This window comes from Streptomyces sp. NPDC004732, assembly GCF_040609235.1.
Lineage (GTDB): Bacteria > Actinomycetota > Actinomycetes > Streptomycetales > Streptomycetaceae > Streptomyces.
In genome coordinates this window covers 55,205-159,835 of sequence record NZ_JBEXJR010000018.1, presented here as the reverse complement: position 1 = coordinate 159,835, position 104,631 = coordinate 55,205, and the positions used below count along the sequence as shown (strand labels likewise).

General features: G+C 71.5%; 96 protein-coding genes (1 of these 96 running past the window's edge). 50 read left to right on the top strand and 46 right to left on the bottom strand.

From position 1 onward, the window contains the following. The 6 genes from ABZV77_RS38165 to ABZV77_RS38140 form a co-directional block, all read right to left on the bottom strand. A partial coding sequence (locus ABZV77_RS38165) for a PhzA/PhzB family protein (RefSeq protein ID WP_356267195.1) occupies positions 1 to 289 on the bottom strand: 289 nt, incomplete at its 3' end. A gap of 36 nt (positions 290 to 325) precedes the next feature. Further along, positions 326 to 976, bottom strand: coding sequence for a phenazine biosynthesis FMN-dependent oxidase PhzG (gene phzG / locus ABZV77_RS38160; RefSeq protein WP_356267193.1), 651 nt, complete (start codon positions 974 to 976; stop codon positions 326 to 328). Beyond that, the gene (locus ABZV77_RS38155; RefSeq protein WP_356267191.1) at positions 969 to 1,805 is read right to left on the bottom strand and encodes a PhzF family phenazine biosynthesis isomerase; all 837 of its coding nucleotides are present in this window, start codon (positions 1,803 to 1,805) and stop codon (positions 969 to 971) included. Before ABZV77_RS38155 ends, phzG begins: the two co-directional genes overlap by 8 nt. Positions 1,806 to 2,384: 579 nt before the next feature. Continuing rightward, positions 2,385 to 3,656, bottom strand: a complete 1,272-nt coding sequence (locus tag ABZV77_RS38150; protein WP_356267189.1) for an FAD-dependent oxidoreductase — start codon at positions 3,654 to 3,656, stop codon at positions 2,385 to 2,387. Beyond that, on the bottom strand, positions 3,656 to 3,979 hold the full coding sequence (locus ABZV77_RS38145) for a 2Fe-2S iron-sulfur cluster-binding protein (RefSeq protein WP_356267187.1): 324 nt from the start codon (positions 3,977 to 3,979) through the stop codon (positions 3,656 to 3,658). The genes ABZV77_RS38150 and ABZV77_RS38145 overlap by 1 nt, the downstream gene beginning before the upstream one ends. Positions 3,980 to 4,219: 240 nt before the next feature. Continuing rightward, on the bottom strand, positions 4,220 to 5,146 hold the full coding sequence (locus ABZV77_RS38140; RefSeq protein WP_356267185.1) for a LysR substrate-binding domain-containing protein: 927 nt from the start codon (positions 5,144 to 5,146) through the stop codon (positions 4,220 to 4,222). A 231-nt stretch (positions 5,147 to 5,377) separates the two neighbouring features. Between ABZV77_RS38140 and ABZV77_RS38135 the strand changes: the two genes are divergently transcribed. From ABZV77_RS38135 to ABZV77_RS38110, 6 genes are all read left to right on the top strand, one after another. Continuing rightward, complete coding sequence (locus ABZV77_RS38135; RefSeq protein WP_356267183.1) at positions 5,378 to 6,679, top strand: cytochrome ubiquinol oxidase subunit I; 1,302 nt, start codon at positions 5,378 to 5,380, stop codon at positions 6,677 to 6,679. A gap of 65 nt (positions 6,680 to 6,744) precedes the next feature. Continuing rightward, entirely contained in the window at positions 6,745 to 7,767 is a 1,023-nt protein-coding gene (gene cydB / locus ABZV77_RS38130; RefSeq protein ID WP_356267181.1) for a cytochrome d ubiquinol oxidase subunit II, read from the top strand. Positions 7,768 to 7,798: 31 nt separating this feature from the next. After that, positions 7,799 to 9,535: a thiol reductant ABC exporter subunit CydD gene (gene cydD / locus ABZV77_RS38125; RefSeq protein ID WP_356267180.1), complete on the top strand. Its 1,737-nt coding sequence runs from the start codon at positions 7,799 to 7,801 to the stop codon at positions 9,533 to 9,535. After that, positions 9,532 to 11,292, top strand: coding sequence for a thiol reductant ABC exporter subunit CydC (gene cydC / locus ABZV77_RS38120; protein WP_356267179.1), 1,761 nt, complete (start codon positions 9,532 to 9,534; stop codon positions 11,290 to 11,292). The genes cydD and cydC overlap by 4 nt, the downstream gene beginning before the upstream one ends. A gap of 116 nt (positions 11,293 to 11,408) precedes the next feature. Next, complete coding sequence (locus ABZV77_RS38115; RefSeq protein WP_356267177.1) at positions 11,409 to 12,407, top strand: TIGR03842 family LLM class F420-dependent oxidoreductase; 999 nt, start codon at positions 11,409 to 11,411, stop codon at positions 12,405 to 12,407. Positions 12,408 to 12,431: 24 nt separating this feature from the next. After that, a complete protein-coding gene (locus tag ABZV77_RS38110; RefSeq protein ID WP_356267175.1) occupies positions 12,432 to 13,079 on the top strand; it encodes a DUF4232 domain-containing protein in 648 nt (215 codons plus the stop codon). Positions 13,080 to 13,097: 18 nt separating this feature from the next. Here ABZV77_RS38110 and ABZV77_RS38105 read toward each other — a convergent pair whose 3' ends face one another. Then, positions 13,098 to 14,162, bottom strand: coding sequence for a biotin/lipoate A/B protein ligase family protein (locus tag ABZV77_RS38105; RefSeq protein WP_356267173.1), 1,065 nt, complete (start codon positions 14,160 to 14,162; stop codon positions 13,098 to 13,100). Positions 14,163 to 14,358: 196 nt separating this feature from the next. On the opposite strand from ABZV77_RS38105, the gene ABZV77_RS38100 reads away from it, so the two are divergent. After that, positions 14,359 to 15,732: a deoxyribodipyrimidine photo-lyase gene (locus ABZV77_RS38100; RefSeq protein ID WP_356267171.1), complete on the top strand. Its 1,374-nt coding sequence runs from the start codon at positions 14,359 to 14,361 to the stop codon at positions 15,730 to 15,732. Positions 15,733 to 15,805: 73 nt separating this feature from the next. On the opposite strand, the gene ABZV77_RS38095 is transcribed toward ABZV77_RS38100, so the two are convergent. Both ABZV77_RS38095 and ABZV77_RS38090 read right to left on the bottom strand, forming a co-directional pair. Further along, positions 15,806 to 16,480 carry an SDR family NAD(P)-dependent oxidoreductase gene (locus ABZV77_RS38095; RefSeq protein ID WP_356267169.1) on the bottom strand — a complete coding sequence of 225 codons (675 nt, stop codon included), beginning with the start codon at positions 16,478 to 16,480 and terminating at the stop codon, positions 15,806 to 15,808. 70 nt (positions 16,481 to 16,550) lie between these two features. After that, positions 16,551 to 17,204, bottom strand: coding sequence for a sigma-70 family RNA polymerase sigma factor (locus ABZV77_RS38090; protein WP_356267167.1), 654 nt, complete (start codon positions 17,202 to 17,204; stop codon positions 16,551 to 16,553). A gap of 156 nt (positions 17,205 to 17,360) precedes the next feature. Between ABZV77_RS38090 and ABZV77_RS38085 the strand changes: the two genes are divergently transcribed. The 7 genes from ABZV77_RS38085 to ABZV77_RS38055 all read left to right on the top strand — a co-directional run bounded on the left by ABZV77_RS38085 (position 17,361) and on the right by ABZV77_RS38055 (position 25,498). Continuing rightward, positions 17,361 to 18,377 carry a MerR family transcriptional regulator gene (locus ABZV77_RS38085; RefSeq protein WP_356267207.1) on the top strand — a complete coding sequence of 339 codons (1,017 nt, stop codon included), beginning with the start codon at positions 17,361 to 17,363 and terminating at the stop codon, positions 18,375 to 18,377. Positions 18,378 to 18,438: 61 nt separating this feature from the next. Beyond that, positions 18,439 to 20,268 (top strand): gamma-glutamyltransferase, encoded by a 1,830-nt coding sequence (locus ABZV77_RS38080; protein WP_356267165.1) that lies wholly within the window; start codon positions 18,439 to 18,441, stop codon positions 20,266 to 20,268. A gap of 289 nt (positions 20,269 to 20,557) precedes the next feature. After that, positions 20,558 to 21,385, top strand: a complete 828-nt coding sequence (locus ABZV77_RS38075; RefSeq protein ID WP_356267163.1) for an inositol monophosphatase family protein — start codon at positions 20,558 to 20,560, stop codon at positions 21,383 to 21,385. Between the two features lie 85 nt (positions 21,386 to 21,470). Further along, complete coding sequence (locus tag ABZV77_RS38070) at positions 21,471 to 22,883, top strand: NAD(P)/FAD-dependent oxidoreductase (protein ID WP_356267205.1); 1,413 nt, start codon at positions 21,471 to 21,473, stop codon at positions 22,881 to 22,883. After that, positions 22,880 to 23,401: an O-acetyl-ADP-ribose deacetylase gene (locus ABZV77_RS38065; RefSeq protein WP_356267161.1), complete on the top strand. Its 522-nt coding sequence runs from the start codon at positions 22,880 to 22,882 to the stop codon at positions 23,399 to 23,401. The genes ABZV77_RS38070 and ABZV77_RS38065 overlap by 4 nt, the downstream gene beginning before the upstream one ends. Positions 23,402 to 23,485: 84 nt before the next feature. Next, entirely contained in the window at positions 23,486 to 24,982 is a 1,497-nt protein-coding gene (locus ABZV77_RS38060; protein WP_356267160.1) for an AlkA N-terminal domain-containing protein, read from the top strand. Positions 24,983 to 24,994: 12 nt separating this feature from the next. Then, positions 24,995 to 25,498 (top strand): methylated-DNA--[protein]-cysteine S-methyltransferase, encoded by a 504-nt coding sequence (locus ABZV77_RS38055; RefSeq protein ID WP_356267158.1) that lies wholly within the window; start codon positions 24,995 to 24,997, stop codon positions 25,496 to 25,498. Positions 25,499 to 25,563: 65 nt separating this feature from the next. Here the strand turns inward: ABZV77_RS38055 and ABZV77_RS38050 are convergent, their stop codons facing one another. The 6 genes from ABZV77_RS38050 to ABZV77_RS38025 all read right to left on the bottom strand — a co-directional run bounded on the left by ABZV77_RS38050 (position 25,564) and on the right by ABZV77_RS38025 (position 35,180). Further along, positions 25,564 to 26,064, bottom strand: a complete 501-nt coding sequence (locus ABZV77_RS38050; RefSeq protein ID WP_356267156.1) for an NUDIX hydrolase — start codon at positions 26,062 to 26,064, stop codon at positions 25,564 to 25,566. Between the two features lie 25 nt (positions 26,065 to 26,089). Further along, entirely contained in the window at positions 26,090 to 29,812 is a 3,723-nt protein-coding gene (locus ABZV77_RS38045) for an SAV_2336 N-terminal domain-related protein (RefSeq protein WP_356267154.1), read from the bottom strand. 2 nt (positions 29,813 to 29,814) lie between these two features. Then, a complete protein-coding gene (locus tag ABZV77_RS38040; RefSeq protein WP_356267152.1) occupies positions 29,815 to 30,798 on the bottom strand; it encodes an AAA family ATPase in 984 nt (327 codons plus the stop codon). Further along, complete coding sequence (locus ABZV77_RS38035) at positions 30,795 to 32,987, bottom strand: trypsin-like peptidase domain-containing protein (protein ID WP_356267150.1); 2,193 nt, start codon at positions 32,985 to 32,987, stop codon at positions 30,795 to 30,797. Before ABZV77_RS38035 ends, ABZV77_RS38040 begins: the two co-directional genes overlap by 4 nt. 2 nt (positions 32,988 to 32,989) lie before the next feature. Next, positions 32,990 to 33,391, bottom strand: coding sequence for a CU044_2847 family protein (locus tag ABZV77_RS38030; RefSeq protein WP_356267149.1), 402 nt, complete (start codon positions 33,389 to 33,391; stop codon positions 32,990 to 32,992). A 64-nt stretch (positions 33,392 to 33,455) separates the two neighbouring features. Further along, a complete protein-coding gene (locus ABZV77_RS38025) occupies positions 33,456 to 35,180 on the bottom strand; it encodes a BCCT family transporter (protein ID WP_356267147.1) in 1,725 nt (574 codons plus the stop codon). Positions 35,181 to 35,334: 154 nt separating this feature from the next. Here ABZV77_RS38025 and ABZV77_RS38020 point away from each other — a divergent pair, with 154 nt between their 5' ends. The 3 genes from ABZV77_RS38020 (at position 35,335) to ABZV77_RS38010 (ending at position 38,015) form a co-directional block, all read left to right on the top strand. Further along, positions 35,335 to 36,504, top strand: coding sequence for a glycerate kinase (locus tag ABZV77_RS38020; RefSeq protein ID WP_356267145.1), 1,170 nt, complete (start codon positions 35,335 to 35,337; stop codon positions 36,502 to 36,504). A 123-nt stretch (positions 36,505 to 36,627) separates the two neighbouring features. Next, the gene (locus ABZV77_RS38015) at positions 36,628 to 37,263 is read left to right on the top strand and encodes a hypothetical protein (RefSeq protein ID WP_356267143.1); all 636 of its coding nucleotides are present in this window, start codon (positions 36,628 to 36,630) and stop codon (positions 37,261 to 37,263) included. Beyond that, positions 37,260 to 38,015, top strand: coding sequence for a hypothetical protein (locus ABZV77_RS38010; RefSeq protein ID WP_356267141.1), 756 nt, complete (start codon positions 37,260 to 37,262; stop codon positions 38,013 to 38,015). Before ABZV77_RS38015 ends, ABZV77_RS38010 begins: the two co-directional genes overlap by 4 nt. A gap of 24 nt (positions 38,016 to 38,039) precedes the next feature. Here ABZV77_RS38010 and ABZV77_RS38005 read toward each other — a convergent pair whose 3' ends face one another. After that, positions 38,040 to 39,281, bottom strand: a complete 1,242-nt coding sequence (locus ABZV77_RS38005) for a helix-turn-helix domain-containing protein (RefSeq protein ID WP_356267139.1) — start codon at positions 39,279 to 39,281, stop codon at positions 38,040 to 38,042. A 241-nt stretch (positions 39,282 to 39,522) separates the two neighbouring features. Here ABZV77_RS38005 and ABZV77_RS38000 point away from each other — a divergent pair, with 241 nt between their 5' ends. From ABZV77_RS38000 to ABZV77_RS37980, 5 genes are read left to right on the top strand one after another with little or no spacing between them, the layout of a single operon-like run. Next, on the top strand, positions 39,523 to 40,371 hold the full coding sequence (locus ABZV77_RS38000; protein ID WP_356267137.1) for an ABC transporter ATP-binding protein: 849 nt from the start codon (positions 39,523 to 39,525) through the stop codon (positions 40,369 to 40,371). Further along, entirely contained in the window at positions 40,368 to 41,183 is an 816-nt protein-coding gene (locus ABZV77_RS37995) for an ABC transporter ATP-binding protein (protein WP_356267136.1), read from the top strand. Before ABZV77_RS38000 ends, ABZV77_RS37995 begins: the two co-directional genes overlap by 4 nt. Beyond that, entirely contained in the window at positions 41,180 to 42,070 is an 891-nt protein-coding gene (locus tag ABZV77_RS37990) for a branched-chain amino acid ABC transporter permease (RefSeq protein WP_356267134.1), read from the top strand. Before ABZV77_RS37995 ends, ABZV77_RS37990 begins: the two co-directional genes overlap by 4 nt. Then, on the top strand, positions 42,063 to 43,181 hold the full coding sequence (locus tag ABZV77_RS37985; RefSeq protein WP_356267132.1) for a branched-chain amino acid ABC transporter permease: 1,119 nt from the start codon (positions 42,063 to 42,065) through the stop codon (positions 43,179 to 43,181). Before ABZV77_RS37990 ends, ABZV77_RS37985 begins: the two co-directional genes overlap by 8 nt. After that, on the top strand, positions 43,178 to 44,446 hold the full coding sequence (locus ABZV77_RS37980; RefSeq protein WP_356267130.1) for an ABC transporter substrate-binding protein: 1,269 nt from the start codon (positions 43,178 to 43,180) through the stop codon (positions 44,444 to 44,446). Before ABZV77_RS37985 ends, ABZV77_RS37980 begins: the two co-directional genes overlap by 4 nt. A gap of 114 nt (positions 44,447 to 44,560) precedes the next feature. On the opposite strand, the gene pssA is transcribed toward ABZV77_RS37980, so the two are convergent. From pssA to ABZV77_RS37935, 9 genes are all read right to left on the bottom strand, one after another. Next, a complete protein-coding gene (gene pssA / locus ABZV77_RS37975; protein WP_079074397.1) occupies positions 44,561 to 45,415 on the bottom strand; it encodes a CDP-diacylglycerol--serine O-phosphatidyltransferase in 855 nt (284 codons plus the stop codon). Beyond that, positions 45,402 to 46,058, bottom strand: coding sequence for a phosphatidylserine decarboxylase (locus ABZV77_RS37970; protein WP_356267127.1), 657 nt, complete (start codon positions 46,056 to 46,058; stop codon positions 45,402 to 45,404). The genes pssA and ABZV77_RS37970 overlap by 14 nt, the downstream gene beginning before the upstream one ends. A gap of 170 nt (positions 46,059 to 46,228) precedes the next feature. Further along, positions 46,229 to 47,434, bottom strand: a complete 1,206-nt coding sequence (locus ABZV77_RS37965; protein WP_356267125.1) for an acyl-CoA dehydrogenase family protein — start codon at positions 47,432 to 47,434, stop codon at positions 46,229 to 46,231. Between the two features lie 2 nt (positions 47,435 to 47,436). Further along, the gene (locus ABZV77_RS37960; protein ID WP_030778421.1) at positions 47,437 to 47,970 is read right to left on the bottom strand and encodes a MaoC family dehydratase; all 534 of its coding nucleotides are present in this window, start codon (positions 47,968 to 47,970) and stop codon (positions 47,437 to 47,439) included. A gap of 5 nt (positions 47,971 to 47,975) precedes the next feature. Then, complete coding sequence (locus ABZV77_RS37955) at positions 47,976 to 48,941, bottom strand: CoA ester lyase (protein WP_356267123.1); 966 nt, start codon at positions 48,939 to 48,941, stop codon at positions 47,976 to 47,978. Continuing rightward, positions 48,938 to 50,965, bottom strand: coding sequence for a protein meaA (locus ABZV77_RS37950; RefSeq protein ID WP_356267121.1), 2,028 nt, complete (start codon positions 50,963 to 50,965; stop codon positions 48,938 to 48,940). The genes ABZV77_RS37955 and ABZV77_RS37950 overlap by 4 nt, the downstream gene beginning before the upstream one ends. Positions 50,966 to 50,987: 22 nt before the next feature. After that, complete coding sequence (ccrA, locus tag ABZV77_RS37945; RefSeq protein WP_356267203.1) at positions 50,988 to 52,340, bottom strand: crotonyl-CoA carboxylase/reductase; 1,353 nt, start codon at positions 52,338 to 52,340, stop codon at positions 50,988 to 50,990. Between the two features lie 447 nt (positions 52,341 to 52,787). Beyond that, the gene (locus ABZV77_RS37940; protein WP_356267119.1) at positions 52,788 to 53,594 is read right to left on the bottom strand and encodes a TetR family transcriptional regulator; all 807 of its coding nucleotides are present in this window, start codon (positions 53,592 to 53,594) and stop codon (positions 52,788 to 52,790) included. Between the two features lie 112 nt (positions 53,595 to 53,706). Further along, positions 53,707 to 55,488 (bottom strand): 3-hydroxybutyryl-CoA dehydrogenase, encoded by a 1,782-nt coding sequence (locus ABZV77_RS37935; RefSeq protein ID WP_356267117.1) that lies wholly within the window; start codon positions 55,486 to 55,488, stop codon positions 53,707 to 53,709. Positions 55,489 to 55,843: 355 nt separating this feature from the next. On the opposite strand from ABZV77_RS37935, the gene ABZV77_RS37930 reads away from it, so the two are divergent. Continuing rightward, positions 55,844 to 56,413: an adenylosuccinate lyase gene (locus ABZV77_RS37930; protein ID WP_356267115.1), complete on the top strand. Its 570-nt coding sequence runs from the start codon at positions 55,844 to 55,846 to the stop codon at positions 56,411 to 56,413. A 22-nt stretch (positions 56,414 to 56,435) separates the two neighbouring features. Here ABZV77_RS37930 and ABZV77_RS37925 read toward each other — a convergent pair whose 3' ends face one another. The 3 genes from ABZV77_RS37925 to ABZV77_RS37915 form a co-directional block, all read right to left on the bottom strand. Then, the gene (locus ABZV77_RS37925) at positions 56,436 to 56,834 is read right to left on the bottom strand and encodes a RidA family protein (protein ID WP_356267113.1); all 399 of its coding nucleotides are present in this window, start codon (positions 56,832 to 56,834) and stop codon (positions 56,436 to 56,438) included. Further along, complete coding sequence (locus ABZV77_RS37920) at positions 56,831 to 58,432, bottom strand: alpha/beta hydrolase (RefSeq protein ID WP_356267111.1); 1,602 nt, start codon at positions 58,430 to 58,432, stop codon at positions 56,831 to 56,833. The genes ABZV77_RS37925 and ABZV77_RS37920 overlap by 4 nt, the downstream gene beginning before the upstream one ends. A gap of 120 nt (positions 58,433 to 58,552) precedes the next feature. Then, on the bottom strand, positions 58,553 to 59,587 hold the full coding sequence (locus ABZV77_RS37915) for an Rv2578c family radical SAM protein (protein ID WP_356267110.1): 1,035 nt from the start codon (positions 59,585 to 59,587) through the stop codon (positions 58,553 to 58,555). A gap of 251 nt (positions 59,588 to 59,838) precedes the next feature. Here ABZV77_RS37915 and ABZV77_RS37910 point away from each other — a divergent pair, with 251 nt between their 5' ends. The 16 genes from ABZV77_RS37910 to ABZV77_RS37835 all read left to right on the top strand — a co-directional run bounded on the left by ABZV77_RS37910 (position 59,839) and on the right by ABZV77_RS37835 (position 75,445). Beyond that, complete coding sequence (locus ABZV77_RS37910; RefSeq protein WP_356267108.1) at positions 59,839 to 60,369, top strand: GNAT family N-acetyltransferase; 531 nt, start codon at positions 59,839 to 59,841, stop codon at positions 60,367 to 60,369. Positions 60,370 to 60,471: 102 nt separating this feature from the next. Further along, positions 60,472 to 61,719 (top strand): arsenic transporter, encoded by a 1,248-nt coding sequence (locus ABZV77_RS37905; protein WP_356267106.1) that lies wholly within the window; start codon positions 60,472 to 60,474, stop codon positions 61,717 to 61,719. 95 nt (positions 61,720 to 61,814) lie between these two features. Next, positions 61,815 to 62,258, top strand: a complete 444-nt coding sequence (locus ABZV77_RS37900) for an SRPBCC family protein (RefSeq protein ID WP_306335216.1) — start codon at positions 61,815 to 61,817, stop codon at positions 62,256 to 62,258. Positions 62,259 to 62,497: 239 nt separating this feature from the next. Next, positions 62,498 to 64,993 carry an MFS transporter gene (locus ABZV77_RS37895; protein ID WP_356267104.1) on the top strand — a complete coding sequence of 832 codons (2,496 nt, stop codon included), beginning with the start codon at positions 62,498 to 62,500 and terminating at the stop codon, positions 64,991 to 64,993. A gap of 166 nt (positions 64,994 to 65,159) precedes the next feature. Continuing rightward, the gene (locus ABZV77_RS37890) at positions 65,160 to 67,634 is read left to right on the top strand and encodes a SpoIIE family protein phosphatase (protein ID WP_356267102.1); all 2,475 of its coding nucleotides are present in this window, start codon (positions 65,160 to 65,162) and stop codon (positions 67,632 to 67,634) included. Positions 67,635 to 67,815: 181 nt separating this feature from the next. Beyond that, entirely contained in the window at positions 67,816 to 68,541 is a 726-nt protein-coding gene (locus ABZV77_RS37885; RefSeq protein WP_356267100.1) for a class I SAM-dependent methyltransferase, read from the top strand. A gap of 76 nt (positions 68,542 to 68,617) precedes the next feature. Next, positions 68,618 to 68,941 carry a metalloregulator ArsR/SmtB family transcription factor gene (locus ABZV77_RS37880; protein WP_356267098.1) on the top strand — a complete coding sequence of 108 codons (324 nt, stop codon included), beginning with the start codon at positions 68,618 to 68,620 and terminating at the stop codon, positions 68,939 to 68,941. Next, positions 68,907 to 69,293, top strand: coding sequence for a VOC family protein (locus ABZV77_RS37875; protein ID WP_356267096.1), 387 nt, complete (start codon positions 68,907 to 68,909; stop codon positions 69,291 to 69,293). The genes ABZV77_RS37880 and ABZV77_RS37875 overlap by 35 nt, the downstream gene beginning before the upstream one ends. Before the next feature lie 41 nt (positions 69,294 to 69,334). Next, on the top strand, positions 69,335 to 69,808 hold the full coding sequence (locus ABZV77_RS37870) for a DUF5709 domain-containing protein (RefSeq protein WP_356267094.1): 474 nt from the start codon (positions 69,335 to 69,337) through the stop codon (positions 69,806 to 69,808). A 40-nt stretch (positions 69,809 to 69,848) separates the two neighbouring features. After that, positions 69,849 to 70,256, top strand: a complete 408-nt coding sequence (locus tag ABZV77_RS37865; protein WP_356267093.1) for a DUF2690 domain-containing protein — start codon at positions 69,849 to 69,851, stop codon at positions 70,254 to 70,256. Between the two features lie 128 nt (positions 70,257 to 70,384). Continuing rightward, entirely contained in the window at positions 70,385 to 71,056 is a 672-nt protein-coding gene (locus tag ABZV77_RS37860) for an ANTAR domain-containing protein (RefSeq protein WP_356267091.1), read from the top strand. A 56-nt stretch (positions 71,057 to 71,112) separates the two neighbouring features. Next, positions 71,113 to 71,871 (top strand): GAF and ANTAR domain-containing protein, encoded by a 759-nt coding sequence (locus tag ABZV77_RS37855; RefSeq protein WP_356267089.1) that lies wholly within the window; start codon positions 71,113 to 71,115, stop codon positions 71,869 to 71,871. Positions 71,872 to 72,010: 139 nt separating this feature from the next. Then, entirely contained in the window at positions 72,011 to 72,658 is a 648-nt protein-coding gene (locus ABZV77_RS37850) for a GntR family transcriptional regulator (protein ID WP_356267087.1), read from the top strand. Beyond that, on the top strand, positions 72,655 to 73,575 hold the full coding sequence (locus ABZV77_RS37845; RefSeq protein ID WP_356267085.1) for a dihydrodipicolinate synthase family protein: 921 nt from the start codon (positions 72,655 to 72,657) through the stop codon (positions 73,573 to 73,575). Before ABZV77_RS37850 ends, ABZV77_RS37845 begins: the two co-directional genes overlap by 4 nt. Then, positions 73,572 to 75,305, top strand: a complete 1,734-nt coding sequence (gene araD / locus ABZV77_RS37840) for an L-arabinonate dehydratase (RefSeq protein ID WP_356267083.1) — start codon at positions 73,572 to 73,574, stop codon at positions 75,303 to 75,305. Before ABZV77_RS37845 ends, araD begins: the two co-directional genes overlap by 4 nt. An 11-nt stretch (positions 75,306 to 75,316) precedes the next feature. Further along, complete coding sequence (locus ABZV77_RS37835; protein ID WP_356267082.1) at positions 75,317 to 75,445, top strand: hypothetical protein; 129 nt, start codon at positions 75,317 to 75,319, stop codon at positions 75,443 to 75,445. On the opposite strand, the gene ABZV77_RS37830 is transcribed toward ABZV77_RS37835, so the two are convergent. Next, positions 75,427 to 76,065 carry a hypothetical protein gene (locus ABZV77_RS37830; RefSeq protein WP_356267080.1) on the bottom strand — a complete coding sequence of 213 codons (639 nt, stop codon included), beginning with the start codon at positions 76,063 to 76,065 and terminating at the stop codon, positions 75,427 to 75,429. The genes ABZV77_RS37835 and ABZV77_RS37830 overlap by 19 nt on opposite strands. Before the next feature lie 509 nt (positions 76,066 to 76,574). Between ABZV77_RS37830 and ABZV77_RS37825 the strand changes: the two genes are divergently transcribed. From ABZV77_RS37825 to ABZV77_RS37815, 3 genes are all read left to right on the top strand, one after another. After that, the gene (locus tag ABZV77_RS37825) at positions 76,575 to 77,768 is read left to right on the top strand and encodes a cellulase family glycosylhydrolase (protein WP_356267079.1); all 1,194 of its coding nucleotides are present in this window, start codon (positions 76,575 to 76,577) and stop codon (positions 77,766 to 77,768) included. After that, on the top strand, positions 77,765 to 79,132 hold the full coding sequence (locus ABZV77_RS37820; RefSeq protein WP_356267077.1) for a glycoside hydrolase family 6 protein: 1,368 nt from the start codon (positions 77,765 to 77,767) through the stop codon (positions 79,130 to 79,132). Before ABZV77_RS37825 ends, ABZV77_RS37820 begins: the two co-directional genes overlap by 4 nt. A gap of 141 nt (positions 79,133 to 79,273) precedes the next feature. Beyond that, complete coding sequence (locus ABZV77_RS37815; protein ID WP_356267075.1) at positions 79,274 to 80,296, top strand: LacI family DNA-binding transcriptional regulator; 1,023 nt, start codon at positions 79,274 to 79,276, stop codon at positions 80,294 to 80,296. Between the two features lie 28 nt (positions 80,297 to 80,324). Here the strand turns inward: ABZV77_RS37815 and ABZV77_RS37810 are convergent, their stop codons facing one another. Both ABZV77_RS37810 and ABZV77_RS37805 read right to left on the bottom strand, forming a co-directional pair. Next, entirely contained in the window at positions 80,325 to 82,007 is a 1,683-nt protein-coding gene (locus ABZV77_RS37810) for a glycoside hydrolase family 18 protein (protein WP_356267073.1), read from the bottom strand. 213 nt (positions 82,008 to 82,220) lie between these two features. Then, positions 82,221 to 82,802, bottom strand: a complete 582-nt coding sequence (locus tag ABZV77_RS37805; RefSeq protein ID WP_356267071.1) for a snapalysin family zinc-dependent metalloprotease — start codon at positions 82,800 to 82,802, stop codon at positions 82,221 to 82,223. Between the two features lie 469 nt (positions 82,803 to 83,271). Between ABZV77_RS37805 and ABZV77_RS37800 the strand changes: the two genes are divergently transcribed. Genes ABZV77_RS37800 through ABZV77_RS37790 form a run of 3 tightly spaced genes read left to right on the top strand, consistent with a single transcriptional unit; the run spans position 83,272 to position 84,834 of the window. Beyond that, positions 83,272 to 83,412, top strand: a complete 141-nt coding sequence (locus tag ABZV77_RS37800) for a hypothetical protein (protein ID WP_356267069.1) — start codon at positions 83,272 to 83,274, stop codon at positions 83,410 to 83,412. Next, positions 83,384 to 83,953: a SigE family RNA polymerase sigma factor gene (locus tag ABZV77_RS37795; RefSeq protein WP_356267067.1), complete on the top strand. Its 570-nt coding sequence runs from the start codon at positions 83,384 to 83,386 to the stop codon at positions 83,951 to 83,953. The genes ABZV77_RS37800 and ABZV77_RS37795 overlap by 29 nt, the downstream gene beginning before the upstream one ends. Further along, complete coding sequence (locus ABZV77_RS37790; protein ID WP_356267065.1) at positions 83,950 to 84,834, top strand: hypothetical protein; 885 nt, start codon at positions 83,950 to 83,952, stop codon at positions 84,832 to 84,834. The genes ABZV77_RS37795 and ABZV77_RS37790 overlap by 4 nt, the downstream gene beginning before the upstream one ends. A gap of 81 nt (positions 84,835 to 84,915) precedes the next feature. Here the strand turns inward: ABZV77_RS37790 and ABZV77_RS37785 are convergent, their stop codons facing one another. Next, entirely contained in the window at positions 84,916 to 85,926 is a 1,011-nt protein-coding gene (locus ABZV77_RS37785; RefSeq protein ID WP_356267063.1) for a winged helix-turn-helix domain-containing protein, read from the bottom strand. A gap of 236 nt (positions 85,927 to 86,162) precedes the next feature. On the opposite strand from ABZV77_RS37785, the gene ABZV77_RS37780 reads away from it, so the two are divergent. Both ABZV77_RS37780 and ABZV77_RS37775 read left to right on the top strand, forming a co-directional pair. Continuing rightward, complete coding sequence (locus tag ABZV77_RS37780) at positions 86,163 to 86,474, top strand: hypothetical protein (protein ID WP_356267061.1); 312 nt, start codon at positions 86,163 to 86,165, stop codon at positions 86,472 to 86,474. Positions 86,475 to 86,895: 421 nt separating this feature from the next. Further along, positions 86,896 to 87,726: a pectate lyase gene (locus ABZV77_RS37775; protein WP_356267060.1), complete on the top strand. Its 831-nt coding sequence runs from the start codon at positions 86,896 to 86,898 to the stop codon at positions 87,724 to 87,726. Between the two features lie 70 nt (positions 87,727 to 87,796). Here ABZV77_RS37775 and ABZV77_RS37770 read toward each other — a convergent pair whose 3' ends face one another. From ABZV77_RS37770 to ABZV77_RS37750, 5 genes are read right to left on the bottom strand one after another with little or no spacing between them, the layout of a single operon-like run. After that, complete coding sequence (locus ABZV77_RS37770) at positions 87,797 to 88,810, bottom strand: amidohydrolase family protein (protein ID WP_356267058.1); 1,014 nt, start codon at positions 88,808 to 88,810, stop codon at positions 87,797 to 87,799. Then, positions 88,807 to 89,562: an ABC transporter permease subunit gene (locus ABZV77_RS37765; protein ID WP_356267056.1), complete on the bottom strand. Its 756-nt coding sequence runs from the start codon at positions 89,560 to 89,562 to the stop codon at positions 88,807 to 88,809. Before ABZV77_RS37765 ends, ABZV77_RS37770 begins: the two co-directional genes overlap by 4 nt. Next, positions 89,559 to 90,401, bottom strand: a complete 843-nt coding sequence (locus ABZV77_RS37760) for an ABC transporter ATP-binding protein (RefSeq protein WP_356267054.1) — start codon at positions 90,399 to 90,401, stop codon at positions 89,559 to 89,561. Before ABZV77_RS37760 ends, ABZV77_RS37765 begins: the two co-directional genes overlap by 4 nt. Beyond that, the gene (locus ABZV77_RS37755) at positions 90,365 to 91,198 is read right to left on the bottom strand and encodes an ABC transporter permease subunit (protein ID WP_356267052.1); all 834 of its coding nucleotides are present in this window, start codon (positions 91,196 to 91,198) and stop codon (positions 90,365 to 90,367) included. Before ABZV77_RS37755 ends, ABZV77_RS37760 begins: the two co-directional genes overlap by 37 nt. After that, positions 91,195 to 92,178 carry an ABC transporter substrate-binding protein gene (locus ABZV77_RS37750; protein ID WP_356267050.1) on the bottom strand — a complete coding sequence of 328 codons (984 nt, stop codon included), beginning with the start codon at positions 92,176 to 92,178 and terminating at the stop codon, positions 91,195 to 91,197. The genes ABZV77_RS37755 and ABZV77_RS37750 overlap by 4 nt, the downstream gene beginning before the upstream one ends. A gap of 177 nt (positions 92,179 to 92,355) precedes the next feature. On the opposite strand from ABZV77_RS37750, the gene ABZV77_RS37745 reads away from it, so the two are divergent. Further along, positions 92,356 to 93,381, top strand: a complete 1,026-nt coding sequence (locus ABZV77_RS37745; protein ID WP_356267048.1) for a LacI family DNA-binding transcriptional regulator — start codon at positions 92,356 to 92,358, stop codon at positions 93,379 to 93,381. A gap of 26 nt (positions 93,382 to 93,407) precedes the next feature. Here ABZV77_RS37745 and mmsB read toward each other — a convergent pair whose 3' ends face one another. From mmsB to ABZV77_RS37715, 6 genes are all read right to left on the bottom strand, one after another. Beyond that, a complete protein-coding gene (gene mmsB / locus ABZV77_RS37740; protein ID WP_356267046.1) occupies positions 93,408 to 94,637 on the bottom strand; it encodes a multiple monosaccharide ABC transporter permease in 1,230 nt (409 codons plus the stop codon). Positions 94,638 to 94,647: 10 nt separating this feature from the next. Beyond that, positions 94,648 to 96,186, bottom strand: a complete 1,539-nt coding sequence (gene mmsA, locus ABZV77_RS37735; protein ID WP_356267044.1) for a multiple monosaccharide ABC transporter ATP-binding protein — start codon at positions 96,184 to 96,186, stop codon at positions 94,648 to 94,650. A 17-nt stretch (positions 96,187 to 96,203) separates the two neighbouring features. Beyond that, entirely contained in the window at positions 96,204 to 97,316 is a 1,113-nt protein-coding gene (gene chvE, locus ABZV77_RS37730) for a multiple monosaccharide ABC transporter substrate-binding protein (RefSeq protein ID WP_356267042.1), read from the bottom strand. A gap of 3 nt (positions 97,317 to 97,319) precedes the next feature. Further along, a complete protein-coding gene (locus ABZV77_RS37725; RefSeq protein ID WP_356267040.1) occupies positions 97,320 to 98,288 on the bottom strand; it encodes a hypothetical protein in 969 nt (322 codons plus the stop codon). 395 nt (positions 98,289 to 98,683) lie between these two features. Continuing rightward, positions 98,684 to 99,697: an alcohol dehydrogenase catalytic domain-containing protein gene (locus ABZV77_RS37720; RefSeq protein ID WP_356267038.1), complete on the bottom strand. Its 1,014-nt coding sequence runs from the start codon at positions 99,695 to 99,697 to the stop codon at positions 98,684 to 98,686. After that, positions 99,694 to 100,860, bottom strand: coding sequence for a mandelate racemase/muconate lactonizing enzyme family protein (locus ABZV77_RS37715; protein ID WP_356267036.1), 1,167 nt, complete (start codon positions 100,858 to 100,860; stop codon positions 99,694 to 99,696). Before ABZV77_RS37715 ends, ABZV77_RS37720 begins: the two co-directional genes overlap by 4 nt. A gap of 263 nt (positions 100,861 to 101,123) precedes the next feature. Here ABZV77_RS37715 and ABZV77_RS37710 point away from each other — a divergent pair, with 263 nt between their 5' ends. Both ABZV77_RS37710 and ABZV77_RS37705 read left to right on the top strand, forming a co-directional pair. Continuing rightward, complete coding sequence (locus ABZV77_RS37710; RefSeq protein WP_356267034.1) at positions 101,124 to 101,894, top strand: IclR family transcriptional regulator; 771 nt, start codon at positions 101,124 to 101,126, stop codon at positions 101,892 to 101,894. Beyond that, positions 101,891 to 102,748, top strand: a complete 858-nt coding sequence (locus ABZV77_RS37705) for an SMP-30/gluconolactonase/LRE family protein (protein WP_356267032.1) — start codon at positions 101,891 to 101,893, stop codon at positions 102,746 to 102,748. Before ABZV77_RS37710 ends, ABZV77_RS37705 begins: the two co-directional genes overlap by 4 nt. Positions 102,749 to 102,765: 17 nt before the next feature. Here ABZV77_RS37705 and ABZV77_RS37700 read toward each other — a convergent pair whose 3' ends face one another. The 3 genes in view from ABZV77_RS37700 to ABZV77_RS37690 are tightly spaced (at most 16 nt apart) and all read right to left on the bottom strand, a layout consistent with a single transcriptional unit that may run on beyond the window. After that, complete coding sequence (locus tag ABZV77_RS37700) at positions 102,766 to 103,767, bottom strand: ABC transporter substrate-binding protein (protein WP_356267030.1); 1,002 nt, start codon at positions 103,765 to 103,767, stop codon at positions 102,766 to 102,768. 16 nt (positions 103,768 to 103,783) lie between these two features. After that, complete coding sequence (locus ABZV77_RS37695; protein WP_356267028.1) at positions 103,784 to 104,557, bottom strand: ABC transporter ATP-binding protein; 774 nt, start codon at positions 104,555 to 104,557, stop codon at positions 103,784 to 103,786. A gap of 1 nt (position 104,558) precedes the next feature. Further along, on the bottom strand, positions 104,559 to 104,631 hold the 3' end of the coding sequence (locus ABZV77_RS37690; protein ID WP_356267201.1) for an iron ABC transporter permease. It continues 947 nt past the right edge of the window; 73 of the gene's 1,020 nt are visible here — the last part of the coding sequence; its start codon lies off the right edge, out of view; the stop codon is at positions 104,559 to 104,561.

Sequence of the window (104,631 nt, the reverse complement as noted above, 5' to 3'; positions counted from 1 at the left end):
ACTCCACCCAGATGATGGCCGGGTCCTGGGTCTCGTAGATCTGGACGTCGGACCATTCCCAGTCGGGCAGCACCTTGAGGGACAGCTCGCCGTGTCTTTGCAGCTTGTCGCGGCCCTGGACTGTGATGGGGCGGCCGATGTCGGTGTTGAACAGGGCCGCGGTGCCGTCGGGGGTGTAGAGGGTGTAGCGGCGCAGCCGGGCCTCGGGCCCGGTTTCCATGTACTGCTCCACGGCCCGCCGGTTGCGGGCCCGCAGGTCGAGGTGGGTGGTGAACACCGGGGCGGTCATGACGACTCCGTGTGGGGGCGCGGGGAACGGGCGGGGTCAGGGCTGCAGGCGGGTGGTGTCCCAGCCGCTGTCGGTGCGGTCGTAGCGCAGCCGTTCGTGCAGCCGGTCGGTGCCGTTGGCCCAGAACTCCACCGCGGCCGGTTCCAGGCGGTAGGCCACGAAGGTGTCCGGGCAGGGCAGTGCGCGGGGCGGCTCGCCCAGCGCCAGGGCCTGGGCGCGGATCTCTTCGAGGTGGTCCAGGTCGCGCAGCGGCTGGCTCTGCAGCGAGACGCTGGACATCGGGTGGGTGAACACCGCGCGGGCCGCCCACAGGGCTTCGGCCTCGGCGCGCGGCAGCTGGCGCACCGGTCCGGCCACGGTGACCTGCTGGCTGGTCTCGCGCCAGTACAGCACGCCCGAGGCCCACGGGTTGGCGGCCAGTTCGTGGCCCTTCTGGCTGCCGGCGTGGGTGATGAACACGATGCCGGTGTCGGTGATCTGGTTGACCGCCAGGATCCGCGAGGAGGTCCGCCCCTGGGGGTCCGCGGTGGCCAGGGCCAGGGCCCGCGGCTCGCGCACGCCCTGCTCGGTGGCCGCCTTCAGCCAGGACGCCAACAGCCCCAGCGGCTCCACCGGCGGCGCCGTGAACTCGGGGAACGCCACCTCGACGGTGCCGGTCAGCGTCTCGGAACGCCGTACATCAGACATGCATGATTCCTTCGATCGTGACGACGCCGTGGCCCGAGACCTCGACGGATTCGACCTGGTCGCCCTCGCCCTGGACGAGTGCGCTCATGGGGGAGGGGCGGCCGATCTCGATGCCCTGGGTGATCTCGATGCGCTGGCCGTACGAGGCGAGGCCGTGCCGGGCGATGTGGATGGCGATGGGTCCGGCGACGGAGCCGGTGGCCGCGTCCTCCACGACCCCGTAGGCGGGCGAGAACATGCGGTTGCGCCAGGTGGTCCCGGAGCCTGCGATGCAGTTCGTCGCCATGTCGGGGAAGCTGGCGAGCGCGCGGTGGTCGGGGTCCACCTTCGACAGCGCCTCGAAGCTCTCGAAGCCGACCAGGGTGTGCCGCGGGCCGTTGCGGTAGATCTCCACCGGCAGCGTCGACTCGCGGACGCCCAGCGCTTCGAGGAGCTCGTCGGCGCGGTCGAAGGGCTCCCACACGGGCACGGGCTGGCGCATGCTCGTCGAGACGACCTTCCCGCCGACCCGCTGCAGCTCGAAGGGGATCACGCCCATGGCGGTCTCGATCTGCAGCTGGTCCGCGTCGGTCCGCTGCCCCAGCGCGATGGCGGTGCCCAGCAACGGGTGCCCGGCGAAGGGGAGTTCGTTGACGGGCGTGAAGATCCGCACGTGTACGTCGCCGCCCTGCTTGGGGCCGAGTACGAACGTGGTCTCCGAGAGGTTCATCTCCCGAGCGATGCGCTGCATCTGCTCGGCGCTCAGGTCGTCGGCGTCGAAGAACACCGCGACCGGGTTACCGGTGAGAGGCTCTCGGGCGAACGCGTCGACCACTACGTAGTTGTGCATCAGTTCTCCACGGTTGAGGTGCCGGGCCGACGCTCGGGGGAGGACGCCGGCCCGGCGGTTCATGGGGCGGTGGTGCTCGTGGCCCGGGCTGGTCCGGCCGGGACCATGCCCACGATGCGCGATCGATCTTTGATCGGAACTGAATCCGGCTGGAACGACGCCGGGCCCGGCGTCAGAGGGGGCCGGGCGCACGCGTCGGTGGCGTCGCAGAGGGCGGTGTTGTCGTACACCGGAACGCTCGGGCAGAAATTACCGAGCACGAGTGCCCCCTCTGCGAATGGCAGACAATTCAAGGAGGGGGGCACGCAACATCACTCAAGGCCCCCCGTTGGCCTTGTTCGATCCTGCCGGGCACAGGAAAATAAATCAATACCGTTTGGATTTTTTCCGCATGAACGACGTGCGGTGATCAACCGCGAAGTGGCATGCCGGAATTGACTCGGGGCACACATTCAAAGATTACAAGGTCGGACTGCAAAGGCCGGACCGCAAAAGAATAAAGAAACAATTTCCTGACAACGGAGCGGCGCGCGACGGGAAATCGGAATAGACAATTCCAGTCGCGCGCGTCCGTCGCCGTCACAGCGGCACCGGCGCCTCCGTCCCGCGCCCGGCAAGGCTCCGGAGGTGCTCCTTGAGGCTGAATCCCGGCGCCGAGGCCTCCTCGGGCGTCAGGGTCGTGCCCTGCGTCAGGAGACGGCGTGCCGCGATGTGGTCCGTGGGCCGGTTGACGGACTCGACCGCCTGGAGGTCCTTCCCGCGGAAGAGGAGCACCGAGAAGGCGTCGGGGTCGTCACCGAGTACCACCTCGCTCTCGTGCCCTTCGTTGAATCCCGCGATCTGCACGGTCGTGGCGAACTGATCGCTCCAGAACCAGGGCAGCTCGTCATATGCGCGGGGCGCTCCGGCCAGTCGCTCGGCGACCGACTGGGCATGCCCGACGGCATTCTGCACGGATTCGAGCCGGAATCGATTTCCGGAACGCACCTGCGGGAATGCCGCGCAGTCACCGATGGCGGAGATGTGCGGGTCGTCGGTCCGCAGCTGGGCGTCGACGGTGATTCCGCCGTTCACCGGGAGACCGGCCGCGGCGGCCAGTTCCGTGCGCGGGGTGACACCGACGCCGACGAGGACCAGGTCGGCGGGCAGCCTGCTGCCGTCGGCCAGCTCCACCGCCGTCACGCTCGAACGGCTGTCGCCGTGCAGCGCCTTGATGCCCTGCCCGAACAGCAGCTCCGTGCCGTTGCTCCGGTGCAGCCGCGTGAAGTGCTCCGCGGTCGGCGCCGACACGACCCGGGCGAGCGGGCGATCGAGCGCCTCGACGACCGTCACCTCGACGCCCGCCTCCCGCGCCACGGCGGCGAATTCAAGACCGATGAACCCGGCCCCCACCACCACGGCGCGCCGCGCCCCGGCCAGCGAAGCCTGCAGCACCACGGCGTCCTGCGCGGTGCGCAGGGTGTGCACGCCGCGCAGCTCCTTGCCCGGCACGTCGAGCGTGCGGGGCGTGGCGCCGGTGGCGAGGACGAGGTGGCCGTAGTCGTAAGTGGAACCGTCGGCCAGCCGCACCGAGCGCGCGGCCGGGTCGATGTCCGTGACGGTGCCCGCGATCAGGTCGATCGACTGGCGCACGTAGTACGTCGCGGGGCGCAGCCACAGCATGGCCTCGTCCGCCTCGCCCTTGAGGTACGCCTTGGACAGCGGCGGACGCTCGTAGGGGAGCGCGTCCTCGGCGCTGATGAGCGTGATGCAGCCCTTGTAGCCGCGCTCCCGCAGGGACGCCGCGGTCTGGTAGCCGCCCTGGCCCGCCCCCACCACCACGACCGAATCGGGCTGTGCGTGGTCCGTCATCAGTTCTGCCGCTCAGGGGTGTGCACGATGAGGCCGTCCAGCGCATCGCTGGACTTGAGCTGGCAGCTCAGCCGGCTGTTGGGCTTGCGGGGGCACGCGGTGAAGTCGAGCATCTCGTCCTCGCGCTCCTTCGGCGGCTCCAGCTTGTCGAGGGTGGTCTCGTCCACGTAGACGTGGCAGGTGGCGCACTGCATGTTGCCGCCGCACTGGGCGACGATGCCGTCAATGTCGTTGAAAACGGCGCCGCGCATGACGCTGGTGCCGACGGGGACGTCGATCGCGGTCTGGTTCCCGTCGACGGCGACGTACGTGATTTTGGGCATGACGGAACTCCTCGATGGCATCCGGACGCGCTCGATGACGGTCCGTGGAACGGATGCCTGGCAAGTGGAAAACGGAAGGTGGAGATGGCGCGCCGACGGCCGATGGGGGGAACGGCGACACCCCTGTCGACTCGCCGTCACACGCTGGTCGTCGGGACACGCGACGTCCTGGACCAGGGCTGTGGCAGCGGTTGGAGCGTACCAAACCGAATCCGGCCAAGCCAGGACCCGTTGGGAACCTCAGGGTCGAGGCCTGCGTCCGCGGCGGGGATCGGGCAGGCGGTGCGTCATGAAGGGCCTGCTGGTGGTGAACTCCCGGAACTTCACTGCGGCGTCCGACAGGTAGGTGTCGCGGCTCCACACCAGGGTGAGCACCCGGGAGCAGTCCGGCGCGTTCAAGTGCACCCAGGCGACCGGGACTTGGGAGTCCGTTCCGGCCTGGCGGGAAATGGCGGGGATCAGGCCGATGCCGAGCCCCGCGCTGATCATGTCCTGGCTCGCGCCCGGCTCGTCGCCCTCGCAGGAGAGCAGTGGTGTGAGCCCCTCGGACGCGAACAGCCGGTCGAGGAGCGTGCGTTGCCATTGGCCCGGGCGGGTCGTCACGAACGGTTCGGCGGCGATCTCACGGATCGTCACGCTCTCCTGCCCGTCGAGCCAGTGGCCGCGCGGGACGGCGAGCAGCACCTCCTCGCGGGCCAGCTCGACCGATTCGAGGTTCGTGCCGGTCAGCGGCTGTGAGGCCACACAGAAGTCGACCTCCCTGGCGCGCAGCTGGCGGTCCATCTCCTCCGCGTTCGACTGGTAGAGCCGCACGTCGGCGCGGGGGTAGGCGGCCCGGAAGCTGCCGAGGAGATGGGTGATCGTCAGGAGGGTCTCCGAGGCGACGCTGACCCGGCCGAATGCCGTGTCGCGGGCGTCGCGCAGGACCCTGCGGGCGTCGTCGAGCTCGCTCAGGGCGCGGTCCACGTGGTGCAGGAACACCACGCCGTACTGATTCAGCCGGATGCGGCGGCCCTGCCGGTCGAACAGGGGGGTGCCGAGCTCGGCCTCCAGGCGCGCGATGGTGCGGCTGAGGGAGGGCTGGGCGACGTGCAGCTCCTCCGCCGCACGGCTGATGTGCTCGTAACGGGCGACTGCCTGGAAGTAGCGCAACTGCAGAAGATCCATGATCCACCTTCACTTATGCCTTCCGGGACATCATCACATGGCAAAACCGGTCTTGGATTGCATAAGGAATCCTCTCTACGGTTTTAGTCGAGGCCACCGCACAGATGGCGGGCAAACGGCGCCCGGCACCTGCACACGCGAAGCGGCGGCCCCACCCGTCCACCCGCCACCGACCGAAACCGAACCCTCCAGCCGTCCCACCGGCCACCGTCCCCCCAGGAAGGTCGCATCATGAGCGCTGCGGATCTGGCCCGACTCCAGTTCGCGGCCACGACCGGCATCCACTGGCTGTTCGTGATCCTCACCATGGGCCTCGTCCCCATCGTCGCGATCATGCACACCCGGGCCGCGTTCACCCGTGATCCCGAAAAGAGAGCAGTCCGGGAGCGTATGACCCGCTTCTGGGGTCAGCTCTACGTCATCAACTACGCGGTCGGCATCGTCACCGGCCTCGTCATGGAGTTCCAGTTCGGGCTCAGCTGGAGCGGCCTGAGCAAGTTCGCGGGCAACGTCTTCGGTGCCCCGCTGGCTCTCGAAACCCTCATCGCCTTCTTCGCCGAGTCCACCTTCCTCGGCATGTGGATCTTCGGCTGGGGCCGACTGCGCAGAGGCGTGCACGTCACGCTCATCTGGCTGGTCGCCCTCACCGCGTACGCCTCCGGGTACTGGATCCTGATCGCCAACGGCTTCATGCAGCACCCGGTCGGCTACGAAGTGCGCGACGGCGCCGCCTACCTCACCGACTTCACGGCACTGCTCACCAACTCCAGCGCCCTGATGGCCCTCTTCCACCTCTCGCTGGGTGCCCTGACGACGGGCGGCTGCTTCATCGCCGGCATCAGCGCGTACCACTTCCTGCGGGGCACCAAGGAGAGGGAGCTCTTCCGCCCCTCCCTGAAGCTGGGACTCTGGGTCTCGACCGTCGCCTCCTTCTTCGTCGTCATCGTCGGCGAGATGCAGCGCCCGATCATCGAGCGCACGCAGCCCATGAAGGACGCGGTCCTGGAGAACAGCGGCGTCGCCGAACTGCAGGCCCAGCTCGTCAAGGAGCACGGTCCGGGCAACTACGTGCCCTGGCAGGACACCATGCGGATCTCGATGGACGCCATGACGCTCATCGGCAACACCGTGTCCACCATCACCTTCATCGCCCTCATCCTTCTCTGGAAGGACCGGCTGATGCGCTGGCGCTGGGCCTCGTGGATCCTCGTCGCGACCATCCCCTTCCCCTTCATCGCCTCCGTGGGCGGCTGGATCGTCCGCGAGGTCGGCCGCCAACCGTGGATCGTGTACGGCGAGTTGACGGTCGAGGACGCGTTGTCCCACGTGGGGAAGACCTCGCTGCTGCTGTCCTGCGTGCTCTTCATCGCCATCTTCGTCGCACTGGCGGTGACGAACTGGACCCTGATCACGAAGTTCGCCATCCGCGGCCCCGACGCCACACAGCTCGGCGTCAGCGAGCCACTGCCGGACGACCTCCCCGAGGGCCCGGGAGGCAGCGCCGACGAGAAGCAGCCGGTACCCGCCCTCTGAGCCGGGCCGACCCGGCACACCCCCCCCCGAGATGAACCCCCTGCTGTAACGGAAAGTTGAGCGAGATGAGTCTGGAGACCGTCTGGCTGGCCCTACTCGGCCTGCTACTCGCCGGGTACTTTGTACTCGGCGGCTACGACTACGGCGCGCAGATGCTGCACCCCTTCCTCGGCCGGGACGGTGAGGAAGAGAAGCGCACCAGCGGAAACGCCGCCCTCGACGCCATCGCGCCGTTCTTCCTGGGCAACGAGGTCTGGCTGGTCGCCTTCGCCGGAGTCATGTTCGGTGCCTTCCCGCACCTCGAAGGCACCCTCCTGTCCGGCATGTACCCGCTGATCGTGGCGATCCTCGCAGGTCTGGTCCTCGGCAACGCCGCGGTCCAGCTGCGCCGCCGCTCCCAGAGCGCCCGCGGCCGCGGTGCGTGGGACGTCCTGATCGTGGTCGGCGGCGCCGTCCCTGCCGTGTGCTGGGGACTCGTCGTGGGGCTGCTGCTCCACGGCGTGCCCCGCCGCGCCGACGGCAGCTTCCACATCGGGTTCGGCGAGGTGTTCTCGCCGTTCGTGCTGGCTTGCGGCGTCACCACCGCACTGCTCTTCGCGGTGCACGGGGCGACCTTCGTCGCCCTGCGATCCGGCGACGAACTCGCCGCGAAGGCAAGGGACATGGCGGCCAAGCTGCTCGTCGGCGTCGCCGCCGTCGGCGCCCTCGCGCTGCTCCTCACGGTCTTCGGCGCGGGCGCCGACATGACGAACCGCACGACGTCGTGGATCATCGCCGCCCTGATCGTGGCCGCACTCGCCGCCGCCTGGTGGTACCTCAGCCGCGGCCACAACGTCCTGGCGTTCGCCGCCACCTGCTGCGCCACCGCGCTGCCGGTGCTGCTCCTGGGGGCCGGTCACTACCCGTACCTCCTGACCACCGGGGCCGGTGCGGGTCTGGACATCGACCACGCCATCACGGACGACGCCACGCTGAAGATCCTGAGCGGCTTCGGGGTCCTGGTGATCCCGACGATCCTCGCCTACCAGTTCTGGAGCTGGTGGGCCTTCCGGGGGCGGACGGGCCAGCGCCACCCCAGCTACTTCTGACCCCCGGAAAGCGAAGAAAGGGATCCCAACGATGAAGCCCGTCGAACGCCGACTGATGCGGGAAATCCCGGCACTGCGGCGCCACATGACGTACTCCTCGGTGCTGGCCCTGGCGGGCGCCGGGCTCATCGTCACCCAGGCCGTCCTGCTGGCGACGGCGCTCGCGGACGGCTTCGCCGGACACGGGATCCGCACCGGCACCCTGGCCGCGCTGGGCACCGTCATGGCCCTGCGCGCCCTGCTCACCTGGGTCCGCGGCGCGCTCGCCCAGCGCGCCGCGGCCGACGCCAAGGCCACCCTGCGCGACCGCATCACCGGACAGCTGCAGCGGACGGCACCGCTGCGCCTCGCGGACCGCCGCCACGGCGAGACGGCCACCCTGCTCACCCGCGGCCTCGACGCCCTCGACCCCTACGTCGTCGGCTACCTGCCCACCATGGCGGCCGTCGCGGTCGTCCCCCTCACCGTGGTCGCCTGGGTCGGCTGGACCGACTGGACCTCGGCCCTGATCATCGTCATCACCCTGCCGCTGATCCCCGTGTTCGGCGCACTGGTCGGCATGCACACCGCCCAACGCACCGCCCGCCAATGGCGGTTGCTCTCCCGCCTCGGCGGCCACTTCCTCGACGTGGTGGCCGGACTGCCGACGCTGCGCGCCTTCGGCCGCGAGCGCCACCAGATCAAGGTGGTCCGCGAGATGGCGGAGGCCCACCGGCGGGCCACCATGCGGACCCTGCGCGTGGCGTTCCTCTCCTCCCTCGTCCTGGAGACGGTCGCCACCCTCTCCGTGGCCCTGGTGGCCGTCCCGGTCGGACTGCGGCTGCTGCACGGCGACGTCGGCCTGCACACCGCCCTGGTCGTGCTGTTCCTCGCCCCCGAGGCGTATCTGCCGCTGCGCGCCATGGGCGGCGCCTTCCACGACAGCGCCGAGGGCATCGCGGTGGCCGAACGGGTCTTCACCGCACTCGACGACGAGGACGCCTCCCCGGCCGACGCCGACCGCGCCGCCGCGCCCGACGCCCGCACGGCGGAACTCACCCTCCACGACGTCACCGTCCACTACCCGGGCCGCACCGAGCCCGCCCTCAGCAACGTCTCCCTGACCATCAGCCCCGGCGAGCACGTCGCCCTGGTCGGCCCGAGCGGCGCGGGCAAGTCCACGCTGCTCTCGCTGCTCCTCGGCTTCGTCACCCCCGCGTCGGGTCGGGTCGAGGCCGGCGGCACCGATCTCGCCGGTCTCGACCCCGACGACTGGTGCACCCAGGTGGCGTGGGTGCCGCAGCGCCCGCACCTGATCGCGGGGACCGTCGCCGAGAACATCCGCCTCGGCCGCCCCGACGCGAGCGACGCAGAGGTGCGGGAAGCGGCCCGCGCCGCCTCCGCCGACCTCTTCGTCGAGGAGCTGCCCCGCGCGTACGACACCGTGCTCGGCGAGCACGGCGCCGGGCTCTCCGCCGGTCAGCGCCAGCGGATCGCGCTGGCCCGCGCGTTCCTGAAGGACGCCCCCGTGCTGCTCCTCGACGAACCGACCGCCCACCTCGACCCCGAGAGCGAGGCCGCCGTCACGCGCGCCACGGTCGCCCTCATGCGCGGCCGCACCGCGATCGTGGTCGCCCACCGCACGAGTCTGCTGCCGCACGCCGACCGGATCATCACCGTACGAGCGGGCGCCGTCTCCTTCCCCGGAGCCGCCCCGACACCCTCCCTCGACCTCGATCCCGCGCCCGCCCCCGCACCGGCGTCCTCGGAAAGGCTGGTGGTCTCATGACCTCGTACGTCGTCAAGGCCGCCGCCCCCGGACGCGCCCGCGCCCCCCGCCCCACCGCCCGCCTCCTGTACCACCTCCTGCCGTACTGGCGCAGGCTGCTGCCCGCCGCCCTCGCCGCGGCCGGGAGCGAGCTCGCCGCCGCCGCGCTGATGGCCACCGCCGCCTGGCTCATCACCCGCGCCGCCGAACAGCCGCCCCTCTCCGCGGTCAGCGTCGCGATCGTCGCCGTGCGGGCCCTGGCCCTCGGCCGCGGAGCGCTCCGCTACATCGACCGGCTCCTCGGCCACGACGGCGTGCTGCGGGCCGTAGCCGGGTTCCGCGCCCGGGTGTTCGAGGCGCTGGTGCCGCTCGCGCCCGCGGGCACCCCCGCCTTCCGCAGCGGCGACCTGCTGACCCGCCTCGTCGACGACGTCGACGCCGCACAGGATCTGCTGCTGCGCGTCATGATCCCGGCCACGGCGGCGTTCGTGGTCGCCGCGGCCGCCACCGGCACGGTCCTGGTGCTGCTGCCGGGCGCCGGGCTGCTGCTCGGTGCGCTGCTCGCCGTGGCGGGCATCCTCGTGCCCGCCCTGGTGCTCGTACTGTCCCGCCGCGCGGGCCGCGCGGAGAAGGCGGCGCGCGCCGAACTCGCCGCCGTCACCGTCGACCTGACCCAGGGCGCCGCCGACCTCGCCGCCTACGGCGCCCGTGGCCGCACTCACGACCGGGCCCGCGGCATCACGGCGCGGATCGCGGGTCTTGAGCGCCACAAGGCGCTGACCACCTCGCTGGCCCAGGCCATGGTGCTGGTGCTGCAGGCCGTGGCGACGGTCGGCGTCACCTGGCTCGCGCTCCGCGCCCACGCGGCGGGCGACCTGCCCGCCGTGCAGCTCACCGTCCTCGCGGTCCTCGCGCTCGTCTCCTTCGAGGCGCTCGCGCCGCTGCCCGCCGCCGCCCGCCGCTTCGTCGAGGTCCGGGCCTCCGCGCAGCGCCTCGCCGACCTCTTCGACACCCCGGCGCCCGTCGCCGACCCACAAGCCCCGGACCCGCTGCCCACCGACGAGCCGCTCGACGTGACCATCACCGACCTGCGGGTCCGCCACCTCCAGGACAATCCCCCGGCCCTGGACGGCGCGAGCCTGCAACTGCCGGCAGGTCGTCGAGTGGTACTCATCGGGGCCAGCGGGTCCGGTAAATCCACACTGATCGCCGCCCTCATGCGGTTCGTGCCGTACGAAGCAGGCAGCATCCGCGTCGGCGGGCGCGAACTCAGCGCCTGCACGGGCGCCGACGCCCGCCGCGCCATCACCGGCATGACGCAGGACGCGCACGTCTTCCACGCCACGATCCGCGCCAACCTCGTCCTCGCGGCCCCGGATGCCACCGACGCCGAGCTGCGCGAGGCGGCCCGCAGGGCCAGGATCCTGGACTGGATCGAGTCGCTGCCGCAGGGCTGGGAGACCGTACTCGGCGGGGACGGCGCCACCATGTCGGGCGGTCAGCGCCGGCGCCTGCTCCTGGCCCGCGCGCTGCTCGCCGACCCGCCCGTCCTCGTCCTTGACGAACCCACGGAGGGCCTGGACCCGGACACCGCGGCCGAAGTGCTCGCCGACATCCTCGACGCCACCCGCGGCCGCACCACGCTCCTGGTCACCCACGAGCGGGCGGGCCTCGCGGGCGCCGACGAGATCGTCACCCTGGACCGTGGCCGGATCCGTCCCGCCACCCACGAGGACCTGGACTCCGCGACGGACGGAGTGGCCGCCATGGCGCTCTGAGCCGCCCCGAACCGTAGCCGGACGCGCGCCGAGTCCCTCTTGCCAAGCCCCCGCGACAAGCCGAGGATTGTCCCTCCTCGAACGAGGGTGCGCGAGCGGAGTGAGGAGCGAAGGCCATGGATTTCGGACTCGTACTGCAGACCGACCCGCCCGCCTCGGAGGTCGTCGGGCTGATGAGGCGCGCGGAGCGCAACGGCTTCCGCTACGGCTGGACCTTCGACTCGTCCGTGCTGTGGCAGGAGCCGTTCGTCATCTACAGCCGCATCCTCGAACACACCACGCGGCTGACCGTCGGCCCCATGGTCACCAACCCGGGCACCAGGACCTGGGAGGTCACCGCGTCGACCTTCGCGACCCTCAACGACATGTACGGCAACCGCACCGTCTGCGGCATCGGGCGCGGCGACTCCGCGATGCGCGTCGCGGGACGCAGGCCCAACACCCTGGCCAGGCTCGGCCAGGCGATCGACGTCATCCGTGACCTCGCGGAGGGGCGCAGCACCGACATCGGCGGGCAGACGCTGCGGCTGCCGTGGGTCAGGGACGGCAAGCTGCCGGTGTGGATGGCGGCGTACGGCCCGAAGGCGCTGGCGCTCGCCGGGCAGAAGGCCGACGGGTTCATCCTGCAGCTCGCCGACCCGTATCTGACGGAGTGGATGGTGAAGGCCGTGCGGGACGCGGCCGCCGACGCGGGGCGCGACCCGGCGGACGTCAAGATCTGCGTGGCCGCGCCCGCCTACGTCGGCGACGACCTCGCGCACGCCCGCGAGCAGTGCCGGTGGTTCGGCGGCATGGTCGGCAACCACGTGGCGGATCTGGTCGCCAAGTACGGCGAGCACTCCTCGATGGTGCCGGAGGCCCTCACCGCGTACATCAAGGCCCGCGAGGGCTACGACTACAGCCACCACGGGCGCACCGGGAACCCCGACACCGCCTTCGTGCCCGACGAGATCGTCGACCGCTTCTGTCTCCTGGGTCCCGTCGAGTCGCACCTCGAACGGCTGCGTGAGCTGAGGGAGCTGGGCGTCGACCAGTTCGCGCTGTACGCGATGCACGACGCGCGCGAGGACGTTATCGACGCGTACGGCTCCGCGGTCATCCCGGAGTTCTCGTAACCATGGCCATGGCATGATCCCCGCGTGACCGTCACCGTCGTATCCGGACCCTTCAGACGGGCCGTGGCCCTTGCGGCGGCGGCCCTGCTCCTGACGGGCTGCGGACTCTCCGAGGAGCTGGAGCGCGAGACGAACCCGGAGGGGCGGCCGCCGTCCTCGGGGGCGATGCCGCCCGCACCGGCCACGGACACTCCGGCGGCCCGCCTGCCCGATGAGCCCGACGACACCCCGCGCTGCCCGAAGTCGGGCGTCAGCATGTCGCCCGGCATGGTGACCGCCGCCATGGGGCTGCGCGCGATGTCCGTGACGATGACCAACTGCGGTGACGGGGCGCGCGAGGTCGACGGCTATCCCGACATCCGCGTCCGCGGCCTGGACCGCGAACTCTTCGACGTTACGGTGCTCAAGGGCACGGAGCCGGTCACCACCATGGACGACCCCGGGCCGAGCCGTGTCGTGCTCGGGCCGGGGGAGTCCGCGTACACCTCGCTCGTGTGGCGGTACTCGGCCGTCGACGCGGCCACCCGCCGGGGCAGCGGCGTCTACGTGGAGATAGGCCCTGCCAAGGGCGCACCGAGGCAGACCATCGAGCCGGACGGCGGCCTCGACATCGGCGAGACCGGCATGCTGGGCACGACGGCATGGCAGAAGAGCCCGTCGGACGACCGCTGAAGCAGCCGCGCGGCCCGGTCAGGGCACGCGGGCCGTCCACTCCGCGGTCGCGAACTTGGTCCGCACGAGCTCCCGGGCGCGCGCCATCTCCTCGTCGGTGACCTTCCCCTCGGCAAGGCCGTAACGGCCGCGGAAGGAGTCGATCATGCGCTCGATGACCGCCTCGCGGGGCAGCCCGGTCTGCCGACGCAGCGGGTCGACCCGCTTCTTGGCGCTCCGCGTGCCCTTGTCGGAGAGCTTCTCCTTGCCGATGCGCAGCACTTCGAGCATCTTGTCCGCGTCGATGTCGTACGACATGGTCACGTGGTGCAGCACCGCGCCCGGCGCGCCGCCCGGCGCCACCGTGCGCTTCTGCGCGGCGCCCGCGATCTTCCCCGCGTCCGTCGCGATGTCGTTCAGCGGCTGGTACCACGCCTTGATCCCCATGTCGGCGAGGGCGCCGAGCACCCAGTCGTCGAGGTAGGCGTAGCTGTCCTGGAAGGAGAGCCCCTGGACGAGGGCGTCGGGGACGGAGAGCGAGTACGTGATGGTGTTGCCCGGCTCGACGAACATCGCCCCGCCGCCCGAGATCCGGCGCACGACGTCGATGCCGTGCCGGGCCGCGCCCTCCGCGTCCACCTCGTTGGCGAGCGACTGGAAACTGCCGATGATCACCGAGGGCGAGGCCCACTCCCACACGCGCAGCGTCGGCGGACGGCGGCCCGCCGCGACCTCCTGGGTCAGCACCTCGTCGAGGGCCATGTGCAGCGCGGGCGGCTGCGGCTCCTCGTGGATCAGCTGCCAGTCGTAGTCCGTCCAGTCCGTCGCGTGCGCGAGGGCGCGGCGGACGGCGACCCCGATGCCCTCCGACGTCAGGCCGTACATGACGGTGCCCTCGGGCAGCGCGGCGTCGATGCGGGCGGCGAGGCCCGGGGCGTCCGTGTCGGCGGGGGCGCCGTTCAGCGCGCCGTTGATCGCGTCGAGCGCCTCGTCGGGTTCGAGGAAGAAGTCACCGGCCACGCGGGTGTTCCGCAGCTCGCCGCCCTCGACGTCCAGATCCACGACGACGAGCTTGCCGCCGGGGACCTTGTACTCACCGTGCACCGTGCTTCCTCCAGGCCCGCGGGACACAACGCCCTCGGCTCGATGTTTCCGAATCGTCCCCCAACGCTAGCCGAGCGCGGGAATGTCCTGCTTGTGTGCGCCGTGCGGGGGACCGTGCACCGGACGGCGCATCCGTGGGCGGCCGACCGTCCGAAGGACAGAGGGAAGGATCACCCGGCCCACTGGAGTCCGCACCATGCACATCTCGGTCGTCCTGTTCACCTCTGATCTGCGGGTGCACGACCATCCGCCGCTCCGCGCCGCCGTCACCGGCGCGGACGCGGTGGTGCCGCTCTTCGTCCACGACCGGGCCATCGCCGACCTGGGCGACGCGGGACCGAACCGGGAGGCGTTCCTCGCCGACTGCCTGGCCGACCTCGACCGTCAGCTCCGGGACCGCGGCGGGCGGCTCGTGGTGCGCAAGGGCGACCTCGTCGAACAGGTGCGGTCCGTCGTCGAGGCGGCGGACGCCGACGAGGTCCACATGGCGGCCGGGGTCAGCCGGTACGCGCACGCCCGCGAGCGGCGGCTGCGCGAGGCGCTGGAGCGGGACGGCCGACGTCTGTACGTCCACGACGCCGTGGTCACCGCCGTCACCCCCGGATCCGTGACCCCGGCCAACTCCGACCACTTCGCCGTCTTCACCCCGTACTTCCGCCGCTGGACCGAGAAGGGCGTGCGGGCCGTGCTCGCCGCCCCGCGCACCGTGCGCGTCCCGGACCACGTCAGCTCCCACTCGTACCCCTCCCGCAAGGAGATGGACGGCCTCTCGCCGGGCCTCGCCGAGGGCGGCGAGAGCGTCGGCCGCGCCCTCTGGCGGGCCTGGCTGCGCAACGGCATCGACCGGTACACCGAGAACCACGACGCCCTGGCGGCCGACGCCACCTCGAAGCTCTCGCCGCATCTGCACTTCGGCACGCTGTCCTGCGCCGAACTCGTCCACGCCGCACGCAAGCGGTCGTCCCAGGGCGCCGAGGACTTCGTCCGGCAGCTGTGCTGGCGCGACTTCCACCACCAGGTGCTCGCCGCCCGCCCGGCAGCGGCCGCCGCCGACTACCGAACGCGCGGTGACCGCTGGCGCTCCGGGAAGTCGGCGGACAGCGACATCCGCGCGTGGCAGGAGGGGGCCACGGGATACCCGGTCGTCGACGCGGCCATGCGCCAGCTGCGGCACGAGGGGTGGATGCACAACCGCGGCAGACTCCTGACCGCGAGCTTCCTCACCAAGACGCTGTACGTCGACTGGCGGGTTGGTGCCCGGTACTTCCAGCAACTCCTCGTCGACGGCGACCTCGCCAACAACCAGCTCAACTGGCAGTGGGTGGCCGGGACCGGCACGGACAGCCGCCCCAACCGGGTGCTCAACCCCGTGCTCCAGGCCAAGCGTTACGACCCCGACGGCACGTACGTACGCCGTTGGGTGCCCGAACTCGCCGAGCTGCGCGGCGCCGCGGTCCACGAGCCGTGGAAGCTGTCCGGGGCGGAGCGGGCGCGGTACGACTACCCCGAGCCGCTCGTCGAACTGGCGGCGGGGCTCGGCCGGTTCAGGAGGGGCCGGGGCATCGAGTGACGGGGTCGGGCTGGAGCCAGGGCGGGGTCGGGCTGGGGTGATGCCGCCCATCAGGTCGAGGTGATGCCGCCCGTCAAGTCGACGTGATGCTGTCCATCAGGGAGTACACCGCCTTCAGCGCGTCGGCCCCCGGCGGCAGGGCGGGCGGCCGGCCGGTGAGCGACCGTTCCGTGAAGCCGGTGTCCAGGCGCGGCGAGCGGATGTCGAGGACCGCGACGGACCGCGGCGCGAGCTCCTCGGTGAGCACGCCGAGCCAGCCGCTCAACGCCGCCTTGGACGCGGTGTAGTCGGCGCTGCCCGCGAGGTCGTCCGCGCTCTCCGGGCCCGCCGGGCCGGGCACCCCTCCGGTGATCGCCAGGAGGAACCCCTTGTCCGCCACCACCGGAGCCGCGCCCCTCAGCACCGCCATGGGACACAGCGCGTTGACCGTCAGGAGATGCCCTGCCATCGCGTTCGACACGTCCTCCACCGCGCCGTACCCCGCCGCCCCGACCGTCACGAGCACCCCTTCCAGCCCCGAAAGCGCACGCTCCGCCCACGGCCCGAGCGTGGAGCACTGGTCCAGGTCGCATGCCTCGAAGCAGCGGGCGGGCGGCCCGCCGAGGTCGCGTGCGAGAGCCGCAAGGCGTACGTGATTGCGACCGGCCAGAGCCAGTCGTGCGCCGCGCTCCGCCAGCGCGCACGCGGCGAGACCGCCGAGAACGCCGGTGGCCCCGGCCACCAGGATGCGGGCACCCGAGATTTCCATTCGTCTTCCTCCAAAGGGGGCAGGAGCAGAGGGGCGAGAGAGAGGGTGTGGTGGGTCGATGCCCGGTACTTCACGCCGACGGTGCGGAACGGATGCGCTGTCCGCAGACCGGTTGCGCGGCGCCCGGCACCGGCGGGCCCTCCGGCGTCAACCCCTCCCGCAGCGCGCGCAGACCGCGCCGCATGTGGCTCTTGACCGTGCCGAGCGGCAGACCGGTCCGCTCGGAAATCTGGGACTGCGTCAGATCCTCGTAGAACGCCAGCCGCAGCACCAACTGCTGCGCCGATGGCAGGTTCGCCAGCTCGCGCTGGACCAGAACGCGGTCGAGCACCTGCTCGGCGCAGGGCCCGCCGACGGAAGGCGCCCCCTGCCGGGCGCCCACGGCCGCCACCAGCACGGCGCGCCGGGTCCTGGCCGCGAGCGTGTCGGCGACCTTGTGCCGCGTGATGCCCACCAGCCAGCCCGGCAGGCCACCGGCGCCCGCCCGGTACCCGTGCCGACCGCGCCAGGCGGCGAGGAAGACCTGCTGCGTCACGTCCTCCGCGTCCGGACCGTCGCCCAGGGCGCGCCCGGCGAGCCGGTGGACGAGGCGCCCCCAGCGGCGGTAGGCCGCCGACAGACAGCGCTCGTCACCGGCGGCGACGCCCGCCGCGAGCTGATCGTCCGCGAGCAGGTCCTCGGGGTGCGGAGCGTCTTCGGGGAACGTGATGTCGACCGCCACCATGATGCGTACTCCTCGTACAGGGGTCGGAGTTGACCCCAGATTGGTGACAGTCAGTGAGAGGCGACAACTTGCAGCGATTGTGCGTCGTATCGTCGCGGGATGAGAGCTGCACGGATGCCGGGCACCGCCCGGCGGGGCGATGCCGTCGGGGCGCGGATGCCGGATGCCGCGCTGACCACCGGTAGCGTCGCCCGAAGACTGGGTGTCGCGCCGACCACGCTCCGGTCCTGGGAACGGCGTTACGGCATCGGGCCCGCCCAGCGGGAGCAGGGCCGTCACCGCCGCTGGAGCCCCGTCGACGTGGGGCGCGTGGAGGAGATGTGCCGACTGACCGCGCTGGGCGTGCCGCCCGCCGAGGCCGCGCGTTCGGCGCTGCAGGAGGGCGCGGCGGAGATTCCGCGCCCGCGGCGGGGCAGTGACTCCGGCGCCCTCTCGCTCGGCAACGTACGGCAGGAGTGCCGGGGTCTCGCCAGAGCGGCGGTGCGGCTCGACTCGCCCGCGGTCGAGACGCAACTGCGCTCCACCGTGGGGGAGTACGGCTACACCATGGGGTGGGAGGAGGTCATGGCGCCCGCCCTGCATGCCATCGGGCGCAAGTGGGCGTCGTCCGGCGAGCGGTACGTGGAGGTCGAGCACCTCCTCTCCTGGCACGTCTCCTCCGCGCTGCGGCGGGCGCCGGGCGCGGGTGTCGTGAGCGGTGCGGCGGCGGCGATTTCTCGCGGTCCTGGCGGTCCTGGCGGTTCTGTCGGGCCTGTCGGTTCTGTGAGGCCTGGCGGATCGGGTGGCCCCGTCGGGCCGGTGCTGCTCACGTGTGTTCCGGGGGAGCAGCACACCCTCCCGCTGGAAGCGCTCACCGCCGTCCTCGCCGAACGGGGCGTGCCCACACGGATGTTCGGTGCCGCGCTGCCCGCGGAGGCGCTGTACGAGGCGGTCCGGCGCATCGGCCCTTCGGCCGTGGTGCTCTGGGCGCACTCGCGGAACACCGCGGACCGGGCGCTGGTGCACCTCATCACCGAGGCGGAGTGGGGCATGCGGGGTGCCAGGACGCATCCCGCCGTGCTGATCGCGGGGCCCGGGTGGTCGCCGCGCGCGGGGGCGTACACGCCGGGGGTCGAGCGGCTGACCGGCTTGCGGACGGCGGCGGACCGGATCGAGGCGTTCTTCGTGCCCTGACTTGTGGGGTGCCACGGCCCGACCGTCGACCGGCAGCGCGCCGGAAGTTAGCCTGCCGATCATGTTCACGACGCGTCCCACTCTGCAGGGCACCTTCGGCATGGTGTCGTCCACCCACTGGCTCGCCTCGCAGTCCGCGATGGCCGTCCTGGAGGACGGAGGCAACGCCTTCGACGCCGCGGTCGCCGCGGGGTTCGTCCTGCACGTGGTCGAACCGCATCTCAACGGGCCCGCGGGCGAAGTGCCGATCATCCTCGCGCCCGCGGGGGGAGAGGTGCGCGTGCTCTGCGGTCAGGGGTGCGCGCCCGCGGGTGCGACGGTCGACCACTACCGCTCCCTCGGGCTCGGCCTGGTGCCCGGCACCGGCCCGCTCGCCGCGGCGGTGCCCGGCGCCTTCGACGCGTGGCTGCTGCTCCTGCGGGACCACGGCACGAAGTCCCTCGCGGACGTCCTCAAGTACGCCATCGGGTACGCGGAGGACGGGCACGCCCCCGTGGAGCGGGTCGGCGAGACCGTGGCGACGGTACGGGAGCTCTTCGAGCGGGAGTGGCCCTCGTCGGCCGAGGTCTACCTGCCCGGCGGGCGGCCGCCGCGGCCCGGCGAGCTCTTCCGCAATCCCGCGCTGGCCGCGACGTGGCGGCGGCTGATCGCGGAGGCGGTTGGCGGGGAGGGCGATCGGTCGCGGGTGGCGGAGATCGAGGCCGCGCGTGAGGTGTGGCGCGGTGGGTTCATCGCCGAGGCGCTCGTGCGGCAGGCGGGGCGGCCGACGATGGACACGAGTGGTGAGCGGCACGTGGGGACGCTCTCCGCGGAGGATCTGCGCGGGTGGTCGGCCTCCTATGAGGACCCCGTCACGTACGACTGGAACGGCTGGACCCTGTGCAAGGCCGGGGGCTGGAGTCAGGGTCCCGCGTTCCTGCAGCAGTTCGCGCTGTTGTCGGGGAACGTCGCGGAGCTTCCGGAGTACGGATCCGCCGAATACATCCACCTCCTGGTCGAGGGCTGCAAGCTGGCGATGGCGGACCGGGAGGCCTGGTACGGGGACGATGAGTCCGTCGGGGCGTCCGTGCGTGAGCTGCTCTCCGCCGAGTACAACGCGGAGCGGCGGCGGCTCATCGGGGAGAAGTCGTCGCGCGAGCTGCGGCCCGGGTCGCCCGGCGGGCGCGAGCCGCGGCTCTCCGCGCATGCGCTCGCGGTGGCTTCGGGGGACGCCCCGGGAGCGGATGCGTGGGGCGGTACTGCGGCGGCCGGGGCGGGGGAGCCTACGGTGGCCGGGGACGGGGGGACGCGCGGCGACACGTGCCACGTCGACATCGTCGACCGCTGGGGCAACATGCTGTCCGCCACGCCGAGCGGGGGCTGGCTGCAGTCCAATCCCGTCGTGCCCGAGCTCGGGTTCCCGCTCGGGACGCGGCTCCAGATGGCGTGGCTGGAGGAGGGCCTCCCGAACTCGCTCACCCCCGGCAGGCGTCCCCGCACGACGCTGTCCCCCTCCATGGCGCTGAAGGACGGGGTGCCCGTGGTGGCCTTCGGCACGCCCGGGGGAGACCAGCAGGACCAGTGGCAGGTGCACTTCTTCCTGGGGCTCGTGATGCGGGATGTGGTGCGGGGCGGGCTCGACCTCCAGGGCGCGATCGACGCGCCCAACTGGCACACGGAGTCGTTTCCCGGCTCGTTCCACCCCCGCGAAATGCGCCCGGGAAGCCTCACGGTCGAGTCCCGCACGGACCCTGCGGTGGTGGAGGAGCTGCGGCGGAAGGGGCATGTGGTGACGGTGGGGGGCGCGTGGTCGGAGGGCCGGTTGTGTGCGGTGGCGCGGGATGCGGGGAGCGGGGTGCTGTCGGCGGGGGCCAATGCGCGGGGGATGCAGGGGTACGCGGTGGGTCGTTGAATCGTCCGTCCGTCCGTCTGTCTGTGGGTGCGGGGACGCGGGGGGATGTACGTACTCGCCATCCCTGCGGCCTGGTTCGATGTTTCTGGGCGTCCGGGTTTGCTCGGTGCTCCGTGCGCACATCCCCCCGCGTCCCCTCCCGTCTCGTACGCGGGTGCGGGCCGGTGGGGTGTCTGCGGTGGTTGTCCTTCGTCGGACGGCGCAGGGTGTCCCCAGGGGTTTGTCGGGAGTTCAGGGGGTGTTTGCCTTGCGCGTACGGGATGTCAGTGGGGCGTGCTCTCATGGGGGCATGATCGAAGACTTTCTGACGCACGGTGTACGCGACGTGGAAGAGGCCCTCCGCAAGGCCGCCGCAGCGGAGGTCACCCCCCGCTTCCGTCAGCTCGCAGAGGGCGACATCGTGGAGAAGAGCGGCCCGCACGACATGGTGACCGTCGCCGATCGTCTCGCGGAGGAGCAGCTGACCGCCGACCTCGCCGCGCTGCTCCCGGGGTCGGTCGTCGTCGGTGAGGAAGCGGTGCACGCCGACCCGTCGACGTACGAGGCGATACACGGAGACGCCCCGGTCTGGATCGTCGACCCCGTGGACGGGACGCGACAGTTCGTGAACGGGAACCCGGGGTTCTGCATGCTGGTCGCCCTCGCCGTGGGCGGCGAGGTGCAGGCGTCCTGGACGTATGCGCCGGTGCTGGACGAGATGGCCGTCGCGGTCCGCGGCCAGGGCGCGTGGCTGAACGGAGAGCGGCTGGTGGCGGGCTCGCCCGCGCCCGGCGCGGACGTGGCCGTGGCGACCTCGCATCCGGACTTCACCACCGAGGAGCAGAAGCGGGCCCTGACGGGACTCGTCGTCGAGGGCGTGCGCCCGCGGCCCTGCGGCTCCGCCGGGCTCGAGTACCTGGCCATCGCCAGGGGCGAGCTGGACGCCGTCGCCTTCTCGTGGGAGCTGGCCTGGGACCACGCCGCCGGACTGCTGCTCGTCGCGGAGGCCGGTGGCGCCGACCTGACGCTCACGGGGGAGCCGTTCCGGATAGGCGGGGGCAATGCCCTGCCCTTCACCGCGGCCCGCGACGCCGCCACCGCCCGCCGGGTCGCCGGCCTGCTCGCGGCCGGCGCCTGAGAGGGGCTCGAGGGAGGGCGGAGGTCGCCCGCCTATCCTGGCGGCAGAGGCCATCGGCTGACAAAGGAGTCCGAAGGTGCCGTCGATGCTTGATGCCGTCGTCGTGGGGGCGGGACCGAACGGGCTGACCGCTGCCGTGGAGCTGGCCCGCCGCGGCTTCTCCGTGGCCGTCTTCGAGGCCAAGAGCACCGTGGGGGGCGGCGCGCGCACCCAGGAGCTGACGCTCCCCGGATTCCGGCACGACCCCTGCTCCGCCGCCCACCCGCTGGGCATCAACTCCCCGGCGTTCCGCACCATGCCCCTCGACCGGTACGGACTGGAGTGGCTGCAGCCCCCGCTGCCCATGGCCCACCCCTTCCCGGACGGCACCGCCGCCGTCCTGTCCCGTTCCGTCGCCGAGACCGCCGCCTCCTTCGGACCGCGCGACGCGGGGGCGTACCGCAGGCTGATCGAGCCCTTCCTGCCCAAGTGGGACGTGCTGCTGAGGGACTTCATGTCCCTGCCGATGAGCTCGCTGCCGCGGGACCCCATGACCCTCGCCCGGTTCGGCCTCGCGGGCCTGCCGCCGTCGACGTGGCTGATGCGGCGCTTCCGCGACGAGCGGGCCCGCGCGCTGTTCGCCGGGCTCGTCGCGCACGTCATCGCCCCGCTCGACGGCATCGTCACCGGTGGTGTCGGCATGGTCTTCGCGCTGGCCGCGCACGCCCGCGGCTGGCCCCTCGCCCGGGGCGGCTCGCAGTCCATCTCCGACGCCCTCACCGCGTATCTGAAGGACCTCGGCGGCACCGTCCACACGGACTACGAGGTCAAGCGGCTCGACGACCTGCCGCCCGCCCGTGCCTACGTCTTCGACACCTCACCGACCGCCCTGGCCAGGATCGCCGGGCTCGGCCGCGCCTATGCCGGGTACCGGTACGGCGCAAGCGCCTTCAAGATCGACTACGCGCTCGACGGCCCCGTCCCCTGGACCGCGGAGGAGCCGCGCACCGCGGGGACCGTGCAGGTCGGCGCGAGCAGCAAGGAGATCGGCGCCGCACTGCACGCCGCGTCACGCGACGGGCGGGCGCCCGACGCGCCGTTCCTGATCACCGTGCAGCCCAGCGTCGTCGACCCCTCCCGCGCCCCGGCGGGCAAGCACGTCTTCTGGGCGTACGGTCATGTGCCCAACGGCTGGCAGGGCGACCTCACCGACGCCATCGAGCGACAGCTGGAGCGCTTCGCCCCCGGCTTCCGCGACCGCGTCCTCGCGCGCGCCACGGCGGGCCCGCCCGAGCTCGCCGCGCACAACGCCAACTACGTGGGCGGTGACATCGCCTGCGGCGCCGCCAGCGGGCTGCAGTTGCTGCTGCGTCCCAAGCTCTCCCTCTCGCCGTACAACACACCGCATCCCGCCGTCTTCATCTGTTCGTCCGCGACGCCCCCGGGCCCCGGCGTGCACGGCATGTCCGGGCACAATGCCGCGAAGGCCGTGTGGCGCATGCTCAGGAGCCAAGCGTGACCGTGCCCATCACCCTGGTCCAGGGCGACATCACCCAGCAGCACGCCGACGCCATCGTCAACGCCGCCAATTCCTCGCTCCTGGGCGGCGGAGGCGTCGACGGCGCCATCCACCGCAACGGCGGGCCCGACATCCTTGCCGACTGCCGCCGCCTGCGCGCCGCGCACTACGGCAAGGGCCTGCCCACCGGCCGCGCCGTCGCGACCACCGCGGGGCGGCTCGACGCCGGACATGTGATCCACACCGTCGGCCCGGTCTGGTCCGCCACCGAGGACCGCTCCGAGCTCCTCGCCTCCTGCCACCGCGAGTCGCTGCGCGTCGCCGCCGAGCTCGGCGCGCGTACGGTCGCGTTCCCCGCGATCTCCACCGGCGTCTACCGCTGGCCGCTGGCGGACGCGGCGCGCATCGCCGTCTCGACGGTCCGGGAGGCCGCGGACCCCGCGCTCTTCGACGAGGTGCGGTTCGTGCTGTTCGGGCGAGAGGCGTACGACGCGTTCGCGGCGGCAGTGGAGCGGTAGGGCGTGCGCCGCCCCCCTGGCCGGGCGACGTCGATGTCGGATTTCCGCCAGCCGTGGCCGGGTGGAATCCGCGAAGCTTGAGGCATGCACACCGACACAGAGCGCTGTGTACGCGCCGTTCAGTCGAAGGACGCCCGCTTCGACGGCTGGTTCTTCACGGCTGTCGTCACCACGCGGATCTACTGCCGTCCCAGCTGCCCGGTCGTGCCGCCCAAGGCCGAGAACATGACGTTCTACCCGAGCGCCGCCGCCTGCCAGCAGGCCGGTTTCCGGGCCTGCAAGCGGTGCCGTCCGGACAGCAGCCCCGGCTCCCCCGAATGGAACCAGCGGGCCGACCTCGTCGCCCGCGCCATGCGTCTGATCAGCGACGGCGTCGTCGACCGCGACGGCGTCCCCGGCCTCGCCGACCGCCTCGGCTACAGCACCCGGCAGGTCGAGCGGCAACTGCTCGCCGAGCTCGGCGCCGGACCCCTCGCGCTCGCCCGTGCCCAGCGCGCCCAGACCGCGCGACTGCTCATCGAGACGACCGCACTGCCCATGGCGGAGATCGCCTTCGCCGCCGGGTTCGCCTCGATCCGCACCTTCAACGACACGGTGCGCGAGGTCTTCGCACTGGCCCCGGGGGAGCTGCGCGCCCGCGCGCCGAAGAGCACCGGCACGACGGGGCCCGGGACCGTGCCGTCCGGGGGCGCGGGCGGCGTCCTCTCGCTGCGACTGCCGTTCCGCGCGCCCCTCAACCCCGACAACCTCTTCGGGCACCTCATCGCCACCGCGGTGCCCGGAGTCGAGGAGTGGCGGGACGGGGCGTACCGCAGGACCCTGAGCCTCCCCTACGGGCATGGCGTCGTCGCCCTCACCCCGCACCCCGACCACATCGGCTGCCGACTCTCCCTCACCGACCTGCGCGATCTCACCATCGCCATCAGCCGCTGCCGCCGCATGCTCGACCTGGACGCCGATCCGACAGCCGTCGACGGCCAGCTGAGGGACGATCCGCTGCTCGCACCGCTCGTCGACAAGGCCCCGGGCCGCCGCGTACCGCGCACCGTCGACGAGGCCGAGTTCGCCGTACGAGCCGTCCTCGGCCAGCAGGTGTCCACCGCAGCCGCCCGTACCCACGCGGCCCGCCTCGTCACCGCGCACGGCCGTCCCGTCGAGGACCCCGAGGGTGGCCTCACCCATCTGTTCCCCACCCCCGAGGAGCTCGCCGCGCTCGACCCCGAGTCCCTCGCCCTGCCCCGCAGCCGCCGGGCCACCCTGACGACGCTGGTGGGTCACCTCGCCGACGGCAGCCTCCGCCTCGGCGTGGAGAGCGGCTGGGACGAGGCCCGCGCCCGCCTCACCGGGCTCCCCGGCTTCGGCCCCTGGACGGTCGAGGTCATCGCGATGCGCGCGCTCGGCGACCCGGACGCGTTCCTCCCCTCCGACCTGGGCATCCGGCGTGCCGCACAGGAGTTGGGCCTGCCGCACACCCCCGCCGCGCTCACCGCACGCGCCGCCGCCTGGCGGCCCTGGCGGGCCTACGCGGTCCAGTACCTGTGGGCCATCGACGACCATCCGATCAACTCGATCCCCGCGTAAGGGACATCACTCATGGAACGCCTGCACACCCTCATCGACAGCCCCTACGGGCCCCTCACGCTCGTCGCCACCGACGGCGTCCTCAGCGGCCTCTACATGACCGAGCAGCGGCACCGCCCGCCCGAGGAGACCTTCGGCGACCGCGATCCGGCGCCGTTCGGCGAGGCGATCAGCCAGCTGGAGGCCTACTTCGCCGGGGAGCTGACGGAGTTCGACGTGCCGCTGCGGCTCGACGGCACGCCGTTCCAGCGCACGGTCTGGCACGGGCTCCAGCAGATCCCCTACGGAGAGACCCGTACGTACGGCGAACTCGCCGAAGCCCTCGGCAGACCGAACGCCTCGCGCGCGGTCGGACTCGCCAACGGCAAGAACCCGATCGGCGTCATCGTCCCCTGCCACCGCGTCATCGGCGCCAACGGCAGCCTGACGGGGTACGGGGGCGGACTCGACCGCAAGCAGCGGCTGCTCGCCTTCGAGGGAGGGGCGGCGGGGGCGTCCGAGGACGCGCTTTTCTGAGATCCGGGATCCGCGGCTCTGAGATGCGGGATCCGCGGTTCTGAGATGCGGGGGGACGCGCCGGGTCAGCCGACCCGGTGCCCGTTCTCCAGCTCTGCCGGGCCGCCGCCGTGCGCCTGTACGTCGAGCGCGGCGGCGACCCGTCGGCCCAACTCGCCGGGCAGGTACTCCGCGAGCTGCTCGGGAGCCACCAGCCGCCAGGAGAGCAGCTCCGCCTCCTGCAGCCTGATCGACTTCAGCTGTTCGGCGGAGAGCACCCCGCCGTCGTACAGGTACGCCACCAGGGGCGGCCGCGGACGCAGGGGGCCCGGCGGCACCCAGGCCACCGCGAGCAGCGGCCCGAGCTCGACGTCGAGCCCGATCTCCTCGACGGTCTCCCTGCGCGCCCCCTGCCGAGGCGTCTCGCCCTCGTCCGACTCCACGGTCCCGCCCGGCAGCGCCCACCCCTCGCGGTAGTTCGGCTCGACGAGCAGGACCCGCCCCGCCGCGTCCCGGAAGAGCGCGGCGGCCCCGACGAGGACACGGGGGAGTCCCGCGATGTACGTGGCGTAGTCCTGGATGGTCACGGAGGAAGGGTAGCCGGGACGGCGGTCAGGTTTCGGTGGGCCGGGCGGCCGTCACCACACGCAGCGTGGTGAGAGTGGCGGGGTCCTCGGGGCCCAGGATCCGTACACGCGCCTCGTGAACGGCCGACGCGACCTCGTGGGCCTCGGCCCTGCGCCCGGTGCCGTTGAGCGCGACCGCCAGCTCGTGACCGCTCGCGAGGGTGTCCTGGTGGTCGTCGCCGAGAGCGGACCGACGGCCCTCGTACGTGGCGCGTGCCTCGGGCACGGCTTCCTCGTGTCGGCCCAGCGCGGTCAGCGCGACGACCAGGTTGTGCCGGCACAGCAGGACGTCGGGGTGCCGCTCGTGCCGGAGGTTCGCCCACAGCCGCAGCACGGTGCGGCAGATCGTGTACGCCTCTTCGTGGCGCCCCAGGTGGTGGAGTACGTAGGCGCGCAGTTGGTGCGCGGTCAGGGTGTCGGCGTGGCCCCTGCCGAGTACCGTGTCGCGGCCCGTCGCGCAGTCCGAGAAGGATGTCAGGGCCTCGTCGAGGCGGTCGAGGGAGAGTTCGACGCGGCCGATCTCGCAGCGCGTGGTGAGCGCCTGAGGATGGTCGGGGCCGAGGTGTTCGAGCTCGCGGGCCCTGATCCGCTCCAGGCTGTCGAGGGTCTCGCGCCGGTGCCCCGGGCTGGCGAAGGCCATGACCCGCCGGAACTCGTCGGCGAGTCCGGCCTCCTGGGGAAGGCGCCGTGGGAGCGGCAGGCGGAAGGGGACGCCGTGCCCGGGGGCGCGCGAGTGGAAGAGGACCGGTCCCTCGGCCGCCGCGAGGTCGACGCGGAAGTCGAGGTCGACCGGTCCCCGCTGGGGCCCCTCGACGAGCAGGAGGTGGATGTCGAGGTCTTCGAGCCAGCCGATGTCCCCGCCCAGGCTTGCCGCTTCGAGGACCACGATCAGACTGGTCAGGGCCGGGCGCGGGGCGCCCGCTGCCTGCGCGGCGGCGATGAGTTCGCGGCGCCGGGCGCGCTCGGCGTCGAGGGCGGACGCCAGCAACGGTGCGGCGCCGGTCACGATGTGCGGCAGCCTGCCGGTCCGTGCCGAGCGGAGGAACCGGTCGGTCGAGTCGAGCAGCTGGAAGCGGAGCGCGGTCGGCGAGTGCCGTGCGGCGAGCCCGCCGACGATTTCCTCAAGGAGGGCGGAACGGTCGGCGAACGTGCCCTGGACGACGCCGTGCGGGCCCATGGCGCGGAAGTCCAGGAAGACCTCCGTGCCGCGGCGGTCCAGGCCGATGGGCACGGCGAGGGGCGCATCGTCGTCCGGACCGCGCGGCGCGGGTTCCCTTGCGTGTGCGGCGAGGTAGGCGTCGAAGACGGCAGCGGCCTCGTCCGCGGTGGGCCGCTCGTCGAGCAGGGGCGAGGAGCAGCGCCGCAGCAGCGGGTCGAAGGGCTCGGGGACGGCACCGCCCGCCGCGCTCAGCAGGGTGCGGCCCAGCTTGGAGATGTCGTGCGCGACGCCGTCGGCGTGCTCCTGCACGCACCAGCCGGTCACGCACACGTCGTCGGCGGTCCGCAGCACGCGGTTCGGTGTCAGGTCGCCGTGCAGGAACCCCCGCACATGGGCGTCCGCGAGCGCCGTCGCGAGGCCCCGGCCGAGCAGCGCGAACTCCAGGGGGTCGGTGAACCAGCGGGTGTCCGGGCCGGTGCTCGTGAGGCTCGGCGTGGGCAGCCCGTCCGTCAGGTGCAGCTCGCACGCCATCCAGGACGGTTCCGGGCCCGTGTCGACGTCGATGAGCCGGGGCGCCCGTACGCCGCGCAGCATCCGCAGCGCCTCGGCCTGCCGGGGCAGGGAGGCCCGGCGCGTGGAACCGGACCGGACGAGTCTGAGCGCGGCGACCTCTCCCTCCTCGCGCCGCCCGAGGAACATCCCGTCGGCCGTCCGTGCGTCGGCGTGCCGGGCGAACAGCCGCCAGGGTCCTGCCTGCTGGGGGTTCTGCGGCAGCAGGGACCGCCACGGCGAGCCCGGCGCGTCGACGTACGCGGGAAGCCCGGGATCGGCTGCCTGTGCGGGCGCCGTTGCCGTCGCGCCGACCCCGAGTCTCCGCAGCAGCCGTGTGTCGACCCAGCCGAACGGCCGTCCCTCGCGCCGGGCCCGTTCCGACCCGTCCGGGTGGGCGAGCCAGGCGGGGAAGTCGGCGGACCGCCCGGCCAGTTCGCCCAGCCGGTCCGTCACCGACCGGCTGGTGCGCAGCAGTTCGCGGACCGGGGCGGTGCCCAGGAGGATGTCGCGGATGCCGGTCGTGACGTCGTAGCTCCGGTGCTGCGGCGCGAGGGCGGTGTCGCCGTCGCAGCGCCGCAGCAGACCGCTCAGGAAGACCTCGGCCAGGTGCCCGGTGGTCACGTCCGGACCGAGCGCGTCCTGCACCAGGCGCATCACCGGCACGGACACCGGCGCGACGGCGGCGAGGTGGGCGGCGAGGCGGTACGCCTCCGGGGAGGCCGTCTCCCTGAACCGCAGGACCCGCCGCTGTGTGTCCGGTTCGGGAGGCGGCTCCGGGGCCGCGGCGAAGGGCGGACGCAGCAGCGGCAGCAGGGCGCTCGCCCCGGGGGACGCGAGGAGGTCCGCCCAGGCGCCGACCGCCCCCGGCTCCGGCGCGAGCACGGGGACCGCCACGTCGTCGAACGCGGCGAGCCCGGGCGGCAGCACCGGATCCGTCACGTCCCAGGCGAGGTTGGGCGCGCCGCGCCGTCTGCTGGTGATCCGCCAGGGCTCGGCCCGGATGCCGGAGCCGTCCCAGAGGTGCGGGGGCAGCGCGTGCAGCACCGCGGTCGGGCCGCACCGCCCCCACTGGTCGAGGAGCGCACGCATGCGCCCGTCGTGCCAGGCGGCGCCGATGCCGTCGCTGAGCACGAGGATCAGCGTGTTGCCGCCGGGGTCGGTCACGGTGGCGGGCGGCAGTACGGCGGTGCCGGGCGTGAAGGGGCGTCGGCCGAGCATCGGGGTCCCGGGACCGCGGGTGTCCAGACCGTGCACCCGTACGTCACGGAAGGCACCGCTGCGTTCCAGGAGCAGCCGCGTCTCCAGGGCGAGCTGCTGCCACAGGAGCATGGAAGCGCCGTCGTCGACGAGCAGCGTCAGATTCAGCCAGCGGGCCCGGGCGGGGCGCAGCACGGCGTCGGTGAGACCGGTGTGGGCCGTCGATTCGGCGGTGGCCGTCTCGTCGAGCTCCCACCGCCCGTGGTCGGCCACGGTCTGTTTCAACGGGCGCAGCGCCCGCGCGAGTTGCAGCTGCCGGGAGCCGGTGGCGCGGGTGCCGGGTGCGCGGACGGGCCGGAGGGGGACGGCGCCGTGCCGCGGGCCGGGGGCCGGGCCGCCGAACAGCGGGGAGCGGGCCGGGGCCGCCGTGCGGCGGGCCACCGCACCGGCGGGCCTGCCGGGTGCGGTCCGTTCGTCCTGGTCCGTGAGCGGTTTGCCGGTGCCGGGGTCGCGCGCCGCGGGCGCGTCCTCCCTTGGGTCCCGCGGACGCGGAGCCGTCCGGTCGGCCTCCCGTTCCCCGGGCTGCTCCCCGGCCGACGGCAGCCCCCCGGCCCCGTCGTCTCCCCCTTGGCCGGGCGCGACCGCCTCCGCCGCCCGTGCCAGGCCGCTCGACGCTCCCGCGGGCAGCCGTGCCGCCAGCCACAGCGCGTCGAGGAATTCCTCCTGAGCGAGGCCGACGCCGCCCTCCGCGAACACCGCGAGCGCCCGGCGCAGCCGCTCGGCGGGGTCCTCGCCCCGCACGCCTACACCACCCCGCCCAGCCGGTGGAGCACCGCGTCGAGCAGGGCACCCGGCGGCAGGTCGAGACCGCCCTTGCGCAGGAACACGGCGTTCAGGAGCTGGTCGGTGGCCAGTTCGCCGGGCGCGCGGCGGCCCAGGAAGGCGTGCAGGAGGTCGTCGACGCCGTCGAGGGCCGCGTCGCCGAGGTGCGCAGCGACGATGTCGCGCAGCCGCTGCTCGTCGGGCTCGGCCAGGTCCAGGCGGACACAGCGGCGCAGGAACGCGGGCGGGAACTCGCGCTCTCCGTTGCTGGTGATGACCACCACGGGGAACTCGGAACAGCGCACCCTGCCGCGCGTCACCGGCGCGCGCACCTGCGGGTCCGCGGTCAGGACGTCGACCCGCGCCCGGTCGTCGGGCAGCCTGGCCAGTTCCGGGATCTCGAACTCGCCCTCCTCGAAGACGGTCAGGAGGTCGTTGGGCAGGTCGACGTCCCCTTTGTCGAGCTCGTCGACGAGGAGGACGCGCGGCCGCTCGCTCGGGACCAGCGCGGTGCCGAGCGGTCCGAGACGGACGTAGGAACCGATGTCGGGGTCCTCACCGGCGCTGTCGGCACCGGCGGCCTCGCGGCGCAGGTTGGACTCGCGCAGTCGGCCGATGGCGTCGTACCCGTAGAGGGCGTCGCGCAGCGTCGAGCGGCTGTTGACCGGCCACGTCAGCACCCGCCCCAGCGTCAGTTCGTGGGCCACGGCGTGGGCCAGGGAGGATTTTCCAGTGCCGGGGTGCCCGGTGACCAGGAGCGGGCGGCGCAGCAGCAGAGCAGCGTTGACCACCTCCGATTCGTCGGGCCCGATGAGGTACGGGCGGGGCCGGGGCGTGCCGTCCGCGGGGGTGAAGCGGCGCCACGGCGGGGGCTCGGGAAAGTCGACGTGCCGGGCGTCGCCGTCTCCGCGGAACAGCCGCCAGTCGCCCTGCCCGGACGTGGGGGATGCCTGGGATGCCGTCATGAACTGCGTGCTCCTTCGTCGGAAAGCGGGCGCGTCGCGTCGGGGTCGGTCAGCCTCGGCTCCTGGTCTCCGCCCGCGCGGTCCTGCCACGCGGGGTCCTCCCACACCAGGGAGGGGCGGACGGGGAGCGCCGCCGAGTCCGGCAGCGCCGAGACCCTGAACATGTGCAGCCTGTGGGGCAGTTCCTGCAACCGTCCGGTGGGCGCCAGGGGATCGAGGCGGTGGGCGTGGTCGTGGTCCTCCGCCTCGCGGTCCCACAGAACCACGGGGACGCCAAGGGCCAGGCAGAGGTCGAGCAGCTGGGCGCGGAGCGCGGGCGGGCCGTGCAGGACGACGTGGTTGGCGTCCCGGTGGCTGGAGTTGAGCAGTGCGGCGACCTGTCGGATGTCCGCACAGCTCGGGTCGATGACCAGCACCCTGCCGTGCCCGTCGTCCCACCGCCGACGGTGCTCCACCTCCCGGCGGGGCACGCGGCGGCTCATCTCCGGGCAGCGCAGCGTGAGTTGGAAGGAGGCTCCGAGGGGGAGGCTCGGCACGTACTCGCTGGTTCTGCCCGCGTCCCATTCGTCGACGGGCAGCTGGAGCCCTGCGCGGTCGACCTCGATGTCCACGGCGGGCCGCCCGTCGCCGGACCGCTCGGCGCCCTCGCGGATCAGCGCGCCGACCTGCTCCGGTGACAGGGGCGCGTCCCCCGCGGCGGTCTCCAGGCGGCGCACCGTGCCGTCCGCGTGCTGCTGCCAGAGCCTGCACCGGTACCGCGCGGCGGCCTCCGCGCCCTCACCCTCCGGCTCGCTCTTGGTGAGCCGGGCGAGCAGCCGGGTGACCGGCGCCGTCCGCGCGCCCGCCCAGTGCGCGGCGTCGGCCCTGCGCTGGTCGCGTGCCGACGGGTGCACGCCGAGCCGGGTGCAGACCCGCTCGCTCCAGCGGCCGAGCCCTTCGCCGAGCGGACCGGCCGCGGCCGCGGCGATGAATTCCACCAGGTGGACGAGCACGGGCACGCGGGGTGTCCCCGTCGGCACGCTGCCGCCGTCCTGATACTCCTCGAGGTCCGCGATGACCTGCGCCAGTGCCTCGGGCGGCAGCCGTGCGGTGCACAGGGCCGCGGGGAGCGGGGTGTAGCGCAGCGCTTCCTGGGCCGCGCGGGCGGGCAGCGTCGGGTCGGTCAGGACGACGAGTTCCAACTTGCGTACGAGGAAGGCGTGTTCGGCGCGGGAGAGCAGGCCCGCCGCGTCGACGGCCCGGCCGGTGCCGAGGAGCGCGGTGAGCTGGTCGGGGCGCGCGCCGCAGGGGCCTGCGGTGAGCAGGGACTCGCTGAGCGTGGGCAGGGCACGGTGCCGGGTCAGCAGGACGTCGGTCAGTTCCTCGACGGTGGGCGCCGAACCGTCCCCCGGCGCGGCGAGGCCCAGCTCGTCGGCGAGCCGCCGCGCGTGCTCGGCGCGCGCCGACGGTTCGGGCAGCAACGACCGCAGCAGGCCGCTCAGTTCGGCGGCCACCGGATCGTCCTGCGGCGCGGGCCGCACGGTGCGGCAGTCCGCCACGACCTCGCCCGCCCCGGCTGCGTACAGCTGGTCCCGTACGGCCTGCCAGGGCAGGGCCCAGGTGCGCCGCAGCGTCTGGCCGGGGTGGGCGGGGGCGGCCGGCTGCCCGAGCTGTCCGACGACGATCCCGGCCGCGCTGTCCCCCGCGTCGGTCCACAGCGGCCCGCCGCTGAACCCCGGTCCGATCGCGGCACCCGACAGCGGCCCGTCCAGATAGCCGACGTGGCCGTCGAGCAGCTTGAGGACCGTGTCCGCGAAGGTGATCGGATCCCCGCAGCCGTGCCAGGCCCGCAGCGACTGGCCCTCGGTCATGTCCGTCCAGACCACGGGGGCGGCGCCCGCGGGCGCCGGCTCGGAGAGGAGCAGCACGCACAGGTCTCCCTGCCAGGCCGCGGTGGAGTGCCGGGGCGGCACCCACACCTCTATGTGGGCCTTGATCCGTACCGTACGCCGGGCGAATCCGACCTGGAGCACCTCGTGCACGGGTCTCGTGCCGCTCAACGGGGGCCGCCCCAGTGCCTCGTTGACCACGTGCGCACAGGTCAGCACCCGACCGGGGGAGAGCAGCGCGGCCGCGCCCACGGCCGCGTCGCCGTGCGGCCCGAGCACCGCGACGGCCTGCGGGACCCGGGTCCCCCTGAACCACCCCACGGCTACGACCCGGTGGCGCCGCCGGGCGTCCCGTCGGCTCCCGCGCCCGGCTCTTCCGTACGCCGCCACGTCGCCGACACCGTCATGGTGGCCGACCCCTTCACCCCCGCGATGCCGAGCTTGAGGTCCTTGCCCACCTCGATGCCGAAGTCGACCGTGAACTCCGCGGGCGGGTGCTCGGCCCGGGACACCGACGCGTGCACCTCGTCCAGGAGCGGGCCCAGCGGGCGCAGCGTGGCCCGCAGCACGTCGGCGGCGAGGGCCGTGACCCGCCCGCCGACGGAGACGGCGCCCGGCACGCCGAACTCCGGCGGCAGGTCGCCGGATTCGGGGGCCTGCCCCACGTCGGCGAGCTCGACGCGCAGCGCGGCCCCGGCCAGGTCGAGTTCCAGGTACTCAGGCATGGGATCATTGTGCGGCCAACGCGACCGCCCGTGACGCCAGTTCGTAGATCCCGCGCCGCACCGGTCAGTCGCCGTCCTGGCCGCGGGACCTGACGATGCGGCGGAGCCGGTGGTGCCGGTCCGGTGTCTGCTCGGTGATCGCCTCGCCGACCATCGTGCGCACCGCGTCCCGCAGCCCGTGCAGCGCGTGGCCGCGCGCGGGGCCCGCCCCCGGGTCCGCGCGCAGCTCCTTCAGGAGCGCCAGGCACAGCGCCAGCATCACCACGACGAACGGCAGCGCCACCAGGATCGTCGCGCTCTGCAGCGAGTCCAGACCGCCCGCGACCAGGAGCACCGCGGCCACCGCCGCCATGAGGACGCCCCAGGTCACGACCAGCCAGGTCGGCGGGTGCAGGGAGCCGCGGCTGCTGAGCGAGCCCATCACCAGCGACGCGGAGTCGGCGCTCGTGACGAAGTACGTCATCACGAGGAGCATCGCGACCCACGACGTGACCGTGCCGAGCGGCAGCGCGTCCAGCATCGCGAAGAGCGAGGCCTCCGCCCCCTCCTCGACCTTCCCCGCCATGTCGGTCCTGCCGGTCGCGTCGAGCCGGATGCCGGTGCCGCCCATCACGCAGAACCAGACGACGGTCGCGCCGCTCGGCACCAGGAGCACGCCGATCAGGAACTCGCGGATCGTCCGGCCGTGCGAGATGCGGGCGATGAACGTGCCGACGAAGGGGGCCCAGGACAGCCACCACGCCCAGTAGAAGATCGTCCAGGAGCCGAGCCAGCCGCTGTCGGTGAAGGCGCCGGTGCGCGAGGCCATCGGGAGCAACTGGTGGAGGTAGCCGCCGACGCTCGCCGGGATCGCGTCCAGGATGTAGACGGTCGGCCCGAGGACGAAGACGAACAGCATCAGGCAGGCGGCCAGCATGATGTTGAGCGTGCTCAGCCACTTCACGCCCTTGTGCACCCCGGAGAAGGCCGAGACCACGAAGGCGGCGCCGAGCGAGACGATGATGATGAGCTGGAGGGTGGTCGAACTCTCCACGCCCGTCGTGAGGTTGAGCCCCGTGGCGACCTGGAGCGCGCCGACGCCGAGGCTGGTCGCCGTGCCGAAGACGGTGGCGAACACCGCGAGCAGGTCGATCATCCTGCCGGGCAGGCCCGCCGCGCGCCGGGCGCCGATGAGCGGTACGAAGACGGCGCTGAGCCGGTTGCCGCGGCCTTTGCGGAAGCCCGCGTAGGCGAGGGCGAGGCCCACGATGCCGTAGATCGCCCAGGGCGTCAGCGTCCAGTGGAAGAAGGAGTACTCCAGGGCGATGCGGGCCGCGCCGCCGGAGCGGGGTGCGGCGGCCGAGGACGGCGGGGGGTCCAGATAGTGGGTCAGCGGCTCACCGACGCCGTAGAACATCAGGCCGATGCCCATGCCCGCGCTGAACATCATCGCGATCCACGCGAGGTTCGTGAACTCGGGCCGCGCGTCGTCCGTGCCGAGACGGATCCGGCCGAAGCGGCTCAGCGCGAGGACCACGCACAGGACGAGGAAGACATCCGCGGCGATCACGAAGAGCCAGGCGAAGTTGTCGAGGACCCAGGCGAGCGCGCTGTCGGAAGCGCGGTCGAAGGACCGCTTGCCGAGCGCGGCCCAGGCCACCACCCCGAGCACCGCGGCGATGCCGACGCCGACGACCAGGTAGTCGGGGGTGCCGTCCGGGGGTGATCCGTCCGCGGAGTCCCCGTCGCCCGGGGGAGGGCCCGCCGAACCGTCATCGGGGCGGGGGTGATCGATCATTTCCGTGCTCATGACGCACCACTATGGGGCGATATGAGGGTATTTTCCGCCGGGCCACGCCGTCTCACGTCCCGGCGGCCATGGGCAGCGGCCCCTGTCTGCGGTTATGGTCGCAGCGGCGCGACTGCCTTGACGCGAGCAAGGCCCGGAAAGCAAGGGGAACAAGGTGGCGGACGCTGCAGGGACGGCGGGACACGAGCAGCAGGCGCAGCGCGTGCTCATCGCCGCGGACAAGTTCAAGGGTTCGCTCACGGCCGTGCAGGTCGCCGAGCGGGTGACGGCCGGGCTCCGCCGCGTCGCCCCCGGCACCACGGTCGAGGCGCTGCCGGTCGCCGACGGCGGCGACGGCACGGTCGCCGCGGCCGTCGCGGGCGGATTCGAGCGCCGGGAGGTGCGCGTCACGGGGCCGCTCGGCAACGAGGTGACGGCCGCGTACGCGCTGAAGGACGGCACCGCCGTGGTGGAGATGGCCGAGGCCTCGGGCCTCCAGCTGCTCCCCGAGGGCGTCTTCGCGCCGCTCACGTCCACGACGTACGGCTCCGGAGAGCTGATCCGCGCCGCGCTCGACGCGGGCGCCCGCACCGTCGTCTTCGGCGTCGGCGGCAGCGCCACGACCGACGGCGGCGCCGGGATGCTGGCCGCGCTCGGCGCGCGCTTCCTGGACGCGGACGGCGAGCCCGTCGCGCCCGGCGGCGGCCCGCTGAAGGACCTGGCCACCGCCGATCTGTCGGGCCTCGACCCGCGTCTGAAGGACGTCGAGATCGTGCTCGCCAGCGACGTCGACAACCCGCTGACCGGGCCGAAGGGCGCGCCCGCGGTGTACGGGCCGCAGAAGGGCGCCGACCCGGCGGACGTCGCCGCGCTGGACGCCGCGCTCGCCCACTTCGCCACGGTCCTGGAGAAGGCGATCGGCCCCAAGGCCGCGGAGTACGCGCAGTCGCCGGGCGCCGGTGCCGCGGGCGGCATCGGGTACGGCGCGCTGGTCGGCCTCGGTGCGGGCTTCCGCCCCGGCATCGAGGTCATGCTCGACGTGCTCGGTTTCGCGCCCGCCCTGGCGCGGGCCACGCTCGTCATCACGGGCGAGGGCTCGCTCGACGAGCAGACCCTGCACGGCAAGGCACCGGCCGGTGTGGCCGCCGCGGCGCGGGCCGCCGGGGTCGAGGTCGTCGCGGTCTGCGGCCGTCTCGCACTCGCCCCGGAGGTGCTCGGCAAGGCGGGCATCCGCCGCGCGTACGCCCTGACGGACGTCGAGCCGGACGTGGCGCGGTGCATCGCGGAGGCGGGCCCGATCCTGGAGACGGTGGCGGAGGGCATCGCCCGCGACTTCCTCGCCTGAGCGCGGGCCTGGGCCTGGGCCTGGGCCTGCGCTTGAGCCCAGGCCCACCCCACCCCGCCTCCCGATCGCCCGTGTCGAACCGGGTACGTGATCGTTTCTCCTCTACGTGAAGAGGAGTCGATCTTGACCGGCTGGGCGCAGCTCGGCGGCGGTCTCGGCATCGTCGTGAGCCTGTGCCCCGTGGGCGGTCTGACCGTTGACGCGCACGTCGGTGCGCACGTCGACACATACGTGGGGGCGCTCGACGCGGTCCTTTCCGAGCGGCTGGAGATCTGCTCCGAGGACCCGCCGGGCGCCCCGGACGAGGTCGTGCCCGAGCAGCGTGCCGGGCCCACCCTCGGCACGCCCAGCACCCCCGGCACGCCCAGCACCCCCGACACCGAAGCGGACCCCCGGCCGGGCCCCGCCCGGCCCCCGGCCGACCGCGCGACCCCGCCCCCCGCTCCCCGCGCCGCGCCCGCTGCCCGCGCCGCGCCACGCGTGCGGGAACTCCTCGTCCCCGTACGCCTGGAATCCCGCCCGCGCCCCGCGCCACCCGCACCCGCGCCACCGCCCCGGCCGTCCTTCTCGGCCCCCGGCTACCACGCCGCAGAGGCACGGGAACGCGAGGGCGGACGGTCGATGGTCACCACGACGATGGTCGTCACCACCCCCGCGGTCCTCGCCGCCGCGCTGCTGCGCCCGCGCTCCCGCTCCGCCGCGTCCCGTGCGTCCGGCGCCCGCTCCCGCCCCAACCCGCCCTCCGGAGGCCCCTCGTGACGGAATGGTTCGTACTCGGCCTGGCCATGGTGCTGGCCTGCGCGGTCGTCCTGACCATGACCGTGCTCAGACACCGCCGCGTGCCCGAGGACGACGACACCAGCGAGACGCCCGACGTGCTGGAGTACATGGTGATGATGGTCGGCGTCGTGTACGCGATCGTCCTCGGCCTGGCCATCGCCGGTGTCTGGGAGGCCCGCGGGGCCGCCCAGGACGGCACCCGTGACGAGGCGCAGGCCCTGCACGAGATCACCAGGCGCGTGCAGGTCTACCCGGCGGACGCGCGGGAACGCATCCAGCGGGACGTCCGGCGCTACAGCGAGCACGTGACCACCGTCGAGTGGCCGCGCATGATCGAGGAGCACCAGCTCACCGACCGCGGCGGCGCGCTCCTCGACACCCTGCGCAGGGACATCGCCGCGCGCCCGCCCGCGAGCGAGCTGGAGGCGCAGACCTACCAGCCGCTGCTCGACCAGGTGGCCGCCGCCGACGAGGCGCGCAGGGCGCGGGCCGACAACGCGGAGGAGACCCTCCCCGGAGTGGTCTGGTTCGGCCTGGTCGCCGGGGCGCTCGTCACGGTCGGGCTGATCTTCACGCTGCAGATCAGACGCTCCTCCAGGGAACTGCTGCTGGCCGGTACCTTCAGCGCCCTGATCGCCTTCCTGCTCTTCCTGGTCTGGAACTTCGACGCGCCCTTCGGCAGGTCGGCGACGGAGACGACGACGGCCTTCCAGGACCTGATCAGCGTGTGAACGCGTGTGGCCCGCTCGGTGTGTTCACGCCGAGCGGGCCCCCTGCGAAAGCCGGTGCGCCTCCACCGCAAGCGCCACCTCCACCAGGTCCCGCGGGCGTGCCAGTGAGCGCGAGGTCAGCTGTTCCAGGCGGCGCAGGCGGTTGAACACCGTGTTGCGGTGGCAGTAGAGGCGGCCCGCCGCCCGCCCCGCCGAACCCTCGCAGGCCAGCCAGGCGTCCAGCGTCTCCAACAGCACGGCCCGGTCCGCCGGTTCGAGGGCGAGCACCTCGCCGAGCACCTCCGTCACCAGCCGCCCCGCCAGCTCCGGCTGACTCACCACCAGGGCCGTCGGCATCCGCCGGTCAAGCCGGACGATCCCCGTCGCGCCGGGCGGGCAGGTGCGCAGCGCCAGTTCCGCAAGGCGCCGGGCCCGGCCCAGCTCCGCGAGGCCGCCGACCACGGGGCTGATCCCGCCGGGCCCCGGACACCGCCCGTCGAGCAGCCGGGCAAGCCCGTCCAGACCACCCGCCTCGCCCTCCCCGCCACTCCCGCCGAGTGCGACCACGCCGACCTCGCAGTCCGTCCGCATCCGCCAGATGAAGCGGAACCCGGCCTGCTGGATCTGCCGGTGGAACGCCTCGCGCCCGTCGCGCCGCTCCACACGCAGCACCACCACCGCGTACGGGCCGTGCTCGGGCAGATCGAGCCCGGCCGCGGCGCGCGCCGCGAGGCCCGGCGCCGACCGGCCCTCCAGAAGGGCATCGAGCAGCGCCTGCAACTGCTCGTCCGTGCGCCGCCGCAGCTCAAGCTCCGTCGCACGGTACGCGTCGGACGCCACCGCGGCCTGTGCGTCCACCGCCGACCACACCATCGTCGCCGAGCGCATCAGGACCGCGAGCTTCTCCGGGTCCTTGCCCGCCGTGCCCTCCAGGAGCGAGTCCCACACCAGATAGCCCGCGTTGCGGTACGAGTGCACCAACAGGTCGAGCGGCAGGCCCTGTTGGGCACGGCGCCGCCCGGCCTCCTCCGCGTACTCCAGGTCGCGGCGCGGCGAGGCCCGCGGAGCCGAGATCGCCTCGATGCCGATCCGCATGGCCTCCTCGGCCTCCCGCCACTGCAGGTCGTACGGCAGGACGCTGCCGTACACCGACGAGTGCTCGCCGAGCTGCCGCAGATGCTGGTCGACCAGCTCGGGCAGCCGTGGCAGGAGAGCCGTGCACGCCTCCTTCAGGAGCTTCCAGTCGTGTCCGGTCCGGGGTCTGCGCCCGTTCGCGAGCCCGCTCATCGTTCCCCCCGTCGCCGCGCGCCAGGACGCCGTCGGCACGGCGCTGGTGGGGAGGATGCCATTGGCCGCCGCCCTCCGGCAGGCCCCTGACACGCGGTGTTGTGCCCGTGCACAACGGCGGGGCACCACCGGTGGTCTCCCGCAGCGTTTCGCCCACTGCCCGTGGACGCCCGGGCTCCACGGTGCTGGGGTGAGCGCCACGCAACGGCGGACGTGCCGTGCGGGACGAGGGGGGCGGTACGTGGGCGGATCCGATGTGGAGGGTGTGGGCGGGGCCGGTCGTCGCGCCGGGCTCGTCGTGCGGGACGTGTCCGTCGGCTATGGGCCCGTGCGGGCCCTGCGGCGGGTCTCCATCGATCTGCCCGACGGTGCCGTCGTCACCGTCCTCGGCGGCAACGGCGCGGGCAAGTCGACGTTGCTGCGGGCCATTTCGCGCACGCTCTCCTTCCAGGGCGGGACGCTCACCTCGGGCTCCGTCCACTTCGACGGGCGGCGCATCGACGGTCTTTCGGCGGATCGGGTGGTCGCCGCCGGGATCAGCCAAGTGCCCGAAGGGCGGCAGGTGTTCGCCCGGATGACCGTCACCGACAACCTGCGGGCGGGCGCACTCGGTGCCGCCGGGCCGCGCACCGCCAAGGCGGACGCCCTGCGGCGCGTCCACGCCCTCTTCCCCGTGCTCGCCGAACGCGGCGCCCAGCGTGCCGGACTGCTCTCCGGCGGCGAGCAGCAGATGCTCGCCGTCGGCAGGGCGCTGATGGCGTCCCCGCGCCTGCTCCTCCTGGACGAACCCTCCCTGGGCCTCGCCCCGTTGATGGCCGCCCGCATCGCCGACACCATCCGGGAGATCAACGCGCAGGGCACCTCCGTGCTCCTCGTCGAGCAGAACGCCGCCCTCGCGCTGCGGCTCGCCTCCACGGCGTACGTCCTCGACGTCGGAGAGGTCGCCCTGGCGGGGCCCGCCGACGAACTCGCCGCCTCCGACGAGGTGCGACGGCGCTATCTGGGCGTCGTCGACGAGGACGCGGCGGCCGACGCGTCGCGGGGCATGGGCGCGCTGCCCGTCCTGTCGCGGTGGGAGGACACCCCATGAGCGCCGTACCGTCCCTGGAGGTCCGCGGCCTGACCGTACGCTTCGCCGGGCTCACCGCCCTCGACGCCGTCGACTTCACCGTCCGCCCTGGCACCGTGCACGCCGTCATCGGACCGAACGGCGCGGGCAAGTCCACCTGCTTCAACGTCCTGTCCGGCGTCTACCGCGCCACCGCGGGCAGCGTCCGCTTCGGCGGCCACGAGCTCACCGGCATGCGCCCGCACCGCATCGCGGAACTCGGCGTCGCCCGGATCTTCCAGAACCTCGCCCTGCCGCCCCGCGCCACCGTCGCCGACAGCCTGCTCCTCGGCCGCCACCGGCTGACCCGCACCGGATTCATGGCCGCCGGGCTCCGGCTCCCCGCGGCCGCCCGCGAGGAGCGCCGCCACCGCGAACGCGTCCGCGAGATAGCCGCGTTCGTCGGCCTTGAACGCCAACTCGACCAGCCCGCCGGTGCCTTGCCCTACGGCCAGCAGAAACTCGCCGAGCTCGCCCGCGCCCTGTGCATGGAGCCCCGGCTGCTGCTCCTCGACGAGCCCGTCGCCGGGATGACCGCCGACGAACGGCGCAGCACCGCGGCCGTCATCGCGGGCGTCCGCGACAGCCTCGGCATCTCGATCGTCCTGGTGGAACACGACATGGGGGTGGTGATGCGGCTCGCGGACGCGGTGACCGTACTCGACTTCGGGCGCCGGATCGCCGACGGCACCCCCGGCGACGTGCAGAACGATCCGGCGGTCGTACGCGCGTATCTGGGCGAGGGCGACCGGACCGGGGACGGAGCGGGAGCAGGAGAGGAAAGAAGACCGTGACCACCTTTACCGAGCTCTTCCTCAACGGTCTCTCCATGGGGTCCGTCTACGCCCTCATCGCCCTCGGCTTCGTTGTCATCTTCCGCGCGACCGAGGTGGTGAACTTCGCGCACGCCTCACTGCTCCTCGCGGGCGGCTACATCACCGCGTCCCTCCACGACGACCTCGGCTTCTGGCCCGCGCTGCTCGTCGGCATCGCGGGCGCCGCGGTCGTCGGCGCCGCCGTCGAGTTCCTCGTCATGCGGCGCTACCGCGGCAACGACCACAGCGTGCTCGCCATCGTCACCATCGGCGTGGACATCCTGCTCACCACCGAACTCACCCGGCGCCTCGGCACGGACGTCCTGCCGCTCGGCGACCCGTGGGGCGACGACGTGCTGACCATCGGGCCGATCTCCCTCGCGCACACCCGCATCGCCGCGTTCGTCGCGGCGGCCCTGCTCATCACCGTCTTCCTGCTCGCCTTCCGCTACACCTCGTGGGGCGTGGCGATGCGGGCCGCCGCCGAGAGCCCGGAGACCGCCGCGCTGATGGGCGTGCGGCTCGGCAGGGTCTCGCTCGGGGCGTGGGCGGTGGCGGGCGCGCTCGCGGCCGTGGCCGCGCTGTTCCTCACCGTCTTCCCGACGCCGGGGCTCGAACGCGCCACGTCCCTCGCGGCGCTGAAGGCGTTCCCGGCCGCGATCCTCGGCGGCCTCGACTCCACCACCGGCGCGCTGGTCGGCGGCCTCGTCGTGGGCGTCACGGAGTCCCTCGCCACCGGCTACCAGAGCGAGCTCACCTTCCTCGGCCGAGGGCTCGGCGACCTCGCGCCCTATCTCGTCATGACCGCCATCCTGCTGATGCGTCCCGCCGGGCTGTTCGGCACGAAGGAGCTCGCCCGTGTCTGAGGTCACCGAGGCCGTCGCCCCCGCCGCCCGCCCCGTCAGCAGCCGTACGCCTCCCAGGCGCCCCCGCGCCTACGCATGGGCCGTCGGTTCCGCCGTCCTGCTCGCCCTGCCGTTCTACCTGGACCGCTTCTGGCTCCAGGCGGGCCTCTTCGCGATGGCCGCCGCCATCGGCGCGATCGGCATCAACCTCCTCACCGGCGCCACCGGCCAGCTCTCCATGGGGCACGCCTTCTTCCTCGCCCTCGGGGCGTACGGCTACTGCGCCCTCGCCGGGAACGGGGACGACGGCCTGACCGGGCTCGGCCTGCCGACCTGGCTCGCCGCGGCCCTCGCGGTGGCGCTCGCCGGGCTCGCGGGCGGCCTCTTCAGCCCCATCGCGGGCCGCCTCAGCGGCGCCTACCTCGGCATCGCGACCCTCGCGCTGATCTTCATCGGGCAGCACGTGCTCTTCAACGCCCACGACCTCACCGGTGGCTCCAACGGGCGCGACGTGCCGCCCCTGAACCTCTTCGGCATGACCTTCGACGACAGCGAGGTCGTGATCGCGGCCGTACCGTTCGGCTCCGTAGAGAAGCTCTGGTACGTGGCACTCGTGCTGCTCCTGGCCTGCGGACTCTTCGCCCGCGGTGTGCTGCGCGGCCGCCCCGGACGCGCCATGAACGCGATCCGCGACCACCGCGTCGCCGCGGGCGTGATGGGCGTCCCGGTGGCCCGCTACCGCGCCGGGGTCTTCGTCCTTTCGTCCATGTACGCGGGCCTCGCCGGCGTGCTGCTCGCCCTGGTCTTCCAGCGCACCGTCCCCGACTACTTCGGCATGACGCTCTCCCTGGAATACCTCGCCATGATCGTGATCGGCGGCCTCGGCTCGGTCGCCGGCGCCGTCGCGGGCGCCGCCCTGGTCTCCTTGCTGCCCCAGCTGCTCACCCGGTACAGCGACGCCCTGCCCCTCGTCTCGGCGCCGGGCACCGGCGGGATCACACCGGGTGAGGCGTCCCGGTATCTGTACGGCGCCGCCGTCGTGGCGGTGGTGCTCTTCCTGCCCGGCGGCCTGGTGAGGATCGCCGCCCGGCGCAGCAGGCCAAGACCAGGCACTCCAGGGGAGGAAGCATGAAAGTACTGACCAGAGCCACGGCGGCCGCCACGGCGCTCGCCGCGCTGCTCGCGCTCACCGCGTGCAGCTCCAAGGCGGAGAACGACAACGAGGGCGCCAAGGGTGACACGGGCGCGGGAGGGGTGAAGACCGGCGACGGCGTGACCGCGGAGACCATCGACCTCGGCGTGCTCACCGACATGACCGGCGTCTACGCCACCCTCGGCAAGAGCGTCACCCAGGCCCAGCAGCTCTACGTCGACCAGGCCAACGCGGACGGCGGAATCTGTGATCGCAAGCTGAAGCTCACCGTCCGCGACCACGGCTACGACCCGCAGAAGGCCGTCGCCGCCTATACCGAGCTGGAGCCGAAGGTCCTGGGCTTCGCCCAGTTCATCGGCTCCCCGTTCGTCGCCGCCGTCGAGCGGCGCGTCGACGGCAACAAGGGCCTCGTCCTGCCGCAGGCCTGGTCGGCGAACCTGCTGGGCAGCCCGTACGTGCGCGTGGTCGGCTCCACGTACGACCTGGAGACGATCAACGCGATCGACTTCCTCATGAAGGAGAAGGGCCTGAAGAAGGGCGACAAGCTCGGCCACGTCTACTTCGAGGGCGACTACGGAGAGAACGCGCTCAAGGGCTCCAAGCACATGGCCGCCGAGGCCGGTCTCACGGTCGTCGAGCAGAAGATCAAACCGACGGACAACGACATGACCGCCCAGGTCTCCGCCCTGAAGAAGGCAGGGGTCAAGGCCGTCGTGATCAGCGCGGGCCCCCGTCAGGCGGCCTCCCTCGTCGGTGTCGCGGCGGCGGGGAGCTTCGACGTCCCGGTCATCGGCAACAACTCGGCGTTCGCCCCGCAGCTCCTCGCCACCCAGTCGGGCCCCGCCCTCATGAAGAACTACTACGTGGCCTCGCCCACCCTGCCCATCGGCGCGGACACGGCGGCGGCGAAGAAGCTCGTGGCCGACTACAAGAAGGCCCACCCCAAGGACTCCCTGGACAACGGCGTCGTGGCGGGCTGGACGGCGGCGTCCGTCTTCGGAGAGGCCCTGAAGAAGGCGTGCGAGGACAAGGACCTCACGCGCGAGGGCGTGGCCAAGGCCCTCCTGACGATCGACGACTTCGACGCGGGCTTCGGCGTCCCCCAGGACTTCACCGACCCGAAGGCGCCCTCCTCGAAGCAGAGCGTCATCCTCCGCCCCGACAAGAAGGCAACGGGCGGCATGAAGGTCGTCCAACAGCCAGGCGCGGCGGACGCAGCAACGAATTACACGGTGGGAGGCTGAGCAGTTTTTAGCCCGTCCGGCGCTTGAGGACGAGCCCGAAGGGCGACAGACGGCACGCGAAGGAGGGCCTGAACCGATTCGGTTCAGGCCCTCCTTCACACCGCTCAAGCGCCGCTAAGGCAACTGCGCCGCCCGCGCCTCACGCCGGTTGCCCCGGAAGTTGTTCACCCTCCGAGCCGTGGCGAAGAGGGGGATCACCGCACCGAGGACGAGCTGGAGCGCGCAGCCGGTCTGCAGGAGCAGCTGGCCGCCGGGGGCGTCGAACGCCCAGGCCGCGAGCAGCCCCATGGCCGCCACGATCCAGGAGAGCATGGCCACCGCGAGGGGGCCGCGCGGCTTCGGGTACTCGACGCGGCTGACCATGAGCCAGGCCGTGCCGATGATCGCGAGGAGCGTCGCCACGAAGGGCAGCTCCAGGAGCACGATCGAGACGACCGTCAGCGCCCCGAAGGGCGACGGCATGCCCTGGAAGGTGCCGTCCTTCACGGTCACGCACGAGAACCGCGCAAGCCGCAGCACCACCGCCAACAGCACGACGATCGCACCGACCGCAGCCACCCGCTCATGCGCGTCCCGCGCGACCATGCCGTACACGAGTACGAAGTACGCGGGAGCCAGGCCGAAGCTGATCAGGTCGGAGAGGTTGTCCAGCTCCGCCCCCATCGGCGAGGACCGCAGCTTGCGGGCCACCAGGCCGTCGAAGAGGTCGAAGACCGCCGCGCACAGCATCAGGATCACCGCGGTGGCGGCGCTGTTGCGGGCCATGCCCGACTCGTCGCCGCCCGAGAGGTGCGGGATGAGGATGCCCGTGGTGGTGAAGTACACCGCCATGAACCCGCACGTGGCGTTACCGAGCGTGAGGGTGTCCGCTATCGAGAGGCGCAGTGAGAGAGGCATCTCCTCATCGGCCTCGTCCTCAGCCGCCTCGGGCACCCAGCCCGCTTGTGTTTCAGGATCAACCACGGTCAATGCGAGTCACCCCAGCCACGGTCTTCTGACCGACCTCGACGTCCACCTCGACACCCTCGGGGAGGTAGATGTCGACGCGCGAGCCGAAACGGATCAGGCCGATCCGCTCACCCTGCTCCACCTTCGAGCCCTGCGGCACGTACGGCACGATGCGCCGCGCGACCGCGCCCGCGATCTGAATCATCTCGATGTCGCCGAGCTCGGTGTCGAAGTGCCAGACAACGCGCTCGTTGTTCTCGCTCTCCTTGTTGAACGCCGGGACGAACCCGCCGGGGATGTGCTCCACGGACGTCACCGTGCCCGCGAGGGGCGCGCGGTTGACGTGGACGTTCAACGGGCTCATGAAGATGGCGACGCGGGTGCGCCCGTCCTTCCACGGCATGATGCTCTGCACCACGCCGTCGGCCGGAGAGATGACCCGGCCCTGAGCGATCTCGCGCTCGGGGTCGCGGAAGAACCACAGCATGCCGGCCGCCAGGGCGGTGGCGGGCACGGCGACGGCCGCGGCGCCCTTGGAGCGGCGCGCGCGGACGAGGCTGAGTGCCGCGGTGGCGACGGTAGGCAGGAGCCACGGCGATGCTCCGCGGGCAAGGCGTCCCTGGAGAATGCCGTCGCGTGGTGCAGAGGTTTGGCTGTGGGGCATGGATGACCTTCGTAGCGGATGAGGCCGCGCAGGGAATGGGGGACGGCGGCTTTTTCCGGATGTTATCGGTTGCGAGCCACAACTGGGCAAGCCAGGAAGCCGAGTCCGCGGCCGAAGAGTGTTGACAGGGTGTGATCTTCTTCTCGGTGAAAGTGGCCCAAACCGGGCATCTAGCCCTGGAATCGATACTCTTCGAGTAGCCGTCGGCCAATGATCATTTTCTGGATCTCGGCGGTACCTTCACCGATCAGGAGCATGGGCGCCTCCCGGTAGAGACGCTCGATCTCATACTCCTTCGAGAAGCCGTATCCACCATGGATTCGGAACGCATCCTCCACGACTTCCTTGCAGTACTCGGAGGCGAGGTACTTCGCCATGCCTGCTTCCAGGTCGTTTCGTTCCCCCGAGTCCTTTTTGCGTGCTGCATTCACCATCATCGCATGGGCGGCCTCGACCTTGGTAGCCATCTCGGCCAGCTTGAACTGGATGGCCTGGTGCTGGGCGATCGCCTTGCCGAAAGTGTGACGTTGCTGGGCATATGAGACACCCAGTTCGAAGGCACGCTGAGCGACACCACAGCCACGAGCTGCAACATTGACGCGGCCGACCTCGACGCCGTCCATCATTTGGTAAAACCCTCGGCCGGTGACCCCGCCGAGCACACGATTGGCCGGAATTCGCAGTCCGTCCATGATGAGTTCGGTCGTGTCGACGCCCTTGTAACCCATCTTGTCGATCTTGCCGGGGATGGTGAGGCCGGGACGGACCTCTCCGAAACCGGGCTCCTTCTCCACTAGGAAAGTCGTCATCGACTTGTGCGGAGCCGTGCCCTCCGGGTGTCCTTCGTCACTCCGGCACAGAACGGCCACCAAGGTCGACGTTCCGCCGTTGGTGAGCCACATCTTCTGACCGTTGAGAACGTACTCGTCGCCGTCCCGCACGCCCTTGGACGTGATGGCCGACACATCGGAGCCGAGCCCCGGCTCCGACATCGAGAACGCGCCGCGCACCTCGCCGGCCGCCATGCGCGGCAGGAAGGTGTCCTTCTGCTCCTGTGTGCCGTGCTGCTTGAGCATGTAAGCGACGATGAAGTGGGTGTTGATGATGCCGGAGACCGACATCCAGCCACGCGCGATCTCCTCGACGCACAGCGCGTACGTGAGCAGCGACTCGCCCAGGCCGCCGTACTCCTCCGGGATCATGAGCCCGAAGAGGCCCAACTCCTTGAGGCCGTCGACGATCTGCTGCGGATACTCGTCACGGTGCTCGAGTTCGGTCGCGACAGGAATGATCTCCTTGTCGACGAAGTCCCTGACGGTGGACAGGATCTCCCGCTGGATGTCGGTGAGACCGGCGGTCTGCGCGAGTCGGCTCATGACTACTTCTCCGTGCTCTCGGCGCTCTTGGAAGGGGTGTTCAGCTCCGGGCGGCCGGGCTGTTCGCCGCCGCGCTCCTTGATGTACGTCTCGGTGGGCACCATCACCTTGCGGCGGAACACGCAGACCAGGGTGCCGTCCTGCTTGTAGCCCTTGGTCTCCACGTACACGATGCCGCGGTCCGACTTGGACCTGGAGGGCGTCTTGTCGAGGACCGTCGTCTCGCCGTAGATCGTGTCGCCGTGGAAGGTCGGCGCCACGTGCTTGAGCGACTCGACCTCCAGGTTGGCGATGGCCTTGCCGGAGACGTCCGGGACGGACATGCCGAGGAGCAGCGAGTAGATGTAGTTGCCCACGACGACGTTCTTCCCGAAGTCCGTCGTCTTCTCCGCATAGTTCGTGTCCATGTGGAGGGGGTGGTGGTTCATGGTGAGCAGGCAGAAGAGGTGGTCGTCGTACTCGGTGACCGTTTTTCCGGGCCAGTGCTTGTACACGGCGCCGACTTCGAACTCTTCGTAGGTGCGGCCGAACTGCATATGTCTTACGCCTCCGGGGCCTCGAACTTGGACGTGCGGGTCATCCCGGCCGCACGGCCCTTCCCGGAGATGACCAGCGCCATCTTCCGGCTGGCCTCGTCGATCATCTCGTCGCCGAGCATCGCCGAGCCCTTCTTGCCACCCGCCTCGGACGTGCAGTACTCGTACGCGTCCAGGATCAGCTCGGCGTGGTCGAAGTCCTCCTGGGAGGGCGAGAAGACCTCGTTGGCCGCCTCGACCTGGCCGGGGTGCAGGACCCACTTGCCGTCGAAGCCGAGCGCGGCGGCGCGGTTCGCGACCTCGCGGTAGCCGTCGACGTTCTTGATCTGCAGGTAGGGGCCGTCGATCGCCTGGAGGTTGTTGGCGCGGGCGGCCATCAGGATCTTCATCAGGATGAAGTGGTACGCGTCCGCCGGGTAGCCGGGCGGCTGCTCGCCGACGACCAGGGACTTCATGTTGATGGACGCCATGAAGTCGGCCGGGCCGAAGATGATCGTCTCGACGCGCGGGGAGGCCTCGGCGATCGCGTTGACGTTGTTGAGGCCCTGCGCGTTCTCGATCTGCGCCTCGATGCCGATCTTGCCGACCTCGAAGCCCATCGTCTTCTCGATCTGGGTCAGCAGGAAGTCCAGCGCGACGACCTGGTCGGCCGTCTGCACCTTCGGCAGCATGATGCAGTCGAGGTTCTGGCCCGCGCCCTCGACGACGGTCACGACGTCGCGGTACGTCCACTCGGTCGTCCAGTCGTTGACCCGCACGACGCGCGTCTTGCCCGTCCAGTCGCCCTCGTTGAGGAACTTGACGATGGTGTGCCGCGCCTCGGGCTTGGCGAGCGGCGCGCAGGCGTCCTCCAGGTCGAGGAAGACCTGGTCGGCGGGGAGGCCCTGGGCCTTCTCCAGGAAGCGCGGGTTCGAGCCCGGGACCGCCAGACAGGAGCGGCGCGGACGAAGGCGGTTGATGGGCGCGGTCATGCGGGGACCTCCAGGGGGTCGAGGTTGTTCGCTTTCCGGATCTCGTCGACGATACGGCCGATGATCTCGGTGATGCCGAAGTCCTTCGGGGTGAAGACGGCGGCCACACCCGCCGCCTTCAGGTCCTCGGCGTCGCTGTTGGGGATGATGCCCCCGGCGATGACGGGGATGTCGGGGGCGCCGGCCTCGCGGAGCCGCACGAGCACGTCCGGCACGAGCTGCGCGTGCGAGCCGGAGAGGATCGACAGGCCGACCGCGTGCACGTCCTCGGCGAGCGCCGCGTCGACGATCTGCTCGGGCGTGAGGCGGATGCCCTGGTAGACCACTTCGAACCCGGCGTCCCGCGCGCGCACCGCGATCTGCTCGGCGCCGTTCGAGTGCCCGTCGAGGCCGGGCTTGCCCACCAGGAAGCGGAGCCTGCCGCCACCGAGGTCCTCGGCGGTCCGCGCGACCTTCTCGCGGACGATGGCGAGCGGCGTGCCCTCCTCCGCCGTGACCGCCACAGGGGCGCTGGAGACGCCCGTAGGAGCCCGGAACTCCCCGAAGACCTCCCGCAGGGCCCCCGACCACTCGCCGGTCGTCACACCGGCGCGTGCGCACTCCAAGGTGGCCTCCATGAGGTTGCCGGTACCGGCCGCCACCTCCTTGAGCCGCTCCAGGGCCTTGCAGGGGCGAGGGTGGTTGAACGGCGGCTGGTAGCGGGTGTCGCGCCACTGCCCGAGGGCCTTCACGACGCGCGCCTCGACCGCGGGGTCGACCGTCATGATCGCCGCGTCCAGGTCCGAGGTGAGCGGGCTCGGCTCGGTGGACTCGTAGGAGTTCACCCCGACGATCTTCTCCTGGCCGGACTCGATGCGGGCCCGGCGCTCCGCGTGCGAGGAGACGAGCTGCGACTTGAGGTAGCCGGACTCGACGGCGGCCATCGCGCCGCCCATCTTCTCGATGCGGTCCATCTCGGCGAAGGACTCCTCGACGAGCGACTCCACCTTGGCCTCGATGACGTGCGAGCCCGCGAAGATGTCCTCGTACTCCAGCAGGTCGCTCTCGTGCGCGAGGACCTGCTGGATGCGCAGCGACCACTGCTGGTCCCAGGGCCGGGGGAGGCCCAGCGCCTCGTTCCAGGCGGGGAGCTGCACGGCACGCGCGCGTGCGTCCTTCGAGAGGGTGACGGCCAGCATTTCGAGCACGATGCGCTGGACGTTGTTCTCCGGCTGGGCCTCGGTGAGGCCCAGGGAGTTGACCTGCACGCCGTAGCGGAACCGGCGCTGTTTCGGGTTCTCGATGCCGTACCGCTCGCGCGTGACCTGATCCCAGATCCGCCCGAACGCCCGCATCTTGCACATCTCCTCGATGAACCGGACTCCGGCGTTCACAAAGAAGGAGATGCGGGCCACGACGTCCCCGAACTTCTCCTCGGGAACCTGCCCCGAGTCGCGTACGGCATCGAGAACCGCGATGGCGGTGGACATCGCGTACGCGATCTCCTGGACCGGTGTGGCCCCCGCCTCCTGGAGGTGGTAGCTGCAGATGTTGATCGGGTTCCACTTGGGGATGCGCGCCACCGTGTACGTGATCATGTCGGTGGTCAGGCGCAGGGAGGGACCCGGCGGGAAGACGTGTGTCCCGCGCGAGAGGTACTCCTTGACGATGTCGTTCTGTGTCGTCCCCTGGAGCTTGGTGATGTCCACACCCTGCTCCTCCGCGACCACCTGGTAGAGCGCCAGGAGCCACATGGCGGTGGCATTGATCGTCATCGAGGTGTTCATCTGGTCCAGGGGGATGTCCTGGAACAGCCGTCGCATGTCACCGAGGTGCGAGACGGGCACACCGACCCGGCCGACCTCGCCGCGGGCGAGGATGTGGTCGGGGTCGTAGCCGGTCTGCGTGGGCAGGTCGAACGCGACCGAGAGGCCCGTCTGCCCCTTGGCGAGGTTGCGCCGGTACAACTCGTTGGACGCTTCCGCCGTGGAGTGACCGGCGTACGTCCGCATGAGCCACGGCCGGTCCTTCTGACGCTCTGTCATCTTGCGCTGCTCCTCAGTGCGTTCAGACGTTGCGGAAGCGGTTGATCGCGTCGATGTGCTCGGCGCGCATCTCCGGGTCACGCACTCCCAGGCCCTCCTCGGGCGCGAGGGCGAGGACGCCGACCTTGCCCTGGTGGAGGTTGCGGTGGACGTCGTAGGCGGCCTGGCCGGTCTCTTCCAGGGAGTAGACCCGGGAGAGCGTCGGGTGGATCTTGCCCTTGGCGATCAGGCGGTTGGCCTCCCAGGCCTCGCGGTAGTTGGCGAAGTGCGAGCCGATGATGCGCTTGAGGGACATCCACAGGTAGCGGTTGTCGTACTCGTGCATGTAGCCCGAAGTGGACGCGCAGGTGGTGATGGTGCCGCCCTTGCGCGTGACGTAGACGCTGGCGCCGAAGGTCTCGCGGCCGGGGTGCTCGAAGACGATGTCGATGTCCTCGCCGCCGGTGAGCTCACGGATGCGCTTGCCGAAGCGCTTCCACTCCTTGGGGTCCTGGGTGTGCTCGTCCTTCCAGAACTTGTAGCCCTCGGCGTTGCGGTCGATGATCGCGTCGGCGCCCATGGCGCGGCAGATCTCCGCCTTCTGCGGGCTGCTCACCACGCAGATGGGGTTGGCGCCGCCCGCGAGCGCGAACTGCGTGGCGTACGAGCCGAGTCCGCCGCTCGCGCCCCAGATCAGGACGTTGTCGCCCTGCTTCATACCGGCGCCGTTGCCGGACACCAGCTGCCGGTAGGCGGTGGAGTTCACCAGGCCGGGGGATGCGGCCTCCTCCCAGCTGAGGTGGCCCGGCTTGGGCATCAGCTGGTTGGACTTGACCAGGGCGATCTCGGCGAGGCCGCCGAAGTTGGTCTCGAAGCCCCAGATGCGCTGCTCGGGGTCGAGCATCGTGTCGTTGTGGCCGTCGGAGGACTCGAGCTCGACGCTCAGACAGTGCGCGACGACCTCGTCGCCCGGGGTCCAGGCGTTCACGCCGGGCCCGGTGCGCAGCACGACGCCAGCCAGGTCGGATCCGATGACGTGGTACGGCAGGTCGTGGCGCTTGGTGAGCTCGCTGAGCCTGCCGTACCGCTCCAGGAAGCTGAAGGTCGACAGCGGCTCGAAGATCGAGGTCCACACGGAGTTGTAGTTCACCGAGGAGGCCATGACGGCCACCAGGGCCTCTCCGGGGCCGAGTTCGGGGATCGGCACGTCGTCCAGGTGGAGCGACTTGCGGGGGTCCTTGTCGCGGGTCTCGAGGCCCGCGAACATCTCCGCGTCTTCCTTGTGCACGGTGATCGCGCGGTACGAGTCGGGCAGGGGGAGAGCGGCGAAATCTGCGGATGTGACCGTGGCCGAGCCACTGGCGGTCGCGGTCTGGGCCTGAATCGCGTCCAGGATTTCCTTCACGGTGTGCCTCCGGCGTAAGCGCTGAGGGGGCGCTCTTCGAGGGGGATACGTCGGGCTTGTTGCGATGCTCTGGAGGGGTGTGCCGTCGGTTCGGCGAAGGGTGGTGCTCGGCAACGCCTTGGTGAGGCGCGGGAGGTGCCTGTGACGCAGGCGTCCGGGCGCGCAAGCCGTGACTTGTGGGGACAGCCGGCGTACGCGAGATCTCTGCACGCCGGCCGCCCGGACAACATCAACGTATGGCACCGCGTGCCAACGGGCAAGACACTGGGTGCCACTAATTTTTGACCGATGATCGATCACCGCAGGTCAGAGGGGGTGGCGTGCATGATGAAGGGGGCGCTACCGAACGGTAGCGCCCCCTTCTAAGTCCAGCATGAAGGCGGATCAAAACCTGCCTAGGAACACCCGAACGCACCCGCCGGGGACCCCCTGAGAGCCCTAGGAACGCTCCCTGAGCGCCTTCTCGATGGTCCGCATGACCTCGTCCAGCGGAGCATCCGTACGCGCCACGGCGACCAGCACCTCGCCCTGCTCGGACACCGTCGCGGGGGCGGTGGCGGGCAGCGTGTCGCGGCCCGCGCCGATCCCCGTGCCGAAGGTGCGGCGGACGATCGCGAAGGCGTGGTCCAACTGGGTCTCCACGTCGCCCTGGCCGCCCGCCCGCAGCCACCGCCGCAGGACGTGGTTGTGGGCGGTGACCACCGCGGAGGCGGCGACCTCGGCGAGCAGCGGGTCGTCGTTGCCGTCGTGGTGCGCCTGCTCGTCGAAATGGCCCAGCAGATAGCGCGTGAACAGCCGCTCGTACCGGGCCACCGAGGCGATCTCGCGCTCGCGGAGCGTGGGCACCTCGCGGGTGAGGCGGTAGCGCTCCACGGAGACCGCGGGCGACGCCGCGTACATCTTCATGACTTCCTTGATGCCCCGGCACACCGTGTCCAGCGGGTGCTCGTGCGGCGGGGCCGCATTGAGGACCGCCTCCGCGCGGATCAAGGTGTCGTCGTGGTCGGGGAAGATCGCCTCTTCCTTGGAGCGGAAGTGCCGGAAGAAGGTCCGGCGGGCGACGCCCGCGGCGGCGGCGATCTCGTCGACCGTCGTCGCCTCGTACCCCTTGGACGCGAAGAGCTCCATGGCCGCGGCCGCCAGCTCCCTGCGCATCTTGAGCCGTTGGGCGGCGGCACGGCTGCCCGCGGCACTCTCCGGAGCGTCGGGGGTTGCGTTGCGTGAGGACTTGGCGGCCTTGGACATGCCACGAACGTACTGCATATGCGCGCCACGGTGCTCCTGAGGGACGGGGCTGCCCGAGGGTTCGAGCAGCCCGCCCCAGTCCGTCCGTTCCCCCGGTCGCTCCTCGGCCTGCTCAGCGCCGCGCATATTCGCGGAAGCCACGACCCGTCTTGCGGCCGAGGCAGCCCGCGGCCACCAGGTGTTCGAGCAGCGGCGCCGGGGCCAGCCCCGGGTCGCGGAACTCGCGGTGCAGGACCTTCTCGATGGCCAGCGACACGTCCAGGCCGACGACGTCCAGGAGCTCGAAGGGCCCCATGGGGTAGCCGCCGCCGAGCTTCATCGCGGCGTCGATGTCGTCCAGCGTCGCGTAGTGCTCCTCGACCATCTTGATCGCGTTGTTGAGGTACGGGAACAGCAGCGCGTTCACGATGAAACCGGCGCGGTCGCCGCAGTCCACCGGGTGCTTGCGGATCCGCGTGCAGACCTCGCGGACCGTCGCCTGCACGTCGTCCGCGGTCACCACCGTGCGGACCACCTCGACCAGCTTCATCGCCGGGGCCGGGTTGAAGAAGTGCATGCCGATCACGTCACGCGGCCGCGAGGTGGCGCGGGCGCAGGCGACGACCGGCAGCGAGGACGTCGTGGTGGCCAGGATCGCGCCCGGCTTGCAGACCTTGTCGAGCGTCGCGAAGAGCTCCCGCTTGATGTCCAGATCCTCGGCGACGGCCTCCAGGGCCAGATCGACGTCGGCGAACGCCTCGTACGACCCCGCGGGCGTGATCCGCTCCAGCGTCTGCGCCGCGGCCTCCGCCGTCATCCTGCCCTTGTCGACCGAGCGGGAGAGGGACTTGCCGATGCGGGACTTGGCCGTCTCGGCCTTCTCCTCGGAGCGCGCGGCGAGCACCACGTGGAACCCGGCCTTGGCGAAGACCTCCGCGATGCCCGACGCCATCGTCCCCGAGCCCGCGACGCCCACCGAGCGGACCGTGCGTCCCTGCTCGCGCTCCTCGTCCTCCGCGGGGGTCAGCGCGTCACGCACCACCTCCGAGCTGCCCGGCTCCGCGTACGTGTAGAAGCCGCGGCCCGCCTTGCGCCCGGTCAGACCCGCCTCGCTGAGCTGCTTGAGGATCGGCGCGGGGGCGTGCAGGCGGTCCTGCGACTCGGTGTACATGGCGTCGAGGACCGTGCGGGCGGTGTCCACGCCGATCAGGTCGAGCAGTGCGAGCGGGCCCATCGGCAGGCCGCAGCCCAGCCGCATCGCCGCGTCGATGTCCTCGCGCGACGCGTACTTCGCCTCGTACATCGCGGCGGCCTGGTTGAGGTAGCCGAAGAGCAGTCCGTCGGCGACGAAGCCGGGCCGGTCGCCGACCGCCACGGGCTCCTTGCCCAGGGCGTACGCCAGGTCGGTGACCGCGGCGACGGCGGCGGGCGCGGTCAGCACGGACGAGACGATCTCGACCAGCTTCATCGCGGGCGCCGGGTTGAAGAAGTGCAGGCCCAACACCCGCTCGGGTCGCGCGGATTCGGCGGCAAGACGGGTCACGGACAGCGCGTTCGTGCCGGTCGCGATGATCGTCCCGGGGCGCACCACGCCGTCGAGCTCGCGGACGACCTGCTGCTTGATCTCGTACGACTCCGGGACGACCTCGATGACCAGGTCGGCGTCGGCCGCGGCCCGCAGGTCGGTGAAGGTGCGGAAGCGGGTGAGGATGCCGCGGCGCTCCTCCTCGGTGAGGCGCTCGCGGCGCACGGCGCGGGCGGTCGAGGCCTCCAGGGACTCGACGGCGCGGGTGGCCGCCGTCTGGCAGACGTCGATGCCGATGACCTCGCGGCCCGCCCGGGCCAGGACCTCGGTGATGCCGGTGCCCATCGTGCCAAGGCCGATGACGGCGACGGTGTTCAAGGGAGCGTCCATGCGTGGACTCCAGGAAGAGAGTGACGACTGAGGGGCGCGCGCGGGCACGGCAACTGCCGCACGGCGAGCGGGAAGTGGTGCGTGTCGTGTCCGGGCGGCGCGAAGGGCACGCCCGGTGAGGGGAGTCGACCGGCTCTGTCCCGGAGCCACGTCGTACTGAGGTACCTGAAGTACCGAACCGACCAGACACTCACGGCGGCTGCGTCACCAGGCCACCGCGAGAAAAGCAACTGCTACGGGGAGTGTGCCCCGCTCACATGAGACTAACCGGCGAGTAACGAGCGCGCCAGCCCGCATGGTTTTCCGGTGTCTGTGATCTACATCGCGACCGCCGGTAAGGCTTAGGCTCGCGACCATGGATGAGGAGTTGCGGACGGTGACGGAACGCTTACGTGCCGAGGCGAGCGGATCGAAGGAGTACGAGAGGCTGATCGCCGCCGAGGATCCCGACGAACTCGCCGAAGTGCTCGTCTCGCCCGGGCAGCCCCTGTGGGCCCGGGAGCTGGCCGCGGTCAGGCTCGGCGTCGCCGGTGACCGCAGGGCCTTCGAGTCGCTCGTCCTCCTCCTCAATCACCGGGATCCACCCCGGTGCGCCGCCGCGGCCCACGCCCTGGCGCGCCTCGGCGACCCGCGCACGGCACGCGCGGCGGCCGCCCTGGCCACGAACGAGCTCCGCATCGCCTACGCCCTGTACCCCGTGCGCCTGTTGACGGAGCTGCGCGCCCCGGAGTCGGCGCCCGCGCTGATCACCACGCTGCAGCGCAGACTGGCGCCGCACGATCCCTTCGGCAAGATCGCGCTCGCGTGCGTGGAAGGCCTGGGGGCACTGGGTGACGCGCGGGCCAGGCCGGTGCTGACGGCCGCGCGCGGTCACCCCCGCCTCGCGGCCGCGGCATCGGCGGCACTGGCGCGGCTTCCCCAGTGAGACGGCCGCTCCACGGCGGCAGCTACTCGGGCACCACCGCGAACGCCTCTATCTCCATCAGGAATTCGGGGCGCACCAGCGACACCACCTGCACCGCAGAGGCCGCGGGGAGCCGCTCGGGGTCGAGGAAGGCGTCCCGGGCGGAGCGCACCGCGGGCATGTGCGCCATGTCCGTCACGAAATACGTCAGCTTCACGACGTCGTCGAAAGTGGCGCCCGCCGACGCGAGGCACCGCCGCAGGTTCTCGAAGACCTGCCGGGCCTGCGCCGCCGCGTCGCCCTCGCCGACCGGCTTGCCGTCCTCGTCCAGGGCCAACTGTCCGGAGACCGCGACGAAGCGGCCCGATCCCATGACGACGTGCGTGTACGCGGTGGCGGGGGCGACGCCCTCGGGGGCGCTGATGTGGGTCAGTCGGCTCATGTCCCCATGGTGGACCACGGGTGTGACAACGCCCTGGGGCCGGTGCCGGGACCTGCCTTCGTGCCCTTCGCGCTCGTGGCGGCCTTCGTGCTGCTCGCCGCCTTCAGCGGCTTCGGGTCCGGCAGCGCCTTGCACACCGCGTCGACCTCGCCGCCGCCGCCCGCAGGCACCTTGCCGGTCGTCAGATACACCGTCAAGTGCCGGTCGAGGCACTTGCTTCCGCTCAGGGTGATGCCGTGGTTGCCGCCGCCCTGCTCGACCACCAGCCGGGAGCCCTGCAGCTTGCGGTGCAGGTTGACGGCTCCGTCGTACGGGGTGGCCGGGTCGTCGGTCGCCTGGAACAGGAGGACGGGCGGCAGTTCGGAGTTGGCGACGTCCGGCGGGGTCAGGTGGTGCGTCGGCCAGAACGCGCACGGCGCGTTGTACCAGGCGTTGTTCCAGGTCGAGAACGGGGCCTTCGCGTGGATCCGGTCGTTGTCGTCCCGCCAGGTCCGCCAGTCGCGCGGCCACTGCACGTCCCGGCACTGCACGGCCGTGTAGACGCTGTAGCTGTTCTCGCCCCCGGCGTCGACCGCACCGAGGCTCTTGTAGACCGCGACCAGCGGCTTGGCGTTCTTGTCGTTCACGTACGCCGCGAACGCCTTGGCCAGGTGGGGCCAGTAGCCGTTGTAGTAACCGCCCGGGATGAAGGTGTCCTCAAGCTCGGCGGCGCCCACCTTCTTGCCCGCGGGCTTCTTGGTCAGCGCCTTGCGCATCGCGTACCACTTGGCCTCGACCTTGTCGGGGTCCTTGCCGAGGCCGTACGCCGCGTCGTGGCGGGCGATCCAGGCCATGAGCGCCTTGTGGCGGTCGTCGAAGGCGTGGTCCTGCTGGAGGTTGTCGTCGTACCAGACGCCCGTCGGGTCGACGAGGGAGTCGAGCGCCATGCGCCGCACGTGGTGCGGGTAGAGCCTCCCGTAGAGGGCGCCGAGGTAGGTGCCGTACGAATAGCCGAAGAAGTTGATGCGCTTGGCGCCGAGGGCCGCGCGGACGGCGTCCATGTCCTGGACCGTGCTCACCGAGTCGATGAACGGCAGGATGTCGCCGTACTTCTTGCCGCACGCCTTCGCGAACGCCCGTGCCCTGCGGAGGTTGTCGCGCTCCAGGGCGGGCGTGGCCGGGACGGTGGCGGGGCGCACGGGGTCGAAGTGCCCGGGGCGGCAGTTGAGCGCGGGCTTGCTCTTGCCCGCCCCGCGTGGGTCGAAGCCGATGACGTCGTACTGCGCGGCCGTCTTCTTCGGCAGCGACTTGGCGATGTACCCCGCCATGGTCAGCCCGCTGCCGCCCGGCCCGCCGGGGTTCACCAGGAGCGGCCCCTGGAAGGTCTTGGCGGTGTGCGGGACGCGGGACAGGGCGAGGGTGATGTGCCGCCCGTGCGGCTCCTGGTGGTCGAGCGGCACCTTCAGCGATGCGCACTGGAGCGTCGGATAGTTCTTGGTGGCGCACTTCTTCCAGGTGAGCGCCGGTTCTGCCGGGGTTCCCGAGGCGGGTGGCACCGCCGTGGCCATCGTGGCCGCCGCGGCGGCGACTGAGCAGAGTACGGCGATGCGCTTCTTCATCCGGCCTCCCAGAGCAACGGGTTCGGGGCCCTGGGGGCCGCGATCTCTGGCGCATCTTCCCGGAATGCCTTCCTGAAGAGCGCCGTCACCGCCGGGAACAACCCGAAAGGGGCAAGCCGGTCACAACAGCGTGAGCTGAGTGGGCCCCGCGGCGGGCTCGGGCTCCTCGGGGACCCGGAGCCGTCGGGCGCCGCCCGCGCGCGTGGGGCCGATGCCGAACTCCTCGGCCAGTTCGTGCACATGGCGGGTGATGCGGCGCTGGTACCACTTCGGGGCATAGGCACCCTCCGCGTACAGCCGCTCGTACCGCCGCACCAGATGCGGGTGGTGCCGACCGAGCCACGCCATGAACCACTCGCGCGCACCGGGCCGAAGATGCAGCACCAGCGGCGTCACCGAGGTCGCGCCCGACGCGGCGACGGCCCGCACCGTGGCGCGCAGCTGGTCGGGGTGGTCGCCCAGGAAGGGGATGACGGGCGCCATCAGGACGCCGCAGCCGATGCCGTGCCCGGTGAGGGTGCGCACGACGTCGAGGCGGCGCTCCGGGGCCGGGGTGCCCGGCTCGACGGTGCGCCACAGCTCCTCGTCGGTGAAGCCCACGGACACGGAGATCCCGACGTCCGTCACCGCGGCGGCCTGCCGCAGCAGATCGAGGTCGCGCAGGATCAGCGTGCCCTTGGTCAGGATGGAGAAGGGGTTCCCGCGGTCGCGCAGCGCCGCGATGATCCCCGGCATCAGCCGGTAGCGGCCCTCGGCACGCTGGTAGCAGTCCACGTTGGTGCCCATGGCGATGTGGTCGCCGTGCCAGCGCGGCGAGGCGAGCTGGCGCCGCAGCAGTTCGGCGGCGTTCACCTTGACGACGATCTGGCTGTCGAAACCGAGGCCGGTGTCCAGGTCCAGATAGCTGTGCGTCTTGCGCGCGAAGCAGTAGACGCACGCGTGCGTGCACCCCCGGTAGGGGTTGACCGTCCATTCGAACGGCATGCGGGACGCCCCCGGCACCCGGTTCACGATCGACTTGGCCCGTATCTCGTGGAAGGTGATCCCGCTGAACTCAGGAGTGTCGAAGACCCTCGTCGTCACCGCGTCCGCGCCGAACAGCGCGGCATCCGCGGTGCCCCGGCGCGGCCCGTCGGAAAGGTTCTGCCAGCGCATGGCGCCTCCTCGGTAGCACTGACCACAGAATAGAACATATGTTCCCTTGATCGTGCGACCCCGCTCCGGCGTGCCGTCTGTTTGATAGCGTCCCGTCAAGCGCGACCCGCGCGACACCGCCGCGACGAGGGAGGTCGATGAATATGGCCCGCCAGGCGCCTCATCGCCATGCCCTTGTCCGGGTCGCGCGAGCCTGAAGGAATCAGGCCACCGAGAGCGGCCCGGTCGTCGAAAACGACCTGGAGAGTCGCGTGTCTTCTCTTTTCACCACCGCCGCGGACCTGCCGACCGAACGCCTCACCCTGCGGGCCTGGACCGCCGGTGAGATCGCCGACGTCCTTGCCGACCGGCGTCCCGCGCACTGGGCGCAGGACTTCCCCGCCGACGGGGACCGAGTCATCGCGGGCGTCATCGCCGAGCAGATCGCCGAGGGGTCCGAAGGCCCCGGAGCGTACGGCCACCGGCTGATCGTCGAACGGGAGAGCGGCGCCGTCGTCGGCTCCATCAGCCTCCTCTGGCCGCCGAGCGGGGGCTCGGTGGAGATCGGCTACGGAGTCGTACCCTCGCGCCGCGGCCTCGGCTACGCGCCGGAAGCCGTGCGGGCCCTGGCGGCCCACGCCCTGACCTCCCCGGACGTGACCGTCGTCCACGCCGAGGTGGAACTCGGCAACCCGGCCTCCGTCCGTGTCCTGGAGAAGGCGGGCCTGCACCGCTGGAGCAGTGACGGGACGACGGCCCGGTACCGCACGGGCGCGCCGGGGCCGGACCCGTCCCGGAAGTAGCGCATCCCGGGCCCGGCGGGGGCGGTGCGCAGCGCCCCCGCCGCGCCCGGTCCGCCCGGTCTGCTTTCCGTCGGGCCCGCCGCGCGATGGATGATCGGAAGCATGCTCGTCGAGTCCTTGTCCGTCGCAGCCTTGGCCGTGGTCCTCGTCTGCGCCGTCATCCGCCCCTTCCGCTGGCCCGAGGCGGCCTTCGCCGTGCCCGCCGCCGGTGTCGTGATCCTGTCCGGGGCGATCCCGCTCGACGACGTACGGGACGAGGCCGCCCGGCTCGGGCCCGTGATCGGCTTCCTCGCGGGCGTCCTCGTGCTCGCCAAGCTCTGCGCCGACGAAGGGCTCTTCCGCGCCTGCGGCAGCTGGATGGCGCGCCGGTCCGCAGGACGGCCCCGCAAGCTGCTCGCCGCCGTCTTCGGCCTGGCCTCGGTGATCACCGCGACCCTGAGCCTGGACGCCACCGTGGTCCTTCTGACGCCGGTCGTCTTCGCCACTGCCGCCCGCATGGGCGCCCGGCCCGCGCCGCACGTCTACGCGAGCGCCCACCTGTCCAACACGGCCTCGCTCCTGCTGCCCGTCTCGAACCTGACGAACCTCCTCGCCTTCACCGCGACCGGGCTGAGCTTCACCCGCTTCGCGCTGCTCATGACGCTGCCCTGGCTGGTCGCCATCGCGGTCGAGTACGCGGTCTTCCGCCGGTTCTTCGCCGCCGACCTCGATGCGCCCGCCGAGGGCAGCGAGCCCACGGATCCGCCGCGGATGCCGCGGTTCGCCCTGGCGACCGTCGCGGCCACGCTCGCCGGGTTCGCCGTCGCCTCCGCCTTCGGCATCGAACCCGCCTGGTCGGCGGCGGCCGGGGCGGCCGTCCTCGCGGTGCGGGCCCTCCTGCGCAGGCGTACGACACCGGTGGCGGTCCTGCGCTCGGCCTCGCTGCCGTTCCTGGCCTTCGTCCTCGCCCTCGGCATCGTCGTCAGGGCCGTCGTGGACAACGGCCTCGGCGACGCCCTGGGGCGGGTCCTGCCGGACGGCACCGCCCTGCCCGCGCTGCTCGGCACGGCCGCCGTCGCCGCGCTGCTCGCCAACCTGATCAACAACCTGCCCGCCGTCCTCGCCCTGGTGCCGCTGGCCGCGCCCGCGGGCCCCGGAGCCGTCCTCGCCGTGCTCATCGGCGTGAACATCGGACCCAACCTCACCTACGCCGGATCGCTCGCCACGCTCCTCTGGCGCCGCATCGCCCACCAGCACGAACACGACGTCAGCCTCGGTCGGTTCACCCGCCTCGGGCTCCTCACCACCCCCGCCGCCCTGGTCCTGTCCACCCTCGCGCTGTGGGTCTCGCTCCGGCTCCTGCCGGGCTGAGCACGCCCCGTACCGGGGACCCGATTTGGGAGGCCGGTGCACCGGGTGGTTGGCTTTCCGTGAAGCCCCCGAGAAAAACTGCTGGAGGAAGTGCAATGGCGCAGGTCGAGGCGGTCACCGAGCGGATCATCACGGCACAGCCGGACGATGTCTTCGACGCGCTGGCCGACTACAACGGCACGCGGGAGAAGCTCCTTTCGGAGCACTTCAGCGAGTACGAGGTGCGCGAGGGCGGGGACGGGGAGGGCACCCTCGTCCACTGGAAGCTGCAGGCCACCAGCAAGCGGATCCGCGACTGCCTCCTCGAGGTCGGCGAGCCCACCGACGGCGAGCTGGTCGAGAAGGACCGCAACTCCTCCATGGTCACGACGTGGACGGTGACCCCGGCGGGCGAGGGCAAGTCCCGCGTGGTCGTCACCACCGTGTGGAACGGCGCGGGCGGCATCGGCGGCTTCTTCGAGAAGACCTTCGCGCCCAAGGGCCTCGGGCGGATCTACGACACCGTGCTCGCCAACCTCGCCGCCGAGGTCGAGAAGTAGTTCCCGCGACGGGTGGGCGGCCGCGGCCGCCCACCCGGCCAACTCCCCTCTAGCCCATCAGGGTTGCCGACCCGCTCACCGTTTCGAGTGGTTTTCTGCTCGGTCCCGTTGTACGCCGTAGGGCTCCGACCGGCGCATACGCCCCCCGGGCCCCGCGCGACCCCGACTCGTCGCGCTTGCTCGCAGTTGTCGCGTAATGCGAGAAATGGGCGGCGCAGGCGCGACGAGGGGAGCAGTACGTGGGCGGGACGACGCTGGTGCAGGTCGCCGAGCAGGACGAACGGCACGAGACGCACGAACGGCACGGGCAGGACGAGCGGCGGCACGAGGCGGCCGACGCGCCCCCGGAGCCGGGCGACCGGCCGGACGATCAGGGGGCGGGCCAGCCGCCACCGGCACCGTTCGACCCGGCGGCCCTCGGCCTCAGCCCCGGCCGCGTACGGATGGTGTTCGTCGGGCTGATGCTCGCGCTGCTGCTCGCGGCGCTGGAGCAGATGATCGTCGCCACCGCGCTCCCGAAGATCGTCGGTGAGCTGCACGGCCTCGACAAGATGTCCTGGGCGATCACCGCCTATCTGCTCACCTCCACCATCGGACTGCCGATCTACGGCAAGCTCGGCGACCTCTTCGGGCGCAAGGGCGTCTTCCAGTTCGCGATCGTCATCTTCATCATCGGCTCGGCGCTGGCGGGCTGGTCGCGGACGATGGAGCAGCTGATCGCCTTCCGCGCGATCCAGGGCGCCGGCGCGGGCGGCCTGATGATCGGCGTCCAGGCGATCATCGCGGACATCGTGCCGCCCCGGCAGCGGGGCCGCTACATGGGCCTGATCGGCGCCGCGTTCGGCCTGGCCTCGGTCGCGGGCCCCCTGCTCGGCGGCTTCTTCACCGACCACGCCTCCTGGCGCTGGTGCTTCTACTTCAACGTGCCCTTCGGGCTCGTCACGCTCCTCGTCGTCTCGCTCGTCCTGAAGCTGCCCAAGCGCACCGCCAAGGCGCGGCTCGACGTGCTCGGCGCGCTGCTGCTGGCCGCGGCCTCCACCTGCCTCGTCCTCCTGACGAGCTGGGGCGGTACCGAGTACGCGTGGGGCGACCGCGTGATCCTGGGGCTCGGAGCCGGTGCGGTCGTGGCCGCCGTGCTCTTCCTCGTCGCCGAGAAGTTCGCGGCAGAACCGATCATTCCGTTGCGTCTGTTCCGTGATCCGGTCTTCAACATCACCGGTCTTGTGGGCATGGTCGTCGGAATCGCCCTCTTCGGAGCGGCCAGTTATCTGCCGACCTTCCTGCAGATGGTCGACGGCGCGAGCGCCACCGAGTCCGGCCTGCTCATGCTGCCGATGATGGGCGGCATCGTCGGAGCGTCGATCATCTCCGGGCAACTCATCAGCCACACAGGGCGCTACAAGATCTACCCGATCCTCGGCGGGATCCTCTCCGTCGTCGGCATGTGGCTGCTCTCGCGCCTCGAAGTGGACACCTCCCGGCTGCAGTACAGCATCTGGATGGCGGTGCTCGGCGCGGGGATCGGCCTGGTCATGCCGGTCCTGGTGCTCGCCGTGCAGAACGCGGTCCGCCCCGCCGACCTGGGCACCGCCACCAGTGCCAACAACTACTTCCGGCAGATCGGCGGCAGCGTAGGAGCCGCGATCTTCGGCACGCTCTTCGCGGACCGGCTCGCCGACGCGCTCAGGGACCGGCTCCCCGCAGGCTCGGGCAAGGCCGTGCCCGATGCCGAGTCCATCACCCCGCAGCTCGTCCACAAGCTGCCCGCGCCGCTGCGCGAGGGCTACATCCAGGCCTACGCGGACGCGATGCCGCGAATCTTCCTCTACCTGGTGCCGGTGCTCGTCCTCGGCATGCTGCTCGCCTTCTTCCTCAAGGAGACCCCCCTGTTGTCCAGCGCCGCCTCCCACCACGCACCCGCCGCCGAAGCCGGGACGGCAGGGACCGTCCCGCAGGCCCGTACGACGACGTACACCGCCGGGGTCCCAGTCTGCGGCACCGTGCAGCACCCCGACGGCACCGTGGTGCCCCGCGCGGCCCTCACCCTCATCGACGTGTCCGGACAGCAGATCGGGCGCGGGGCGAGCGGCGAGGACGGGCGGTACGCCCTGGCGACCCCGGGCACCGGATCGTTCGTGCTGATCGCGGCCGCGGGCGGGCACCAGCCGCAGGCCGTCACCGTCACCGTCGGCGAGCGGCCCGTCGAGCTCGACGTGGTCCTCGGCGGGGCGGGCCGCCTCGCAGGGACCGTGGTGACCGCCGACGGGACGCCCGTCAGGGACGCCGCCGTCACCCTCACCGACGTCCGCGGCGAGGTGGTCGCCACCACCCGCAGCGGACGCGAGGGAAGCTACGTCATCACGGAGCTGGTGGCGGGGGAGTACACCCTGGCCGCCAGCGCACCCGCGTTCCGCCCCGCCGCGCTCCCCGTCACCGTGCAGGCCTCGCGCGAGACCCGGCAGGACGTCGAGCTCGCGGGCGGCGCTGTGCTGCGGGGCACCGTGCGGGCCGGTGGCGGGCGGCCCGTCGAGGACGCGCGCGTGACACTGCTGGACGCCGCGGGGAACGTCGTCGACACCCTGACCACCGCGGCGGACGGCACCTTCCGTTTCGTCGACCTGTCGTCCGGCGAGTACACCGTGATCGCGGCGGGTTACCCGCCGGTTGCCACGGTCCTCCAGGTCGCGGGCGGTGGCCGTACGGAGCGGGACCTGCAGCTCGGTCACGAGGACTGAGGGCTTCCGGTGGCACGCCCCGACGGGCTGACCCTGTGGGGGCGTGCGCCGGTGCCCCGGCGGTGCCGGGCCAATTCCCGCATTGCCCCGCACGGCAACCTGCGCCGGTCGTACGGTGGTTGGTGGCGGCTCAGATCTTGCGCTGCCGCGGGAAGGAGCATGGGCCATGGAACAGGGCACTCCGGGCGAGCCGCTGACGCAGAGTGCCGCGTCCGGCCGCATCCCCCTTGCCGTGGTCGTCGTCGACGGAACCGGACTCGTCTCGCACTGGAGCACCGGCGCGCGACGCCTGTTCGGGTGCGACAAGGACGAGGCGGTCGGCCGTCCGGTGGGCGACCTGCTTCCGGTGCACGGCGCCATACCCGAGGACCGCGAGCCCTACGGCGCGTTCGACGGACTCGGCCCCGACCTGGAGACCTCCCTCGACCGGCGCATCTCCTACCCGGCCGCAGGGCGCGCGCGACTCACCGGACCGGGGCACGGACAGGACGGCGGCAACAGCCGCCTGGACGTGCTGTGGTGGGCGTATCCACTGGTCGGTCCGGGACCCGAGCGGCTCCTCGTGCTCGCCGCGGACGCCGCGCGGCTCGCGGCGGCCGAAGAACCCGTTCAAGGGGGCGTCGGGGCCGCCGGGCGGGGCGAGCGGGACGCGCAGGTCGAGCGCATCGCGCCGGGCTTCGCCCTGCACACGGACTTCCCCGGCGCGGACGAGCTCGCCGCCAGGCTGCCCGAGATCCTGCCCAGCATGAGCGTGGGGGAGAGCGCCCGCATCGTCGCCCAGGTGCTCGAACTGGGCTATCCCGTGCTTGAGTTCAGCCGCCACGACCGGGTGCCCGTCACCCCGGACTGGGGCGTCGCCCGCCGGGCCGAGCGCAAGGAGCGCAGACAGCGCGCCGCGCAGGCGGCCGCCAGTGGACTCCCGGTGGCCCCCGAGGCGATGGACGACGAGGGCGAGGACCTCGAGTACGCGGCCGTGCGCGAGCACCTCGAATTCCTCAACGAGGTCAGCGGCCGGATCGGCTCCTCGCTCGACCTGTCGCGGACGATCCTGGAGGTGAGCCGCGCGGTCGTGCCGCGCTTCACGGACGTCGCCGGCACCTATCTGCGCGAGCAGGTCGTCGCGGGCGAGGGCTTCCCCGAGGGCCCGCCGGACGAGACCACGATGTGGCACCGCGTCGCCGTGGAGCACACCGACGAGCCGGGCCGCTGGGACGACGTGGTGCCGGTCGGCGAGTCCATGCCGTTCCCCGCCCACACGCCGTTCTTCCAGTGCATGACCTCGGGCGACCCGGTGCTCGTGCCCCGCATCACCGAGGAGATGGGCAACGCCATCGCCTCCCAGTTCGAGAAGCGGGACATCCGCCCGCTGATCAACCACCGCTCGATGCTCGTCGTACCGCTCAAGGCGCGCAATGTGGTGCTCGGCTTCATGATCCTGCTGCGCCACCGGGAGCGGCCGGTCTTCAACGACATGGACCGCGTCACCGGCGCCGAACTGGCCGCCCGCGCGGGCCTCGTGCTCGACAACGCCCGCATGTACACCTACCAGGAGAGCGTCGCCGACACCCTCCAGGACAGCATGCTGCCGCACATCCAGCCCCGGATGTCCGGCTGCGACATCGCCACCCGCTATCTGCCGGGCACGCTCCTCGGCCGGGTGGGCGGCGACTGGTTCGACTCCGTGAAGCTGCCCGGCTCCAGGACCGCCCTCGTCGTCGGCGACGTGATGGGCCACGGCCTCAACTCGGCGGCGATGATGGGTCAGCTGCGCACGGCCGTCCAGACCATGGCGGCCCTCGACCTGCCGCCCGAGCAGCTCCTGCGCAACCTCGACGACCTCGCACAGCGCCTCGGCGAGCACTATCTGGCGACGTGTCTGTACGCGGTCTACGACCCGATCGCGAGCGACCTGCACCTCGCCAACGCCGGACACATCCCGCCCGTCCTGGTGCGCGCCGCGGACGGCCGCAGCGAGCTCCTCGACCTGCCCACCGGAGCGCCCATCGGCGTCGGCGGCGTGCCCTTCGAATCGGTCCGGCTGCGGGTGGCGCCCGGCGACCGGCTGCTGATGTGCACCGACGGCCTGGTCGAGGTTCGCGGCGAGGACATCGGCGTCGGCCTCGCCACGCTCACCGAGTCCGCCGCACACCCCGCCGCCTCCATGGACGACGCCTGCGACACCATCATCCGCGCGCTCAACACCCGCGGCGGCCGCAAGGACGACGTGGCGCTCCTGATGGCCAGGCTCAACGGAATCGGCACCGAGAACGTCGCGCACTGGCGGCTCGCCGTCGACCCCGCGGAGGTGGGCAGGGCCCGCGAGATGGTCCGCGCCCAGCTGCGGGGCTGGTCCCTGCAGGGGCTGAGCGACACCGCTGAGCTGGTCGTCAGCGAGCTCGTCACCAATGTCGTGCGCCACTCCCGCAGCAGCAGGATCGACCTGCGCATGGTCCGCTCCGGGGTCCTGACGTGCGAGGTCGAGGACGACGACCAGACGCTGCCGACCCTGCTCAGCACGGGACCCGGCGATGAGTTCGGACGCGGGCTGCACGTCGTCAGCGCGCTCGCGAAGGAGTGGGGCACCAGCCGCACGCGCCGGGGCAAGACCGTGTGGTGCGAACTGGCGCTGCCGCGCCGCTAGTCGGTCGGCCGGGCCGTCCTGCGCACACCTCAAGGCCGTGCGCCGTGGTCGCGCGCCCGGTGGCAACGTACCGAATGCACGGTGAACGAATGCGCGGGCGCTTGTCCGTGTGACCCGGGCGCGGTAGACCGATCTTGTCGTCGGCTTCGACGGCTTTCGTCGCACCCCGGGGAGCACGGACATGAGCGTCACGAGTCGGTACAGGGAGGCGTGGGAAGGGTTCTGGCGGGAGGCCTCCGACGAGCAGGGGGCGGTCTTCTGGGATGCCGAGCCCGTCCTCACCGCAGGCCTCCACCTCGCGCTCTTCGAACCGCACATGACCGCCGTCGATCTGCCCGTCGTCGACCTCGGCTGCGGCAACGGCACCCAGACCCGGTTCCTGGCCGACCGCTATCCGCGCGTCCTCGGCGTCGACCTGTCGGCGGCCGCCCTCGACCACGCCCGGCGCGCCGACCCGGCGGACCAGGTCGACTTCCGGGAGCTCGACGCGGTCGAGAAGAGCGAGGCGGAGCAGCTGCACGCGGAGATCGGCGACGCGAACGTCTACATGCGGGGCGTGCTCCACCAGTGCGACCCCGACGACCGGCAGCCGCTGCTCGACAACGTCGCCACGCTGCTCGGCGAGCGCGGCCGCGCCTTCGTCGTGGAGCCCTCGGAGGCGGCGCGCCCCGTCCTGATGGGCCTGGTGCAGAGCCCCGCCGGGCCGCCGCCCAAGCTGGCACCGATCTTCGCGCACGGTCTGGCGCCCGCCGATGTCGACGACGCCTCGGTGGCCTCGTACGTCGAATCCGCCGGGCTCGCGGTCCTCGCCGCGGGCGAAATGCCGCTGACCACCACCGAGTTCACTGCCGACGGCACGCGCATCGAGCTGCCGTCGCGATGGCTGGTGATCGGGCGCAGGAGCTGAGGAGCTGAGGAGCTGAGGGGCGGGGGCGATCGGCCCCGCCTTGATAGGCAAGTCGCTGCTTGCATATCATCTGGTGATGGAACAGGATGTCTTCAAGGCGCTGGCCGACCCCACCCGTCGGCTCATCCTTGACGGGCTCGTGGAAAGGGACGGCCAGACCCTGTTCGAGGTCTGCTCACGGCTGCTGACCAGGCATGGACTGGGGCTGTCCCGGCAGGCGATCAGTCAGCACCTGGCCGTACTCGAATCGGCGGGTCTGGTCCACACGCGGCGACAGGGCCGCTACAAGTACCACGACCTCGACACCGCCCCTCTAGAGCGCATCATGACCAGATGGCTCAAGCCCGACGCAACGGAGAGCACCGATGAGGATCAACCTGACGAGCGTCTTCGTCGATGACCAGCTCAAGGCCCTGGCCTTCTACACCGACGTCCTGGGCTTTGTGGAGAAGACCAAGGTCGCGATCGGCGAGGACTGGTGGCTGACCGTGGTCTCGCCCGAGGACCCCGAAGGGACCGAACTGCTGCTGGAGCCCGACGGGCACCCCGCGGTGAAGCCCTACAAGGCGGCGCTGGTCGAGGACGGCATCCCGGCCGCCGCCTTCGCCGTGGACGACGTCGCCGCGGAGTACGAGCGGCTGCGCGGGCTCGGTGTGTACTTCACCCAGGAGCCGCTGCAGATGGACGACGTCACCGTCGCGGTCCTGGACGACACCTGCGGCAATCTGATTCAGATCATGCACACGGTCTAGGCTCGGCCGCGGACGACCCGGACCCCGAGCGCGAGGTAGTCATGAGCGACCAGAACATGGCGGACGACGTCTACCAGCCCACAGGCGGCAACGAGGAGCAGCAGGACGCGGCGCCGCTGGACCTGCAGGACGCGCTGGACGAGCGTACGTACGACGACATGCTCGACGAGGGGTATTCGCCGCCGGAGAAGCCGCTCGGAGTCACCAGGACCGGCACGACGGCGGCGGAGCAGCGCGAGGGCGAGACGCTCGACGAGCGGCTGCGGCAGGAAGTCCCCGACGTCGAGGCCCCCGGCGGTGACGGCATCGGCGACCTGCCGGACGGCGAGGGCGAGCCCGTCGACCCGGAGGCCGGGCGGGACCGCGCGGGCCGTCTGGTCGCCCCGGACGGGGGCACCGAGCAGGTGGTGGCCCGGGACGAGGGCATCGACGGCGGCGCGGCGGGCGCGGAGGAGGCGGCGGTCCACATCGTCCGCGACGAGGATCTGCCGCCGCTGCCGGACGAGCAGGACTGAGGGCCGCGGCCCGTCGGCCGTCGCCCGTCAGGACCGTCCTGTGACTCTCCCAGGAGAGGAAGGGGGCATTTGGCGCTTCTCTGCGGTATTCGGTGCCGGTGTCCTGGCGGCGGGGACCCTCGCCCTCATGGCGCCCGCGGCGCAGGCCGCCCCCACGGCCACCGCCGCCCCCAAGGGCGGCTGCTGGCACAACGGCTGTACGGGCAAGAGCCCCGCCGCCTACTGCAACGGCGACGCCCGAACGGTCCAGAGCCTGCGCCTGGGCCCTGCCAGTGGTGCGAACGCAACCCTGCAACTGCGCTACTCGCCCTCGTGCGAAGCGGCGTGGGCCCGTCTGTCGTCGGCGCCTTTCGATGCGGCCAATGCCAAGGGCGGGGAGGCGAAGGTCATCCGGAACAGTGACGACACGTCGATCTACTACTACAAGGGGCGCACCGGGTCCTACTGAGCAGACCCGGCCCTCGGAGGGCTCACCTCTCCGGGGGTGGTGGGGAGTAGTCTTCCAAGCACGGAACGTGGCTGTCTTCCAGGGCCGGTTCGCCCTTCGGCGCGGAAGACTCAGTGATGGAGCACCGGGTGTCTGTGCACGATCTGCTCGTCGGTCTCGAACGCGCCGTCGAGGCCGGGGAGCGCCGTGTGTGGGCGGTGCGGTGCGCGCACGCGCTGGGCCTGGGAGGAATCGCGGTCTCCTTGCGGTGGGGCACCGAGCTGGTGTGGTTCAGCGACGACGTCAGCGCGCGGCTGGAGGATGCGCAGTTCACCTTGGGGCAGGGCCCCGGGGTAGCAGCGGACTTGGGCGCGGCGCCGTACCAGGTGCCGGACATGGGGGTGGGTGCGGGCGAGCAGTGGCCGCAACTCGCCGCGGAGGCCCAGGCGCTGAGGGTGCGGGCGATGTTCGTCTGGCCGGTCCGCTCGGGTGAGGTGCGGCTCGGGGCGCTGACCGGATACCGCGTCACGCCGGGGCCGCTGACCGCGCGGCAGGCGGCGGACGGGCTGCGGGTGGCGGACGCGCTGGCCGGTCGGCTGCTGGCCTGGCGGCCGGGCGCCGACGGCTCCACCGACGGGCCGGGGGAAGCGGGCACGGTCGATCTGCACTGGGCCGAAGTGCACCAGGCGACCGGCGTGCTCAGCTACCGGCTCGGCGTGCCACTGGACGAGGCCCTGGTCCGGCTGCGGGCCCGGGCCTTCGCCTCGGGCCGACCACTGACCGAAGCCGCCCGCGAGATCCTCAGGGAACTCCCGTCGTGAACCCGCCGTCCTGTGCGTGCCCCCTGGGGGGGACTCGTGCACCGAGGAGTCAAGGCATGAGCCGAGAACAGAAGATCGCTGAAACCTTCGTCGAACTCGCCGACACTCTCGTCGCCGACTTCGACGTCATCGACTTCCTGCAGCAGTTGACCGTCCGCTGCCGCGACATCTTCGCGGTCACCGACGTGGCGGTCCTGCTGGCCTACCCCGGGCCGCAGTTGTACAGCCCCGCCCCCTGCGACCCGAGCCCCACGCTGGCCGCGGTCCTCGATCTGGCCCTGGGGGAAGGCCCGGCTCTGGACGCCTACCGCACCGCGCGCATCGTCAGTCCCGGAAATCTCTCCACCGCCCCCGCCATGTGGTGCGACTTCACCGCCCGGGCCCGCGAGGCCGGTTACACCTACGCCAGCGCCGTTCCTCTGCGGCTGCGCCAGGAGACGATCGGCAGCCTGCTGCTCCTGCGGGCCACCGACAGCCCGCTGCCCGCCGACGACCTCACCATGGCCCAGGCGTTCGCCGACGCGGCCACCATCGGCCTGCTCCACGCCCGCACCCTGAAGGCCGCCGACACCGTCAACGAGCAGCTCCACACCGCGCTGCACAGCCGCATCGCCATCGAACAGGCCAAGGGCTTCCTCGCCGCCCAGCACAACACGTCCCTCGACGACGCCTTCGCCGCCATGCGCCGCCACGCCCGCCACCACCGCCTCCTGCTCACCGACGTGGCCCGGCACATCGTCGACACCGGCGGGCTCCCGCTGCCGCCCGCCGCGCCGATGCGCCACTACCCGGCCGACGGCGCGGCGAACGACTAGGCAACCAGGCGCTGTTAGGGCCTCATTCTTTTTGTCAGAAGCGTTGACGAACTCCATGCTCCCTCTTAGCTTCTACGCGTCGTACTTCGTACGTCATATATGAGACGTGATACGCGATACGTGAGATCCGAGGGTGCCCATGACGTCCGTGCCGATCCCGATCCCCTCGCGCACGCAGTTCGTGCTCGAAGCGATCAAACACCGCATCCTCAGCGGCGAGTTGAGGCCGGGGCAGCCTCTGGTCGAGACGGAGCTCGCCGGTGAGTTCGGGGTCTCCAAGACGCCCGTGCGCGAGGCACTCAAGACCCTCGCGGGCACCGGCCTCGTCGCGATGAGCCAGTACAAGGGGGCCGCGGTGCGCACCGTGGACGCGGCCATGGCGCGTGAGGTGTACGACGTGCGGTTGCTCCTTGAGCCCGAGGCGCTGCGCCGCACCGTCCACCGAGGCGCGGCGCTCGACACCGCGCGTGCGGCACTGGAACGGGCCGACGTCGCCGAGGACGCCGCCGAACGGTCTCTGGCCAACCGGGAGTTCCACCGCACGCTGTACTCCGCCTGCGGCAATCCGCTGCTCGGCCGCCTCCTCGACGAGGTGCGGGACCAGGCCGCTCTCGTCTCGGCCGTCGCCTGGGCGGCCGATCCTTCGTGGGCCCGCGAGGCGGCCGAGCACCAGGAGATCCTGCGGCTCGCCCTCGCCGGGGACGCGGACGGCGCCGCCGAGGCGCTGCACCGTCACATCGCGTCGTTCGTGCAGCGTGCCTTTCCCTCGGAAGGGGACCTCAAGTGAGCGCAGCAGTAACGGAGTTGTACGACGCTCAGCGCGCCGCGCTCGCCGACGTGGTGGCGATCCCGGTGACCCCCTTCGCCGCGGACGGCTCGGTCGACCACGGGGCCCACCGCAAGCTCCTGCGGCGGCAGCTCGACGCCGGGGTGCGCACCCTCACGCCGAACGGCAACACGGGGGAGTTCTACGCACTCGCGCCACAAGAGTGCCGCGCTGTCGTCGAGTCGACCGTCGAGGAGGCGCGGGGACGGGCGGCGATCCTCGTCGGCATCGGCCACGACGTGCCCACCGCGGTGGACGCGGCCCGGCACGCGGAGGCCGTCGGCGCCCACATGGTGATGGTCCATCAGCCCGTGCACCCGTACGTCTCCGACAACGGCTGGGTCGACTACCACCGGGCCGTCGCCGAGGCCGTGCCCGGACTCGGCGTCGTGCCCTATCTGCGCGACGCCGCGCTGCCCGGCGCCCGCCTCGCCGAACTCGCCGACGCCTGCCCCAACGTCATCGGCGTCAAGTACGCGGTGCCGGACGCGGCGCGCTTCGCCGGGTTCGCGCGGGACGCGGGGCTGGAACGGTTCGTGTGGATCGCCGGGCTCGCCGAGTCGTACGCACCCTCGTACTTCTCGGCGGGAGCCACCGGCTTCACCTCCGGGCTCGTGAACGTCGCCCCCGCCTTTTCGCTGCACATGATCGAAGCGCTTCGACGCGGCGACTATCCGGCCGCCATGGACGTATGGGCGAAGATCCGCCGCTTCGAGGAGCTGCGGGCCGCCGACGGATCCGCCCACAACGTCACCGTCGTCAAGGAGGCCCTCGCCGCGCTGGGCCTGTGCCGCCGCGACGTACGCGCCCCGAGCAGCCTCCTGCCGGAAGCCGAACGCGCCGAGGTCGCGGCGATCGTCGCCGGGTGGGCCATATGACGCGCCCCGAGGGCGAGTTGCGCAGCCAGCGGTGGTACGGCGATTCCCTCTCGTCCGGCCTGCGCTCCTTCAGCCACCGCGCCCGCACCCGGCAGCTCGGCTACCTCCCCGAGGAGCACCTGGGCAAGCCCGTCGTCGCGGTGCTCAACACCTGGTCCGACATCAACCCCTGCCACTCCCACCTGCGCGAGCGCGCGCAGGCCGTCAAGCGGGGGGTGTGGCAGGCGGGCGGGTTCCCGCTGGAATTCCCGGTGCCGACGCTGAGCGAGACCTTCCAGAAGCCGACGCCCATGCTCTACCGCAACCTCCTCGCCATGGAGACCGAGGAACTGCTCCGCTCGTACCCGGTGGACGGCGCCGTGCTCCTCGGCGGCTGCGACAAGTCGACGCCCGCGCTGCTCATGGGCGCCGCGAGCGTCGACCTGCCCACGGTGTTCGTACCGGCCGGGCCCATGCTGCCCGGGCACTGGCGGGGTGAGGTGCTCGGCTCCGGCACGGACATGTGGAAGTACTGGGACGACCGGCGCGCCGGGCTCATCGGCGACTGCGAGCTGACGGAACTGGAGAGCGGCCTCGCGCGCTCCCCGGGCCACTGCATGACCATGGGCACCGCATCGACGCTGACCGCCGCCGCGGAGGCGCTCGGCGTGACGATGCCGGGCGCCTCGTCGATCCCCGCCGTCGACTCAGGGCACGAGCGGATGGCCGCCGCCTCCGGCCTTCGCATCGTCGAACTCGTCCGGCAGGGGCGGACGTTGTCGCAGCTCCTCACCCCGGACGCCTTCGCGGACGCGGTCACCACCGTCCTCGGGCTCGGCGGCTCCACCAACGCCGTCATCCACCTCATCGCGCTCGCCGGGCGGGCCGGGGTGCGGCTCACCCTCGACGACTTCGACCGGATCGCCCGCACCGTGCCCGTCCTCGCCAACGTCCGGCCGGGCGGCGAGCGGTACCTGATGGAGGACTTCCACTTCGCGGGCGGACTGCCCGGCTTCCTGTCGCGCATCACGGACCTGCTGCACCTGGACCGCCCCACCGTCGCGCACGACACCCTGCGCGAGCAGCTCACGGGCGCCCGCGTCCACCACGCCGACGTGATCCGCCCCCGCGACAACCCGGTCGCCGCGGAGGGCGGAGTCGCCGTCCTGCGCGGCAACCTCTGCCCGGACGGCGCCGTCATCAAGCACATCACCGCCGAGCCGCGGCTGCTCCGGCACACGGGGCCCGCCGTCGTGTTCGACGACTACCGCACCCTGCAGCGCACCATCGACGATCCGGCACTCGGCATCACGCCCGACCACGTCCTCGTGCTGCGGGGCGCGGGCCCCAAGGGCGGGCCCGGCATGCCCGAGTACGGGATGCTGCCGATCCCCGCGTACCTGCTCAAGCAGGGGGTGCGGGACATGGTGCGGCTCTCCGACGCGCGGATGAGCGGCACGTCGTACGGCACGTGTGTGCTGCACATCGCGCCCGAGTCGTACGTCGGCGGACCGCTCGCCCTCGTCCGCACCGGCGACCTCATCACCCTCGACGTACCGGCGCGGAGCCTGCAACTCGACGTATCGGAAGACGAGTTGGTGCTGCGCAGGAGTGCGTGGGTGGCGCCGCCCGCCCGTTACGAGCGGGGCTACGGCGCGCTCTACAGCGAGCAGATCACACAGGCCGACACGGGGTGCGACTTCGCGTTCCTGGCCAGGCCCGGCACGGTGCCGGACCCGTACGTCGGCTGACAGCGGCAGAAGTGTCCGGGCCTCCGCCGCCGCCCCTGTCGGGGAAGCGGCGCAGGACCGGGACGACCCTGCGCCGACTGCCGTACCTGCTGATCGCCCCGGCCGCCCTGACGTGCGGCGCCTACGACGAGGCGTTGTAGGCGCAGTACATCGCGACCCAGTCGGTGATGCCCAGAGTGACGACGCACGGGATGCACTGCAGCGGGCCCGTGAAGCAGGCGGAACACGTGGCGGCGATTGCCGCAAGGGTCGCCGCCGTGTACCCCTGCCGAATCATGCAGGCCTTGAAACGCTCCCACCAGGTGGAAGCGAGCAGCTTCGGCTGTGTGGGCGCTTCGGCCGCCGAGGATTCCGTAGCCTCCCTGGCTTCCTTGGGGGTGGCGCTCACCTCGCCGTTCGGGGCCGCAGTCCTGTCGAGCGCGGCCTTCCCGTCGTTCCAGACACGCACCCGGACGGAGTCGTCGGAGAGGTTCTGGTAGACGTGCTCAATGGTCTGCGTGACGCGACCGGAACGGTCGTAGACGGTGGCGAGCATGCTGGGGGCGGCGGCGGTGCCCACATAGGGGAAGTACACGATGTGGACGCCGCTGGAGCGTGACACGCGCACGGTGGCGCCAGCCGCGTCGAAACCGGATCCCTCGGGAAGATGCACGGCGATCTGCCCGGAAAGGACCCTGTTCTTCGTGCGCTCGATATACGCGCGCGACTTTTCTGGCGTTTCTTGGGCGTACTCCTTTCGGAAGTCGGAACCGTCCTTCACGAGCCTTTCGTAGCCGTTCCTGCTCGGTTCGCCCTGCTGGTCAGAGGCCTGGGCCTGGAAGGGGATGAGCGCGGCGATCGTGGCCGAAATCAGCCCGATGACGAGGGTGCGACAACTTGATCTGTGCATGGTCGACTGCTGCTCCGGGGTCTGGGGAGTGGATTTTCGAAACTACCCGGAGGTGAAAAGAGGTGCTGCTTGACTGAGCCGTTGGGGGATCAAGGTGGCGGTTCCAAGAATGAGGAGAAAGGCAACAGTGGGAGCGCTCCCACAGTCAGCGTGTTACAAGAGCATGTCAAGAGGGTGGGTGTGTGTCGGGGTGTCGAATTCATTCGACGGCACCGCTGTCGAATGAATTCGACGAATGAATCTCCGGAGAATGCGTGAACCTATCTGGCCCCAGCGGCAACTCCCTGGTAGCTTCCGCCTTCAACAGTGGGAGCGATTCCGTCAGTTGATCTCGAAATCGGCCGTGCGCCGGTCTCGCGCTGATCTCGAAGGAGTCGCTCATGCGACATCCCCCACGCCTGTCACGCATGCTCGCCGTGCTGGCGGGCGCTCTGCTCACCGCCGGTGGCCTCACCGCCCCGTCCGCCGATTCCGCGGCGGCCGAGCCCGCTGAGGCTGCCGAGGCCGCCACCCCGCCCGTCCTGCGCGCCGAGGGCAACAGGCTCGTCGACGCGCAGGGCGCCACCCGCCGCCTCCTCGGAGTCAACCGCTCCGGCGGCGAGTTCGCCTGCGTCCAGGGCCATGGCATCTTCGACGGCCCCGTCGACGACGCCTCCGTCCAGGCCATCGCGGACTGGAAGGCCAACACCGTCCGCATCCCCCTCAACGAAGAGTGCTGGCTCGGCACCGCCAACATCGACCCGCGGTACGGCGGCGCCAACTACCGTGCCGCGATCGACGAGTTGGTCCAGCGCGTCCAGAAGCACGGCATGACCCCGGTCGTCGAACTGCACTGGTCGTACGGCCAGTACACCGGCAACTCGGCGGGCTGCGCCGACGTCCACGCGAGCTGCCAGAAGCCGATGCCGAACGCCCAGTACACCCCGGCGTTCTGGACCTCGGTCGCCACCGCGTACAAGAACGACCCCGAAGTCGCCTTCGACCTCTTCAACGAGCCCTATCCGGACCGGGCGACCCCCACCACCGCCGAGGCCTGGGCCTGCTGGCGGGACGGCGGCACCTGCCCCGGCATCGGCTACGAGGTCGCCGGGATGCAGGACCTGCTGGACGCGGTGCGCGCGACCGGCGCGAAGAACCTCGTCCTCGCGGGCGGCATCGCGTACGCGAACGACCTCAGCGGCTGGCTGCGGCACGCGCCCCATGACCCGGCAGGCAATCTCGCCGCGGCCTGGCACGTCTACAACTTCAACACCTGTTCCGACGAGGCGTGCTGGAGCCGCACCCTCGGCCCCGTCGCCGCCGAAGTCCCGCTCGTCGCGGGCGAGATCGGCGAGAACACCTGCGCCCACGGGTTCATCGACCGCGTCATGAAGTGGTTCGACGACCGCGGGCTCTCGTACCTCGGCTGGACCTGGAACGCCTGGGACTGCTCGTCGGGCCCGGCCCTCATCACTTCCTACGACGGCACACCCACCCCGTTCGGCAGCGGGCTCCGCGACCACCTGCGCGCCCTCGACACCCGAGCCCCCGACACCCGCGCCCTCGAAACCCGAGAGGAAACGACCACATCATGAGCCGCACCCACCACAGATCACGCACCCTCCTGCTCGCCCTCGCCACGACGCTCGCCGTCAGCGGCGGCACCGCCGTGGCACTCGCCGGTGACACCACCGCCACGCCCACCGCGGCGGCCGCCGCACGCGTCGACAACCCCTACGCGGGCGCCAAGGTCTATGTGAACCCCGAATGGAAGGCGAAGGCCGACGCCGAACCGGGCGGCAGCCGGATCTCCGGCCAGCCGACCGGCGTCTGGCTCGACCGGATCGCCGCGATCGAGGGCGCAGGAAACGCGATGGGGCTGCGCGACCACCTCGACGCGGCACTCCAACAAGGAGCGCGCTTAGTCCAGTTGGTCATCTACAACCTGCCGGGCCGGGACTGTGCGGCCCTTGCCTCGAACGGCGAGCTCGGCCCCACCGAGATCGACCGGTACAAGAAGGAGTACATCGATCCGATCGCGCAGATCCTCGCCGACGCGAAGTACGCCGGCCTCCGCGTCGTCACGACCGTCGAGATCGACTCGCTGCCCAACCTCGTCACCAACACCTCGGGACGCCCCACCGCGACCCCCGAGTGCGACGTGATGAAGGCCAACGGCAACTACGTGAAGGGCGTCGGCTACGCCCTGAACAAGCTCGGCGCCGTCCCGAACGTCTACAACTACGTGGATGCGGGCCACCACGGCTGGATCGGCTGGGACGACAACTTCGCCTCGTCCGCGCAGGTCTTCCAGCAGGCGGCGACCGCCGAGGGCAGCACGGTCGACAAGGTGCACGGCTTCATCACCAACACCGCCAACTACAGCGCACTGAAGGAGGAGAACTTCAAGATCGGCGACACCGTCAACGGCAGGTCGGTCCGCGAGTCCAAGTGGGTCGACTGGAACCGCTACACCGACGAGCTCTCCTTCGCCCAGGCCTTCCGCAACCAGTTGGTCTCCGCCGGTTTCCGCTCGGACATCGGCATGCTGATCGACACCAGCCGCAACGGCTGGGGAGGCACCGCACGCCCCGCGCAGCCCGGCCCGACGACGGACGTGGACTCCTACGTCAACGGCGGCCGCTACGACCGCCGCATCCACGTCGGCAACTGGTGCAACCAGTCGGGCGCGGGCCTCGGCGAACGGCCGAAGGCGGCGCCCGCGGCCGGGATCGACGCCTACGTCTGGATGAAGCCGCCGGGGGAGTCCGACGGCGCAAGCAAGGAGATCCCGAACGACGAGGGCAAGGGCTTCGACCGGATGTGCGACCCCACGTACGAGGGGAACGTGCGCAACAACTACAGCAAGTCCGGCGCGCTGCCCGACGCGCCGCTCTCCGGGCACTGGTTCTCTGCACAGTTCCAGGAGCTCATGAAGAACGCGCACCCGAAGCTGTAACACCCTGAATCGCCGCGCGCGGAGGCGTGTCGAAGCGCTTCGACACGCCTCTGGACAGGCTTTGCGCGCCCCCATAGGGTCGGTGGGCGGTCCCCATCGAAGCGGTTCACCGCCAGAGACGCTCAGTCGGAGGAGCCCGCCATGGTCACCCTAGCCGAGGTAGCCAGGCACGCCGGGGTCTCGGCCAGCACGGTCAGCTATGTGCTCAGCGGCAAGCGCTCGATCTCCCGCGGCACCCGCGACCGCGTGGGGCGCAGCATCGAGGAGCTCGGCTACCACCCGAACGCGGGTGCCCGCGCCCTGGCGAGCGCCAAGTCCAACGTCATCGCGCTGATGATGCCGCTGCGCACCGACATGTACGGGCCGGTGATGATGGAGATCGCCCTCGCGGTCACCACGACGGCCCGGACCCACGGGCACGACGTGCTGCTGCTCACCGGCGCGGAGGGCCCGGCCGCCGTCCGTCGCGTCACCGGCAGCGGAATCGCCGACGCCATGATCCTGATGGATGTCGAACTCGACGACGAGCGGCTGCCGTTGCTGCGCGCGGGCGACCGTCCCGCCGCCCTGATCGGCCTCCCCGCCGACCCCGAGGGCCTGGCCTGTGTGGACCTCGACTTCGCGGCGACGGGTGCGCTGTGCGCGGAGCACCTGGCCGGGCTCGGGCACCGGGAGGTCGCCGTCATCGGCGAGGCGCCCGCCGTGTACGAGCGGCACACCGGCTTCGCCGAGCGCACCATGGACGGACTCCGCACCCGTGCGAGCGAGTTGGGGCTGCGGCTGCTGCACCGCCCCACCGGCGGCGGCTATGACGCGATGGCGATGACGCTCTCCCGCATCTTCGACGAACGGCTTGGCACCACGGGCTTCGTCGTCCAGAACGAGTCGGCCGTCGAGCCGCTGCTCGCGCTGTTGCGCCGACAGGGCCGTGCGGTTCCCGAGGACGTCTCGGTGGTGGCGATCTGCCCCGACCAGGTCGCCGTCGGGGCGTCGGTGCGGCTCACCTCGGTCTCCATTCCGGCGCAGGAGATGGGGCGCCGGGCGGTGGAGCGGATCGTCGCCAAGCTGGCGGCGCGCGGCACGGACGGGGTCGAACTCCTCGCCCCCGAACTGACGGTGAGGGCGAGCACGGGGCCTGCCCCGCACTCGCCCCCGACACGGTGACCGCCGGACCACCGGTCGCTGCCGTCCGCTAGGGAAGGCTGTGCACCTTCGGGCCGACCGCGTTCGACCAGGCGTGGCCCGCCGTCGCGTCCCAGTTCGTCGACCACGTCATGGCGCCGCGCAGCGACGGGTACGTCTTCGACGGCTTGAAGGAGCCGCAGCCGGTGCCGCGGGTCAGGCAGTCGAGGGCGTTGTTCACGACCGACGGGGACACATAGCCGCTGCCCGCGCCGCGTGTCGACGCCGGGACGCCGATGCCGACCTGCGACGGGTCGAGGCCGCCCTCCAGCTGGATGCAGGCGAGCGCGGTCAGGAAGTCCACGTTGCCCTGGCTGTAGACCTTGCCGTCGCAGCCCAGCATCGAACCGCTGTTGTAGTACTGCATGTTGACGACGGTGAGGATGTCCTTGACGTTCAGCGCGGTCTGGAAGTACCCGCCGGACGTGGACTGCATGTCGATGGTCTGCGGGGCCATCGTGAGCACCAGCTTCGAGCCCGCCTTTGCGGCGAGCTGGCGCAGCGCCTTCGTCATGTAGGTGGGGTTGAGGCCGTTCTCCAGGTCGATGTCGACGCCGTCGAATCCGTACTCCTGCATCAGCGCGTAGGCGCTGTTGGCGAAGGCCGTCGCGGAGGCGTCACTGTTGACCGAGATGGTGCCCTTCTCGCCGCCGACGGAGAGGATCACGGACTTGCCCGCGGCGTGCTTCGCGGCGATGTCGGCCTTGAAGTCGGCGGCGGAGGGGTAGCCGACGGCGGGGTCCAGGTTGAAGGTGATCTGGCCCGGTGTGGTGGTGGCGTCGGCGAAGGAGACGGCGATGATGTCGTACTGCGACGACACGTCCTGCAGCTTCTGCACGGTCGCGCCGTTGTTGAAGTTCTGCCAGTAGCCGGTCAGCGCGTGCTTGGGCACGGTGCCGCCGTCCCCGCCGCCGCCTTTGCCGGTCCGTGCGGACACCGCGGTCGACTTCGCGGACTCGCCCGCCGCGTTCGAGGCGCTCACCTGGAAGCTGTACGTGGTCTCGGGGGTGAGGCCGGTGACGGTCGTGGAGGCGCCGCTGGTCGAGGCGACCTTCGTGCCGTCGCGGTAGACGGTGTACGCGGTGGCCGTGGACACCGGGGTCCAGGACAGGTCCACCGACGTGGAGGTCGTCGTGCCCGCCGCGAGTCCGGACGGTACGGCAGGGAGCTCCACCGGGTCGGTGCCGCCGCCCCCGTCGGGCCCGAAGACGTTCACGTCGTCCACGTAGTAGGCGCTCTGCCCGTACCAGCCGTGCGTGTACACGGTGACCGACGTGGTGTTCGCGCCGGTGGTGAAGCTGGTGGAGAGCTGCTGCCAGGCCGAGTTGCCCGGCGTCCAGGTCGACACGTCCGTGGTGCCGGTGCCGCGGGCGCCGAGGTAGGCATAGCTTCCCTGCACCCAACTGCTGAGCTTGTACGTCGAGTTGGGCCTCACCTTCACGACCTGGGAACACTCGGCGGTGCCCTGGCCCGACGGGGTGGCCTTCAGCGCCTTGGTGCCGCCGTGCACGGGGGACGTGACGGCGGCACCGCTGTTCTCGGCGCAGGTCCAGTTGCTCAGGTCCGATTCGAACCCGGCGTTCTTGGCGACGTTGACGTCCGCCTGGACGTTCGTCGCCCCGGCGTCCGCCGACTGCGCGGGCGCGGCGAGCGCGGTGACGGCGAGTGCGCTGGCCGCACCGACGGCGATCACCGCGCCGAATCTCCGGCGAAAGCCGGGTCTGCCCTGACGTACACGGTCCACGGGGTGCCTCCAGGAAGAGGTGAAGGGCGGATGTGAACGACGGTGGCCACCGCTGCTGTGCGCATAGTTGGTCCAGACCAATCAAGTTGTCAAGACCTCGGGAGGGGTGCCCGGTCGCGGGTGTCGCGGCCGGGCACCGGTGTGCGGGTGACTTCCGTGCGGCTAGGACGCGTCCACCACCAGGCGTCCTTCGGCCGGAACGCGTGAGGCGATGCCGTTGACGTAGAAGGACTCGACGCGGGCCTGCTCGGCCGCGTTGGGCACCGCGTTCTTGCAGCTGACGCCGCCGGTGGAGCCCGACATCAGCTGGGAGCACGGGCCGGGCTTGGTGTCGGGCAGGCCGAGGTTGTGGCCGATCTCATGGGCGGCGATGCGGATCTTGTCGTACCCCTGGTCGACCGCTTGGCTGCCGAGTTCGACGCGGCCGCGGCCGCCCGGCCGGACCGGACCGATCGTGGCCTGGGGCCAGCCGGTGGTGGCCACGATCTGGATCTCGGCCCGGGTGCCGGGCTGGGCCTTGGTCAGCTTGACGTTGTCCACGTTGGTGTTCCAGGAGGCGACTCCGGCGGCGATCGCCGTCTCCCAGCCCCTGGCCTGGCTGTCGTCGTAGCGGAGCGTCACCACGGCGGATGCGCTCTTGGCCGCAGCCGTGTCCGGGGCGGACACGGCGTTCGCCGCTGGCGCCATGGTCAGGGCGGCCGCTGTGGTCGCGACTGCTATGGCAAGCCGTCTGAAGTGCAGCATCGTTGTCCTTTCGGGTGCGGGGGTGTGCGACGGGTAGTTGCGGTTGCCCACCGACCAACTCCTGCTGTCGACAAGAGAGTTGGCAGAGGTCGAGCCGTCACCGGTCGCACGTGACGGTACATCGTCAAGTACGTGCGGTGCTGGCTCCGGATCCGGGCCTTCGGAAATTCCGTACGGTATTCAGCCACCCGGGCGCCGAGCCGCTGCCGCGGCACGCTGAGTGAAGCGCTTCGATTCATGGCGAGGGCAGGTGAAGTGCTGTGCCGGATCAGGGCTGTGGGTGCGAATTCAGCGCCATACGCAGGAGATTGCGCATCCTGGTCCTGGCGGATGGCGTCAATGGCGCGTCGATGGAGCATCCCATTGCGTCTTGACATGAACGCCATCGAACACCGAGCATCGAAGCGCTTCGAGGGCCATCTCTTCCGCGCCTTCCGCTGTGCCCGCCGCCCGCCGAGGGGACCCCCACGTGACCGAGCACCCGCCGCTGACCGTCCGTGAGGACCCTGCGGGCGCCTCCGACTTCTCTGTCGCCGCCGGTGCGATGAAGGTTGCCGCCGCGGGGGAGGTGACGCCGACCGATGTCCTCGGCGACGGAAGGACCCGCTAGAGCGCCGGACGCGGCGGCCGAGTTCCACGCCTTCTTCGAGCGGCACTACGCCGAACTCGCCCGCCTCGCCCACCTGCTGACCGGTGAGGCCGACGGCGCGGACGACCTGGCGGCCGACGCGCTCCTCGCGCTCTGGCACCGCTGGGACCGGGTGCGGGCCGCCGACCATCCGGCCGCGTACGCCAGGGGCGTCGTCGCGAACATGGCGCGCAGCCGCATCCGCAGCGCCGTGCGTGAGCGGCGCCGCGTCACGCTCTTCTGGTCGGGCCGCGACGAGGGCGTCGCGGACCCCGACGTAGCGGCGGTCGTCGACGTACAGGAGGCGCTGCGCGCACTGCCGTTCCGCAAGCGGGCCTGCGTGGTCCTGCGGCACGCCTTCGACCTGTCGGAGAAGGACACCGCACAGGCCCTCGGCGTGTCCGTGGGTACGGTGAAGAGCCAGACGTCGAAGGGAATGGCTGAGCTGCAACGACGCCTCGGCCCGTACCCCGCGCTCGCCCGGGTGCGTGCGGTCGCGGCGGACACGGGGGGAAGCACATGAGGGAAGAAGGACACGACGACGCCCTGCGCGGGAAGCTGCGCGGCGCGGCCCGGGCCCACCGGCCCGACCGGGAGCGGATGCTGGCCCGCATCGAGCGCGGCATGGCCGAGGGGGAGCGGCCGGAGAGGCGTCCCAAGGCCCCCCGCACGGCGGGGGCGTCCTGGCTGCGGGTGGTGGGCGCGACCACGGCCGTGGCCGGGGTGATCGCCGTCGTCGGGTACGGGGTGACCGTCGCCCTGCGCGACGGCGAACCGTCGTCGCAGGCCGTGGCCACCAGCACCTCACCCCGGCCGCCTGCCGCGTCGCCCGAGCCGACCGGCACCGTCGCACCGCCGACCCGCCGCCCGCACGACCCGCCGACGTCCCCGGACTCCGACGGCCGCACGAAGCCCTCGGACTCCGCGTCCCCGGACGCCGACGAGTCCCAGGGGCCCCGGAACCCCTCGGAGCACAGCGGCAGGCCCGCCGAGCCCGGCGCCTCGCCGAAGCGGGTCCCCGCCGACCGCCTCCTGTGGGCGGACGGTTCGGTCGACCCCGGCTCCAGCACGTACTGGTCGCAGTCCGACATCACCGTCAAGGCGAAGAAGGCGCTGACCGCGCTCACCGTCGAGGTGCGGGTCGCGGGGAGCGGCAAGGTCGCCGACACCGGCAACTGGCGCTCGCTGCCCGAGGCGGACTTCGAGGTGTCGGTGGCGGAGCGGGACGGCGTCCTCGTCTACCGCTGGACGCTCAGGCCGGGCCGGACGGTGCCCGTCGGCGAACATGTCTTCGCCGGGCAGTTCGACCACCCGGCAGGAAAGCGCGACGCGGGCGACGACACGTACACGGTCGATGCCGGGACCAAGGACGAACGGGCCACCTGGCGGGGCGACTTCGCGTGAGCTCGTCCCTTCGACCGCTGTGCGCTTGTGCCTGCGGGACGACCCGGTGATCGTGACGCGCCATCAGTCCGGCTGTGGTGGTTAGGGCTGGCGAATGCCGGATTCCAGCAGCGCTGTGCCCAGCGGGGTCAGGGTGTGGCGGGCGGCCTTGCCGTCGCGGCCGGTGGTGATCAGGCCGACCTTGCGGAGCACGGTCGCGTGCTGGCTGGCCGAGCTGGCGGACACCCGTGCCCGACGGGCCAGGTCCGTGGTGCTGCAACCGTCTGCCACCGCTTCGAGCACCGCTGCCCGGGTGCGTCCCAGCAACTCCTCCAGCGGTCGGCCCGCCGTGTCACCGACGCTCCACAGACACGCCCCCGGCGGCTCGGCCCCAAAGGCGGGCAGGGCAAGGACCGGTGCCTGCGCCGAGTCCCCGGGGCAGGACAGGACTTCAGCCTCTTGCAAGGAGAACACAGCCGAGGCGACGACCAGCCCGCGCCCGCCCAGGTGGACATCCGCCTCGCGCCGATGGCGGACTTCGAGCACCGGCGGCCGCCAGCGCACCAGGGACGGATCGAGCGACTCCAGCATCCGCTCGGTCCCGCCCTCGCCCATCGCGCGCACATACCCTTCTCGCACGGAGGTGAGGAACGAGTGCATCCGCGGCCAGTACGGCGCCGTGGTCACCGCGTGGCACGTCCGCAGCGCCGCGGCCACCTGGAGCCGGGCCTCGCGGTCGCCGTCCGCCAGATTCCGGGCCCAGTTGCGGTGCGTGGGCTCGATGCGAAGGTTCTCCAGCTCCACCCGCAGCAGGGCCCGCGGAGCCGCCAGGAAATTCTCCACCGCCTCGTCGAGGTCCCCCGTGTTCCCCATCAGGCTCATCGCGTCGACCATCGGTCCGTGTCCGGGCATCAACGCGGCCAACGGCCCCGCCCGTTCGCCAAGCCGCCGCCCGCCGACCGCGGCCCGCCACCGTAAGAACGGCGCCAGGCCCGGAGCGTCCGTGCTCTCCCGAAGCAGCCGCACACTGTCGAACGTCTCTGCCGCCACCCCGAGGGACACGGCCACCCGGGTCCGTGCGAGATCCTCCGCAGTGAAATGAATGCGTTTCACGGCCCCCGCCCTCCGCACCGTCGCCTTCGTGGACCTCTCCAGTCTCCCCGGTGCCTCTGACACCGATGCGGCGGCCGGGCCTCCTTCGCGCGATGCCATACCTCGTCCCCACCGGGCGGGGCCATCGTTTCAGCGGTACCTGAAGCGATGGCAACAGCCATCCAGGCAGTGCCACGGTGGCAGCCGCCTGCCCCTCACAGAGGAGGGTCAGGACGGAACCAGAGGGGAAACAAGCGATGCTCCGGAAACTCCCGATCACCGCAGCGGCGATGGGACTGGCTCTGTCGGGCCTCCTGATGATGCCGACATCGGCACAAGCGGCGGAGCGGCCCACGGCGGCCGACGAGCCGAACTGTGGCTACACCGACAACTGGGGCGGTCGGGCGGTGTGGAGGAACTGCGGAAACTTCAATCACCTGATCGAGACCTGGGCGCTGGGCTCCAGCCAGAGCTTCCAGTGTGTGGCGGCCCACTCCACCTACACTCTGGGGCCGACCTGGTTCATCAGCAGTTCCAAGTACGCCGACGGGGTGGGCTGCAGGCCGTAACACCCTCCGAACGGCTCGGGCTGCTTCGCCGTCCATGCCGACGCGCAGGCCGACCTGCCCTCAAGGTTCCCCTCATTGGACACCGTGTTCGGCTCCCTTCAAAAGGGTGGCTGCGGCTGATTGCTTTCGGCAGAACCACGGTCCTAGGGGTGCCGACACGGGGAGCTGCGGCGAGTTCGGCGCCGGTGAGGTCGAGGACCAGGGCGTGCGGGCATTCGGCGTCCTGGTCGACGGCGATGGCGCGGCCGTCGGTGCTGATGCCGATGTCAAGGAACAAGCTGCGTACGGATCCCGGCAGAAAGTTTTCCCGCGACGGCAACCCATTCCCGTCCGGCGGAGACCACACAGCGGACACGCCCCCCGGTACAAGGACACGCCCCCCCGGTACAAGGACGCGTACCCCGCACAAGGAATGGGACTCATGACTTCACGAGCTGAACTGCGCAAGGGCCGCAAGCGGCGCCTGACCACCCGCCGAGCCATCGGCGCGGCGACCGCCGCACTCGCCCTGACCGGCGCCGGCATCGCGACGAACAGCATGCTGTCGCCCGCGGGCGCGGCCACCGCCTGGCCCGAGGCCAGGGGCGAGGCGCCCACGGCGAAGACCATCGAGGTCTCCGGCACCCTCGACGGCGGCCTCAAGCGCTACTACGGCACCGGCGACCTGGGCGGCGACGGCCAGGACGAGGGACAGGACCCGATCTTCAAGCTGAAGGACGGGGCCGTCCTCAAGAACGTCATCCTCGGCTCCCCGGCCGCGGACGGCATCCACTGCCAGGGCAACTGCACGCTGCAGAACGTGTGGTGGGAGGACGTCGGCGAGGACGCGGCCACCTTCAAGGGCACGTCGGCGAACTCGACGTACACCGTGCACGGCGGCGGCGCGCGCAAGGCCGACGACAAGGTCTTCCAGTTCAACGGCGCGGGCAAGCTGGTCGTGACCAAGTTCCAGGTCTCCGGCTTCGGGAAGCTGGTGCGCTCCTGCGGCAACTGCTCCAAGCAGTACAAGCGGTCGATCATCGTGAACGACGTGGACGTCACCGCGCCCGGCAAGTCCGTCGTCGGCATCAACACGAACTACGGCGACACGGCCGCGCTGCGCGCCATCCGCATCCACGGCGACAGCAACAAGAAGATCGCCACGTGCGACCGCTTCACCGGCAACAGCAACGGTGCCGAGCCCACCAAGACGGGCTCGGGTCCCGACGGCACGTACTGCAAGTTCACGGCCGCGGACATCAGCTACCAGTAGCTGCCGCGGGCGGGCACGGGGGAGCGCCCCCGCCGGTCACCACCGGCGGGGGCGCTGCGGCCGGGCCCGTTCAGTCGAGCCGCATCAGCCGCCGCACGGTGCGGTGGTAGATCCGTTCCCGCTCGGCTTCGGTGACGTCCAGGCCGTCGATGACGCGGATGGTCTCGCGGATGTAGAGCGGGCCGCCCTCGGGGTCGAAGGGGCAGTCGGTGCCGAACAGGACGCGGTCGGGCCCGAAGAAGTCCAGGCCGCAGCGGGTGCCGATGGCGGAGCCCGACAGGGCCGTGTCGGCGTAGAAGCGGCGGAAGTACTCCAGCGGGCGCTTCGGCAGCCGCGCGCGGCGCAGCCGGTCGTACTCCTCGCCCGCCGTGCGGCTGCCGAGCTGGTCGCTCCAGCCGAGGCCGATCCTGCCTTCCAGGTAGGGGATCATCGCGCCCAGATGATGAGTGATGATCTTGATGTCCGGGTGCCGTTCCAGGAGCCCGGAGAAGACGAGGCGGGCCATGGCCACGCTCGTCTCGTACGGCCAGCCGAGCGCCCACCAGATCTCGTACGCCGAGGTGTCCTCGGTGGCGTAGTCCGCGAAGGCGGCGCCGCGCGCCGGATGCATCCAGACGGGCAGGTCGCGGCGGGCCATCTCGTCGAAGACGGGCGCGAACTCCGGATCGTCCAGCGGCCGCCCGCCGACGTTGGTGAAGACCTGCACTCCCCGCGCGCCCAAGTCGTCCAGGGCGTGGCCGAGTTCGGTCATCGTTGCGTCCGGGTCGTTCATCGGGAGCGCGGCGACGAACGCCGGGAAGCGGTCGGGGTGGCGGTCGCACAACTCGCGCATCGACGTGTTGGCGAGCCGCGCCAGGGCCGCCGACTCACCGGGACCCGCGAGGAGTTCGACGGGCGGCGAGGACAGTGTGAGCACCTGTTGGTAGCCGTCGCCGAACTCGTCCATCATGCGCAGTCGCGCGTCGACGTCGTGCAGTGCGGGCAGCTCCAGCCAGCGTTTGAACATGCCCTGGTCGAGCGCGAGTTCACGCATCCGGGCGAAGTAGGGCGCGGGCAGGATGTGGCTGTACGCGTCGATCTTCATCGTGCTCCCCTCGAGGTGTCCGGCACCCAGCGGTTGAGTCTGCGGTCGACGGCCTGGACCAGCCCGATCGCCCCGAGCGCGACGGCGATCACGACCACGAGCACGGCGAGCACGCCCGCGCTGTCGAAGCGCCCGCCCGCCTCGGTGACGACATGGCCGAGGCCCACGACGGCGATGAACATCTCGCCGTTGACCATGCCGGTGACCGCCCGCCCGACACCGAGCCGCACGCCCGCCATGATCAGGGGAGCGGCAGCCGGGAGCATGACGCGCACCAGGACCTGCCACTCGCCCGCCCCGTAGGAGCGCGCCATCTCGACCAGGTGTGCGGGCACGGACTTGATGGCCGCCGCCGTGTTCACGGTGATCACGAACATTGCGTACGTGACGACCACCGCGACGACCGAGGCGCGGCCCGCGCCGAGCAGCGAGAAGAACACCGGCGCGAAGACCAGCGTCGGGGCGGTGAGCAACGCGTTGACGTACACGTCGAGGGCGGCCTCGACCTTGCGGAAGCGGCCCATGGCCAGGCCCGTGAGCAGACCGCCGAGCAGGGAGAGGGCGAACCCGAGGGTCAGGTTGGCCAGGCTGTCGCCCAGATTGGCGAGCAGCTCCCCGTCGGCCGTCAGCTCGCCGAGCCGGGCCGCCACCGTGCTGAGCGGAGGGAAGAACGACGCGTCCGCCAGGCGCCCGGTCAGCTCCCAGGCCCCGGCGCCGAGGGCCAGTGCGAGCGGTGCGGCGGGGAGGTTCATGACGCCGCCCCGGCCTGCCGGGCGGACGACGGGCGGTGCTCCGCGTGCATGGCGCGCAGCCGGTCCCACAGGTATGCCGTGAGCTCGGTGTACCGCCCCGACCGTCCCAGGGCAGCGACGTCGGTGGGGCGCGGCCGGGGCAGGTCGACCGGCACGATGTCGGCGATCCGTCCGGGGCGGGCGCTCATCAGGACGACGCGGTCGCCCAGGAGCACGGCCTCCTCCAGGCTGTGGGTGACGAACACGACGGTCGGCCGGTGCTCCTCCCAGATCGTGAGCAGCTCCTCCTGGAGGAGGCGGCGGGTCTGTTCGTCGACGGCACCGAACGGCTCGTCCATGAGCAGCACCCGGGGCCGCACGGCGAGCGCACGGGCGATGCCGACCCGCTGCTGCATGCCGCCGGACAGCTCGCCGGGCAGCTTGGTCTCGAAGCCCGCGAGGCCGACGGCGGCGATCAGCGCGCGGGCCCGCTCCTCGCGCTCGGCCCGGCCGACGCCGCGCATCCGCAGGCCGAACGCCACATTGCCGAGGACGGTGGCCCACGGCAGCAGCGCGAAGTTCTGGAAGACCACACTGCGGTCGGGGCCAGGACCGCGCACCGGGTCGCCGTCGACGACGATGTCCCCGTCGTCCCACGGCACGAGCCCGGCGACGGCCTTGAGCAGCGTGGTCTTGCCGCAGCCGCTGGGCCCGAGCACGGTCAGGAATTCGTGCGCGCCCACGTCGAGGTCGACGTCCCGCAGCGCCTCGACGGTGCTGCCGTCCTGCCCGGTGAAACGCTTGGCCAGTCCCTGGATCCTGATCACCGGACGCCCCCTGCCGTCTGTGTCCGTGCCCATCGGGTCAGCTTGTGCTCGCCCCACCGCGCGACGGAGATCAGCAGCAGCGCCTCCACCAGGATGATCACGATGGTGCCGTAGAGAAGGGGGGCCTTGAGCAGGCCCCGGTACTTGAGGATCAGTCCGCCGAGACCGTCGGAGACCATGAGGAGTTCGACGACGACCATGCCGGTGACCGCACGCCCGAGGCCGAGCCGGACGCCCGTCATGACCGCGGGCAGCGCGCCGGGCAGCAGGATCCGTGCCCAGATCTGCCGCTCGCCCGCGCCGAAGGAGCGGGCCATCTCGATCAGCGAGGGGTCGACCTGCCGTACGCCCGCGCGGCTGTTCACGAGCACCATCACGACCGAGAAGACCGTGACGAGGACGGTGCGCGAGGCGGTCCCCACGCCCATCGACATCACCAGCAGCGGGATGACCGCCGCCATGGGCGTGACGAGGAGGATGTTCACGTAGACGTCCGCGTACCGCTCGAGGCGCCGGAACCTGCCGAGGAGGATGCCCGCGGGGACGCCGAGGGCCAGGGCGAGGGCGAAGCCGAGCGCCAGCGCCTGGTTGCTGACGTACAGGGCCCGCCACAGCTCCGCCTCGCCGAGGAGGGCGACCGTGGCGCGCGCCGTCTCCGTGCACGTGGGCAGGAGCAGGCCGCCGCGCTCGCGGGCGTACAGCTCCCAGACCGTGGCGAAGAGCGCGAACGTCAGGAGCTGGTAGGGCAGGTCCGCGCGCAGGATCCGCCGGTGGAGCGGTACCGGGATCTGCCGGTGGAGCGGCACCGGGATCCGCCGGTGGAGCGTCATGACGTCGCCTCCTCGACGAAGCCGAGGTCCGCCGCGTCCTGCGCGGTCATTCCCGGTCCGATCACCCCGGCGCGGGCGAAGAAGTCGATGGTGCCCTGGACGTTGCGCGACGTCAGGGCCGCCGCGTCGAAGAGCTTCGCGTCGCTGTACCGCCGGGCGACCCGGGCCACGTCCGCCCGCTCCTCCGCGGGCAGATGGGTCTGCGCCAGGTCCACGAGGCGCCGCGGATCCGCGGTGATCCTTGAGTGCTCCCGCACCAGCGCGGTCACGAACTCCTGGGCAACCGCGCGGTGTTCGCCGAGGAAGCCGGAGTTCGCGTACACGGTCTGCGGATGCAGGTCCGGCAGGCTCTCGGCGAAGTCGACGACCTTGGTGAACCCGGAGGCGCCGGACGCATCGAGGGACACCGCGTCGGAGAGCTCCAGCGGTGTCGCGTCGATCTCCCCCGACGCGAGGGCCTGCGCGCGCACGTCCGAGCCGCCGATCGTCAGATACCGGGGGCGCTCGCCGCCGCACTCGGCGCCCACCCAGTCCTTGGCGATGGCCGTCGCCACCGCGCCCTCGCTGAAGATGCCGAACGGGCGCCCGCCGAGGTCGTCGCAGGACGAGACGCCCGGCCTGCCGTAGAGGGCCCACTGATTGCCGATGGCGTCGGCGATGATCCTGATGGGAGCGCCCTGCTCGATGGCGCTGAGCGCCGGGCCCGTGGCCTCGGCGGAGATCGCGTACTGGCCCTTGGCGAGCCCTTCGACGGCCAGTTCGGGCTCGGCGAGCTCGACGACGTCGACCTGGTGGCCCCGGTCGCGGACGGCGTCGAGGGCGGCGAGGACCGGCACGGTCGTCAGGTCAGGTTCGACGACCGCGACGGTGAACGAGAGCGTTCCGTCGGCGCGGGTGTGGGTGCCGGGGCCGCCACAGGCGGTCGCGGTCAGGGCGGTCAGGGCCGCGATTGCGGTGGGTAAGAGTCTCCGGGCGTGCATGGCATCCCCCTGGGACAGCGGTGAGGAAAACGTATTCCTTTCTTCGAGGCTAGCCACCTCTCACGCGGAATGGTCAAGCCTCAAGTCGCCCACATCACAGGTGAGTTGTGCCTTTCCCTTGTGAATCCACGGCGCTCTGTGCGAGGTTGAGGAAAACCTTTCCCATGGGGGTGGGCCGTGAGTTCACTGGTGGACGTCGCGCGAGAGGCGGGCGTGGCCGTGGCCACCGCGTCGCGCGTGCTCAGCGGGTCGGACCATCCTGTGTCGGCCGCGACGCGCACCAAGGTCCTCGCGGCGGCCGAGCGGCTCGAATACTCGCCGAGCGCCCTGGCGCGCGCGATGGTCTCGCCCCACAGCCGTCTCGTCGGCGTCCTGGTGAGCGACATCGTCAACCCGTACTTCTCGGTCATCGCCAGGGGGGTGGACGACGTGGCGACCAAGGCCGGTTACGTCACCATGCTCTCCAACGTCGACCGGCGCACCGACACCGAGCTCGGCAGGCTGCGCGTCATGCGGGACTACCGCGCCGCGGGCGTGATCTTCGCGGGCAGCGGCCTCATCGCCGATCCGCAGCTGCCCGCCCTGGTCAAGGCCGTCCGGCAGGCGCGGGAGCAGGGCATCCGTGCCGTCGCGCTCGCCGACCGCACCCTCGGCTGCCCGACGGTCACCGTGGACAACCGCGCCGCCGCCCATGACGTCACCGACCACGTCGTCTCGCTGGGCCACCGGAGGATCGCGTTCATCGAGGGCCCGTCCGGCATGACCGTCACCCGGCAGCGCAGGGAAGGATTCCTCGCCTGCGCTGCCGCCGCCGGACTCGCCGACGAGGTGCGCTGCGTGCCGGGCGGCTTCGATCACGAGGCGGGGCACGCCGCGGCCCTGCGGCTCATCGCGCGGCCGCCGCTGCCCGAAGCCGTCCTCGCCGCGAACGACGAGGCCGCGGTCGGCGTGCTCAGCGCCCTGCGGCAGGCGGGGATCGACGTGCCGGGCGAGATCTCCGTCGCGGGCATCAACGACCTCGGGGTGGCGCGGCACGTCGGCCTGACGACGGTGAGCCTGCCGCTGTACGAGATGGGCGCCATGGCGGCCCGCCACATCGTCGACGCCCCGCCCGGCCCCGACACCGCCCCCGCGTCGACCACCACGCTCAGCCATCGGCTCGTCCCCCGGGAGACGACGGCCCGGCGCGCACGGACGCGCTGACGAACCCGCCGCGGGGGCGGGGTGGGCTAGCGGCCGACCTTGCGCTTGTTCCAGACGTCGAACCCGACCGCGGCCAGCAGCACGAGCCCCTTGATGACCTGCTGGTAGTCGGTGCCGATGTTGACCAGGGACATGCCCTGGTTGAGCACGCCGAGGACCAGGCCGCCGATCACCGCGCCCATCACCGTGCCCACGCCGCCGCTCATCGAAGCGCCGCCGATGAACGAGGCCGCGATCGCCTCCAGCTCGAAGTTCAGGCCCGCCTGCGGGGTGCCCGCGTTGAGCCGCGCCGCGTAGACACAGCCCGCGAGGGCCGCCAGCACGCCCATGTTGACGAAGATCAGGAAAGTGACGCGCTTGTCCTTCACGCCGGACAGCTTCGCCGCCGCCTTGTTGCCGCCGAGCGCGTACACGTGGCGGCCGATGACCGCGTTGCGCATCACATAGCCGAGACCGATCAGCAGACCGCACATGATGAGCAGCACCACGGGCACACCGCGGAAGCTGGCGAGGGTCAGCGTGAAGGCGACGACGGCCGCGGTGATCGCCACCAGCTTGGCCACCCACAGGCTCGTCGGTGTGACGTCCAGGTCGTACGCGAGCTGCTGCTTGCGGCTGCGCCACTCCCGGAAGACCAGGAACGCCACCGTCACCAGGCCGATGACCAGCGTCGGGTTGTGGTACTGCGTGTACGGGCCCATCTCCGGGATGAAGCCCTTGGCGATGTTCTGGAAGCCGTCGGGGAACGGCGACAGCGACTGGCCCTCCAGGACGATCTGGGTGAGACCGCGGAAGAGCAGCATCCCGGCGAGCGTCACGATGAACGACGGGATGCCGACGTACGCGATGAAGAAGCCCTGCCACGCGCCCGCGACCGCGCCGATCAGCAGCGACAGGACGAGCGCGAGCACCCACGGCATGTCGTGCTTGACCATCATCACCGCCGACATCGCGCCGACGAAGGCCACCAGTGAACCGACGGACAGATCGATGTGGCCCGCGATGATGACGATCATCATGCCGATGGCCAGGATGAGGATGTAGCCGTTCTGCTGGATCAGGTTGGAGACGTTGCTCGGCAGCAGGAGGACGCCGTCCGACCAGATCTGGAAGAGGACGACGATGAAGGCCAGGGCGATGAGCATGCCGTACTGGCGCATGTTGGCGCGCACGCTCTGGAGCAGCAGCTCGCCGACGGACTGCCGGGAGGACGGCGCGGACGATGTGCCGCGCGATGGCTTGGTCGTGGTCGTCATGGCGGAGGCCTCAGCTTCTGTTCTTGGTCATGTGGCGCATCAGGAGTTCCTGGGTGGCGTCCGCGCGGTCGACCTCACCGGTCAGCCGGCCCTCGGCCATCGTGTAGATCCGGTCGCACATCCCGAGCAGCTCGGGGAGTTCGGAGGAGATGAAGAGCACCGCCTTGCCCGCGGCGGCGAGCCGGTCGATGACGGTGTAGATCTCGTACTTCGCGCCGACGTCGATGCCGCGCGTCGGCTCGTCGAGGATCAGCACCTCGGGGTCGGCGTGGATCCACTTGCTGAGCACGACCTTCTGCTGGTTGCCGCCGGAGAGCCGCCCCACCTGCTCGAAGACGGTGGGCGCCTTGATGTTCATCGACTTCCGGTAGCGCTCGGCGACGGAGCGTTCGCGGTGCCCGTCCACGAAGCCGTCCTTGCGCCGCATGCCGGGCAGCGAGGCCAGGGAGATGTTGCGGTTGATGTTGTCGATGAGGTTGAGGCCGTACTGCTTGCGGTCCTCGGTGACATAGGCGATGCCCGCGTCGACCGCGGCGGGCACCGTCTTCGTCGCGACCTCGCGGCCGCCCACCGACACCGTGCCGGTGACGTACTGGCCGTAGGAGCGCCCGAAGACCGACATCGCGAGCTCCGTGCGGCCCGCGCCCATCAGCCCCGCGATGCCGACGATCTCGCCGCGCCGCACGGTCAGCGACACGTCGTCGACGACCTTGCGCTGGTGGTCGATCGGATGCCGCACCGTCCAGTTGGCGACGGAGAGGGCGAGCGAGCCCGCGTCCTCGCCCTCGTAGGGCGTGCGGTCGGGGAAGCGGTGGTCGAGGTCGCGGCCGACCATGCCGCGGATGATGCGCTCCTCCGACAACTGCGGCTCCGCGTCCGGACTCTCACGGACCGTCAGGGTCTCGATGGTCTGTCCGTCGCGCAGGATCGTCACCGAGTCGGTGATGGCCCGGATCTCGTTCAGCTTGTGGGAGATGATGATGCTGGCGATGCCCTGCTCGCGCAGTTCCACGATGAGGTCGAGGAGCTTCGCGCTGTCCTCGTCGTTGAGCGCGGCGGTCGGCTCGTCCAGGATCAGCAGCTTCACCTCCTTGGACAGCGCCTTGGCGATCTCCACCAGCTGCTGCTTGCCCACGCCGATGTCGGCGACCGGCGTCTGCGGCTTCTCGTGCAGGCCCACCCGCTCAAGCAGCGCGCTCGCCCTGCGCAGCGTGCCGTGCCAGTCGATGAAGCCCCGGCTGGCCTGCTCGTTGCCGAGGAAGATGTTCTCGGCGATGGACAGATGGGGGACGAGCGCCAGCTCCTGGTGGATGATCACGATGCCGTGGCGCTCGCTGGCGCGGATGTCCTTGAAGGCCATCCGCTCGCCCTCGAAGTGGATCTCGCCGTCGTAGCTGCCGTGCTCGTGGACGCCGCTGAGGACCTTCATCAGCGTCGACTTGCCCGCGCCGTTCTCGCCGCAGACCGCGTGGATCTCTCCGGCGCGCACGGTCAGATTCACGTCGGAGAGCGCCTTGACGCCGGGGAACGTCTTGGTGATGCCGCGCATCTCGAGGACGGGCCGCCTCACTTGAGCTGCCCCGCCGTGAAGTACCCCTCGTCCACGAGGAGTTGCGTGTTCTTCTTGTCGATGCTGACCGGGTCGAGGAGGTAGGACGGCACGACCTTCTTGCCGTTGTCGTACCCCGTGGTGTCGTTGACCTTCGGCTTCTTGTCGTTCAGTACGGCGTCGCCCATGGCTACGGTCTGCGCGGCCAGCTTGCGGGTGTCCTTGAAGACCGTCTGCGTCTGCTCGCCCCTGATGATGGACTTCACCGACGCGAGCTCCGCGTCCTGACCGGTGATCACCGGCAGCGGTCTGCTCTTGGAGCCGTACCCCGCGCTCTTCAGCGCCGAGATGATGCCGAGCGAGATCCCGTCGTACGGCGAGAGGACCGCGTCGACCTTCTCCGTGCCGTAGTTCTTGCTGATCAGGTCGTCCATGCGCTTCTGCGCGGTGCCGCCGTCCCAGCGCAGCGTGGTGGCCTGGTTCATCTTCGTCTGCTTGCTGCGGACGGTGAGGCGGCCGCTCTTGAAGTACGGCTGCAGCACCTTCATGGCGCCGCTCCAGAAGTACTTGGTGTTGTTGTCGTCCGGCGACCCCGCGAAGAGCTCGATGTTGTACGTGTCGCCGGACGTGTCGTCCGGCTTGCCGAGCTTCAGCTTCTCGACGATGTACTGCGCCTCGAGGCGGCCGACGCGCTCGTTGTCGAACGACGCGTAGTAGTCGACGTTCTCCGTGCCGAGGATGAGCCGGTCGTACGAGATCACGGGGATGCCCGCGTCGTGCGCGCGCCCCAGGACGTCGGTGAGTGCGGAGCCGTCGATGGCGGCGACCACCAGGAGACCGCGCCCCTTGGTGATCATGTTCTCCAGCTGGGCGATCTGGTTCTCGACCTTGTCGTCGCCGTACTGCAGATCGGTCTTGTAACCGGCCTTCTGGAACTGCTTCGCCATGTTCTTGCCGTCGGCTATCCACCGCTCGGAGGACTTGGTCGGCATCGAGAGGCCGATGGTGGCGCCCTTTCCGGCGTCCGGCTTGTAGCGGCTGCCGCCCTTGGCTTCCTGGCCGCAGGCGGTGAGCGAGCCGAGCAGGACGGCGGTGGCCACCGCGGCGGTGAGGCGCGTGCGGATGGGCATGGGTCAGCTCCTTTCCGGGAAGCGGTTCAGGTCGCCGGGCAGCCGCGAGCCGAGCGGAGACATCCCGCCGTCGGCGCCGTGCCGGGCCAGGAGGTCCAGGGCGAGCCGCCCTCGGCGGACCCGCTCGCGGGCGGTGTCGAGGGTGAGGTCGCGCAGATGGGCGCCGTAGGGATAGATCCCGGGCGCCTTCGCGAGCCCGAACTTCAGGTACAGGGGGGCGCCGCGCCGGATCAGCTCGGCGATCTCGTACATGCGGAGATAGCCGCCGAGGTCGTCCGGCGCCTCGACGTACAGGTCCATCGGAGCGCCCGACACCCGGCGGATCTCGGTGAGGTGAGCGAGCGTCAGATCACTCGGTACGTTCAGCGAGTCCGCGCCGAGCCGCTCGTAGACCGCGTAGGCGGCCGGGTTGACCGGGCCGATCAGCGCGGACACCTTCAACGTGGTGTCGGCCGGGATGATCCCGGCGGTCCGGGCCCGGTGCAGCGTCCACAGCACGCCCTCGTCGGCGACGAGCAGACACGTGACGCCCAACTCCGTTGCCCGCACGGCGTCTTCGACGCATCCGGCGACCCCGTCATGGCCCCGGGCGCGCAGCCCGGCACCGTGCGAGTCGGTGCGCACGGAGGCGCCGGTGTCCCAGGTGCCGCGCGGCCCGGTGAACAGGCAGAGCTCGATGTCGCGCTCGGCGGCGCCGCCCACCATGTCGGTGATCTCGGTGTCGGACAGCATCCAGACGCCGCTGCCCTGGCTGATGCGGTGGATCGGCACGTCGAGCCGCGCGGACTCCTTGAGCACGACGCCGAGCGCCTCGGGCCCCTCGACCGAGGGAATCTCGACCCGCCAGGCACCGCCGTCCGGGAAGGCGTGCGGGGAGGCGTCGGCGGGATCGGGGGAGGGGGCGGCGAGACCGAGGGCGGTGAGGGCGGGTTCGCCGGGCTGTCGGGGGAGGGCGGTGGAAGGGTCGGTCACGGTTGTCCTTTACGTTCGGCCACACTCGTCCGATATTTCGAACGAGGTTCGGTTCGGTGGGCGTGGGTTGGCCGGGTGGTGTGGCGGGGTGCTGTTCAGGGGCGTGGGTTGGCCGGGTGGTGTGGCGGGGTGCTGTTCAGGGGCGTGGGTTGGCCAGGCGGTGTCGCGGGGTGCCGTTCAGGGGTGCGGGTCGGCCGGGCGGTGTGGCGGGGTGCTGTTCAGGGTGCGGGTCGGCCGGGCGGTGTGGCGGGGGTGCCGTTCGGGGTAGCGGGTCGGCGAGGCGGTGTGGCGGGGTGCCGTTCAGGGGACCGAGTCGGCAAGGCGGTGTCGCGGGGTGCTGTTCAGGGGCGCGGGGAACTGCGCGACCAGCCACACGCGGCCCGCAGCCAAAGAGCTCAGGGCAGCAGCAAGACCTTGCCGGTCCCGGGATCACCGCCCCCGACCAGGGCAACCGCCTCCCCGAACCGCTCCAGCGGAAACTCGTGCGTGATGAGGGCAGCCGGGTCCAACAGCCCGAGCCTGAACGCCCGCACCGCCTCCCCCCACGCCGCGGACGACGCCCCGAACACGGACCGCACCTCCAGCTGACTCAGCGACAGATGCACAGGATCGATCCCCACGGCGCCCGCCGTGAACATCCCGGTGAGCACGACCCGCCCGCCCCTGCGGGCCAGCAGACAGGACGACGCGGCCGTCGTCGGCGCCCCCGCCGTCTCGACCACGAGGTCGAAGGAGCCATGGACCGCCTCCGCCTCCGCGGGCGACAACGTGCAGGTCGCCCCGAAGCCCAGCGCCAGCGCCCCGCGGGCCTCGCGCGGATCGACGACGGCCAGCTCGGCGGGGCTGACCGCCGCGAGCAGCTGCACGGCGAGCAGCCCGAGCGTCCCCGCGCCGACCACCGCGATCCGCTCACCGGTCCTGGCCCGCCCCGCCCGCACGGCCGCCGCGATCACGGCGGACGGTTCGAGCAGCGCGGCGGCCCGCAGATCGGCGTCGTCACGCAGCGGATGCAGCAGCCGCGCAGGCACGACGACGTGGTCGGCGAAGGCGCCGGGCTCGGTGAACCCGGTCTCCGCGTAGCCGCCCGTGCACAGGCTCGTCTCGCCGCACCGGCAGCGCTCGCAGACCCCGCACGCCCGGAACCCCTCGGCGACGGTCCGCCGCCCGACGAGAGCGGGGTCGGCCCCGGCACCGACGGCCACCACGGTGCCGGACCACTCGTGGCCGGGAACCACCGGGTAGCGGACGAACGCGGCGTCGCGGTGTCCGTCGTACACCTCGCGGTCGCTCATGCAGATCCCGGCGGCGGCGACCTCGACGAGTACCTCGCCGGGGCCCGGGTCGGGGCGCTCCCCGGTGACCAGGCGGTGGCTGCCGGGGCGGTCGACGACGACCGCGCGCGACGTCATGCGCCGGACCCGCCGGGCGAGCGCTTCTCCCAGCCCTCGGCCCACAGGTCGAACCGCGCCTGCTGCTGGGGGAACTCCGCGGCGGCATCCGTGTCGAGCTCGACGCCGAGGCCCGGCGCGTGCGACAGCTCGAAGCAGCCCGTCTCCGGATCGACCTGCGGCGCGCCCTTGACGACCTTCTTGATGGCGGCGTCCGCGAAGTCGTTGAAGTGCTCCAGGATCTTGAAGTTCGGTGCGGTGAAGCCGACTTGGAGCGAGGCGGCGGTCAGCACCGGGCCGCCGACGTTGTGCGGGGCGACCAGCATGTAGTGCGTCTCGGCCGTGGCCGCGAGCTTGCGGGTCTCCCAGATGCCGCCGATGTGGCCGACATCGGGCTGGAGGATGTCGGCGGCCTGGCTCTCGAACAGCTCGCGGAACTCGATCCGGTCGTGGATGCGCTCACCGGTCGCGACCGGCATGTCCACCTTCGCCGCGACCTTCTCCAGGGCCTTCAGGTTCTCCGGCGGCACCGGCTCCTCCAGCCACGCGGGCCGGAACGGCGCGAGCTCGCGCGCGAGCCGGATCGCCGTGGCGGGCGAGAACCGGCCGTGCATCTCCAGCATCAGCTCGGCGTCGGGCCCGATGGCGTCGCGCACGGCCTCGATCAACGACACCGCGTACAGGCTCTGTTCGTGGTCCAGTTCGTAGTGCCCGGTCCCGAACGGGTCGATCTTCAGGGCGCGGTAGCCGCGCTCCATGACGCCCTGGGCGGCCTTGTGGTACGCCTCCGGGGTGCGCTCCGTGGTGTACCAGCCGTTCGCGTACGCCTTGACGCGATCGGTGACCTTCCCGCCGAGCAACTGCCAGACGGGGACCCCGAGCGCCTTGCCCTTGATGTCCCAGCAGGCCATCTCGATGACGGCGATGCCCGACATCACGATCTCGCCCGCCCGGCCGTAGTCGCCGTACTTCATCCGGCGCACGAGGTCCTCGACCGCGAACGGGTCGGACCCCTGGATGTGATGGGACTCCGCCTCGCGGAGGTAGCCGATGAGCGCGTCGGTGCGGCCCAGCATGCGGGTCTCGCCGACACCGGTCAGGCCCTCGTCGGTGTGGACCTGGACGTAGGTGAGATTCCGCCAGGGCGTTCCGACCACATGCGTGCTGATTCCCGTAATGCGCAAGGCAGTTGCCCCTTGACTTGTTCGGTATTTCGTCACACGTTCGAAATGTTGGCGTGACGGTATTCACGGTGGCCTGAAGGTGTCAATGGGTCGTGCGCAACGGTCTTCGGCGTGCGCAACGGTCTTCGGCGGGCGTGGCGGGGCGGGCGCCGTGCCGGGTCCCGGCGGCCATTGCGCCGCGAACTGCGCCATGCCTAACCTGTGTTCGTCATACCGATCAGCGACCGAAGTTTCGGACGCGCGCAGGGTGGGAGGCCGAACTCATGGGACGACTGGTGCCCGCGGTGACCAGGTCGCTGGACATACTCGAACTGTTCCTGGAGGGCGACGGGACGTTCTCCGCGCCCGAGGTCACCCGCAGACTCCAGCTGCCGCGCACCACCGTGCACGAGCTCCTCACCACCTTGGCGGCCCGCTCGTATCTCGTCCAGATACCGGATCAGCCAGGGCGCTACCGCCTCGGCGTGCGCACCTACCAGCTCGGCAGCCGGTACGCCGAAGGGCTGGACCTCGCCGCCGAGGGCAGGCAGGTGGCCCGGGAGGTCGCCGAGACCTGCGACGAGACCGTCCACGTCGCCATACTTGAGGACACCGACGTCATCTACATCGCCAAGGTCGACTCCACGCACGCCGTGCGCATGGTCTCCGCGGCGGGCCGCCGCCTCCCCGCGCACTGCACCTCGGTCGGCAAGATGCTGCTCGCCTCGCTGCCGCAGCACGAGCTCGAATCCCGCGTCCAGGGCCGGGAGTTCACCGCCATGACCCCGCACAGCATCACCGACCCGGACGAGCTCCTCACCGCCCTCGCCGGGGTCCGCGAGCAGGGCGTCGCGGTCGAGCACCGGGAGTCGAACCCGGACGTGAGCTGCGTGGCCGCGCCGGTGCGGGACGGCGCCGGGCAGGTCGTCGCGGCCCTCTCCATCTCCGTGCCGATGATCCGCTGGACCGAGGAGCGCGAGCGCGAGCTGGCCGACCTCGCCGCCAAGGGCGCCGGGGACCTGTCGCTCCGCCTCGGCCACCGGGGCACACGATGAGCCGTGCGTACGACGTGGCGGTGCGCGCGGAGGCCTCGCTCGGCGAAGGCCCCACCTGGGACGCGGCGACCGGCCGCCTCATCTGGGTCGACATCCTCGGCTCACGCGTCCACACGTACGACCCCGGGAGCGGCCGCCGCACGGTCATGGCCACCGAACAGCACGTCGGCGCCGCCAAGCCCCGCGCGGGCGGCGGCCTGGTCGTCAACCTCCGCGACGGCATCGGCCTCTACGGCCCCGGCGGCGCACCCTTCACCTGGCTGGTGCGCGACCCCGTGCCGGGCCGCCGCGGAAACGACGCGGCCGTCGCGCCCGACGGCGCGCTCTGGGCGGGCACCATGCGCTACGACGAGGCGTCCGGCGGCGGCAGCCTCACCCGTGTCGCGCCCGACGGCACCGTCACCGAAGCGGCCGACGACGTGGCCGTCAGCAACGGCACGGGCTGGAGCCCCGACGGGCGGCTCATGTACTACGTGGACAGCCCGACGCGACGCGTCGACGTCTTCGACTACGACCCCGACGCCCAACGCGTGCTGAACCGGCGGCCGTTCGCGTACGTGGAGGAGGGTGCGGGCTTCCCCGACGGACTCACGGTCGACGCCGAAGGATGCGTATGGGTCGCGCTCTGGGACGGCGCGGCCGTCCGCCGCCACACACCGGACGGACGGCTCGACCGGACCGTGGCACTCCCGGTGCGCCGCCCCACCGCCTGCGCCTTCGGCGGTGCCGGACTGCGGGACCTCTACATCACCACGGCCCGCACCGGCCAGGCCCGCCCCCACCCCTTGGCGGGGTCGGTCCTGGTGCTGCCGGACGCGGGCCAGGGCCTGCCGGGAACCCCCTTCGCGGGCTGAGCCCCCGGGCGGCGGTCTCAGCCCTTGAGCTCCCTGAGGTACTTCCCGAACTTCTCCAGGCCGTCGATGTTGCGCGGCCCGCTGATGCCCTCGTTGTAGTCCAGGACGAAGAAGTTGTTCTTCTTGACGGCGGGCAGCTCCTTGGTGTGCGGGGACTTCTTCAGGAACTCGATCTTCTTCTTCGCGGGCTGGTCGCCGTAGTCGAAGATGATGACGACCTCGGGTTCGGCCTTGGTCACGGCCTCCCAATTGACCTGCGTCCAGCGCTCGTCGAGGCCGTCGAAGACGTTCCGGCCGCCCGCGCTCTTGATGATGTCGTTGGGCGGCACCTGGCTGCCCGCCGTGAAGGGCTGGTCGGTGCCGGAGTCGTAGAGGAAGACCGGCACCCGCTCGCCGCCCGCGGGCGCCTTCCTCTCCACGGCCGCCACGCGCTTCTTCAGGTCACCGACGACCTGATCCGCCTTCTTCTCGACCCGGAAGATCCTGCCGAGCCGCTCCAGATCGGTGTAGAGCGCCTTGAACGGGGTGACCTTCTCCGGATGGCCGGGGTAGTTGAAGCAGCTCTCCGTGTGCATGAAGCTCTGGACACCGAGCTTGTCGAGGATCTTCGGGGTGATGCCGCGCTGGTCGCTGAAGCCGGAATTCCAGCCCGCGACGACGAAGTCGGACTCCGCCTCGACGACCAGCTCCTTGTTGAGCAGATCGTCGCTGAGCATCTTCACCTTGGCGTACTCCGACGCCCAGGGCGACTCGCTCACCGGCGGGTTGGCGGGCGGCATCACATAGCCGTGGACGTGCTCGGTCAGGCCGAGGCTGAACAGCTTGTCGGCGCTGCCGCCCTCGTACGCGACCGCCCGCTGGGGGACCTTGTACGGCACGGACTCGCCGCAGCGCTTGACGGTGACCTTCTTCTCGGACGCCTCGGCGCCGCCGTCCGAGTCGATCTCGGCCCCGCAGCCGCTCAGGACCAGTGCGGCCGCGAGCGCGGAGGCGAGGGCGATGGATCTGGTGTGGGGCATGGGGAGGTGGTGCCTTTCAGAGGGAGGGGTGGAGCGCGTACAGGAGCTGGGGGTCGCCCGTCAGGGGGTGCGGGACGACGGTCGCTTTTACGCCGAAGACGTCGGCCATCAGAGACTCGGTGAGCACGTCCTCGGGAGTCCCGGACGCCACGAGGCGCCCCTGCGAGAGCACCCCGATCCGGTCGCAGGCGGCCGCCGCGAGGTTGAGGTCGTGCAGCACGACCAGGACGGTGGGCCCGGCGCCGCGCAGATGCGAGAGAACCTCTATCTGGTGGCGTACGTCGAGGTGGTTGGTCGGCTCGTCGAGCACGAGGACGTGCGGCTCCTGGACCAGGGCCCGGGCGAGCAGCACGCGCTGGCGCTCCCCGCCCGACAGGGTCAGGACCCCGCGTTTGGCGAGGTGGCCGATGTCGAGACGCGCCATCTCCCGTGCGCACAGCTCCCGTTCGCGGGTGGTGAGCGGCTGGTTGCCGCGCTGGTGCGGGGCGCGGCCGAGCGCGACGACCTCCTCGACCGTGAAGTCCAGGTCGACGGCGCCGTCCTGCGTCATGGCGGCGACGAGCTGCGCACTGCGGCGCATCGTGAGCCGGGACATGTCGTCGCCGCCGACGAGGACCGCGCCGGAGGCCGGGCGCAGCGCGCGGTACACGCAGCGCAGCGCCGTCGACTTTCCGCTGCCGTTCGGGCCGACCAGGCCGACGACCTCGCCGCTCCCCACATCGAGGGAGAGGTCACGGACGAGGCTCTTGCCGTCGATGTCCACGGAGATTCCGTCGATCCGCAGATCCATCTCAACGCCCCCCGAACGTATAGCCCTTGCGGCGCATCAGGCCGATGAAGACCGGCACCCCGACGAGCGCCGTG

Bases quoted from the DNA above. Each gene is read 5' to 3' on its own strand.
- phzG (WP_356267193.1), bottom strand. From the start codon at position 976: ATGTCTGATGTACGGCGTTCCGAGACGCTGACCGGCACCGTCGAGGTG.
- ABZV77_RS38155 (WP_356267191.1), bottom strand. From the start codon at position 1,805: ATGCACAACTACGTAGTGGTCGACGCGTTCGCCCGAGAGCCTCTCACC.
- ABZV77_RS38150 (WP_356267189.1), bottom strand. From the start codon at position 3,656: ATGACGGACCACGCACAGCCCGATTCGGTCGTGGTGGTGGGGGCGGGC.
- ABZV77_RS38145 (WP_356267187.1), bottom strand. From the start codon at position 3,979: ATGCCCAAAATCACGTACGTCGCCGTCGACGGGAACCAGACCGCGATC.
- ABZV77_RS38140 (WP_356267185.1), bottom strand. From the start codon at position 5,146: ATGGATCTTCTGCAGTTGCGCTACTTCCAGGCAGTCGCCCGTTACGAG.
- ABZV77_RS38135 (WP_356267183.1), top strand. From the start codon at position 5,378: ATGAGCGCTGCGGATCTGGCCCGACTCCAGTTCGCGGCCACGACCGGC.
- cydB (WP_356267181.1), top strand. From the start codon at position 6,745: ATGAGTCTGGAGACCGTCTGGCTGGCCCTACTCGGCCTGCTACTCGCC.
- cydD (WP_356267180.1), top strand. From the start codon at position 7,799: ATGAAGCCCGTCGAACGCCGACTGATGCGGGAAATCCCGGCACTGCGG.
- cydC (WP_356267179.1), top strand. From the start codon at position 9,532: ATGACCTCGTACGTCGTCAAGGCCGCCGCCCCCGGACGCGCCCGCGCC.
- ABZV77_RS38115 (WP_356267177.1), top strand. From the start codon at position 11,409: ATGGATTTCGGACTCGTACTGCAGACCGACCCGCCCGCCTCGGAGGTC.
- ABZV77_RS38100 (WP_356267171.1), top strand. From the start codon at position 14,359: ATGCACATCTCGGTCGTCCTGTTCACCTCTGATCTGCGGGTGCACGAC.
- ABZV77_RS38095 (WP_356267169.1), bottom strand. From the start codon at position 16,480: ATGGAAATCTCGGGTGCCCGCATCCTGGTGGCCGGGGCCACCGGCGTT.
- ABZV77_RS38090 (WP_356267167.1), bottom strand. From the start codon at position 17,204: ATGGTGGCGGTCGACATCACGTTCCCCGAAGACGCTCCGCACCCCGAG.
- ABZV77_RS38085 (WP_356267207.1), top strand. From the start codon at position 17,361: ATGCCGGATGCCGCGCTGACCACCGGTAGCGTCGCCCGAAGACTGGGT.
- ABZV77_RS38080 (WP_356267165.1), top strand. From the start codon at position 18,439: ATGTTCACGACGCGTCCCACTCTGCAGGGCACCTTCGGCATGGTGTCG.
- ABZV77_RS38075 (WP_356267163.1), top strand. From the start codon at position 20,558: ATGATCGAAGACTTTCTGACGCACGGTGTACGCGACGTGGAAGAGGCC.
- ABZV77_RS38070 (WP_356267205.1), top strand. From the start codon at position 21,471: ATGCTTGATGCCGTCGTCGTGGGGGCGGGACCGAACGGGCTGACCGCT.
- ABZV77_RS38060 (WP_356267160.1), top strand. From the start codon at position 23,486: ATGCACACCGACACAGAGCGCTGTGTACGCGCCGTTCAGTCGAAGGAC.
- ABZV77_RS38055 (WP_356267158.1), top strand. From the start codon at position 24,995: ATGGAACGCCTGCACACCCTCATCGACAGCCCCTACGGGCCCCTCACG.
- ABZV77_RS38040 (WP_356267152.1), bottom strand. From the start codon at position 30,798: ATGACGGCATCCCAGGCATCCCCCACGTCCGGGCAGGGCGACTGGCGG.
- ABZV77_RS38030 (WP_356267149.1), bottom strand. From the start codon at position 33,391: ATGCCTGAGTACCTGGAACTCGACCTGGCCGGGGCCGCGCTGCGCGTC.
- ABZV77_RS38025 (WP_356267147.1), bottom strand. From the start codon at position 35,180: ATGAGCACGGAAATGATCGATCACCCCCGCCCCGATGACGGTTCGGCG.
- ABZV77_RS38005 (WP_356267139.1), bottom strand. From the start codon at position 39,281: ATGAGCGGGCTCGCGAACGGGCGCAGACCCCGGACCGGACACGACTGG.
- ABZV77_RS37995 (WP_356267136.1), top strand. From the start codon at position 40,368: ATGAGCGCCGTACCGTCCCTGGAGGTCCGCGGCCTGACCGTACGCTTC.
- ABZV77_RS37980 (WP_356267130.1), top strand. From the start codon at position 43,178: ATGAAAGTACTGACCAGAGCCACGGCGGCCGCCACGGCGCTCGCCGCG.
- ABZV77_RS37970 (WP_356267127.1), bottom strand. From the start codon at position 46,058: ATGCCCCACAGCCAAACCTCTGCACCACGCGACGGCATTCTCCAGGGA.
- ABZV77_RS37965 (WP_356267125.1), bottom strand. From the start codon at position 47,434: ATGAGCCGACTCGCGCAGACCGCCGGTCTCACCGACATCCAGCGGGAG.
- ABZV77_RS37960 (WP_030778421.1), bottom strand. From the start codon at position 47,970: ATGCAGTTCGGCCGCACCTACGAAGAGTTCGAAGTCGGCGCCGTGTAC.
- ABZV77_RS37955 (WP_356267123.1), bottom strand. From the start codon at position 48,941: ATGACCGCGCCCATCAACCGCCTTCGTCCGCGCCGCTCCTGTCTGGCG.
- ABZV77_RS37950 (WP_356267121.1), bottom strand. From the start codon at position 50,965: ATGACAGAGCGTCAGAAGGACCGGCCGTGGCTCATGCGGACGTACGCC.
- ABZV77_RS37940 (WP_356267119.1), bottom strand. From the start codon at position 53,594: ATGTCCAAGGCCGCCAAGTCCTCACGCAACGCAACCCCCGACGCTCCG.
- ABZV77_RS37935 (WP_356267117.1), bottom strand. From the start codon at position 55,488: ATGGACGCTCCCTTGAACACCGTCGCCGTCATCGGCCTTGGCACGATG.
- ABZV77_RS37930 (WP_356267115.1), top strand. From the start codon at position 55,844: ATGGATGAGGAGTTGCGGACGGTGACGGAACGCTTACGTGCCGAGGCG.
- ABZV77_RS37925 (WP_356267113.1), bottom strand. From the start codon at position 56,834: ATGAGCCGACTGACCCACATCAGCGCCCCCGAGGGCGTCGCCCCCGCC.
- ABZV77_RS37920 (WP_356267111.1), bottom strand. From the start codon at position 58,432: ATGAAGAAGCGCATCGCCGTACTCTGCTCAGTCGCCGCCGCGGCGGCC.
- ABZV77_RS37915 (WP_356267110.1), bottom strand. From the start codon at position 59,587: ATGCGCTGGCAGAACCTTTCCGACGGGCCGCGCCGGGGCACCGCGGAT.
- ABZV77_RS37905 (WP_356267106.1), top strand. From the start codon at position 60,472: ATGCTCGTCGAGTCCTTGTCCGTCGCAGCCTTGGCCGTGGTCCTCGTC.
- ABZV77_RS37900 (WP_306335216.1), top strand. From the start codon at position 61,815: ATGGCGCAGGTCGAGGCGGTCACCGAGCGGATCATCACGGCACAGCCG.
- ABZV77_RS37890 (WP_356267102.1), top strand. From the start codon at position 65,160: ATGGAACAGGGCACTCCGGGCGAGCCGCTGACGCAGAGTGCCGCGTCC.
- ABZV77_RS37885 (WP_356267100.1), top strand. From the start codon at position 67,816: ATGAGCGTCACGAGTCGGTACAGGGAGGCGTGGGAAGGGTTCTGGCGG.
- ABZV77_RS37880 (WP_356267098.1), top strand. From the start codon at position 68,618: ATGGAACAGGATGTCTTCAAGGCGCTGGCCGACCCCACCCGTCGGCTC.
- ABZV77_RS37875 (WP_356267096.1), top strand. From the start codon at position 68,907: ATGAGGATCAACCTGACGAGCGTCTTCGTCGATGACCAGCTCAAGGCC.
- ABZV77_RS37870 (WP_356267094.1), top strand. From the start codon at position 69,335: ATGAGCGACCAGAACATGGCGGACGACGTCTACCAGCCCACAGGCGGC.
- ABZV77_RS37855 (WP_356267089.1), top strand. From the start codon at position 71,113: ATGAGCCGAGAACAGAAGATCGCTGAAACCTTCGTCGAACTCGCCGAC.
- ABZV77_RS37850 (WP_356267087.1), top strand. From the start codon at position 72,011: ATGACGTCCGTGCCGATCCCGATCCCCTCGCGCACGCAGTTCGTGCTC.
- araD (WP_356267083.1), top strand. From the start codon at position 73,572: ATGACGCGCCCCGAGGGCGAGTTGCGCAGCCAGCGGTGGTACGGCGAT.
- ABZV77_RS37825 (WP_356267079.1), top strand. From the start codon at position 76,575: ATGCGACATCCCCCACGCCTGTCACGCATGCTCGCCGTGCTGGCGGGC.
- ABZV77_RS37820 (WP_356267077.1), top strand. From the start codon at position 77,765: ATGAGCCGCACCCACCACAGATCACGCACCCTCCTGCTCGCCCTCGCC.
- ABZV77_RS37815 (WP_356267075.1), top strand. From the start codon at position 79,274: ATGGTCACCCTAGCCGAGGTAGCCAGGCACGCCGGGGTCTCGGCCAGC.
- ABZV77_RS37805 (WP_356267071.1), bottom strand. From the start codon at position 82,802: ATGCTGCACTTCAGACGGCTTGCCATAGCAGTCGCGACCACAGCGGCC.
- ABZV77_RS37795 (WP_356267067.1), top strand. From the start codon at position 83,384: ATGTCCTCGGCGACGGAAGGACCCGCTAGAGCGCCGGACGCGGCGGCC.
- ABZV77_RS37790 (WP_356267065.1), top strand. From the start codon at position 83,950: ATGAGGGAAGAAGGACACGACGACGCCCTGCGCGGGAAGCTGCGCGGC.
- ABZV77_RS37780 (WP_356267061.1), top strand. From the start codon at position 86,163: ATGCTCCGGAAACTCCCGATCACCGCAGCGGCGATGGGACTGGCTCTG.
- ABZV77_RS37775 (WP_356267060.1), top strand. From the start codon at position 86,896: ATGACTTCACGAGCTGAACTGCGCAAGGGCCGCAAGCGGCGCCTGACC.
- ABZV77_RS37770 (WP_356267058.1), bottom strand. From the start codon at position 88,810: ATGAAGATCGACGCGTACAGCCACATCCTGCCCGCGCCCTACTTCGCC.
- ABZV77_RS37765 (WP_356267056.1), bottom strand. From the start codon at position 89,562: ATGAACCTCCCCGCCGCACCGCTCGCACTGGCCCTCGGCGCCGGGGCC.
- ABZV77_RS37760 (WP_356267054.1), bottom strand. From the start codon at position 90,401: ATGGGCACGGACACAGACGGCAGGGGGCGTCCGGTGATCAGGATCCAG.
- ABZV77_RS37755 (WP_356267052.1), bottom strand. From the start codon at position 91,198: ATGACGCTCCACCGGCGGATCCCGGTGCCGCTCCACCGGCAGATCCCG.
- ABZV77_RS37750 (WP_356267050.1), bottom strand. From the start codon at position 92,178: ATGCACGCCCGGAGACTCTTACCCACCGCAATCGCGGCCCTGACCGCC.
- mmsB (WP_356267046.1), bottom strand. From the start codon at position 94,637: ATGACGACCACGACCAAGCCATCGCGCGGCACATCGTCCGCGCCGTCC.
- mmsA (WP_356267044.1), bottom strand. From the start codon at position 96,186: ATGCGCGGCATCACCAAGACGTTCCCCGGCGTCAAGGCGCTCTCCGAC.
- chvE (WP_356267042.1), bottom strand. From the start codon at position 97,316: ATGCCCATCCGCACGCGCCTCACCGCCGCGGTGGCCACCGCCGTCCTG.
- ABZV77_RS37720 (WP_356267038.1), bottom strand. From the start codon at position 99,697: ATGACGTCGCGCGCGGTCGTCGTCGACCGCCCCGGCAGCCACCGCCTG.
- ABZV77_RS37710 (WP_356267034.1), top strand. From the start codon at position 101,124: ATGGGACGACTGGTGCCCGCGGTGACCAGGTCGCTGGACATACTCGAA.
- ABZV77_RS37705 (WP_356267032.1), top strand. From the start codon at position 101,891: ATGAGCCGTGCGTACGACGTGGCGGTGCGCGCGGAGGCCTCGCTCGGC.
- ABZV77_RS37700 (WP_356267030.1), bottom strand. From the start codon at position 103,767: ATGCCCCACACCAGATCCATCGCCCTCGCCTCCGCGCTCGCGGCCGCA.
- ABZV77_RS37695 (WP_356267028.1), bottom strand. From the start codon at position 104,557: ATGGATCTGCGGATCGACGGAATCTCCGTGGACATCGACGGCAAGAGC.